The sequence below is a fragment of the Devosia naphthalenivorans genome (genome assembly GCF_003056355.1).
Taxonomy (GTDB): Bacteria; Pseudomonadota; Alphaproteobacteria; order Rhizobiales; family Devosiaceae; genus Devosia; species Devosia naphthalenivorans.
On sequence record NZ_PYVW01000004.1, the window covers coordinates 55,847 to 168,278 of the forward strand.

Here is a 112,432-nt window from a genome sequence, read left to right on the forward strand (position 1 = left end):
CGGCACACCGGTGATGGTGGTTTCGCCCTGCGCATGCGTGATGGTCTTTTCCTGCGCAAAGGCCGGGAGAGCGGTAACGGACATGGCGCCAGCGACAAGCGCGGCCAGAATGGCAGAGGTGGGGGTGAGCTTCACAGCGACTTCCAATTCGAGGCGGACAAAAGAGTAGCGCAAAACATGAATGCACTTGTCGGCTTACTAACCAGCCCCGGCAGGAGTGTCAAAACTTAATATGATGATCCACATCATCTTAAATGCAGCCCGGCCGGAGGGTAGCCGGCCGAGCCATGAATTCAGCTTTTAGCCAGCAGATTGCGCAGCTTCTGCACGGCGACGGTGCTGTCTTCGCCATAGGCTATGGTGCCCTGAAATTCCCCCTTGGTATCGAGCAGGAACACCGAGGCGGTATGGTCCATGGTGTAGTCTTCCCCTTCGAGCGGCACTTTCTCGTAGTAGACGCCCCATGCCTTGGCGATCTTGGCGATCTCCTCAGGCGTGCCGGTAATGCCGGTGATGCGATCGGACACCCAACTCACATAGTCACCGAGGATAGCAGGCGTGTCCCGCTCAGGATCGACGGAAACGAAATACCCGCGCAAGTCGCTGCCCTCTTCGCCCAGTTGCTCGAACCAGGTCGACATTTCGGCCATGGTGGTGGGGCAGACTTCAGGGCAATGGGTGAAGCCGAAGAACAGGACGGACGGATGTCCCTCGAACATGTCCTGGTCAACCGGAGCGCCGTCCTGGTCGACGAGGCTATAGACGCCGCTGCCGAAGGTGGAGGCTGCTGGCTGCTGCGGCCGCAGGAACAGCGCCGCACTGGCTATCCCGAGCCCCAGGACCGCAACTGCAATCCAGAGCCCGATACGAACGGTCTTGATGGCCATGGCTAATGATCCATTGTGTGCGCGGCTTCGCGGGCGGCTGCACCCAGAACCGGCAGTTCGACATCGACCGTGCCGGCTTTCTCGAATGTCAGGGTCACGGTGACCGTCTCGCCTTCGACGAAAGCGCCGTTGAGGCCCATGAACATGATGTGAAGGCTGCCAGGCGCCAATTCGACGGTTTCCCCGGCCGGGATAACAAGGCCCTCTCCCAGGTGACGCATTTTCATGACGTCGCCTTCCATGGCCATTTCGTGGATCTGGGTGTCCTTGGCGATGCTCGACGCGGCCGAGACGAGCCGATCATCTTCGGTGCCGGTGTTCTCGATGCTCAGAAAGCCACCGCCGACCGGCGCATTGGGCAGGGTCGCGCGGCTGAATGGGCTCGAGATATTGATGGGGCCAAGATGGATGACGCCATCATGGGCGAAGGTGGGGGTGACAAGCAGAAGGGCAGCCGCAGCGGCGGCGCGAATGGTACGGAGCATGATATAGGTCCAGTTTCAGGATAGCTGAAGAGGCCGCGTGGCCGGAGTTCAGGCCTTGGCTGGAGGGCCTCGGGGCCCGTGTGGCGCCAGAAGGAGCGGTGGCGAAATAGCCGAAGCGCCCTGGGGCAGCCATGCCAGCTTTACCGGCAAATCATGGGCGAACGGCGCGGACGCAAGGGTTGGAAGGGCCAGATCATGCTTGCCGATGCCCGCAGCGGGGCATTTGCTGACCAGGATCTCACCGTCGCCGCCGGTCGTGCCTTGCGGCGTGCAGAGCACCCAGCCCGTTTCGATGGTGGAGTAACCCAGCTTCTCGAAGGCCAGCTGGCTGGCGCGCGCCTCGTGCAGCGGAGCAAGAATGGTGAGCAGATAGATCGCCAGCACGGCGAAAGCCGTTCCGATCTCTCTCATCATGCTGCGCTGCTTGCTCATAGGAGAAGTCGTATGCGGGTTTTGCGCTGCGCTCAATGGCCGTCTTGTCGCGGCGTGGGCACACTGGGCACATAGGTATCGCTGCAGAGCGTGATGAAGCTCTTCATGGCCGCCGAAAGCGGGCTCGATTTGCGACGCGCCACGAGCAGTTGCCGCAACGCCCAGGGTTCGGCCAGGGGTGCGCAGACCAGGTCGGTTCCGGCCAGGAGGTGCAGGCTGGTCGAGCGCAGGAACCCGATGCCGAAACCGGCTTCCACCATGCGCACCAGGGCCGGAAAGCTCTCGACGCTGACTGTGGTGTTGATCGGTTTGCCAGCCTTCTTGGCGGCTTCCCCGACCAGCCGATCCAGCGAGCCGGTGTGGTGGATGCCAACCATTGGATAGTCGATCACGGTATCGAAGGCGATGTCCTTGCGCGGCTGGATCTGGCTGGCAAGGGGATGATCGGGCGGGGCCAGAACCCAGACCCGATCATCCTCGAAAGGTTTGATCTCGAACCGGGTGAAATCATAATGATCGGAGACGATGGCGATATCGGCCCGGCCTTCGTCGAGCGACAGCAAGGCCTTGGCGGCGCCGGTTTCCTGAATGTCGATCCGGATGCCCTGGTGCTTGGCGGCGTAACGCGCCAAAAGCTCAGGCAAGCGGCCGGTGAGGGCCGAGCTGGTACAGGCAAGGCGCAGGCTGCCGCGCTGGCCGGACCCAAAATCGGCCATGACGGCGTCGAGGTCGGCGATGGCGCGCAGCACCGTGCGGCAGCCCTCGGCATAGGCCTCCCCCGCGGTGGTGAGCTTGACGCCATGCGCCGAGCGGTCGAACAGTACTACGCCCAGGCGGCTTTCGAGATCGGACACACGGCGGCTCACCGCCGATGAAGCAATGCCCTCGCGCTCGGCGGCGCGGCCGATGGAGCCGGTATCGGCCAAAAGCAGGATCAGGCGCGCCGTGACGCTGTCGAATGGTGCCATGTCATCTCCCCAGATGAGCGGCAACATAGCCGACAAGCTCAGATCAGCAAGAAAATGCCGCGGGCAAGATAGAAAATCCCGATTGCTGTTACGATCCAACGGGTCCAGGCTCGAAAATTGGCATCGGTCAGGCGCTGCAAAATCCAGTGTCCGGCGCTGGTGCCCGCGATGGCAAACGGTGCGGCCAGAGCGATGGCACCCCATTCGAGCGGCGTCAGCACCATGGTGGCGTTCCAATAGAAAACCACCTTCGCAGCGTGGGACACGACCTGTGTCGCAGCCTTGGTAGCAATGATCTTGCGGCGATCCATTTGGGTGCGGATGAAGAAGATGTCGACGGTGGGGCCGGAAACGCCCACCGCCAGGTTGAGCCCACCACCCAGGATACCGCAAAGGATCGCGTGATGGGGCTTGCTCGCGTCGAGCGCCAGCCAGCCTTTGGGGATCCAGACCAGTATCGGCAACAGGCCGATGGTGATGCAAACCGTTGCAAGATCAGGCGTGTAGCGGACGATGAACAGCACGATACCGGCTAAGAGCAGCCCCAGGCAGATATAGCCCAAAATGGCCCAATCGATGAAGGCGCGGGACAGGACTGCGCGAGAGCCATTGGCGACGATCTGAATGGCGCCTTGCACGGCAATGGCAGTGCCGACGGGCAGGATGGCCAGCAGAATGCCCAGGAGAACCAGGCCCCCCGCCATGCCGAACACGCCCGACAGGGTCGAGGTCAGAAATACCGAGACCAATAATGCCGCACCAACCCAGATCGCCAAGCAAACCTCCGCCGTTGCGGGCTTTCTGGGCTCGTTGGCGAATAGTGACTAGAACCGATTGGGCAAGAGGGGGTGCCGATCAGCGCAGGGCGCGGCCGGCTTCGTCAAACAGGTGCAGGGCTTCGGACGGAATGGCCATATGAATGGGCTGGTGCAGTTGCAGGTCCGGGGCGCCGTCGAGCTTGATGGTCATGAGGTCCCCGGTGCCGATCTCGACATAGGCCAGGGCGTATTCACCGAACTGTTCGATCACCGCGAGGGTACCGGTGAGGTCAGCCCTTTCGGGGCTGGCCAGGGTGACATGTTCGGGGCGAATGCCGATGGTTCTGACGCCCGCGCGACCCTCGATCAACTGCCGCAGCTTGGGGGAATTGGTTAGCATTCTGTTAGCATCGAGCGTGACGTCAAGGAAGTTCATGCGCTGATTGGCGATGAAGCCGGCGACGAAGGTGTTGACCGGGTTGCGGTAGAGCTCGAGCGGGGTGCCGACCTGCTCGATACGACCGGCATTGAGCACGACGATCCGGTCGGCCAGGGTCATGGCTTCCACCTGATCGTGGGTGACGTAGATCATGGTGGCGTCGAGCGTTTCGTGCAGCTTGGCGATCTCGATGCGGGTCTGGGCGCGCAACGACGCGTCGAGGTTGGAAAGGGGTTCGTCGAACAGGAACACCTGGGGATTGCGCACTATGGCGCGGCCGATGGCAACGCGCTGGCGCTGACCACCGGAAAGGGCCTTGGGCATGCGGTCGAGATAGTCTTCGATCTGGAGAATACGCGCAGCTTCGCGAACGCGCGTGTCGACCTCCTCCTTGGGCGTTTTGGCCAGTTTGAGGCCGAAGGCCATGTTGTCGTAGACGCTCATATGCGGGTAAAGCGCATAACTCTGGAACACCATGGCGATGCCCCGTTGGGGCGAGGGTACGTCATTGACCACCCTCCCCCCGATGGAAATCTCCCCGCCCGAAATCGGCTCCAGCCCGGCGATCATGCGCAGCAGCGTTGACTTGCCGCAGCCGGATGGACCGACAAAGACCACGAACTCGCCCGAGGCGATGTCGAGGTCCACGCCGTGAACGACTTCGAGGTTGCCGTAGGATTTGCGGATGCCGCGCAGGGAGACTTCAGCCATGGCGGGCTCCTCAGGTTTCGATCAGCAGGGTTGCGATTTCGAAGGGGCGGAGCGAGAGGGTGACGCTGTTGCCACTCAGCTCCAGCGGCTTGCCCTCCCCCTCCTCCATCAAATTGACGCTGCGGACAGATTTGACCGGAACGCCGAAAGTGATGGTGGCCTCGGCACGGATATTGGCGTGCTCAAAGATGCGCAGCACGATGGCGTCGGACTTCTCGGCCTTCTTGACGGTTTCAAGCGTGACGTTGGGCTGGTCGACGCTGGCGAAGCTGAAACTGCTGAGATCAGTGGCGGCAGCGGCAGCGGCCTTCAGTTCGCCGATGACCGCGACAGGATTGTTGAAGCGTTCGGCGGCGCGATGGACGTCGGCGAGGTCGGCGACGCCGTCATGGACGAACAGCGCATAGCGCAGGCGGTGTTCGCCCAGGTCAGCATCGGGGCTCGGGAAGGTGGAGCCACGGACAAGGGTCAGCCGGACGGATTGCTCGAAGCAGTCATAGGCGTATTTGCAGTCGTTGAGCAGGGCAATACCGAAGTCTGCTTCGCTCAAATCGACCCAACGGTGCATGGAGGCTTCGAAGCGTGCTTTGTCCCACGAGGTGTTGCGGTGGGTCGGGCGCCTGACATGGCCGAACTGGATTTCCGAGCGGATTTCGGAGGTATTGAGGTCGAACGGAAACTGCGCCTTGAGCACCGTCTGGCGCTCCTGCCAGTCGATAAAGGTATCGAACTCAACCTGGCGGGCTCCGGCGGCGAGGGAAATGACCTGCACGATCCTTGAGGCTTGATACTCACGTTCGACGCGGATAGCGGCGCGGTGCGGGCCGGTTTCGACCACGGAAATAGTGGACTTACCGTCAGCCAAAGGCCAGAACTGCTCCTCGAAATAGCGGTCGATATCCCAGGCGTCCCATTCCATCGGCTTGTCTTCATAGGCGATGAGGCGGTTGGCCCTTTCGCCCGCGGCGAGTGTCTCACGGTCACGCGTCTTGTCGAAGACGGAGGTGATCTCACCTGACTTGTCGAAGGTGACGCGGAGCAGTTCGTTCTCCAGATGGGTGCTAGAAACCGACAGCGTGGAGCTGGTGTTGGCAGCGCCGCCGGAAACGAGTTGCGCCGCAGTCCAGCCCAAGGGCGCAATGTCGGACACGGGCGAGACGAGTTCGGTCGCCCCATCCGCGCGGGTAATGGCCTGCACCGGATGGGTGCCGCTGGCCGTCGCGAGTGAGAGACCTTCAAGATCCGGCGCGCCGCCAATGGTCACAAGACCCGAACGGGTCTGGCCGGTGAAGTTGAACAGGCGCAGCTGGTCGGCGCCGGGTTTGCTGAACGCCTGCGCCGCAGCGTGCCAGGGCCCGTTTTGCGAGCCGAGGGTCGAGAAAATCTGACCATACTCGTTGTCGCTATCGACGTAGACTTCGGGAATGGAGGTCCCCGGCAGGATGTCGTGGAACTGGTTGATCAGTACCAGTTCCCAAAACTCGGCGAGCGTATCAGTGGGATAGGCTGCGCCGGTTTGGCTCAACGCCATCGCGCCAAGGAATTCGAGCTCGCGCAGCATGCGTTCGGCGCGGCGGTTATTGGCCTTGTTCTTGGCAACCGAGGTCAGCGTGCCACGGTGATATTGCAGGTACAACTCGCCATTCCAGGTCGGAAACTTATTGCCGGGCGCGTCCATCTTGGCGCCGAGCCGATCGAGGAACGGCACGATGCCTTCGAGCTTGACGCGAGGCGCCCCGGGAATGCCGCGCTGCAGGCGAATGCCGCGCTCGATCATGCCGCGCGTGGGGCCACCGCCGCCGTCGCCATAGCCATAGGACATGACGACCTCGTCGTGGACCGCCTTGGGCTCATAGCGTTTCCAGGCGCCCATGGTTTCCGAAACGGAGAGATCGCCATTATAGGTGGTGAAAATCTCATCGCTTTCAAAGCGCTGGGCAGTGATCAGTTGCGCCTTGGTGACCGTGCCATCGATGCCGCGCCAGTGGAAGCTGTCGTATGGGTGACGGTCGGTGTCGTTCCAGCTGAGCTTGGACGTGACGAAGTATTTCAGCCCCGACTTGTCCATGATCTGCGGCAGGTTCGCCGAATAGCCGAATGTATCTGGCAGCCATACCGTCCTGGGGTCGACGCCGAAATGCTCAAGGTGGAAGCGGCGGCCGCGCATGATCTGGCGAACAAGGGATTCGCCTGAGACGATGTTGACGTCCGGCTCCACCCACATGGCGCCTTCGATCTCGAACTGGCCGGATTTGACCTTGGCGAGCATGCGGTCCCAAAGCTCTGGATAGTCCTTCTTGAGGAAATCGAAGAGCACCGACTGGTTATACATGAAGATGAATTCGGGGTACTCCTCCATGAGGTTGAGCACCGTGGCGAAGGAGCGACCGGTCTTGTCGCGGGTGTGCATGACGCGCCAGAGCCAGCCGACATCCAGATGGGTCGAGCCGACAGCGGTAATCTGCGGCTGGGTTTCGGTATCGATGATCTCGTAGATTTCGGCCGCGATCCTTTCGGCATCCCCGAGCGATGCGGCGAAAGCTTCGGTGTGAGCGCCACGCCGATCCAGCGCACGAAGCGCCCGGTCAACGATGGCCAGAATGGCATGACGACGCGGGTCGGACTGGTGCAGGCGAATGGCCACGTCGAGCGGGGTTTGCAGGTCGTAGTAGAGTTTCTCGGCGCGCTCATTGCGTACGAAGAACTCGACCGTGAAGCCGACCAGGGGTCGCTCGAAGAAGGTGAATGCGTTGAGCAGCAGCGTGTGCGTATTGCCCGGCTTGGCGTCGCGTTCGATGACCAGTTCGGTGTGGTTTCCATCCAGCGCCTGGGCGATCTTGCCATCGATATAGGCAAGGCATTGCGGATCGGTCGAACCGGGGCGGTCCTGCCATTGGCTGGTGAATTTGAGCACCAGCGTCTGGCCGGCGGCGGCCTCCGGCACGGTAACTTCAGCGGCAAACCAGGTGTGGCCCTGCTTCTTGGCCCAGACGGAATGGGGGCCGAATTTTTCCCATGCCTGCCAATCGTCGGCCAGTGCTTGTTCGGTAGAAACGTCGGCGCGCTGCACATGCCACTGGAAAGGCGCGTCGGCAATCGGCGTCAGGATCTTGCACTGCAGGTCGGCGCAGAGCCGGAGCAGCTTTCCCTCCATCTTGAGGTCATCGTCCCCCAGGGCAAGCTTGGATGAGAGGGGATTGGAATAAGTCATCCTTTAACTCCGACACCGGCGAACCCTGTGTTCATGTTCCGCCGCAATAGAAAATAGACGCCGACCGCCGGCGCTGCGTAGATGATCGAATAGGCGGCAAGGAAACCGTAGTCGACGGCCCCCTGCTGCCCGAATGCTGCGTAAAGCCCCACCGACATGGGGAAGGCATCCTGCACCCGGGCAAAGATCAACGGCAGCAGGAACTCGTTCCATGCGCCGGTGAAAGAGAAAAACCAGACCACGGCAATGCCGGCGCGCGACATGGGCAGCACGATCTTGGTGACGATCTGAAAGAGGGAAGCCCCTTCGACATAGGCGGCTTCTTCAAGCTCGATCGGGACCGTATCGAAGAAGTTCTTGAGCAGCAGCAGGGTGAACGGCAGGTTCAAAATCGTTAGGGCGATAATGACGCCGAACTGGTTGAGCAGCCCCCCGCGCTGAGCCGCGAAATATAGGGGCACGAGAACGCCCGCCGAAGGCAGCATGCGCAGGAGCACCAGCGTCCACAGGAACGCATTGCGACCCGGTATCTTGAGGCGGGAAAGCGGATAGGCGGCGGCTATGCCGATCACGACGCTGAGCGTGGCGGTGCCTGCCGCAATCAGCATGGAATTGAGGAATTGCCGGCCGGCATTGCCGCTGACGGCCTGGGCAAAATTGTCGAGGCCGACAGCGCTGGGGATTTCGAGCTGGCCGGTGGACGCCGTATTGAAGGCGTTGAGGAACAGCCAGGAGAAAGGGCTGACCCAGATCACTGCCATGAAGGCCAGTGCGATGGCGGTGAGGCGGGAATGGGCGGGATTGGCTTCCATTATTTAGGCTCCCGCAACAGGCGCAGATAGAACAGTGACAGCACACCCACGATGACGAGCATGGCGACCGAAATGGCGCTGCCGTAGCCCAGATTGCCGCGTGAAAAACTCTGGAGATAGAGGTAGACGGCGAGAGTTTGCGTTTGCGTGCCCGGACCACCACCGGTCATGGCAAAGATCAGCGGGAAATAAGTGAAGGTCCAGATGGTGATGAACAGCATGTTGGTGGCGATGTGGGGTCGGATGATGGGCAGCATGACCAGCCAGATGCGCTGGAACGGGGTGGCACCGTCGACCTTTGCGGCTTCAACGACTTCGCGGGAGATGGAGTCGAGCGCCGCCGAGAACAGCAGATAGGACCAAGCCGTGCCTTTCCAGATATTGGCGATGGTGACGACGGGCAACGCATAGTCGTTGATGAGATTGATCGGCGGGAAGCCCAGCGGCACCACGATCAGCTGGTTGATGAGGCCGGTCTGGTTGGTTGTGGCCGACCACAGGAATGCCGCCACGATATCAGGCAGGAGCCAGCCCAGCATGATGCAGACTTCCACCACGCTCCTGATGGAAGAAGCACTGCCGCGCAGTGCCGCGGCGAGAAGAAAACCGAGCACGGACTGGCCGACAATGGCGGAGAAGAAAACGAAGATGACCGTGGTCCAGAGCGATTCAAGGAAACCGCGGCGGGTAAACAGGCGCTCGTAATTTTCGAAACCCACCCAGCTCCATTCAACAGCCTTGCGGCCCACCAGAGCCAGATCGGTGAAGGAGAAGGCAAAGGCCCAGGCCGTGAAATAAAGCAGCGCCCCGACCAGGAGCATCGCCGGCAACATGCCAAGACCCAGAACGAGGAGATTGCTGGTGAGCCAGGGATTGGCCTGGTTTTTCATGGGCGGTTACTCATTCACTCAGTCCCTCAACACACTCGGTGTCATCCCGGGCTCGACCCGGGATCCATCTTGAGATGCTTGTTCGAACCACCTGGGGCTGTTGCGAGATATCGAGATGGGCCCCGGCTCAAGGCAGGGGTGACAGCTCGGTGGAAAACCTCCGCCACGGCGGCACCCGGAGGACACTGGGCGCCGCCGCGTCGGGAGGGACCTGTTTTATTCGTAGGTGATGACGTTTTCCTCGCCGAACTCGTCCACCAGGGCGTCATGGTATTCCTGGATCGCGTCCTCGGCCGAGGCGCCGTCGAGAATATCGGCGGTTGCCTGCTGGATGAGGGCGGAAACGGTCTGGTAGCCGGGAACCGTATCGCGGCCGGTGGTGTCAGCCGCGAGCGCGGTTGCTTCAGCGAGGAATGGGTCCTCGGTATATTCCGGCGATTCCGAAATGTCGGTGCGCACGGCCATGCGGTGGTTGGCGAGCGTCCAGGCCTTGAAGTTCTCCTCGTCGAAGATGGCAGTCACGAGCTTGAAGGCCATGTCCTTGTCGGCGGCATTGGCGTTGATGCCAAGGGTCCAGCCCCCAGAAATATTGGTGGTTTCCTTAGTGCCGGGTTCGCCCGAGCCGGGCCATGGGGTCCAGCCGACCTGGGCGTCGCGTTCTTCGCGGCTGGGTGGGTTGTTGCAATCCCACAGGCATGCATCTTCCCACGACCCGGAGGCGAGAATGCCTAGGTTGTCATCGGCCAGGGCTTGGCGGACGGCGGCGGAGATATCGGTGGCGTAGTTGAGATCGGCCGGGTTCAGCTCACGCTCGACATAAACCTGGTGGTAAAGGTCGAAAGTGCGGCGCAGCGCCGGGCTGTCGCCGATCCACTGGTTGGTTTCGCGGTTGAGCAGGCGATTGCGATCGTCTTCGGGAACGTCGGCGCCAAGCAGAGCCATGTAGACGCCCTGCATGGTGGCGGCTTCCGCCTGCTTGGTGCCGGCGGGAAGCTGGAACGGGTATTGCACGCCCGCGTCCTTGAGCTTTTGCGCGGCATCGAGAATGTCGGCCCAGTTCTTGGGCTCCCACGGCATGGCGATGCCGGCTTTTTCGAAATTGGATTTATCGTACCAGAGCATGCGCACGTCGGTATCGGTGGGCAGGGCATAGACTTCGCCTTGGTAGGAGGCGACTTCGAGCAGGCCCGGGAGATAGTATTGGTACTGGTCCCATTCGGCAGCCATGGCGCCCAGCGGCTCGAGATAGCCGGCGGACGCCAGTTCGCTCACCATGAAACTGTCGATCAGATTGACGTCGGCGGCGGTGCCGGCACTCAGATCGAGCGCGATGCGCTGGTCATAGCCCTGCCCCGGCAGCTTGATCGCGTTGACGGTTTCCCCCGTCTCGGCCTCGAACTTCTCGATCCCTGACTCGATCAGGGCCGCGAAGGATTCCATGTACATGATCGATACTTCGGCACGCGCCGGTATCGCAGCCGCTGCAATCAGCGACAATGCGGCCACCGTGGTCAGAAAACCTCGTTTGAGCATCCACTCCTCCTTGTTTGCTCGCGCCACCTGTTGACGGGCGGCCCCTGCCGGAACCTCCATTCCGGACAGCAGCGAGGTAAACACAAGAGATGCAACGTTGCAACGTGTTTCTCTGCTGGGTCAGTGATAGTGACGTCTATTCATTATAACCCTTCAAATACAGACGCTTATAGCCTCTGAAGCGATTTCCGTCCGCCATTTGCCTAGCTATATCGTTGCAAAATTGGCCTGTTGGGTTTCTCGAAGTCTTTGTGTAAAACGGGCATGGGGATGACGAATTAATGAGCAGCAAGACCACATCGGACGGCCGCGGCGCCGGACAAGGCCAGCGCGTGACACTGCGCACCATTGCGGAGGTGACCGGGCTCAGCCTTTCGACGGTCTCGCTGTCGTTGCGCGGCGGCACCACGCTGAAGCAGGAAACGCGCGACAAGGTCGCCGAAGCCGCCAAATCGCTGGGCTATATTCCCGATCGCGCGGGCGTCCGCCTGCGCACTGGCAAGACCAACGTGATCGCGCTGGTGCTGGATGGGGCCGAAGATTCCATCGATTTTGCCCGCCAGATGATCCAGGGAATCGGGCACGCCATCAAGGGCACGCGCTACCATCTGACGGTGATCCCCGAATTCGAGCGGCACCTGTCGGCCGATACGATCCGCTATGTGCTGGATAACCGGACGGCCGATGGCGTCATCATCACCCATACCGGGCCGCGCGACAAACGCGTGCAGATGATGATCGACGCCGATTTTCCCTTCGTCAGCCACGGGCGCACGGAGTTCTATACCCCCCACCCCTACCATGACTTTCACTCGGAGGCCTTCGCTGCCATGGCCGTCGAGCGGCTGGCGAGCAAGGGCTGCAGCAAGGTGATGCTGGTGATCGGGGACGACAGCACCACCAACTACCACAACATCGTCACCGCCTTTCACAAGACCGCCGCCCGTGCCGGGATTGAAACGCAGGTGCTGGAAAACACCCAAGGGATGGCGCCCGCCGAGACGCGCAAGCTGGCGCTGGAACTGGCCCAGTCCCCCGACCGGCCGGACGGCATCATCTCCGATAGCGAAATGCGCACGATCTCGCTGGTCAGCGGCCTGCAGGATGGCGGGCTGGTGCTGGGTCGGGATGTGCACCTGGTCTACAAGCAGACCTCGGGCATATTGCCCACGCTGTTTCCGGCGCTGGACAGCATCCGCGAGGATGTGTTTTCGGCCGGAGGCGAGCTGACGCGATTGCTGCTGCAGCGGATCGCGGGTGCCGAGGTGGATACGCTGCAAACGCTGGCAGAGCCGCTGCCGCAGTGGCGGGGCTAGGCCATGGCAGACCTCATGGTGAGCTTGTCGAACCACGAGGTCTTTGCGCGGAAGGTGCCACGGCCCCGCCCTTCGACATCCTGAGCTTGTCGAAGGGTCAGGGTGAGGTCTACTGGGCGGCTGGAGTCAGAAGTCTACCCTAATGCCCCGGCACCTTGATGGGATTGACCTTCCGCCATTCGTCGTATTCCGGACGGGCGTCGTCGTGCAGGGGGTAATAGCGCTGGAGTGGCTCGCCGGCCATCAGCTTCATGCGTGAGAAATCTTCCCAGTCGTGCTGCTTGCTGGCGTTTTGCACCATTTGCTCGGCCAGATGCGCCGGAACGCAGACTGCGCCATCGTCGTCGGCGATGATGATGTCGCCGGGCATGACGGTGACGCCGCCGCAGGCGATAGGCGTGTTGACCGCAAAGGGCATGAGGTTGGTCTGGGTGTGGAAGTTTGGCGTCCAGCCGCGAATCCAGATCGGGATATCGAGCTTCTTGAGGTTCGGCTGGTCGCGCAGGCACCCGTCGATCACCATGCCGGCGCCGCCGCGGCCCTTGAAATAGGTCGACATCATATCCCCGAAAACCCCCGAGGACATGTCGCCCCGCGCGTCCACCACCACGATATCGCCCGCCTCCACATGATAGAGCACATGGCGGTGCAACTGCTTTTCAGGATCGGCATATTCGGTTTCGTTGTAGAGATCTTCGCGCTTTGGCATGAACTGCAGCGTCAGTGCGGGCCCGCAAATCGCCTTGCCGGGCGAGAAGGCAACCGGCCCCTGAATGTGGCAATTGCGGATGCCCATATGGGCGAGCGTCGAGGAAGCCGATGCCGCCCCGACCGCCAGGACAGCCTGGATGAGGTCTTTGGAGGGCCGTGTGATGCCAGGCGTATGCGTCATGATTTTGTCTCTACCAATTGGTGACTGAACCATCTGTGCGCCGCAGATGCGGTGCTTCCCAGAATTTGAATGTCTGCTGCTTCACCAGGTCCTCGTTGACCTCGACGCCCAACCCGGGCGCGTCGCTGACGTCGAAGACGGCGCCGTTGAGCATGGGCTGGGTGGTGAAAATCTCGGCATTGTCGAAGCCGTGATAAAGCTCGCCCGGGGAGGCGCGGGTTTCGAGCCAGGCGAAATTGGCGACTGCCGCCGAAAAGTGGATCGTGGCCGCCGTGCAGATGGGGCCGAGCGGATTGTGCGGCATCATGTCGACATAGTGCGCCTCGCTCCAGCCGGCGACTTTCATCGCCTCGGTCAGGCCACCGACATTGCAAACGTCGATCCGGTTGAACTGGTGAATGTCCCGTTCGATATAGGGTAGGAACTGCCATTTGCTGGCGAATTCCTCGCCGATGGCGAAGGGCACACCGGTCATCCGGCGCAGGGCTTCGTAGGCCTCCGGCGTTTCGTCACGAATGGGCTCTTCCAGGAAATCGAGCGTGCCGGAGGGCATTTTCTGGCAGAAGCTGGCGGCCTCAGCCACGGAAAGGCGGTGATGGTAATCGACGCCAAGAACCACATCGGCACCCAGTTCCTCGCGCGCCCTGGTGCACCATTTGGCGGTTTCACCGATGCTCTGGCGCGGTTCGTAGATTTCGGGATTTCCGTGGCCATGCGGAAACAGGCGAATGGTGTCCCAGCCGAGCGCCACAAGCTCCCTGGCCTGCTCGATCATTTCAGGGCCGCAGGGCCCGCGCGTCGTGGCAAAGGTGGGGATACGGTCACGCTGCTTGCCGCCGAGCAGTTGATAAACCGGCACGCCGAGCGCCTTGCCCTTGATATCGTGCAGGGCGATGTCGATGGCAGAAATGGCGGCGGTGAGCACGCGGCCGCCCTCGAAATACTGGCTGCGATACATCTCCTGCCACAGCGCGCCGATGCGCATGGGATCGCGGCCAAGCAGGAACTCGCGATAGTGCTCAATGGCGCCGAGCACGGCCTTTTCGCGGCCGGAAAGTCCGCTCTCACCCCAGCCATAAATGCCTTCGTCGGTCTCGATCTTGACAATGAGCTGGTTTCGGATGCCGACCCAGACTGGGTAAGGGATGATGGCGGTGATTTTCATGGGGTGGTCACATGGCAGGTGGCTGCCTCGCCATTGAACGGTAGCTCCCCCTTGATGGGCGGAGCATTCACCTTGGCCGCATGGATGAGATTTATCCCACCCACCGCGTTGCCCTCGGGCTTGACCCGAGGGCCATTTCCCCCAAGCACAACCGCTTCGGCAAGGGCTCCCCGGCTGTTCCTCGGGTCAAGCCCGAGGGCAGCACGGCGCTTTTGATGGCATCGCGCCAACCTGCCCCCACCCTTGATCCCTCCCCGCAAGGGGGAGGGTGTCGACTGAAGCGACCGGGGCAAGACATCCGTCATCATCGACGTACTTCCTCAAGCCGCCTGTAGCGCCATGGTGGTTTCTGCGTCGAACAGGTGCATGCGCTCCTGGTCGAACTCGATGAACACCTGCTCGTCGGGATGGATGACGACGCTGGGCTCGACCGAGATATTGACCACCGCGCCATTGATGAACACCTGCGCGAAGGTGACGTCGCCCGTGGGCTCCACCGTATAGACCTTGCCGGGCACGGAGCCAGGCACCTGCGTCTTGTGCAGCTTGAGGGTGGAGTGGCGGGCGCCGAGCACGATCTTGCTGGTGGTGGAACTCGCGGCCTTGCGCGCGTTCATGGGCGAAAGGGGAAGCTCCCAACCTTCGGGGCTACGCAGGGAAGCGTCGGTGCCGCTGGTGACGCCTTCGAGCGGAATGAGGCTCATGGCGGGGCTGCCGATGAAGCTGGCGACGAAGGTATTGATGGGATTGGCGAAGACGTTGGCCGGGGTGTCGTATTGCAGCAGGAAACCGCCATTCATCACGGCCATCTTGTCGGCCATGGTGACGGCCTCGAGCTGGTCGTGCGTCACATAGACGATGGTGGCGTTGAGGTTGTGGTGGAAGCGCTTGATCTCGCTTCGCATCTGTACGCGCAGCTTGGCGTCGAGGTTGGAGAGCGGCTCGTCCATCAGGAACACCGCCGGGTCACGCACCAGGGCGCGTCCCAACGCGACGCGCTGCTGCTGGCCACCCGAGAGTTCGCGCGGCTTGCGCTCGAGCAGATGGGTGATGTCGAGCAGCTTGGCCGCATCCCTGACCTTCTGGTCGATCTGGTCTTTCGGCAGCTTGCGCATCTGCAGCGGGAAGGCCAGGTTTTTGAACACGGTCTTGTTGGGATAGAGCGCGTAATTCTGGAACACCATGGCGATGTCCCGGTCCTTGGGGTCGAGATCGTTGACCACGCGATCGCCGATGACGATGTCGCCGCCCGACATCGGCAGCAGTCCCGCGATAAGATTGAGTGTCGTGGTCTTGCCACAGCCGGAGGGGCCGACCAGGGCGACGAATTCGCCGTCATTGACGGTCAGGGACACATCGTTGACCGCATAGAGCGGGCCATAATTCTTCATCACACGCTGGAGGACGATCTCAGCCATCGGCAAGTTCCTTTAGTGTTTGACGGCGCCTTCGGTGAGGGCACGGACGAAGTATTTCTGCAGGACGAGGAAGAGCACGACCACGGGCACGCTCATCATGAAGGTTGCGGCCATCAGGCCCGGCCAGTCCGTCGCGAATTCGGTGAAGAAGCGCTGGATGCCCACCGGCAGCGTCATCTGGTCGTCGCGGGACAGGAAGGTGTAGGCGTAGACGTATTCGTTCCAGGCGCCGATGAAGGAAAAGATCGAGGTGGCGATGATGCCGGGGGTCGAAAGCGGCATGACGATCAGGAGGAACGCCTGGAAGCGCGTGGCGCCGTCGATCCGGGCGGCCTGTTCGAGCTGGATCGGGATATTGTCGTAGAACCCCTTGAGCAGCCAGATCGAGAGCGGCAGGCCGAAGGTCAGATAGGTCAGGATCAGCGAGCCGTGGGTATTGACCAGGCCCAACCAGCGCATCAGCAGGAACAGCGGCATCAGGAACACCACCGCCGGAAACATGTTGCGCACCAAGACGCCAAAAAACAGGAAGTTGCGGCCGGGAAAGCGGAAGCGCGAGAACGCGTAGGCGGCGGGCACGGCGACCACGACACCCAATATGGTGGTCAGCAGCGAAACGTAAAAGCTGTTCCAGAAGTAGCGCAGGAAATCCGCGCCCACGCGATTGGTGGGATCGAGCAGCTTGAAATAATTGTTGAGCGTCGGCTCGGCCGGCCACCATTGCGGGGGGTATTGCATGGCGGCGAACTGGGACTTCACCGAAGTCAGGATCATCCAGGCCATGGGCAGCACGGTGAAGATCAAAAGGAAGGTGAGAAAGAACCGCCCGGCCCAACGCCACCAGTCGATGGGCTTTTTGACGACGGGGCGGGTTCGCTGGAGGGTTATGTCGGTCATGGGTGGGCTCCTGGGAATGAGTCCGGCAATCGCCGACCGGACTCGTCCCTCAAGCGCAGGGCAATTGCATGCGGCCGGTGGCACGAAGCGGCAGCGTGGGCCGGCCGAGCCTCCCTCCCCCTTGCGGGGAGGGAATGAGGGAGGGGGTGCGACAGCCCGAATATCGCGGCCAAACCACCCCCACCCTTGATCCCTCCCCGCAGGGGGGGGGGAGACGACTGACACATTGCGAGCCACAGCATAGTCATCACCCTGCCCTCGCTTCGTCGCCGCGCGTCAGCGCTTTCACGTAGAAATAACCCAGCGCCATCATGACCACGAACAGGATCACCGCGTAGGCCGAGGCGATGCCCCATTGCTGACGGCCGAAGGCGAGCTGATAAATGTGCGTAATCCAGATGTGCGAGGCGTCGGCAGGCCCGCCGCCAGTCATCACGAAGGGGATGATAAAGGAGTTGAAATTGGCCACCATCAGCAGGAGCACGGTGACCATGGAGACGCCCTTCAAATGGGGGAAGGTCACGTGCCAGAAGCGGTTCCAGGCATTGGCGCCATCGACCTGGGCGGCGCGGATGAGCTGATCGGGCACGGTCTGCAGGCCCGCCATGAGCATGACCATGGCGAAGGAAAACTCCTTCCAGATATTGACCACGATCAGCGAGGCGAGGACCGTTTGGCGGTTATCGAGGAAATTGATCGGCTCGTCGGTGAAGCCCAGCTGCACCGAGATGGCGCCGATAACCCCGAAATCGGAGTGGTAGAGCCATTTCCACACATAGGAGGCGGCCACCGCGCTGATGACATAGGGGATCAGCAGCAGGGCGCGCATGACGCCGCGGCCGATGAACTCACGATGCAGCGACAGCGCCGCGCCAAGCCCGAGCAGGAAGGCAAAGAAGGTGGAGGCGGCGGTCCAGATTATGGTCTGGATGGTCACCTCGTGAAACACCGAGGAGCTGAGGACCGTGCGGTAATTGTCGATGCCGGTCCAGATCTTGTCCCGCATCTGCAGATTGGGCGGGGTGCGGAAGAAACTCAGCTCGATCGTGTAGTAGATGGGAAACGCAATCACCACTAGCATGACGATAATGGCCGGCAGCACATAGAGATAATCTGTGCGGTGGGCGATGACGCGGCTGAGAATGCTTGGCCGTTTCGCCACCTGGCCGATCAGCGGGCGCGTGGCCTGTCCGGTCGCAATGCTCACGGAGCCGTCCTTTCTTGCCTGGTCGAGGGATCGACGGCGCGTACGCCGCCAATTGTTTCAACAATCGCAGTTCGGCTCCTCCCCCTCGGCGGGGGAGGCTGGGAGGGGAGGTGAGAGCCCGGATATCCGGGTCAATCCACCCCCACCTTGATCCTCCCCCTCATGAGGGGGAGGTGTCGACTGGGACGGTCAGGGCAGATTAGAGCCCGCCCCCGAGCAGGGATTCCACCTTGGCTGCCGCATCGGCTGCCGCTTCATCGACCGCCATGCGTTCCGTCAACACGTTTTGCAGCATATCGGGAACGATGATGTTCATGATCTCGGTGGCTTCGGGGATGACCGGGAACGGAATGCCGCTGGGCAGCATGGAGGTGGTGACGTCGAGGAACTTGATGGTGTCCAGACGCTCCTTCATCCATTCGGTCTTGAAACCGGCAAGGTTGCCCGGGTTGGACCCCGTCCAGGCCAGCTTGGTCGACCATTCAGGGCTGTTCCAGAAGCAGGCGATAGCCTTGGCCGCCTGTTCGTCGAACCCGCCTTCGACATATTCATCATTGATGAAGTGCATGTTGGAGCCGCCGAACACCACAGCGCGGCGTTCCGGACCTTCCGGGATGAGGCCGTAGCGCATGTTCTCGACCACCGTGTCGGCCACTTCCTTGTCGGCGCCGGTTGCCTGGCCGGCAAGATCGACCATCTTGGCGTATTCCGATGGGTGGGCGATCATCATGGCCAGTTGGCCAGCGATGAACGGCGCCTGGTTTTCGTTCTGCGTATTGGTCAGGGCCGATGTGGGCACCGATTTATCGCGCACATACATGTCGTAGGCGGCCTGCAGGGCGGCCTTGGTGCCGTCATTGTCGAGATAAACCTGTTCGTAGCTGGGGGTTTCCTCGGCTTCGTCCAGCGCGCCACCGCCAAAGGCCCAGAGTTGCGGCATGAAGCGGAACGGGGTGTTGCCGGCGTTCTGGCGCGCCACGAGCCCGTATCCCGAAATCCCCAGCTCGTCATGGATCTTCTTGGAATATTCGACGACATCCGCCCAGGTGGCGGGCGGCGCTTCAGGGTCAAGGCCGGCCCGCTCGAAAATGTCGGCATTCCAGATCATCGCCATGGTTTCGTTGTTGGTCGGCACCCCGTAGGTCGTGCCATCCCAGGTGACGGACTTCATGGCGCCGGGCCAGAAATCGGCGGTTTCGTAGCCGATGTCCTCGGGCTTGAGCTCCTGGAAGTAGCCCTTGGAGGCAAATTCCACACCGCCCAGGATCTGCAGGCGGATCACCATCGGCGCGGCGTTGCCCAACAGCGTCGTGCGCAGCCGGTCGAGCAGCTGGTTGTAGTCGATGTTCTGCGCGTCGGTTTCGATATTAGGGTAGGTTTCGGCCCATGCGGCCCAGAAGGCATCGTTGATTTCGTGCTCGATCTGGGGCGAGGCTTCGGTCGGGCCGGTCCACCAATAGGTCAGCCGCCCCGTATAATCGAGCGGCACCACGCTGGCGCAGTGCCCGGCCGTATCGTAGGTCTCGGTGCCGGCGATCGAGCGGATATATTCGGGTGACCATTGGCTCAGATCGACACTCTGGCCGTAGGCGGTGCTGGACATAAGGGATGCGGTCGTAACTGCCGCCATGGCAATGGCGGTAATCTGCCGACGAGTCGGCGAGCGCGGCCGCGCGGGGCGGCCCTGCGTATTCGACATCGATATTCCTCCTCACAAGCGGAAGGACCGTCCAGCCCCCTCGGCCGAACCAGGGCTTCCTCGCAGCTTTTGGCTGCGCCTCCTCGGGGCCGGGCTTGTTGCCCATGTCTCCCACACAGGACAGTTCCAGAGCTAAACTCGTCTGTCAATACAAGTTAGATCGTACATTATTTTTCTTCTATCATGTGCAAAACTGCTTGGCTTGCGTGTGATCGCGGCCTAGAGAGGCAGTATGGACACCAGGCCCACAGCCCGCATCGATGTCGAACCGATACCCGCGTCAGTTTACGAGCTGATCCGGGAAGACATCATTTCGGGCAAGCTCGGGCCCAATGAGCGCCTCAAGATCGCCGACCTGGCAGCGCGCTACGGCACCTCCACCAATCCGATCCGCGAGGCGCTGCAGCAGCTCCGGGGCGAAGATTTCGTCGTCATGGAGCCCAATCGCGGTGCGCGCGTGCGGCCCATCGACGAGAATTTCGTGCGCGACATCATCGAAATCGCGGCCCTGATCGAGCCCGCGCTGACGCGCTGGTTCGTTTCCATCGCCACCGAGGCCGACATCAAGCAGCTCGAGACGATCCAGGCAGAGATCGAGGAGTTGAACTTTGCCGATCCGGCCCTGCACGGCCAGCTCGATACGCGCTTCCACGAGGTCCTCTACGACCGGCACTACAATCGCCACGCGGCGGACCTGTGGTGGCGGCATCGTGAAGTGCTGCGCGCCATCAGCCGCCGCTTTCCGACCTCGCTCAGCCGCCGCGTCGCCGTATTGCGCGAGCACCACGAGCTGATCGATGCGATCCGCGCGCAGGATGCCGACCGTGCGGCGGAGGTCATTTCCGGCCATGTCGAGGGTTCCGGCCGCCACATCATCGAGCACATGCGCCTGGCGCAGAACGCGGCTCGCAAGGCACAGACATAGATCAAGGTTTTTCCAAGGGAGGGGAATATCAATGACGATGGAACTGGATGCGCTCAAGACCGAGGAGTTGATCGGCAACAATGTGCGCACGAGCTCGCGGCCCAGCGATTTGCGGATTACCGATATTCGGGTGGCCGAGATCGTGGGAGCGCCGTTCATTTCTGCGCTGGTCAAGATCTACACCAACCAGGGCATTGTGGGCCTGGGCGAGGTGCGCGATGGCGCCAGCGCGACCTATGCGCTGATGCTCAAGAGCCGGCTGCTGGGCGAAAATCCATGTGACATCGACCGCCTGTTCCGCCGCATCAAGCAGTTCGGCGGGCATGGAAGGCAGGGCGGCGGCGTGTCCGCCATCGAGATCGCCTTGTGGGACCTTGCGGGCAAGGCCTATGGCGTGCCGATCTACCAGATGCTGGGCGGCAAGTTCCGCGACAAGGTTCGCATGTATTGCGACACCGACGCCAGCGTCGCCAGCGGCACCGAGACCGGCAAGCGCCTCAAGGAGCGCATGGATCTGGGCTTCACCTTCCTCAAGATGGATCTGGGGCTGATGCAGGTCGTCGACACGCCCGGATCGGTCGTGGCCCCGGCAGGCTCGCTCGAAGGCTATCGCATCCATCCCGAGCGTGGCGCCGGCAAGACGCTGGAAGACCGGCGCGAGCGCAACGCCGTCTATGACATCCACAATGTGCGCCACCCGTTCACCGGCCTCAACTTCACCGAGCGGGGGCTGGAGCAGCTCGAGCAGTATATCCACGAAGTGCGCGAGGTGATCGGCTACGAAATCCCCCTCGCCATCGACCATGTGGGCCATATTTCGCTGCAGAGCGGCATTCGCCTCGCCAAGCGGATCGAGAAATACGCACCGGCCTGGCTCGAGGACGTGATTCCCTGGCAATATACCGACCACTACCGCCAATTGCAGGAAGCCACGTCGGTGCCGATCTGCACCGGCGAGGACATCTACCTCAAGGAGGGCTTCGAGCCGCTCCTCAATTCGGGCATTTCGATCATCCACCCCGACCTGCTGACCTCGGGGGGGATTCTGGAAACCAAGAAAATCGGCGATGCAGCCCAGGACAAGGGCGTGGCCATGGCCATTCACATGGCCGAAAGCCCGATCGCCTGCATGGCCGCCGCCCATGTCGCCGCTGCAACCGAGAACTTCATGGCGCTCGAATACCATTCGGTCGACGTGCCCTGGTGGGACGATGTCGTCACCGGACCACCCAAGCCGCTGGTCAAGGACGGCTTCATCACCCTCACCGACAAGCCGGGCCTGGGCATCGACGATGTGGTCGACGAAGTGATCGCCGAGCACATGCAGGAGGGAGTCACCGGCATCTGGCAGCCAACGGACCACTGGGATCGGGAATATTCCTGGGACCGGACCTGGAGTTAAATCTGCTGCCGCTGTTTCAGTCGACACCCTCCCCCTTGCGGGGAGGGATCAAGGGTGGGGGATGATTGGCCCCGATATTTGGGCCAACCGCCGCCCCTCCCAGCCTCCCCCGTCAAGGGGGAGGTGCCGCCCGGCGAGTAGGAAGCATCCCACCTCCACCACCGGTCATGCGCCCAAGTGCTCCCTCCCCGCGGTGGGCAGGGTATCGACCAAGGGCCTTGTGACGCCGCAAATATAAGGTTGAGAGAGCAAAAATGAAAATCACCGATCTGCGTTGTGCCGTTATCGGGCGGCACCCCATCGTCCGGATTGTCACGGATGAGGGCATCTACGGCTTGGGCGAGGTGGAATACACCAAGAGCTATCTCAAGCCCTGGGTGTTGCACTTCAAGGATGCGCTGATCGGGGAGGACCCGACCGACGTGGAACGCGTCATGCTCAAAATCCGCCAGCGCGGTTCCTTCAAGCCTTATGGCGCGGCGGTGAGCGCCATCGAACATGCGCTATGGGACATTGCCGGCAAGGCCGCAAACGTGCCCGCCTACAAGCTTCTGGGCGGCAAAGTGCGGGACAAGGTGCGCGTCTACAATGGCTCGATCCGCCAGAAGCGCACCGGCGACCGCCCGGAAGATTACGCGGCCGACGTCAAATGGATGATGGAGCAGAAGCAGAACTTCTTCATGGTCAAGCAGGGCATCAGTTTTCATTCCAACATGAAGACCAATGTGCCCGATTTTCACTATGGCGTGCGCCAACCGCCGCTGTTTCACGGCGCAATGGACCAGGGTCAGATCAGCGAGCATGCCTTCAACCACATGCTCGATTGCGTCATCGCCATGAAGGAAGTGCTGGGCGACAAGGTTTCGCTGGCGCTCGATTGCGGCCCCGGCTGGTTCCTGCCCGACGCCATCCGCTTCGCGCAGGCGGTCGAAAAATACAATCTGATGTGGCTCGAAGACATGCTGACCGGGGACTACGTCCCATGGGTCAATCCGCAGGCCTATCGTGAGCTGACCATTTCCACCTCAACGCCCATCCATACCGGCGAGCAGATCTACCTCCGGCACAATTTCAAGGAGTTGATCGAAACGCAGGCGGTACGCGTTATCGGACCCGACCCAGCTGATATCGGTGGCATTGCCGAACTCAAATGGGTGGCCGAGCACGCCTATATGCATTCGATCATGATGGCCCCGCACGGCACGGCCAACGGCCTCCTTGGACTGGGCGCGCTCATCAATGTCTGCGCCACGCTGCCCGCCAACTACATCGCCTTCGAATACCCCAGCGCCTCGGACCCCTGGTGGGAAGATATCGTGATCGGACTGCCCGACGAGATCGTCAGGGATTCCATGGTCGACCTGCTGGAAGCACCCGGCCTGGGGCTGGATATCGATCCGGAGGGTGCCAAAAAGTATTTGCTGGAGGAGGATATGGGGTTCTTCGACCTCTAGAACGCTTGCCAGTGGCGCGATGTAGTCAAAAACGCTGTGTTGCCCTCGGGCGTGACCCGAGGGCCGGTCAGAGAGCCGTTGCCGGAGCGGTGTGTTTGCGGAACCTGGCCCTCCTTCGACAAGCTCAGGATGAGGGGGGCAAGCCCGAGGGCAGCACGGTGTGCGGGATAGAGCGGCCTACCGGCTTGCCAACTATCACCGCGTCATTCCCGCGAACGCGGGAATCTCCTTCATTTGCACTCAAAAGTGGGATTCCCGCGTTCGCGGGAATGACGCCGTGTGACCAAAGCAACCACCTCCGGCTCAGGGCCGGTGTGACATCGAGTTCGGGCGGACCACGCTAGCCCGCCGTGCGCACTACGGCGAAATAATCGGATGTTTCCAGCCCAAAATCCGTTCGGCCTTGCCGGAATTGAAAAAGCTCTTGTGGCCGCTCAGATCACCGGTGACCGGCACATCAGGAAAATGCCGGCCCGCAAGTTCCAGGCTGGGCGTCCTGGAGAAGGTGATCGGCGAGACGATATAGAAGGCTTCGTGGCCCTTGAACGGCTTCTCGACGCTCAGCAGACACGCATCGGCAGCGGCTTCCAGCTGGGTCCAGGCCCAGAGATAATTGGGGTAGTTGGTATTGCCGGCGAAGCTCGTCACAACCGGTCCGATGGCCGGCGCGACATAGTGGAAGCGCATGCTGGCGATGGACATGTCCTCGTAGCGGCGAGCGAAGGCCTCGCCCTGTTCCTCGCAGATCCACTTGGAGAGGCTGTAGGGTTCTTCGCTGTAGTTGGGATGTTTCTCGTCGATCGGGAAATAGTCGTAGCGCGGCTTGCGGCTATAGGAATGCCCGATAGCATTGACGCTTGAGGCCTGGCACACGCGCGTGATGCCGTGCTCGGCTGCAGCCCGTAGCGCGTTGTAGCTGCCCACCACATTGTTGTTGTGGATGACGTGGTCGGGATCGCGGCCCGGCGAAGGAATGGCGGCCATGTGGATCACCGCGTCGCAGCCCTTGAACGCCGCGACCATCGCCTCGTAATCGGTTGCTTCGGTGAGAATGAACGGCAGCGCCTTGTCCTGGGTTTCCGGCGGCGCGATCCGGTCGATCAGCACGAGGTCGTGCCCGCGTTTGCGAGCCAGGGCGGTAATGCCCCGCCCAATGAGGCCGCTGGAGCCGGTAAGGGCTATCTTCATGGAGTTCACCTGAGCGTTGGATGAAATGCGATTGCCGTCGGCGATCCGCTGGGGATCGGCTGACCAAGGGGCGCCAAAGCGCCGGTGTCGGGCTGGTAGCGAAACAGCGACAGCACATCGCTTTCCTGATTGGCCACAACCAGCACCTGCCCGCTCGGATCGAAAGCGAAATCGCGCGGAACGCGGCCGCCGCAGGGCGTCGTGCCAATGAAACGGGCAATGCCCGTGCCCTGATCGATGGCGAAGCCCGCAATGCTGTCATGGCCGCGATTGCCGACATAAAGATGCTTGCCGCCAGCAGCGATGTCGATGGCCGAGCCCGAATCCCCCTCACCCGGCTGGAGAATGGTGGATTCAATCGCAAGGATGTCGAACGTCCCGGCCTCGGCATCGAAGGCAAGGCTTGCCAGGATGCAGGTGAGCTCGTTCACACAATAGGCGAACGGCAGGCTGGGGTGGAAACGGAAGTGACGCGGCCCGGAGCCCGGCGGCATCAGGGTTTCGCCATGCGGGGTCAGCGATCCGGTTGTCTCGTCGAAGCGATAGACCAGCAGGCGATCGATACCCAGATCCGCCACGACGACGAAGCGGTTATCCGGCGTCCAGCGCACGCAATGGGCATGGGGACGCTCCTGGCGCCCGGCATCGGGGCCCGTGCCGTGATGGCGGATTTCGGCAACCGGCGGACGCAACGTGCCGTCTTCGTCGCGCGGGTAGATGGCGATGGACTGGTTGGGCCGCGCTTCGGCCGGCAGACCGGAATAATTCGCGATGGCGGCAAAGCGGCCGGTACCATCATGGCTGTTGTGCGCCGGACCATCGCCACGGGTCGGCTGCTTGGAGAGGTATGTCAGCGCGCCGCTGTTATAGTCGATCGCATAGGCGGCGATATCGCCTTCGTTCCAGCCTGCGACTTCACTGATCGCCGACAATGACCGGCCATCCCGCGCGACCTCGAGGAATGTCGGATTATCGATGCCTTCGGTGATGCCCAGGGCTTCCGCAGCGCCGCTCTCCAGGTCCAGCCGATAGGCCGAAATGCCCTTGCCGGCGACGTTCTTGACATAGCCCAACGGGCGATTGCAGCAACCAACGTAAAACAGCGCAGAAGGCATGCGAACTCCGGATCGTCCTGATATTAGCCACGATGATTCCATCCTTGGCTGCCGCCCATCTTAGGCTCGTGATCGCGCCCGTCCAGTTCACTTCGCAATGCGCGATCCGCCTAGTAAATAAACAATTTTGTCATGATGACTGCAGAATAGGCAGGCTGACGATCGTTTGAGCCTGACCGCTGACCGGCAGCAAGCGGCGCGCCTCGACGCCTTCCGTTAACCGCTTGATCTAGCGACCTCATTTCCCTGTGAGCTGGTCTGGCACGGTTCGTGCAACGCTGCCAACGAATGGAGAAGTGGACCATGAATGCACAAACGAGCCGGCGCAGTTTCCTCCGCGGTGCAACGGCGACGGCGGCCACGTTGCTGGCCGCCAGGGCGCTGTTTCCCTCGGGCGCATTCGCGCAGGGCGCGGGCCCCGAAGTGAGCGGCGCCAAGCTCGGCTTCATCGCCCTGACGGATTCCTCGCCCCTCATCATCGCCCTGGAAAAGGGCCTTTTCGCCAAGCATGGCGTGCCCGATGTGGAAGTGCTCAAGCAGGCGTCCTGGGGCGCCACGCGCGACAATCTCGTGCTGGGCGGCGCTGCCAACGGTATCGATGGCGCCCATATCCTGACGCCCATGCCCTATCTGATGAGCCTGGGAACGGTCACGGGCGGCAAGCCGGTGCCGATGTCCATCGTCGCGCGGCTCAATCTGGATGCGCAGGCGATTTCGGTCAGCCAGGTCTACAAGGACGCGGGTGTCGGTCTCGATGCCTCCCCGCTCAAGGCCATCTTCGCCGAGCGCAAGGCTGCGGGCCAGGACGTCAATGTCGCCATGACTTTTCCCGGCGGCACGCACGATCTCTGGATGCGCTATTGGCTCGCCGCCGGCGGCATCGATCCAAACACCGAAGTCTCGCTGATCACCGTCCCGCCGCCGCAGATGGTCGCCAACATGAAGGTCGGCACCATGGACGCCTTCTGCGTGGGCGAGCCGTGGAACGAGCAGCTGGTCAACCAGAATGTCGGTTTCACCGCCACCACCACTGGCGAAATCTGGAAGCAGCACCCCGAAAAGGCACTGGGCCTGCGCAACGACTTCATCGAGGCCAACCCGGTCGCCACGCAGGCGATCCTGATGGCCGTGATGGAGGCCGCGCAATGGGCCGATGCGCCCGACAACAAGGAAGAACTCGCCCAGATCCTGGGCAAGCGCCCCTGGTTCAACATCCCCGCCGCCGATGTCGCCGGCCGCCTCAAGGGCGACATCAACTACGGCAATGGGCGCCTCGAAACCGCGACCGGGCTCGAAATGAAGTTCTGGCGCGACCACGCCTCCTACCCCTTCAAGAGCCACGATGCCTGGTTCCTCGCCGAGAACATCCGCTGGGGCTATCTGCCCGGCACCACCGATATCAATGCCGCCATCGACCAGGTGAACCGCGAGGACATCTGGCGCGCCGCCGCCGCGGCCCTGGGCGTCGCGGCAGCCGATATTCCCGAAGGCACCTCGCGCGGCGTCGAGACCTTCTTCGACGGCAAGATCTTCGATCCCGCGGACCCACAAGCCTATCTCGACAGCCTTGCCATCAAGGCGATGGCCTGATCGCCCGGAGGAAAATACCATGTCCGCCACTGTGCAACGCCTGCCCACCGCAGCCCTGCCGGAGCCCAGCGCCCCCGCTGCCGTCGTCAGCTTCCCCAGCACTGCAAAACCACCCCGCTCGCTCGGCAAGACCGCCGCACGCATCGCCGCCAATGTGGTGCCGCCACTGGTGGTGATCGCGCTGATCCTGATTGTCTGGCAGATCCTCTGCTCGTCCCCCGGCGCCACCCTGCCCGCCCCCACCCAGGTGTGGACCGATGCGGGCGAGCTGATCCTCAATCCGTTCTTCGATTATGGCCAGGGCGATATCGGGCTGGGCCTTCGCGTCCTCACATCGCTGCAGCGCGTCGCCATCGGCTTCGGCATTGCGGCCGTCGTCGGCGTCGCCATCGGCGCCGTTATCGGCCAATCGATCTGGGCTATGCGCGGGCTCGACCCGATCTTCCAGATCCTGCGCACGGTGCCTCCGCTGGCCTGGCTGCCGCTGTCGCTGGCGGCCTTCATGGACTCGGCGCCTTCGGCCATCTTCGTGATCTTCATCACCTCGGTCTGGCCCGTCATCATCAACACCGCCGTGGGCGTGCGCAACATCCCGCAGGACTATCGCAATGTCGCGCAGATCCTACAGCTCAATCCCGCCGAGTTCTTTGCCCGGATCATGATCCCGGCGGCCGCGCCCTACATTTTCACCGGCCTCAAGATCGGGGTGGGCCTCTCCTGGCTCGCCATCGTTGCCGCCGAAATGCTGACCGGCGGCGTGGGCATCGGCTTCTTCATCTGGGACGCGTGGAACAGCTCGCGCCTCTCCGACATCATCGTGGCGCTGGTCTATATCGGGGTGGTCGGCTTCATGCTCGACCGCCTGGTTACGGCCATCGGCGCCTTCGTCACCCGCGGCACCGCCGCGAATTGAGGGCATGGCCATGACCTATCTTCGCATCGAAAACGTCGACAAGCACTTCGACCGCGGCGGACAGCGCTCCGAAGTCCTCAAGGATGTCTCGATCGACATCGCGCAGGGCGAAGTGCTGTCCATCATCGGGCATTCGGGCTGCGGGAAATCGACCCTCCTCAACCTCATCGCGGGCCTGACCGAAGTGTCCTCGGGCGGCATCCAGCTCGAGGGACGCGAGGTCAATGGCCCCGGCCCCGAACGCGCCGTGGTGTTCCAGAACCATTCGCTGCTGCCCTGGCTGACGGTCTACGAAAACGTCAACCTCGCCGTCAGCAAGGTGTTCGGCAAGACCAAGTCGCGCACCGAACGGCACGACTGGATCATGCACAATCTCGATCTCGTGCAGATGAGCCACGCCAGCGACAAGCGGCCCACCGAGATTTCCGGCGGCATGAAGCAGCGCGTCGGCATTGCCCGGGCCCTGGCCATGCAGCCCAAGATCCTCTTGCTCGACGAACCCTTCGGCGCGCTCGACGCGCTCACCCGCGCCCATTTGCAGGATGCCGTGATGGACATCCAGAAGCGCCTCGGCTCGACCATGATCATGATCACCCACGATGTCGACGAGGCCGTGCTGCTCTCCGACCGCATCGTGATGATGACCAATGGTCCGGCCGCCCGCATCGGGGAAATTCTTGACGTGCCGCTGGAGCGGCCGCGCAGCCGCATCGAGCTGGCGGGCGATCGCACCTATCTGCGCTGCCGCGAGGCGGTGCTCAAATTCCTCTACGAACGCCACCGTTTTGTTGAAGCCGCCTGAGGAGACCGCCATGACCGAAAAACTCGTCATCATCGGCAATGGAATGGCGCCGGGCCGGGCTCTCGAAAAACTCTTCGAGACCGATCCGGGCCGCTACAGCGTCACCATTTTCAATGCCGAACCGCGCGTCAACTATGACCGCATCATGCTCTCGCCGGTGCTCTCGGGTGAAAAGTCCTTCGAGGACATCATCATCCATGGCGACCACTGGTACATCGAACACGATATCATGCTCTACAAAGGGCACCGGATCGTCGAGATCGACCGCGAGAACCGCATCGTGCGCTCCGAACAGGGTGCGACGGCCGAATACGACAAGCTGATCATCGCCACCGGATCGGTGCCGTTCATCATCCCCGTGCCGGGCCACAAGCTGCCGGGCGTGCTGAGTTATCGTGACCTGGACGACGTTCACGCCATGATGCTGGCCGCCAAATCACGCGGCCATGCCGTGGTGATCGGCGGCGGGCTGCTGGGGCTGGAGGCGGCGGCCGGGCTCATCAACCAGGGCATGAGCGTTACGGTGCTCCATATTTCCCCGACGCTGATGGAGCGCCAGCTCGACCCGGCAGCAGGCTATCTGCTGCAGCGCGAGCTGGAGCGGCGCGGCATCGAAGTCATCACCAAGGCCAATACCAAGGAGATCGTCGGCGACAAACGGGTCGAGGCCGTGCTGCTGGACGATGACCGGCGCATCAAGGCGGACCTCGTCGTCATGGCCGTTGGTATTCGCCCCAATGCCGGATTGGGCAAGGAGGCGGGGCTGGCGGTCAACCGCGGCATTGTCGTCAACGACCAGATGCAGAGTTCGGACCCCACTATTTACGCCTTGGGTGAATGCGCCGAGGTCGGCGGCACCTGCTACGGGCTGGTCGCGCCGCTGTACCAACAGGCCAATGTGGTGGCGGCGCATCTGTCCGGCGATCACGCGACGGCGTTCATGCCGCAATTCACGGCCACCCGGCTCAAGGTCACCGGCATCGATCTGTATTCGGTGGGTGATTTCGCCGAGGGCGAAGATCGCGAGGAGATCGTGCTGCGCGACGCGACAGCCGGCGTCTACAAGCGCCTGATCCTGCGCGACGACCAGATCATCGGCGCGGTGCTGTATGGCGATACTGCGGACGGCCCCTGGTTCTTCGACATGCTCAAGAACCAGACCGACACGCGGGAGATGCGCGATACCCTGATCTTCGGCCAGGCCTATCAGGGGGGCACCCCCCTGGACCCTATGGCGGCCGTTGCAGCCTTGCCGGATGAGGCAGAGATCTGTGGCTGTAACGGCGTGTGCAAAGGTAAGATCACTGTGGCAATCACCGGCAAGGGCCTGACGACGCTGGATGGCGTCCGGGCTCACACCAAGGCTTCGGCCTCGTGCGGATCGTGCACGGGCCTCGTCGAACAATTGCTGCATGCAACGCTGGGGGATGCCTACAACCCCGCTGCCGTGCAGCCGATGTGTCCGTGCACCGAATATGGGCACGACGATGTGCGCCGGCTCATCATCGCCAAGTCGCTGAAATCCATTCCGGAAGTGATGCAGGAGCTGGAGTGGAAGACCTCGTGCGGCTGCGCCAAGTGCCGGCCGGCGCTGAACTATTATCTGGTCGCCGACTGGCCGGGTGAATACGAGGACGATGGGCAGTCCCGCTTCATCAACGAGCGCGTGCACGCCAATATCCAGAAGGACGGCACCTATTCGGTGGTGCCGCGCATGTGGGGCGGCATGACCAGCCCCAAGGAATTGCGCGCCATCGCCGATGTGGCCGACAAGTTCGCCATCCCCGCCGTCAAGGTGACCGGTGGGCAGCGCATAGACCTGTTGGGCGTGAAAAAGGAAGATCTTCCCGGCGTCTGGGCAGACCTCAATGCCGCCGGCATGGTTTCGGGCGCCGCCTACGCCAAGGGCCTGCGCACGGTCAAGACCTGCGTCGGCTCGGACTGGTGCCGCTTCGGCACGCAGGATTCCACGGGGCTGGGCATCCGCATTGAGAAGTTCATGTGGGGAGCCTGGACGCCGGCCAAGCTGAAACTGGCCGTTTCGGGTTGCCCGCGCAATTGCGCCGAAGCCACCTGCAAGGACATCGGCGTCATCTGCGTGGATTCCGGCTACGACGTCCATTTCGCCGGTGCCGCGGGGCTCGACATCAAGGGCACCGAGCTTTTGTGCCACGCCGATAGCGAGGATGAGGCACTGGAGATCATTGTGGCCCTGACCCAGCTTTACCGCGAGCAGGGCCGCTATCTCGAGCGCATCTACAAATGGGCCAAGCGCGTCGGCACGCCATCGATCCTGGCCAATGTGGTGACCGACAAAGACAAGCGCCGCGCCTATTACGACCGCTTCGTCTATTCGCAGCGCTTCGCCCAGGTCGACCCGTGGGAAGAGCGCGTCAATGGCAAGGACGCCCATGAATTTGCCGCCCTGGCCGAATTCGGCCTGCCGGTTGCAGCGGAGTGATGGCCATGACCGAATGGATCGAAATCGGCACTGTTGCAGCCATTCCCCGGCGCGGCGCCCGTTGCGTGACGACACCCAATGGCAAGATCGCGGTGTTCCGCACCCAGGAGGACCAGGTCTTTGCCATCGAGAACCGCTGCCCGCACAAGCATGGACCACTGAGCGAAGGCATCGTGCACGGCGCATCGGTCACCTGCCCGCTGCACAACTGGGTCTTTGACCTCGCAACCGGCAAGGCCCTGGGCGCCGATGAGGGCGAGGTCCGGACCTATCCCATCGACGTGGTCGACGGCCGCATCTTCATGGCGGCTGACGTCGTCGCAGTGGCAGCGGAGTAAATAGTGGCCAGCGCAATGCTCTCCCCTGCACCGGACGAGCCCCCTCGCCCCTCAGGGGAGAGGGCTGGGGTGAGGGGTGCGATCTCAGCCCCTCCCCCATCCATCAGCACACCTCAGTCCCCCACATGACCACCACCCGCACCACCTGCCCCTATTGCGGCGTCGGCTGCGGCGTCCTCGCCACGCCCAACCCCGACGGCACCACCGCCATCGCCGGCGATCCGGACCACCCCGCCAATTTCGGCCGCCTCTGCTCGAAGGGCTCCGCACTGGGGGAAACACTGTCGCTCACCGGACGGCTGCTCCACCCCGAAATCAACGGCAAACGCGCCGCTTGGGACGAGGCGCTGAACCTGGTTGCCGACACATTCAGCCGGACCATCGCCGAGCATGGGCCGGATTCCGTCGCCTTCTACGGCTCAGGCCAGTTGCTGACCGAGGATTATTATGTCGCCAACAAGCTGATGAAGGGCTTCATCGGCTCGGGCAACATGGACACCAATTCGCGCCTCTGCATGGCCTCCTCGGTTGCAGGCCACAAGCGCGCCTTTGGCTCCGATACCGTGCCGGGCAATTACGAAGACCTGGAACTGGCTGACCTGATCGTGCTGGTCGGCTCCAATCTGGGCTGGTGCCATCCCGTGCTCTATCAGCGCATCGCCAGGGCCAAGGCGGAACGGCCCGGCATGCGCGTGGTCCTGATCGATCCGCGCCGCACGACGACTGCCGACATCGCCGACCTGCATCTGCAGGTGCAGTCCGATGGCGATAGCGCGTTGTTCGTTGGGTTGCTGGCGCATCTGGCGCAGAACGGCGCAATCGCACCCCAATTCGTCAGCGACCACACCAGTGGGCTCGATGCCGCCATGCTGGTTGCCGAGGATTGGCCAATCGCCCGAATTGCCGAGGCAACAGGCGTACCGGAACACGCCATCGGGCTGTTCTTTGAATGGTTCGCCAAAACCGAGAAGACCGTCACCGTCTTTTCCCAGGGCGTGAACCAGTCCGCCTCGGGCACCGACAAGGTCAATGCCATCATCAATTGCCATTTGCTGACCGGCCGCATCGGCCGGCCGGGCATGGGGCCGTTCTCGGTCACCGGGCAACCCAATGCCATGGGCGGCCGCGAAGTGGGCGGGCTGGCCAATATGCTGGCCGCGCACATGGATTTTATCCCTGAAGCAGTCGAGCGCGTCGGACGCTTCTGGGGCAGCGACCGGGTGGCGTGCGCGCCGGGGCTCAAGGCGGTAGACCTCTTTGCCGCCATGGCGCGCGGCGAGATCAAGGCGGTCTGGATCATGGCCACCAATCCGGTGGATTCCATGCCCGAAGCCGATTTGGTGCGAACCGCACTCGCCTCCTGTCCCTTCGTTGTCATCTCCGACATGTCGGCAGAAACCGACACCGGCATCCATGCCCATGTCCGCCTGCCGGCAGCCGGATGGGGCGAAAAGAACGGGACCGTCACCAATTCGGAGCGGCGGATTTCCCGCCAGCGGCCGTTCCTGCCCCTGCCGGGAGAGGCAAGGCCCGATTGGTGGATCATCACGCAAGTGGCCAAGCGCATGGGCTTTGGCGCAGCGTTCGACTTTGCCGGCCCTGACGAGATCTTTGCCGAGCACGCGGCGCTGTCGAGTTTCGAGAACAATGGCACCCGGGATTTTGACCTCACCGGGCTCATCGACGCCGAGTATGAGGCCTTGCACCCGGTGCAGTGGCCAATAAGGACGAAACCGACCGCGCGCCTGTTCGCGGATGGCCGGTTCTTTACGCCCGATGGCAAGGCCCGCTTTATTCCGGTCCTGCCACCGCCGCCCTTCGCGCCGGCACCGGGGCAGTTCATCCTCAATACCGGCCGGGTGCGCGATCACTGGCACACCATGACCCGCACCGGCAAAGCGGCACGCCTTTCCGCCCATTATGCCGAGCCGTTCGTGGAAATTCATCCGGCTGATGCCGCCGCCCTCAATATCCGCCGGGCGAGCCTGGTCCGCATCGGCAACCGGCATGGCAGCGCCGTGCTGCGCGCCCTGGTGACGGACCGGCAAAGGCGCGGTCACCTGTTCGTTCCGATGCACTGGACGGACCAGTTCGCCTCCAATGCGCGCATCGACGCCCTGGTCCCGGCCAAGGTGGACCCGGTCTCGCACCAGCCCGCCCTCAAGATGGCGCAGGCGCATGCCGAGCCGTTTCAAACCACCATCTATGGTTTTTTCGTCGCGCGCTCCCGGCCGATCCTGACTGGCATCGACTATTGGGCCATCGCGGAAGCGGCTGGCGGCGTGCGGGGCGAAATCGCTTTGGCACGCGAGCCCGCCGAATGGCTGGCCTGGATTCGCGTCGTGTTTCAATTGCCCGAGACCGCCAATCTGGTCACCCTGCACGATCGCCATTCCGGCCGCCGCAGCATGGCGCTGATCGAAGATGGCCGGCTGATCTTCGCGCTCTATCTCTCGCCCGATCCAGTACTGGTCTCGCGCCAATGGGCGGCCGATCTGCTGTCGGCCGAAGGGGTGAGCGGACCCGTGGTGCTGGCCGGCAGACCCGGCACCGACATGCCCGATGGTGGCCCCATCGTCTGCGCCTGTTTCTCGGTTGGCAGCAACACCATCGCCGCTGCTGTCACTGATCAGGGCTGCACCAGTGTGGAGGCCGTCGGCGCCTGCACGAAAGCCGGAAGCAATTGCGGTTCCTGCCGCCCCGAAATCCGGAGCATCATCGAAGCATTCCGGCTGCAAGCCGCAGAGTAAGCTCGCAGCAAAACCGCAGCATGCTGTCGGAACAATGCGCCTTTCCGTCCGTTGATAGAGCCAAAATGCGACTGTCCCTGCCCGCGAACGCCGGCAGGGCAGCCACCGCTGCATGCCGGCAGTAAACCTTTGTCACCCTTGCGAATTCTGCGGAACTTACGGCCATGCATGGCCGTTGGGCCCGCAACTTGCAACCGCCTCGGAGGAAATTCCAGATGAGCACCGATGACTCGACGAATATGCCAGGCTCCCCCTCACCAATCCAAGACCGCGCCAAGCACGATCTGGGTAGCGCCACCGAGACCGCAAGGCGCGATCTCGACGCTGTGGCACAGAAGGCCGCCGACGAAGTTGCCAGCCTGAAACACCAGGCGGGCGAGCAGATTCACGATGCCACGGACAAGGCAAAGACCTTCGCGTCCGAGCAGAAGGATCTTGCCGCCGGCCAGATCAGCGGCGTTGCTTCGGCGATCAACAAGGTTGCCGACGAACTCGACGGCGGTGACCAGCAGATGGTCGCCCGCTATGCAAGGGACCTCGCCTCCGGTCTCTCCAAGTTCGGTGGTACAGTCCAGAACAAGAATGTCGATGACCTGATGGGCATGGCCCAGAATTTTGGCCGCAGCCAGCCACTTGCGTTCCTTGGCGCCGCTGCCCTGGCCGGGTTCGTCGCCAGCCGCTTTGCCCTTGCGTCGGCCCACCGTCGCGACAAGGCACAATCGATAGACGGTCAGTACTCCGGCAATCAGTCCAACAACTACACCGGCAATAGCACGGCGTACGGTGCTGGTTCATCGACGGGATACACTTCGGGTTCCGCCAGCGGCGCCGGTTCGAGCGCATCGACCGGTTACGGCTCCGGCTCATCCGTTGGAGGAAACTCCAGCTATTCGGATAGCTCGAGTTCCAGTTCGTCCCGCAATTACGGCGCGAGTTCCTCGCCGGGCATCGGCGGTAGTTCAAATCAATCGGGGGAATAACGATGTCTCAAGTTAACGAGGGCCGCCCACTTGCGGAACTGCTGGGAGGGCTCGCCAGCGACATTTCCAACCTGTTCCGCAAGGAAATCCAGCTTGCCAAGGCAGAAGCGTCCGAGAAATTCTCGCAGACGCTGGGCGGCGTCATTTCGCTCGTGATCGGGGCCGTATTGGGCCTGGGCGCGCTTGGTGTGCTGCTGAGCGCCATTGTATCCCTGCTAGCCTCCTTCTTCGTCAACCAGGGCATGGACCCGGCAATGTCCAACGCCATCGCGGCAGGCATTGTCACTGTCGTGGTGGGCATCATTGCCTGGATATTCTTCAACCGGGGCATGAGCGCCCTTAAGGCAAGCAATCTCAATCTAAACCGCACAACTGCATCGCTCAGCCGCGATGCCGATATCGTCAAGGAGAGGCTCTAATGGCTTATGATTCCGATACGAAGAGCGCAGCCGAACTCCAGCGCGAGATAGAGCTGCAGCGCACCAGGGTGGAAGACACCATCGATCAAATTCAGCAGAAGCTGTCCCCCGGGCAGCTGGTGGATGAAATGCTGGCCTATACCAAGGGAGGCGGCGGCGAGTTCCTGTCCAGCCTACAGCGCAATGTGATGGCTAATCCGCTGCCGGTAGCGCTATTGGGCGTGAGCATTGCCTGGCTCATGGCCAAACCAGCGAGCACAGACTCTACATCATCGAGGAAGTATTCCGACCGTGATTGGGATGAGACGATCAACGCCAATCGCGGCTATACCGGCGGCGCTGGTGACGACTACGACTTTTCCGACGATTATGAATATGACGACGTGGAATATCCGGTGACCTCGGTGTCCGGCTCGATCCGGCGCACCGGCTACTCGACGGATGAAAGCGGCAATCGCTTCAGCCACTTCGTGGATGACGCTGGCAAGAAATTCCGCGCTGCGACTGACGCGCAGGGCCGCCGTGCCGGCCACTTCATGGACGATGCGGGCAACCGGTTCCGCGGGTTCAGCGATGCTGCGGGTGGCCGCATCGAACAGATCCGGGACGAGGCCGGCAATCTGCTGGACGAAGCGAGCAATTGGGCATCCCACACCTGGAAAATGGCCCGTCAGAAAATGCACGATGCCCGCGATACGGTCAGCCGCGGCGCCAGTGGTGGGCGGCATCAGGCTGGCAAGGCCGGCGCTGCGATGCAGCACCAGTTGGGCAGCCTCAACGAGACGGTGATGACGCAGTTCCGCGACCAACCCCTGGTTGGTGGTGCACTGGCTTTCGCCCTGGGTGCGGCACTGGGTTCGGCCCTGCCACATACCGAGCAGGAAGACTCGTTGCTGGGTGAAGCTTCCGACGCCGTGAAGGGGATGGCCGGCGAACAGGCTGCTGAGCTTTACGAGCAAGGCAAGCAGAAGACCACTGAGGCATATGAAACGGCGACCGGCAAGGTGGGCGATCTCTACCAGCAGGCCAAGGAAGGCGCGACTAACTCGGGTTCGACCGGCGGGCCCTCGCCGAGTTCTACCTACTAAAGAGCTGTAGCTGACGGGAGGCTGTTGCCTCCCGTTTTTTTGGGGCGCGCCAGGGATGAGTACCGATACCAACCAGATCTATGCACGCCAGCAGAACCGCGGGCGGGATGCGGAAGCGCCCACCGAAATCCCGCAGCGGGGCTGGAAGGACATTCTCTGGCGTCTCTACCGAGCCATCGGGGAAGACCACATTCTGCTGACAGCTGCAGGAGTGACATTTTACATCCTGCTGGCCCTCGTCCCCACCCTATCGGCATTCGTCTCCATCTACGGCCTGTTCAACGACCGCGGAAGCGTGTTGGATCAGGTCCAGTTGCTCGCAGGCCTGGTGCCCGCAGGTGCCCTCGAAATCCTGCGGGATCAATTGACTCGTCTGACAGCGGAGAGTTCCGAGAAGCTTGGCCTCACGCTGATATTTTCCGTTGCGATCGCCCTGTGGAGCGCCAGCGCGGGGATCAAGGCGATGTTCGAGGCGATGAACGTGGCCTATCACGAGAAGGAGCAACGCTCCTTTCTGGTGTTCAATGGCCTTGCCCTGCTGTTTACGCTGGGTGGCGCCATTGCAGCGGTGCTGGTCCTGAGCGTGGTGCTGGTCATGCCGGCGCTGCTTACCCTGCTTCCGGGCGGGCATGGGCTAGAGTGGACGGTGCGAGTTGCAAGCTACGCGGCGATGCTGGCGGTGATCTCGCTCAGCATAGCGGCGCTCTACCGTTGGGGCGCAAGCCGTGAACAGGCCAAGTGGCGGTGGATTACGCCGGGCGCGGCATTCGCAGTGGTAGCGCTCGGGCTGATCTCGGTGACCTTCTCCTGGTATGTCAGCAATTTCAGCAACAATGACGCCACTTACGGCTCTCTCAGCGCCATGATCGGCCTGATGACCTGGCTCTGGATATCAACGACCCTGGTGATTCTGGGCGCGGAAATAAACTCCGAGATCGAGCACCAAACAGCTGAGGACAGCACAACCGGGGCAGAACTGCCCCTTGGTGAACGGGGTGCCCACATGGCTGACAATGTCGGCCGTGTCTGGCCGCCAGATCGGGACAAGATGGAACAGCAGGCTTGGGAACACGCTTCCGATACTCGGGAGCGCAAGCGTTTTTCGGCCGGATCATGGCTGCTGGCCGCGCCCGCCGCTCTTACAATGCACTGGCTGAACCGCAAGAAGCGCTGAGCGGCAGCTCAGCATACATCAGTCATCGAGCGTGATAGCGGTCATTTGGGCATGGAGCCCTTGCTACGGGCGCGTGGCGGCGACTTGCCGTCATGCGCGTAGCTGTTGGGGACGACCTCATGGGCATCGGGTGGGTGCCTCCCTCCCGGATGAGGGATCTTGTCGTATTCTTCTTCGGTGGCCGGATGGGGATCGGCAACGTCATTGCCTTTGGATGTGCCCTCGCCCGAGGGGAGACCGTCGCGTATCATTGGTCCAGCTCCAATTGTGGTTTGACCGTCGGGTTCAATGCAAAGCGCGGGTTAACCTATGTTGGGATGAAGCCGACCCAATGCGGCTAGCGGTCAGTCACCTTGGTATAAAGGCGCACCATGTTCAGAGGCTGGCCGCTGTGCTGCCAATAAACCCGCGCCGCCAGGTCTCGCTTGCTACCGCTCCTGATGAGTTTGAGGCCCAAGGCCTCGCGGGCGGCGTCTTCGGGCGTTCGGGCACCCTCTATGATCACGTCCCCCGGCGTGTTTGAATCCACGCGCAAGTCCACTACTCGATAGGCCAAGGTCATTATCGGGTCATTCGAAATGAGTTGTTCAGCATGGTGTTAAATGCACGCCATGGTGATTGAGTTGCAGGCACTCGCCCAGGTTACCCCCGGAACCCATCCCGGAAGGAAAGGTTATCCGGCTCCAACCGAGGAGAGCCAGATGAGCAAGACCGATCGCCAGCAAGAACAACTCAAAAATGTGAGCGGTGGAGGGCAGACGCCCGGCACGAACTGGGGCGCCACTCCTGGAGAAGCCACCAATAGCACCGACAACAAGAAGACGGTGCCCCATACCCAGCGCGGCAATGAGGAACCAGGTGCGGACGGCGACGACAAGACCCGCATCGAATCTGACGACTAAAGTGGAGCGGACGAAACTCACCGGCGCCAAAGACGGCGCCGGCAGTATCTGAGCATTCTAGCGGGCAGAGGAGCGCTTGTTTCTAGTGCCGGTGGGGCCGCTGGCGGCTCCGCCCGTCCCCATGCTGCCGACGAAAGACGCACCACCGGCAGGCGCGACACCACCGGGATGAAGACCGCTGGAAATGCCGCCGTCAGCCCGCATCGTCCCGCCACCTTCTTGTTCCGCCATCATCTGTGCCACGGCATCCATGTAGTTCTGGAATTCGCGCCCCTCGGGGCATCCTTCCTGTCCCCACAATTGATATGCCCGTTGCTTGACTTCTTCCTCGTTCAGATCGGCCATGACTTGCCTCCCGCGTCGGCCAGCGACACGGTCGCCGCTGCCTCATGCCGAAACCCGCGCCGGGTAGCCTCGTTCCTTCAGGAGATCGGGGCTGTCACAGGTTACCGCAAATGGGGTCGGGCTCTCATAGGACAAGCGCGGAACAATCGATGGCTGGCCAGAATTGGACGGAAACATAACCGTATCTGTTCACCAGGAGAACATCATGATCCCCACCCGCGTACATGGCATCATCGACTACATTGTAGGGTTGTTGCTGATTGCTGCGCCATTTCTGTTTGGCTTCGCTGATGGCACAGCGGCGCAGTGGGTTCCGATCATTCTGGGCTTGTCCGCACTGGTTTACAGCCTTCTCACCAAATATGAGCTCAGCGCTGCCAAGATAATCCCGATGCCCGTACATCTGGGGCTCGATGTGGCGAGCGGACTGTTGCTTGCAGCATCGCCGTGGCTGTTCGGCTTTTCGGAAAGGGTCTGGCTCCCGCACGTCGTCGTAGGCGTGGCCGAAATCATTATCCCACTGCTGACCCAGCGCCATTCCCCTGTGATCCGTTAAGGGCAGTCCCAAGGCAACCATGCTACCCATCCACGCCCATTTTGGTGATCCAGACTTCGAGCAGATCGTGCGCGAGAACGCGTATGATCTGTGGGAGCGTGACGGGCGTCCGCAGGATAGCGAGAAGCATTACTGGCATCTTGCCCTTGCCAAAAGCCTGCGGCAACGCGAAGAAGACGAACGCTCGAGGCGCGGTCTCGTCGATCCGATGTAGAGCCCCCTAAAAATGCCGACGGCCTGTTCCCATATTCGGGGCGTCGGTCAGATCGTAAGGAAGTTGCCCATGTTCGCCTCGAAAGGCTTTCGCCTAGCCAGTTTGTTTGCCGTTGTCTTGATGTCCATGTCGATGGTGACGGTGGATCAGGCCGAAGCACGTCGCGGCGGCAGCTTTGGCAGCCGTGGCATGCGCACCCAGCAAATGGCTCCGGCGACACCGACCTCGCCGACCGTGACCGCGCCCGTACAACGCACCATGACACCGTCGCAGCAGACCAACACGAACCAGCGAGCCGGCGCCGCTACGCCACGGCAGAATTCGTTCTTCAACGGCTTTGGCGGATCACTGATGCGCGGCCTGTTGCTGGGTGGCCTGCTGGGCATGCTGTTCGGAGGTGGACTTGGCGGCATGGCCGGGCTGTTCGGGCTGATCGTGCAACTCGGCTTGATCTTCCTCGTCATCCGGCTGGTCATGGGCATCATGGCCCGCCGTTCCGCGCCCGCGACAGCAGGTGGCCCATCCGTCGGTGGCTCCGGTTATAGTTTTACCCGTGAGGCCACGGCACCCCGCTCCAGGCAGGGCTCAGGCTATGGATCCCCGACGCGGCCGAGCAGCCCCGACGAGATCGGCACCACGCAAGCCGACCTCGATAGCTTCGAAGCGATGTTGAGGGAACTGCAGGCCGCCTATGGACGCGAAGACTACCAGGCACTGCGCCGCATCACGACGCCGGAGATGATGTCCTATCTTTCCGAAGAACTGGGCGAGAACGCCTCCAAGGGCCTCAAGAACGAGGTTTCCGATGTCACGCTGCTGCAGGGCGATATCAGCGAAAGCTGGCGCGAGGGCAACAAGGACTATGCGACGGCGGCGATGCGCTATTCCTCGCTGGACGTTACCCGCGATCGCAGCACCGGCGCGGTCGTGAGCGGCGATCCGGACGAGGCCAGTGAAACCACCGAGCTTTGGACCTTCGTGCGAGAACGCGGCGGTGAATGGAAGCTGTCGGCCATCCAGGAAGCCTAGTTGTAGCGGCGCGGGTCATTCAGTGTCTCGCGCCGGCTTTTCCCGATGGGCGGCCTCGCCGCGAAACAGAGGACCATGCCCCCGCATCAACGCAACAATGCGGTTCGACACAGTCCGTACGGCAGGCTCGTGACGTTCTTCGTGATGGCTCACCAGCCATTGCTCGGTTTTCAATTCGGCAATGGGCGGGGCAACCCGCACCAGCCGGGGATCGCTGTCCCCGACGAAGCATGGAAAGACTGACAATCCCGCTCCATTGGCGACGAGCTCGCGCACGCTCATGGCATCATTGCCGCGCACGGCTATGCGATCGCCGTGCCGTGCCTCAATCCACCGGGACGAAGGCGTTTGGCCCGCCTCCCCTGCCACGCCTACGAAATAGCCAGCCTTGATGCCGTTGATGAGATCGCGTCCGGAATAGATGGCGAAGGCCACCGAGCCGATGAGCCGGCCCGCCAGCCATTGCTCGGTCGGCCTCTGATTGCGAATTCCCAAATCGGCATGGCGGCGGCCAATGTCGATCTTCTGGTTCGCCGTCACCAACTCAATTCCAAAGCCGTCTTCAACGCTCCAGATCGCGCCGATATGACGGGCGACAAAGGCGGAGGTCCATGACCCCGCCGACAGGCGCACCATGCGGTCGCCCAGCGTTCCCTCATGCCACCGCTTCAGCGAGAGCATGGCCGCGTCCACATCCTGGGCGCGGCTCAGCAGGCTCTCGCCAGCTTCGGTAAGGCGATAACCGGTCTGACTGCGGTGAAACAGCGGCTTGCCGAGCTTCTTCTCCAACGAGGCTATGCGTCGTCCCAGTGTTGCGGCGCTCAGCCCGGTGCTTTGCGTCGCGGCGCTCAGCCCGCCCAGGCGAGCCACGCTTAAAAAGAGGCGAAGATCGTCCCAATCCAGATCCATTTTTCAAATTCGCAAAGCGTCTTTCGTTCTGGATCGTAGCGCGTCGCGGCCAAAGAGAACAAGTTCGTCCTGTTCATTGAACTAATGCTGCCCGAAACGGGCGGTGAAACTCAAGCTGTTTTCTCCGTCCTGCTGCAGCATTGTTTTTCAATAATGGAGAGCACTCATGTCCAAACCCCTTATCCGCAGGTTTGCCGACTGGCGCCTGCGCAGGATCACCATACGCAAATTGCATACGCTGGATGATCGACTGTTGGCCGACCTGGGAACGACGCGAGAGGATATCGACTGCTTCGTTGCCGGCTGCACCGAGAACTGAACCAAGAACGGAGATTACAATCATGCAGAGCGGCAATTTGGGAAGCTTCGGTCCGGTCAGCCGGCTCACGCTTGGCGGTGGTGGGATCGGGATGGTCTGGGGTCCCACCTCGGAAGACGAGGCCGTGGCAACGTTGCGGCGTGCCGTGGACGCCGGGATCACCCTGATCGACGCTGCGCCAGGCTATCGCATCTGCGAGGCGATGATCGGGCGAGCCTTTGACGGAAGGCTGCCCAGCGGCGTGCGGGTAACCACGAAATATTCGCTGGGCACGGTGGCCGCTGACCAGGTCTATACCCTGCTGCGAAAGTCGCTGGAGCGGAGCCTTCAAACCATGCGGCTCGAGCGGGCCGACATGTTCCTGCTCCATAGCGAAATCAGGCCGGACGAATTCGAATATCCGCCGGGACAGCCGCCCAAGGATGAGCGATCCACCGCGCTCTCCCTCTACCGGGAAGCTGTCGTGCCCGCATTCGAGCGCCTCGTGGCCGACGGGTTGATCGGCGCCTGGGGAATCACCGGCATCAACCATGCCGCGGCAACCATTGAGGCCATCTCCCAGGGCGCGCGGCCAGCCGCCGTGCAAGCCATCGCCAACCTGCTGGACAGTCCGGGCGAGATGAACGGCACTGGGCTGGCGCCGCGGCCACGCGATGTCATCGCCGCAGCACAGGCAGCGGGCGTCGGCGTGATGGGTGTCAGGGCGGTGCAGGCGGGCGCCCTGACCTCGGCGCTCGACCGGCAGGAAGATTCCCCGACTACGGCCGATTTCCGCCGTGCAGAACCGTATCGCGAGCTTTGCCGGAATTGGGGGAAGGACCCCGCGATCACCGCCTATCGCTATGCCTTGGGCATTGAAGGTGCCGATACGCTGGTGCTGGGTGTCAAGAACGTAGCCGAGCTTGAGCAGGCGCTGCTGGCGGAGAGCCAGGGGCCGCTGGAGCGGGCGCAGATCGCTTCCATCGACGCTCTGGGTCTGCGGTGAATGCCGAGCGACCGGTTCCGGTGGGAAACTCCGCAATTGCCCGGGCCCATTTACCGCTCGTAAACCGTCCACTTCGATAGTGCGGCTGCGCTTTCACATAGGAGAAACCATGAGCGATTTGGGTATTGCCGGCGGACGCATCCGCTCGTTCGTCGAACGCATCGAGCATGTCGAAGCCGAAATTGCCGAGCTTAGCGAAGGCAAGAAGGAAATCTTCGCCGAGGCCAAGGGCGAGGGTTTCGACATCAAGATCATCAAGGAAATCGTCAAGCTGCGGAAGCAGGACGCCAATGAACGCGATGAGCACGAAACGCTGCTGGACGTCTATATGAGGGCCATGGACGGCGCCGAAGCAGACGACGAACCCAAGGCGGCATGATCTTCAAGGCTTGGGCGGTCAACCTGCCCAAGCCTTCATATGCCGTACGCCGCGATATCAGGGCTGAGCCACCGCTTTTTTGCTCTTGGCTGGCGCGTTCTTCTTCAGATGCGTCCGGTTGTAGACGATCGCCTCCTGCACCAGTTCTGCAAGCGCCTGTTCGTCGAGCGTGTCGTTCTCGAATATGTCGATCGAGCGCCTGGTGGCGCCGGTATCCTTGCCGTTGAAGAGCTTGTTCGCGTCAGCCAAATGCGCCCCATGGGCAAAGGTGAGCTTGATCTTGCCCTTGTGCGGATTACCCACTGCGACAAGGCCATCGCAGGACCAGGTCGGACTGCCCATCCATTTCCATTCTTCGATGATGCCGGGATCTGCCTTGAGGATCGTTGCGCGTACCCTGGCCAGGACCGCGCCGCGCCAGTCGGCCAAATCCGCAATCATCTGATCGATCTGCGCGGAGGCATTCATGATCCAAACCTTTCACCAGGCATTTGGCTCGCCTGCTTGGTCCAATCGGCAAATTGCACGCGGTCGAACTCCCCTTCATGGACATTGAGATAGCGCACGTTCTTCTGCTTGGACGTTCCCGAGGGCACGGGCTCGAGCGATGTTCCGTCAGGAAAGGCGACCTTGATGTATTTGGTCATGCAGTGAAAGCTCACGAACCAGGATTTCGGGTCAGTGCCATAGAATGGCGAGTTCCACTTGACGCTTTTGCAGACGCCGGGCACCGCATCGGAAATGATCGCATCCATCTGGCGGCCGATCTCGCTCTGCCAGCCGGGCATTGCAGCGATAAAGGCTTGTACGGGCGCGTCGCCATCACCTTTGGGGATTTGGGGATTGCCGCCACTGAGGCGTATCACGCCATCCGGCCCAGGCTTCAATGATGGCCTGGCGGCCTTTGACTTGGTGCCGGCAACCGGCGATTTCGCAACTCCATCGGGCATGAGTGAGGCCTTTGTGATGCTTGCCAGCGGGTTCGGAATTCAGCCATTTTAGAGCATGAGAACCGTCATGCCACAGTTTTTTCCGGGCAACGTGGCCTAAGTCGCGTCCTGCGATGGCACCGCCAATTGTTGGGCCCGGGCTTTTTCTCCACCGAACAGGCGCTTGAGCGAAAGCGCCGGCCGTTCCACCCAGTGCCAGGAGAGATAGGCCAAGCAGATCGTGGTCAGAGCCGCGGCGACGCTCATCAGCAGCACCATCCACACGCTGGTGCCGAAACGCGCCAGCAGAGCCTGTTGAATGGGGAAGGAATAAAGATAGATGCCATAGGAAATGTCGGCTTGTCTGGTGGCGCGGGTGAGCAGCGGAATGAATGTGCCGCCCAGCGTCGCCGCGAAATATGCAAAGGCAATAATGGACGCCACCTGCCCCACCGCGGTTGGCGATAACCAGATCGCGAGAATTATCCCGAGGATGGCAATTGGCCAGTTCAGGACAATCTGGAAGCGGAAGGTAAATGCGAGCATGCCCAAAGCAAAACAGAAGCCAAAGCGAATGATGCTTCCTGCCATCGAAGCATCGAAAGCATGGGTGTGGTACGAGACGACCAGCAAAATGCCGAACGCCATCGAGAGCGCAGCCATTGCCCGACGCGAGCCGAATACCTTGAGCAACGGGATGCTGACGAACGCCAGATAGGCGAGAAGCTCGTATTTAATGGTCCAGAGCGGGATGTTGACCTGGCCCGGCTCCATGCCGAACAGGAACGCTCCAGGCAGATGCGGCTGGCTGAAGAGCACCGGCATCAGCAGGGGATAAAGAAGCGTCGCGGGATTGGTGAAGTGCTCGGCCAAGCTCAGGCTGGTGCTGAACGGGGCAATGAGCCATGCGATCAAGGCGCCGCACACCAGAAGACCCGGGAAAATGCGCAAAGCGCGGGCGGCAATGAAACCAGAAAGATCTGGTTTGAGGGCATAGCTCCGACTCAGCATGAGACCTGAAAGGAAGAAGAATACGTTGACCGCCAATTGACCGAGATCATAGGCGGTGTCATCCAGCGGCTGGTGGTGATTGCCGACCGGCACGATCAGGAAGATGTGGGAAATGAACACCGCGGCCGCCGCCAACAGGCGAACCGCGTTGAAGCTATTGTTGCGATCCTCGAGGACTTCCCCAAGCGTTCGGCGGCTCATTGGTCACCCGTGACATCACGCCGGAATATGCTGCAATGCCGGCGCTTTTGACAGCGGTCCGGCGGATTTGATGCGCACCAAAGTTAATGGAGTCATCTGAGGTGCACGAAGGCCGCCCCAGTCTAAGCCTCAGCAATGAAGAGCAAATTCTGGCTGTGCTGGCGGCAGGCACCGTGTAGGCTGATCCCAAAGACGCTCCGACATGGCCCAGCAACGAGGTTTCCCCACCATGGCTCTCAACGTACTTTTCATCGGCGGCACAGGTCAGATTTCCTATCCTTGCGTCGAGCGAGCAGTGGCACAGGGGCATCGGGTCAGCGTCTACAATCGCGGGCTACGTGAGAGCGAGCTTCCCGCCGGCGTCACTTCGATTGTGGGGGAGCTCAAGGATATTGGCAGCGCCGGGCTGGATAAGGCCAATTACGACGTCGTCTGCCAGTTCATCGCGTTCACGCCCGATCAGGTGGCGCGGGACATAGATGTGTTTTCCGGCCATTGCGGGCAATACATCTTCATCTCCTCGGCGTCGGTCTACGAAAAGCCGGCGAGTCATTATGTGATCACCGAGAAAACACCGGCCATCAATCCATATTGGCCTTATAGCCAGAACAAGATCGCCTGCGAGGAACTGCTGACCAAGAGCGACAACCTGGCCTGGACCATCGTGCGCCCCAGCCACACGGTTCGCACCGGGCTGCCGGTCATGCTTGGGGATGCCGAAATCATGGCGCGGCGGATGCTCGACGGCGAGCCGACCATTGTCGCCGGTGACGGACATACCCCTTGGACGCTGACGCGCTCGGTCGACTTCGCCGTTCCGTTCGTGGGGCTGTTCGGCAAGGAAAAGGCGCTCCGCGATGTCTTCCACATCACCTCGGACCGCGCTCATATCTGGGACCACATCCAACGAGAGATAGCAGCGCAGCTTGGGGTTGAAGCCAATATCGTGCACGTACCCACCAACACGCTGGTCAAGTTCAATCCGGAATGGGAGGGGCCGCTGCTGGGCGACAAGTCATGGACCGCCATCTTCGACAACTCCAAGGTCAAGGCCGTTGCGGGCGATTTCACCTGCGCCGAGAACCTGAGCGAAATCCTGGCCGAGCCCATTCATCATCTCAAGCAGCGTCTTGCCAACAAGCGGCCGCCCAAGGGGGAACTGGACCAATTGATCGATCGCATCTGCAAGGCACAGTCCACACTGGGCTAGGCCGCGTCAGACCCTCTTGCCGTTGCGAGCCTCTGCGATAGGATCGAAGCAAAGCGCGAAGCGCCGGGGGAAACATATGAGCGAACGATTGGTTGGAAAGGCCTGCGTCATAACCGCTGCAGGCCAGGGGATTGGCCGGGCAATAGCGGAGAGTTTCCTTCGCGAGGGCGCCAAGGTTTGCGCAACGGACCTGGATCCTGAAAAACTCGCGGGTCTGGAGGGCGCGGACCTGCGCAAGCTCGATGTGCGCTCAACCAAAGCGATTGATGAACTCGCCGCTGAGATCGGCCCAATCGACATCCTGGTCAATGCGGCCGGGTTCGTGCACCACGGCTCGGTGCTCGAATGCAGCGACGAGGACTGGGACTTCTCGTTCGACGTCAACGTCAAATCGATGCACCGGACCGCTCGCGCTTTTCTGCCCGGCATGCTGGAGCGTGGCGCAGGGTCCATCGTCAACATCTCGTCGGGCGCTTCTTCGGTGCGCGGCATTCCCAACCGGCACGCCTATGGCGCCAGCAAGGCAGCCGTGATCGGGCTGACCAAAGCGGTTGCCGCCGATTTCATCAAGCGCGGCATCCGCTGCAACGCGATCTGCCCGGGCACGATCCAGTCACCATCGCTGGACCAGCGCATCGCCAGCCTGGCCCAGACGAGCGGACGCTCCCAAGACGATGTGCGCGCCGATTTCGTCAATCGCCAGCCGCTCGGACGCTTGGGAACGCCCGAGGAAATTGCTGCCTTGGCCGTTTATCTGGCGAGCGACGAAGCCAGCTATACGACAGGCGCCGTCTTCATGGCCGATGGTGGGTTTTCGCTCTAGATCGCCGCGGAAGCGATACGCATGAGGGAAGGCTAGTTCGATTGCACAAGCCGTGAACTCAGCAACTCGCCATTGTCGCTGAGGATGGAATAGGCGATCCCCGTCATCAGCGAATTGATGCGGCGCAGGGCGTGGACCGTTTCCAGGTGCAGATCGCTCGATTCGATGCTGGTCGGGTTACCGCCGCGAAGCCGGCTGAAATGCTGGTCCATGCTGTGGCGCTCCAGAACCCCGATCTCGTCTTTTTCGGCGATCAGGTGGCGTGCCGACTCCGTGTCTTCGGATACGAGGACGTTGAAGGCCAGTTGCATATTGGCAAGGACGCGGGAATGCAGATCGGTCAATTCTTGCCACCCTTGGGGAGAGAAAGTGAGCCTCCGCTCCATCTTTTGCTCGGCCAGCCTGACCAATTGCTTGGCGATGATGTCACCGGCCTGTTCCAGACTGATGGCAAAATTGGTCAAATCCGTAACGCGGCGGGTCTGGCTGGCGTCCATTTCCTTCCAGTCGAGGCGTGTCAGGAAAAGCTTTATTTCGCGATTGGTCTGATTGACCTCAGCTTCCAGCGATTTGATGCGCCTAATGGCTGGCTTGTCCCCGCTCTGGTAAATTTCCATGACGGGCTGCAGCATGACCTCGACCATCTCGCTCATACGCAGCAATTCGCGGGTGGCGCTCGCCAGCGCGGCATCGGCATTGCGGTGGGCCGCACCGAGCAGTGCCGGCGTGCGCAGGCGGGCAACATTGAGTTCACCCTCCACCACAGTTTCGTTGATGAAGCGGTCGGCGAGGCGAGCGACCACACCGGTCAATGGCAAGCCTAGCACCAGGACGGCAAGGTTGAAGGCGATGTGAAGGAGGCTGGCCTGCAGGCCCACGCCGCCGGGCAGGCTTGCCGTGTGCAGTTGCAGCAGCTGAAAAAGCACCAGGCAGAGAATCGCGGCGCCACCGCGGAAGACCAGCGCCCCTGCAGCAATGCGGCGGGCGCGGACATCGGAGCCGCGCGTCATGCTCCAGGCGATCAGGGTGCCTCCAAGATTGGCGCCGAGCACGAAAGCCGCCGCGACCTCGAACGGAATAAGACCTGCCGTGCCGAAGGTGATGATCACCAGGACGCTGGCCACGGACGAGTAGGACATCCAGGTGATCAGCGCAGCGGCCAGGAAACTGGTCCAGAGATCTCCTCGCAGATAGCCGATTATCGCGCCCATCACGTCGCTTTCCCGCCAGGGGGCGGTCGCCTCGGATATCATCCCGAGCGAGAGCAGCACGAACGCAATGCCCAGAACCATTCGTCCCAACTGCTTGGTCTGACGGCTGTTGCCACGCAGAAACAGCACGCCGCCCACGATGATGAGTGGTGCCGTCAGCAGGCTCAGGTCGAAGGAGAGGATGCTCGCGACCAGCGCCGAGCCGAGATAGGCACCCAACATCAGCGCCAGCCCGGTGGCACCGCTCATCAGGCCTCCAGCGGCGAAGCTCGATGCGAGAGCCGCAACTGCGGTTGAACTTTGGAGCGCCACCGCCATGGCGGTGCCCACCAGGGCTCCCCCCAGCTTGCTCTTTTCAGCGTGCGCCAACATGCGCTTGAGCTGCGCTGAATAAGCACGCTCAACTGCCGTGCGCACCATGCGAACGGCCCACAGCAACAGCACGATGGCCGCTACCAGATGCACGGCGATAAAGTACAAGCGGAGGCTCCTTCCGGCGGCAGGCGCGCCGCCAAACATGATGTTCACATGAACCATCAGCTTGCAACAGCCCAGATGCGCACACCCCCTTGATCACTGACGACTGTCACAAAACTGCTAAGTAGCTCGCATAGATGGGGCGTAGCAGCGCAACGGGTGCGGTTGCTCGCCTCTAAATGTTCAAATGAACATTTGGTATTTGCAAAGGAAGATTCGATGCTATCAAATGGTGACAAGCTCGGGACGAGGAGGTCCCAGCGCGATAACAAGGGAGTGAGCATGTTCAAGAACGCAATGTTCCTGTCAGCAGGTCTGACCGCCATGATGGCAGCAACGCCGGCTTTTGCGCAGACAGAAATAACCTGGTGGCACGCCATGAGTGCCGAACTGGGCGAAAAGCTGGAGGAGGTCGCGCAGGGCTTCAACGACAGCCAGACCGAATACAAGGTCACGCCGGTATTCAAGGGCAGCTATCCCGAAACGCTGACTGCCGCGATCGCCGCATTCCGCGCCAACGAACAGCCGGCCATCGTGCAGGTTTATGAAGTCGGCACCGGCACCATGATGGCAGCGAAGGGCGCTGTATATCCCGTGCACCAGTTGATGGCCGACAAGGGCGAGCCATGGGAAACCGAAGGCTTCCTGCAGCCGGTGGTCGGCTATTATTCGGACACTGAAGGCAACATCCTGTCGATGCCCTTCAACTCTTCGACCCCGATCATGTACTACAACAAGGACGTGTTCGAAAAAGCCGGGCTCGACCCGGAAGTTGCGCCCAAGACCTGGGCCGAGATGGAAGAGTTCTCCAAGAAGATCGTCGATTCCGGCGCAGCCCAGTGTGGCTTCACCACCGCGTGGATCACCTGGATCCATACCGAGAATATGTCGGCACTGCATGACCAGCCTTTCGGCACGCTCGAAAACGGCTTCGGCGGCATGGGAGCCGAGTTCACCTTCAACAATGATGTGAACGTCAAGCATTGGGACAATCTGAAGAAGTGGTCCGACGAAGGCTTGTTCCAGTATGGCGGACCGGTCGGCGGCGCTGACGCACAGCCCAAGTTCGTGTCGCAGGAATGCGCCATGTTCATGAACTCATCGGCTGGCCGCGCTGGTGTTATCCGCAATGCCACGGACTTCGAAGTCGGCTTTGCGCCCCTGCCCTACTACGACGATGTCATCGACGAACCCAAGAACTCCATCATCGGAGGCGCCACGCTCTGGGTGCTGAATGGCAAGTCGGACGAAGTCTATGACGGCGCTGCCAAGTTCTTCACCTATCTGAGCCAGCCCGAGGTGCAGGCCGATTGGCACCAGTTCACCGGCTACCTGCCGATCACTACGGCGGCTTACGAACTGGGCCAGGAACAGGGCTACTACGCTGAAAACCCGGGTTCGGACATTGCTATCGAGCAGATCATGCGCGGTGAGCCGACGCCAAACTCCAAGGGCGTGCGCTTCGGCAATCTGACGCAGGCTCGCGACGTCGTGGACTCCGAGTTCGAGGCCATGCTCGCAGGGCAGAAGACTGCTCAAGAAGCTCTGGACAGCGCCGTAGAACGCGGCAACCAGATCCTGCGCGACTTCGAGGCTTCCAACAGCTAAGCCTTTTCTTGTGGAGGATCCGCACCAAAAGTGCGGGTCCTCTTCTAGCTGCAGCCCCACGAGTCGGCGATGCAAACTAAACGTACGATCTTTCCAAACAAGTTGCTGCCTTACGCGCTGCTGGCGCCGCAACTGATCATCACGATCATCTTCTTTCTTTGGCCGGCAGGCCAGGCTGTCAAAAGCTCGTTCGAGCGTGAGGATCCGTTTGGCTTTCGAACCACATTCATCTGGTTCCAGAATTATACCAGGTTGTTTGACGACCCCGAGTATCTGAATGCCGCCGCTCGCTCCGCGGTGTTCGCAGTAGGAGTTACCGCCCTTTCCATGGGTGCGGCACTGTTGCTCGCAGTGTGCGTCAACCGGCTGCTGCGCTCGGGCAAGTTTTACACGACGCTGCTGGTCTGGCCGTATGCCGTGGCCCCTGTCGTGGCAGGTATTCTGTGGTGGTTCATGTTCAACCCCACCATCGGTATCGTGCCCTATCTGCTGGAAGCATTTGGCTATCGCTGGAACCACAGGGTGAATGGCAACGACGCCATGATCCTGGTGATCATCGCTGCCAGCTGGAAGCAGATTTCCTACAATTTCCTGTTTTTCGTGGCGGGCCTGCAGTCCGTGCCAAAATCGCTGGTCGAGGCGGCTGCCATGGATGGCGCCGGACCCTTCAAGCGCTTCTGGACGATTGTGTTTCCGCTGCTCTCGCCGACGACGTTTTTCCTGATGATCGTCAACATCAACTACGCCATGTTCGACACGTTCGGCATCATCGACGGCACCACGTCGGGCGGGCCCGCTGGCTCGACGAACACGCTGGTCTACAAGGTCTATGCCGATGGCTTCCTGGGCCTCAACATCGGCTCCTCATCGGCGCAATCGGTCATCCTGATGCTCATCGTCATCATTCTCACCGTCGTCCAGTTCCGCTGGGTCGAACGGCGCGTACAATATTGAGAGGGCCGAACCATGGTTGAGAACAGGCCGCTCCTGAACATTTTGACCCATCTGGTGCTGATCGTCGGCGTCGTGATCGTGGCGTTCCCGGTCTACCTGGCATTTATCGCGTCTACCCACGGCGCTGATGCCTTTGCGCGAGGTCTGGCGCCCATGCTGCCCGGCCCGCACATGATCGAGAATTATCACCGGATGCTGACCAGCGGCTTGTCATCGGCCGGGGCACCACCGGTTTGGCTGATGCTGATCAACTCGACGATCATGGCGCTGACCATCGCTATCGGAAAGATCGCCATCTCGATCATTTCCGCCTACGCCATCGTCTATTTCAAGTTCCCCTTCCGCCTCCTGGCCTTCTGGATGATCTTCATCACGCTGATGCTGCCCGTCGAAGTGCGCATCATCCCAACCTTCAAGGTTGTTGCGGATCTGGGCATGCTCAATTCCTATGCCGGGCTCACCATTCCGCTGATTGCCTCGGCAACGGCGACCTTCCTGTTCCGGCAGTTCTTCCTGACCATCCCGGACGAGTTGATGGAAGCGGCACGCGTGGATGGCGCGGGACCACTGAAATTCTTCCGCGACATCCTGCTGCCGCTCAGCCGCACCAATATCGCGGCGCTCTTCGTCATCCTCTTCATCTATGGCTGGGTGCAGTATCTCTGGCCGCTGCTGGTGACCACCGACAGCCGCTATTACACCATCGTCATGGGCATCAAACGGCTCGCCGCCAGTGCCGATGCCGACCCCTATTGGAACCTGGTCATGGCCGCGGTGATGCTCGCCATGCTGCCGCCTGTGCTCGTCATCATCTTCATGCAACGCCTTTTCGTCAAAGGCCTGGTCGAAACGGAAAAGTAGAACATGGCAACCATCAATCTGGTCGACCTGCAAAAGAGCTATGGTGGCAATGTCATGGCCGTCAAAGGGGTCAATCTTTCCGTGGCCGATGGCGAACTGATCGTGCTGGTCGGACCCTCGGGTTGCGGCAAGTCCACCTTGCTGCGCATGGTAGCAGGGCTGGAAAGCGTTACCGCCGGACGCATCGAAATCAATGGCCGCGACGTGGCCAAGGCCGAACCCGCCGAGCGTGACATCGCCATGGTGTTCCAGAATTATGCGCTCTATCCGCATATGACCGTGCGCGGGAATCTCGAATATGGACTCAAGAACCGCGGCACCCCCCGGGCCGAAATCGACCGTCGCGTAACCGAGGCGGCCGATATCCTTGAGATCGGGCCGATGCTCGATCGCAAGCCGCGCGAGCTTTCCGGCGGCCAGCGCCAGCGCGTGGCCATGGGTCGCGCGATCGTGCGGGAACCCTCCGCGTTCCTGTTCGACGAGCCATTATCGAACCTCGACGCCAAGCTGCGCGTGCAAATGCGGGTGGAGATCCGCAAGCTGCAGCGACGCCTCAAGACCACCAGTCTTTATGTGACCCACGACCAACTCGAAGCGATGACTCTAGCCGACCGGCTGGTGGTGATGAATAGCGGACTTGTCGAGCAGATCGGCACGCCGACCGAGGTCTATGATAGCCCGGCGACGTTGTTCGTGGCCGGTTTCATCGGCTCGCCCCCGATGAACCTGATCCCCATAGAGGCCATGGCAGCGGCCGAAGGCTTCGCCAATGTGAACCTGCCGCCGAATACCGACATTATCGGCCTGCGTGCCGACCAGCTGGTGATAGAACGGCCGGAAGGCGAAACCCTGGTGCTTGACGGTATTGTTGAGCTGCTCGAGCCGATCGGCGGGGAAAGCCATCTGCACGTGTCGGTGGCGGGCCAGACCCTCATCTTGCGTGTTCCAGGCCGGCCGGAGCTGACCGACGGAGCACAGATCAAGCTCTATGCACCCCCATCCGCCATGCACCCCTTCAATCGCGAGACAGGTCGTCGAACCGATCACATCGCGTGAATCCAACTGGACCGCGGCAGCAAATTGCTGCCCGCTTCCTCGAAAGAAAGCGTCATGACTAGCAGCGTCAAGAATGGTCCCGCTCGGGACGAAGTGCAAGCGCATCGCGGAGCGTCCGCCGTTGCGCCCGAGAACACGTTGTCCGCCTTCCGGGCGGCGGCCCAGCAGGGTGCCAAATGGGTCGAGTTGGACGTCGCACTGCTGGCGGACGGAACGCTGGTAGTCATCCATGACGACAGCGTCGACCGGACGTCATCGGGCACCGGAGCCTTGGGTGCGCTCAACCGCGCCGACATGGACCACTTGGATGCAGGATCGTGGTTTGGCGGCACCTTCGCGGGCGAACGCATCCCGACCCTCGAAGAGGCGCTGAAGGTTCTTGGCGAGCTGGGTCTCGGGGCCAATGTCGAGATCAAGCAGCACAAGCACCACAAATCGCTCGATCAACTCATCGGCGCCGTGCGGGCGGCATTGCAGACGCGCCCGCAGGGCATGCCCATCATGATCTCGAGTTTTGACGCACAGGCTCTGGCCGCCATGCATCGGCTGGAGCCGGGCCTGGAAATGGCGATGCTGTGGAGCAAGGTCCCGGCCGACTGGCAGGCGCAACTGGCCGCCATTCCCGCCACAACGATTCACCTGGATTATAGGGCCCTCAGCATTGGCTTCCTCGAAGAAGCAGTTGAAGGGGGGATCAAGGTGCGAGCCTGGACCGTCAACGAGCCATCCATTCTGGCCTCGTTCTGGCCCGCCGGGCTTGCCGGTGTCATCACCGACAATCCTGCGGCGTTCCTGAGCTGAGCACGAGATGGAACACGGCATGCTGTCAGGCAGGCAACGCGATATACTGGCCCTGATCGAGACGGATGGCACTCAGTATATCGAGGACCTTGCGGCCCGATATCATCTGACCACCCAAACGATCCGACGGGACATCAATGCCTTGTGCGACCTGGGCTTTGCCCGCAGGTTTCATGGCGGCGTGAGTGTGCCCGTCGAAGGCCACAACATCTCGATCAACGCCCGGGCAGCGCTCAACCGGACCGCCAAACAGTGCATCGCCAAGCGCGTGGCAACGGCAATCGAGCCGGGCTCCACCGTGTTCATGGGCATCGGCAGCACTGTGCAGTTCGTGGCCGAAGCCCTGCTGGAGCACCGCGGACTGACCGTGGTGACCAACAATATCGATGTGGCGCTGACGCTATGCGAGGCGCCACACATCGAGGTGCACATGACCGGGGGGCTGCTGCGCCACAATGATCGTGACGTCGTCGGTGCCGATGTGCTGCGCTTTTTCGAGAAGTTCTATGCCTCCTATGCGGTGGTCGGGGCTGGGGCGCTGCATCCGAGCAACGGGGTGCTCGATTTCAGTTACAGCGAAGCGCAAATTACCGCTGCCTTGATCGAGAATTCCCGCATGGCCATCCTGGCAGCCGATTCCAGCAAGTGGACGCGCGATGCGTCCGTCAAAGTGGTCCCGTTCAGCAAGGTGAAGTCCCTGTTTACCGACCGGCTGCCGGACGGGGAAGCGGCCGAGGCTCTAGGGCAAGCCGGCACCGAAATCGTGCTGTGCAGCGAGGATTCGGCGTGACCTTCCGCGGATTGGCGCCCTCGCCCAGTGAACTGGCAGGCGTGCGTTACCTTTTTACAGACGTCGACGACACGCTGACGACCGAAGGCCGTTTGCTCCCGCAAACCTATCAGGCGCTCTGGGATCTACACTTGGCCGGCATCGCAATCGTGCCCGTCACCGGTGGCTCGGCGGGCTGGTGCGAGCACATGGTTCGCGCCTGGCCGGTTGCCGCAGTCATAGGGGAAAGCGGCGCCTTCGCCATGACCCTGAACAATGGCCGGGTCGAAACGCGGTTCTGGGAAGGGCAAGCGGTACAGGCGGAGCGGCAGGTGCTGCACCGGGAGCGGATCGAGCAAATGCTGGATGGCCGCTTCGCGCTCGCGCACGATCAGAATTTCCGCCTTGCGGACGTTGCAGTCGATATCGGCGGGCACAGCCGCGAAGCAATTGACGCGCTCGCCGCCCGGATCAGGGCAATTGGTGGAACCGTGGCCATCAGCTCGATCCACATCAACACCTGGATCGGGAACTACAACAAGCAGGCCATGACGCAGCGTTTGCTCGCGGAGTTCGCGGTAGCTGACGGCGAAATCGCCGGTGCGACAGCTTTTGTGGGGGACTCCCGCAATGATGCGCCCATGTTCGGCTTCATCCGCAATTCCTTTGGCGTAGCCAACATCCTGCCGGTGCTGGACGATCTCCCGTTTCGCCCGAGATGGATCGCAGACCGTCAAGCCGGACTGGGCTTTGCGGATGTCGCCGGCACTTTGCTGCAAGCGCGCAGCACCTGACCGACGGCATCGGCTGCCTTGAGCGCGGCGGAACGGAGCGCCTGGAGCAACGTTTGGATAGCATCGCGCAGGAGGGCCTATCTTGGCAGTTCGACCGTATTGGAAAGGCTATCTGAAGCTTTCGCTGGTGACCTGCGCCGTCTCCCTGTCTCCGGCAACGACGCAGGGGGAGAAAGTCCGATTTCATACGCTGAACAGGAAAACCGGCGAACGCATCCATACCCAGTATGTTGATGCAGTCTCCGGCAATCCCGTTGACGAAGACGACCAGGCAAAAGCCTATGAAAAGGGCGAAGACGACTACGTCATCCTTGAAGAGGAAGACCTGGATTCAGTGCAACTGGAAAGCGCACGCACGATTTCCATCGACGAGTTCGTGGACACGGATTCAATCGAGTGGGTTTACTATGACAGCCCCTATTTCGTCGTTCCGGCCGATGAAGTAGGCGAGGAGGCGTTCATCGTTATTCGGGAGGCCATGGCCCAGAGCGATGTAGTGGGTATTTCCCGCCTGGTTCTCGGAGGACGCGAGCGCGCGGTCATGCTGCAGCCTTGGGACAAGGGAATTATCTTGTGGACCTTGCGGTTCGGCGATGAAGTCCGTGACGAGGACGAATACTGGAAGAGCGTCAACGCAGACAAGCCAGACGCCAAAATGCTCTCCATGGTCGAGAAACTGATCGAGGAGCGGACAACCACCTGGTCCGCCTCCATGGTCAAGGACCCGGTGCAGGACCGGCTGCTTGAGATCATCAAGACAAAGCAATCTACGAGGCGCAAGGCCAAGCCGAAGAAGCAGGATCAGGAGACCGTCGAACCGCAGAGCAATGTCATCGACCTGATGGCGGCGCTCAAGAAAAGTCTCGAAGCAAAACCAGAAACAGCCAAGAAAAAGCGCTAACTCGCCTTGCGCCGCGTGGGAGCCGCTTTCGACGTCCTGGAAGCGCTCGACTTTTTCGTGGATCTCCGTTTCGACGCAACCTTCTCTCCGGAGTCTTCCGATCCTCTAGCACTGAGACGCAGCGCCTCCAGCAGGTCGTTGGCCTTGGTCGGCTCTGGCCTGCGCAGGGGAATAATTTTACGCCCTTCGATCTTGGCCCGTACCAGTTCGGCCAACGCTTCCTCATAGCGGTCGTCGAACTTGCTCGGCTCGAACTCGCCCTCCTTGGTCTTGAGGATGTGCTTTGCCAACTGCAGCATTTCGGGCTCAATCTTGCGCTGAGTGATCGTGCGAAACACATCCTTGGACGACCGGACTTCATAGTCGAAATTGAGTGTCGTTGCGATGAGCCCGTTGCGGTGAGCCCGGATCAGCACCGGTCGCAGCCGGCGGAACAGCACTGCATGAGCGATTGCCGCCGTCTTCCGGTTGCGCAAGGCTTCTCGGATAAGCACGAAGCCTTCTTCGGCATCATCGGAGGCGGGAAGCAGGTAGTAGGGCCGATCGAAATAGGTAGGCTCGATGCGATTGCAGGCGATAAATGAATCAACTGTCAGGCTCTTGTCGCTCTGCGGAACGGCGGCCGCGATCTCCTCCGGCTCCAGTATCACATAAGACCCCTGCGCAGTTTCGTAGCCCTTGACCTGGTCCTCGGCTTCCACAGGCTTATTGGTCTTGTTGTCCACGTAGACGCGGCGCAGCCTATGGCCTGTACTGCGATTGACCATATGCAACGAGATGCGCTCGGCCGTGGTGGCTGCCGTATACATTTTCACTGGGCAGATCAATTCGGCAATCTTGATCACACCCGTCCAAACCGCACGTGCTGCCATGTCTTCCTCCGATCCTATTGCAGAACGGCATGGATGCGGTGACGTTCCTTGGAAGGATCGGGGACGAGTCTGTAATGGAAAGTGAATTGGCGGAGAGAATGGGACATTCCGCCACTATGTCCTGAAAGCCCAGCAAATCCGGCTTCAACACTCGGGTTGGTTGAAGAACTACGTTGGGATGTACATAGGGCGTACCAGCCGCCGCTGCAACGGCCTCGAAGCCCGACACGGAAAGCCAATGCGTTTGCCGGCCAGATCCGTAAGATCGTCGATCGGACCATCGGCCAAAACGGTCAGCGTTTTGAGCGGCGTCTCGACTAGCGTCCCGATCGGCACCAGCAGCACGCCGACCTCATGGTCGAGATAGAGATTGGGCTGGTAATGCCCCCGATCTCCGCCTGTCCGGAGGCGACGGCACGTGGCACGATCGAAGGATCGGGCGGCGGAAGCAGTTACCTCGAGCCCAGCCTTCTCGAACAGCCCGAGTTCCAGGGCGGCGACGACAGGATCGTGATCCGAATTAACGAACCATTCGAGCAATACGGTCAGTTTATCCTGAGCAGCGGCAGGGCTTGCCGGCATGAGGTCGGCGGCAAGGATATGCGACAGTCTCACCAGACACGCCGGTCACTACAGCCAGCGACCCGTTCAGCTGCGCGACCGACGTTATTGCTTTGGTGAGCTCATCCACCAATGGATGTGATTGAAAACCGCGGATCTAAACGTCCCTGCATCGTCGCAAGCTTTTCCCAGCGTAGGTCTTCTTAAAGATCCTGAGCACGCTGGCAGCCCCAGATTAAACCGATAGTTGCCCCGCCAGTGGTTTGCACGTCCCCCTGCGCCAATTCTTCGCGCGCGAAGATGACGGCGAGAACCAATTTTCAATTTCGGGATGACTTAGACTGGAGTGCCTCCACGATCTCCTGATTAGAAATGGAACCGATCGGCTCGCCCTGATCATTTTCGACAAGAATCCGTGCGCTGCCCCCGGAAAGCGCGTCGATTACATCGGCAACGGGTGCCGTCTCCACGACATTGGCGTCCATGCGCCCGCTGATGTCGCTGGACATGACATCCCCGGCCTGGAGGACATTGAGCGGGTTCGTGTGCTTCACGAAACTCTCGACATAATCGTCGACCGGATTGGCCATGATCTCCTGCGGCGTCCCGCATTGAACAATGCGCCCGCCTTCCATGATCGCGATACGATTGCCGAGCTTGAACGCTTCGTCGAGATCGTGGCTGACAAAGATAATCGTCCGCTTCAACTGGCTCTGCAGATCGAGCAATTCGTCCTGCAAGCGGGTGCGGATCAGCGGGTCCAGGGCCGAAAATGGTTCGTCCATCAACAGGATCGGCGCTTTGGTGGCAAAGGCGCGGGCAAGCCCCACGCGCTGCTGCATGCCGCCCGAGAGTTCGCTGACCTTGCTGTCGGCCCAGTCCGAGAGCCCCACGAGTTCCAGCTCCTCGCGCACCTTGCCTTCACGTTCGGCCCGGCCCATGCCGCCCAGCTCGAGCCCCAGCGCGACATTGTTGAGCACACTGCGCCACGGCAGCAGCCCGAATTGCTGGAATACCATGGCGACGCATTCGCGGCGCAGCCGCAGCAACTCGTCCTGCGTGCAACGCGCAGGATCGCAGGACCAGTCGTCGGTTGTCACCGTGACAGCGCCCCGCACCACGGGATTGAGACCATTGACCGCTCGCAACAGCGTCGATTTTCCGGACCCGGACAGGCCCATCAAAACGAGTATCTCGCCCTCTTCGACCTCCAGCGAGCAATCGTGCACCCCCAGGATCTGACCGGTCTTCTGCTGGATTTCGGAACGGCTTTGCCCCTCGTCCATCATGGCCAGGGCGGGCTCCGGATTGTCACCGAAGATGATGCTGACCTTATCGAATACAACTGCGTGACTCATTGTTTGTTCTGTCCAATACGCAGCATGCGATCAAGAATGATGGCGACCACCACGATGATGAAGCCGCTTTCAAAACCGAGCGCGGTGTTGACCTGATTGAGGGCGCGCACGACCGGCACGCCCAGACCGTCCGCACCCACCAGCGCGGCGACCACGACCATGGAGAGGGACAGCATGATTGTCTGGTTGAGGCCTGCCATGATCTGCGGCAGGGCATGCGGCAATTCCACCTTGCGCAATTTCTGGTTGCCCGTGCCGCCAAAGGCCTCTGCCGCCTCGAGCAAGGTATCGGGCGTCGACGAAATGCCAAGATAGGTGAGCCGCACCGGCGCCGGCAGGACGAAGATCACCGTCGCGATCAGGCCCGGAACCATGCCGATGCCGAAAAAGACGATGGCGGGAATGAGATAAACGAAAGTCGGCAGGGTCTGCATCAGATCGAGCACCGGCTGCATGACCCTGTAGAGCCGGGGACGATGCGCTGCCGCTATGCCGATCGGCACGCCCACCGCCATGCAGACAAGACATGACGAGACGACAAGCGTCATGCTCTCGGTCATCTCTTCCCAATAGCCCTGGTTGATGATGAACAGAAAGCCGGCGGCTACCAGAAGGCAGGTCTTCCAATTGCGCTGCAGGACCCAGGTCAGGCCCACGAATGCTGCGATAATGATGAACGGATGCGGCGTCTGGATCACCCAGAGCAGCACCTCGATCAGCGCCTCTGCACCATCGGCCAATGTGTCGAAGAAACCCGAGAAATTGTTCTTGAGCCAGTCGAAGAACGAGCGTGCCCATTGTCCGACCGGAATTTTATTGTCTGTCAGCCACTCCAAATGGCAGTCCCCCAAACCAATAGTCTGTGGTGGGCCAGCCGGGCATGACTACCCGCTGGCCCACGGGTTCTAGAGTTCGAGCGCGCCCTTGACGGCGGCCACGGCATCGCCACCATCAAGCGTGGTCACGCCTTCAAGCCAGCTCAACGGCAGGTCGGGATTATCCTGCAGCCAGGCCAGCGTTGCCTCGTCGGCTTCCATGCCCTCGTCGAGAATCATGCCCATCACCTCGTTTTCCATCGGCAGAGTGAAGGTGAGATTCTTGAGGAACTGGCCGACATTGGTGCATTCATCGGCCAGGCCGGGGCGGGTAACGGTGTAGACTTCGCCTTCGCCGCCAAAGAACTCCTCGCCGCCGGTCAGGTAGGCGATGTCGAAATTGGCGTTCATCGGATGCGGTTCCCAGCCGAGGAAGACGATAGGCTCCTGATCGTCCACCGCGCGCTGGACTTCGGCGAGCATCCCCTGCTCGGAACTTTCGCGGACGACGAAATCACCCAGGCCATGTTCGCCGGCATCGATCATCCCGATGATATAGGTATTGCCCTCATTTCCGGGCTCGATGCCATAGATCTTGCCGTCGAGCTCATCGGAAAACTTGGCGATGTCCTCATAGGTCTTGAGGCCGGCTTCGTAGGTGTAGGCCGGCACGGCAAGATTGTATTTGGTGCCGGCCAGGTTGGGGCCGACGACCTCGATCTCGCCGCTCTCGGTATAGGGCGTGATGGCTGCCGACTGAGACGGCATCCAATTGCCGAGGAACACGTCGATGTCGCTTCTGGCGAGCGAGGCGAACGTAACGGGCACGGAAAGCACCTTCACATCGACACTGTAACCGAGCGCCTCGAGCACATGCTTGGTGGCAGCGGTCGTGGTTGTGATGTCTGTCCAGCCAACGTCCGAAAAGCTTATCTCTTCACACTGGGCGAACGCGGCACTCGAGACCATGGATAGTGCAAGCGCACTGGTCAGAGCTGCGGCGTGTTTGATCATAGTCATCTCCTTGGAGGTCCGGAAGGGTCAGCAGGTGTTGATTGACGGATCAATCAAAAAGAAATTATGAAGGGATGTAAACCCATTTAATGGCCGGTCTGCCAATATGTCGAAATCAGGTACGCCTATCGTTCGCCGAAAAGCGCTAATTCTGGCCACTATCGCGGAGATCGGCGAAGCGGGAACACTGGACGTTACAGTGAGCCAGATTGCCCAGCGCGCAGGCATGTCACCAGCACTCGCGCACCATTACTTTGGATCGAAGGACAAGATATTTCTCGCGGCGATGAGATATATTCTGGAGAACTTCCGGCAAGCAGTCAGCGCCAGGCTGAAAACAGCTAAATCGCCCGAAGACCGCATAAGGGCAATCATCGATGCAAGCTTTGACTCAAGCCAGTTCGAGCGGGAAATCGTGGCGGCCTGGCTGGCGTTCTACATGCGCGCATTGCAGTCGCCGCCCGCCCGCCGGCTTCTTCAGGTGTATGCTAGGCGATTGCACAGCAATCTGGTCTTCAACCTCATCCAGATCTTCGATGCCGCAACCGCCCAACAGGTCGCGCAGGGACTGGCTTCGATGATTGACGGCTTCTACATCCGCCGCGCCCTGCAGGATCGGGTCCCTGATCAGCAGGGCATCCGCCAACTGGTCCAGGACTACCTCGAACTCTGGCTGGAAAGAGAAAACCGCATTGACCAATCCGCCTAACGTCCTCGTCCTCATGGTCGATCAACTCAACGGAACGCTGTTTCCGGACGGTCCGGCCGACTGGCTCCATGCCCCGAACCTGCGCGCCCTTACCGCCCGCTCCACCCGCTTTGCCAATTGCTACACCGGCTCGCCGCTCTGTGCGCCTGCCCGGGCAAGCTTCATGACCGGGCAATTGCCGAGGCGCACACGGGTTTACGACAATGCCGCCGAATTCGCTTCGGACATCCCTACCTATGCCCATCACCTCCGGCGCGCCGGCTATCACACCGCGCTTTCCGGCAAGATGCACTTCGTGGGAGCGGACCAATTGCATGGGTTCGAGGAGCGGCTGACCACCGATATCTACCCCGCCGATTTTGGCTGGACCCCCGACTACAGGAAGCCCGGTGAACGCATCGACTGGTGGTATCACAATCTGGGATCGGTGACCGGCGCCGGGACCGCCGAGATTACCAACCAGATGGAGTACGACGACGAGGTGGCCTACCACGCCACCCGCAAGATCTTCGATCTGGGGCGCCGCACCAATCCGGCCCCCTGGATGCTGACGGTGAGCTTTACCCATCCACACGACCCCTACGTGGCGCGCAAGAAATATTGGGACCTCTATGCCGATTGCGAGCACCTGGCCCCTGACGTTCCGGCGATGTCCTATGACGAACTCGACCCGCATTCAAAGCGGATATTCGATGCCAACAACTGGCGCGACTATACCATCAGGGCGGACGAGATTGCGCGGTCGCGGCGCGCCTATTTCGCCAATATTTCCTATGTCGACGAGCTGATAGGCAATATTCTCGAAACGCTCGCTGCAAGCGATCAGGACGAGAACACGATCATCGTCTTTACCTCCGACCACGGCGACATGCTGGGCGAGCGTGGCTTGTGGTTCAAGATGAGCGGTTTCGAGGGTTCGGTCCGCGTGCCGATGATGATTTCGGACCCTCGATTGCCGGCCGCCCGCATCGACACGCCGGTCAGCACCATGGACATTACCCCCACGCTTGCCGATCTCGCTGGTGTCGATCTTTCCGATATCGCAGCTTGGACCGATGGGGAGACGCTTGTTCCGGTTGCGCAGGGCGCACAGCGCCAGACGCCGGTGCGGTTCGAATATGCCGCCGAGGCTTCCGAAGCGCCGCTTGTCGGCATCCGCGACGGGCGCTGGAAATATGTCCATTGCGACCTCGATCCGCCTCAGCTCTACGATCTGGAAAATGATCCCCATGAACTGACCAACCTTGCCGCGGCACCCGCTGCGGCGGCAGTTTCGGCACGTCTTGCAGCGCAGGTCGCCCAATTCTGGGACATGCCAGCCTATGACGCAGAAGTGCGGCAGAGCCAGGCGCGACGCCTGCTCGTTTACGAGGCGCTGCGCAATGGCGCCTATTTCCCTTGGGATTACCAGCCCCTGCAGCGGGCGTCCGAGCGCTTCATGCGCAACCACATGGATCTCAATTCCCTCGAATACGCACAACGCTATCCCAAAGGCGACTAGAGCATGAACTCAGCCCAACCCCCGGCCAGCCATTTTGTGGGCGGTGCCTATATCGAGGATGCTGCCGGCGCCCCATTCGAGTGCATCTACCCGGCAACCGGCGAAGTCATCGCGCGATTGCATGCCGCGACACCGGCCATCATCGAGCGCGCCCTGGTATCGGCCAACCGCGCACAGAAAGAGTGGGCGGCCCTCGCTCCCGTGGCGCGTGGCCGCGTCCTGCGCCGGGCGGCAGACATCCTGCGCGAGCGCAATCAGGAACTGTCCGAACTTGAGACCCTCGACACCGGCAAGCCTATCCAGGAAACCCTGGTGGCGGACGCCACCTCCGGGGCCGATGCGCTTGAGTACTTCGGAGGCATCGCCGCCTCCATCACCGGGGAAACCATACCCCTGGGACAGGATTTCGCCTTTACCACACGCGAGCCGCTGGGCGTTTGCGTGGGCATCGGCGCCTGGAACTATCCCACCCAGATCGCCTGCTGGAAGGCGGCCCCTGCCCTGGCCTGCGGCAATGCCATGGTGTTCAAACCGTCCGAACTTACACCGCTCGGCGCTCTAAAGCTGGCGGAAATACTGATCGAGGCCGGCGCGCCAGCCGGGCTGTTCAACGTCGTTCAGGGCGCGGGCGAAGTGGGCGCCCGCCTGATCGCAAATCCTCTCGTGGCGAAAGTTTCGTTGACCGGCTCCGTGCCGACCGGTCGCAAGGTATACGCTGCGGCAGCCGATGGCATCCGGCACGTCACCATGGAACTGGGGGGCAAGTCGCCGCTGATCATTTTCGAGGACGCCGATATCGAGAATGCGGTCAGCGCGGCGATCAACGCCAATTTCTACTCGACCGGTCAGATCTGCTCGAACGGCACCCGCGTCTTCGTTCACGAAGATATTCGCGTCGATTTCCTCGAACGGTTGGCGGCGCGAACGGCCAATGCCCGTATCGGCGACCCGCTGAACCCGCAGACCAATGTCGGCCCGCTCATCTCGTCCGCCCAGCGGGACAAGGTCCTCGCTTTTATTGCAGCAGGACGCGCCGAGGGCGCGCGGCTCGTGATCGGCGGCGGTATTCCCCAAGACCAGCATTCGGGCGGCTTCTTCATCGAGCCCACGATCTTCGATGGCGTGACGGACGACATGACCATTGCCAGGGAAGAGATTTTCGGGCCGGTGCTCTCCTTGCTTTCGTTCAAGGACGAAGCGGAGGTGGTTGGTCGTGCCAACGGCACGGAGTTCGGCCTGGCGGCTGGCGTCTTCACCAGCGACATCAAGCGCGGCCACCGGATCGCTGCTGCCCTTGAGGCAGGTACATGCTGGATCAACACCTATAATTTGACGCCCGTCGAAATGCCCTTCGGTGGCGTCAAGCAATCGGGGGTCGGGCGCGAAAACGCGCGTGCAGCCATCGAGCACTACACCCAGATCAAAACCGTTTACGTCGCCATGGGCGACGTCGAAGCCCCTTACTAGGCGCGACAGTCAAACAAGGACGGATACGTGCTCGCAGATTTTGTCATTATCGGATCGGGTTCCGCAGGGTCGGCCATGGCCTATCGGCTGAGCGAAAGCGGCCGCTACTCGGTCATCGTCCTCGAATATGGCGGCACCGACGCCGGGCCGTTCATCCAGATGCCGGCAGCCTTGAGCTATCCGATGAACATGGCCCGCTATGACTGGGGCTACAAGAGCGAACCGGAACCCCATCTCGGTGGCCGCCGTCTCGTCTGCCCGCGCGGCAAGGTCATCGGCGGTTCGTCCTCAGTCAACGGCATGGTCTATGTTCGCGGCCATGCCTGCGACTACGACCATTGGGCGGAAAGTGGCGCGCACGGATGGGGTTACGCGGACGTCCTGCCCTACTTCAAGCGCCTCGAAAACTGGCATGATGGCGGCCATGGCGGCGATCCGGCCTGGCGCGGCGATAGTGGTCCGTTGCATGTCACCCGTGGTCCCCGCAGCAATCCCCTTTACCAGGCTTTCGTCAACGCAGGCGAGCAGGCCGGATTCGTCAAAACCGACGACTACAATGGTGAGCGCCAGGAGGGTTTTGGCCCCATGGAGCAGACGGTCTGGAAGGGCCGGCGCTGGTCGACGGCAAATGCCTATCTCAAACCCGCACTCAAGCGGGCAAACCTGGAGCTGGTGCGCTGCTTTGCCCGTCGCATCGTCATCGAGAATGGACGCGCCACGGGCGTCGAGATCGAGCGGCACGGCCAGATCGAGACCGTCACCGCGCGCCGCGAGGTCATCGTCGCCGCGTCGTCAATCAATTCACCCAAAATCCTGATGCTGTCCGGCATCGGACCCGGTGCGCATCTGGCCGAACACGGCATCGAGGTCATCGCGGATCGGCCAGGTGTCGGACAGAACCTGCAGGATCACCTCGAACTCTATATCCAGCAGGCCAGTATACTGCCGATTACCCTCTACAAGCATTGGAATATGTGGGGGAAGGCGCTGGCTGGCGCCGAATGGCTGTTGTTCAAACGCGGGCTCGGCGCCTCCAACCAGTTCGAGAGCGCCGCCTTCATCCGTTCGAGGGCGGGGGTGGACTATCCCGATATCCAGTTCCACTTCCTGCCGATCGCTATTCGCTATGACGGCAAGGCAGCAGCAGAGGGGCACGGTTTTCAGGCCCATGTGGGCCCTATGCGTTCCGCATCGCGCGGAGCCGTATCCTTGCGTTCCGCCGATCCCCGTGTCGATCCAAGCATTGCCTTCAACTACATGTCTCACCCCCAGGACTGGGCCGATTTCAGGCGATGCATTCGCATCACGCGCGAAATTTTCGCCCAGGCAGCCTTCGATCCCTATAGGGGGCAGGAAATTCTGCCTGGGGCAGACCTGCAGAGCGACGAGGACCTCGACGCCCATATCCGTGCCCATGCAGAAAGTGCCTTTCACCCCTGCGGAACATGCCGGATGGGCCGCACCGACGACCCGATGGCGGTGGTGGACCCCGAATGTCGCGTCATCGGCATTGACGGTCTTCGCGTCGCCGACAGCTCGATTTTCCCGCGCATCACCAATGGTAATCTCAATGGCCCCTCCATCATGGTGGGCGAGAAGGCCTCGGACCACATTCTCGGCCTGCCGCCATTGCCGAGCGATAACGCGGTGCCGTGGATGTCACCGCGCTGGCGTGAAGCCGATCGGTGACCACCTTGTAGACAGGCGACCGCGCTACAGTTCAGGCGAACTTCACCTCGTCTGCGGCATCAAATGCTCCAGAGTCTGATCGCGATCTGAAGTCGGCCCCCGCGGGCGCCTGGAACGCGCGCAGGCCGAATTCTGGCAGTATGGCATAGAGGTGATCGAAGATATCGGCCTGGATACCCTCGTACTCGACCCAGGCGACGGTGTTGGTGAAGCAATAGATTTCGAGCGGCAGTCCCTGGGGGGAAGGCGGCATTTGCCGCACCATCAACGTCATCCGCTGATGCACACCCGGATGGCCTTTAAGATAGTTCTGAATATAGGCCCGGAACGTTCCAAGATTGGTGGCGCGGCGCGTATTGGCGGGAACGCCCGCTTTGTCGCCCAGGGATTTGTTGAACGTTGCCAGCTCGAGCTGTTTTTCAGTTAGATAGTTTTCAAGGTTATAGAAACGCGCGAGGCGCCTCAGTTCCTGCTCGTTCAGAAAGCCAATGGTGCTCTGATCCAACAACAATGCCCGCTTGATCCGACGGCCACCCGATTCCTGCATGGGCCGCCAGTTGCGGAAAGGTTCGGTCACCAGCTTGCGAATGGGCACCGTAGTGATGGTCTTGTCCCAATTCTGCACCTTGACGGTGTGCAGCGCGATTTCAATCACCTCGCCATCTGCATGCTGGCCGGGCGCCTCGATCCAATCCCCAACGCGCACCATGTCGGTCGACGAGATCTGGACACCGGCCACCAGCCCCAGCAGCGTATCCTGAAAGACGAGAATCAGAACTGCAGCCATGGCGCCGAGCCCCGACAGCAGAATGACGGGCGACTGGTCCATCAAGGTGGCAAGGATCAGCACCGCCGCGATGATGTAGACGGCAATCTTGCCGACCTGCACATATCCCTTGATAGGCCGGCGCCGCGCGATGGGCCGGCGGTTATAAACCTTGTCGAGGATATTCATGGCTTCGCCGATCGCCAGAGCAATCGTCAGCAGGATAAATGCATTGGCGACGTTTCTAACCACCGACAGCAATATCGGCGGCAGGCCCGGGACAAACACGATGCCGCTCGCGATCACGAACGCCGGCATGATATTGGCCAGGCGCTTGATCACGTCATGCTGGCGAAGCTCCTCATCCCGCCCATAAGCCGTCTGTCCGATGAACCGGTTCACCAGCTTGAGCAGCAGGACCTTCACCACGAAATTGGCGAACAATGCTGCAAGCACCAGCGCAGCCAGAGCCACGATGGTCGCCAGTAGCGGGTAGTTGCTCAAAAGAGCGGCAAGATCCGACAAATTGTATTTTCCATTTCAACAGGATGATTGAACAGGTTTTCACAAGCGCGTCCTTGATCGGATGTGACCCTGGAAACTTTCGGGTGCGGTCCTCGCCGGGCTCGGTGGGCAGTGGTTTGGGCGCACCTCCCTCGGGGACTAGCACACGCCATCGGATATCTCGCCCGCGAAACGCAACTTGTGGGAATAAAGGCCCAGCGCCAAGTTCTCCTATCCCTTACAGAAACTTGGCATGATCGCCTTCAGGAGCGACGGCGATCAGGCCCAGCTACTGGCGCAGTTCTCCGCTCGGAAAGACTGGACAGCATGCTTGTCGCGGCACTTGAAGGGACGAACGACATGCTCGACAGTAACCACGTCGATGCTGCAGCCGTTTTAGACCACGTGGTGGAACTCTCAAGCGCCAAGCGCTGGAAACTAACTCAGGTGTGTGGTTCTGTCTGCTGCATCTCAAGCATCTGGACAATCCGCCTGCGCTCGCGCCGCGACCTGATCTGCTCCGCAGCAACAGTCAACGGACGCAATTCTCTTTCGCCTTGCTCATGTATGATTTGGAAGCGACGCCTCGCTGCAACCATGACGTCTTCAGATCCATAAACGGCGACTACCTGAAGTTCCAATTCCTTTGCATCGTTGGTTGGCCAAACAGCGTCCGCTGACATGCGCTTGGATTGAACGTGGTCGAATATAGCCTGCATTGTGCCCATATCCCGGACCTTGCCGCTTTCGAGCGGACCTTGACGTGTCCAGAGCTTGAGGTCGGAAGGCTCTTGCCAATCTTCGGCATCGTCCGGCTCGGTAACCGGACAGGCAATCGTCTCATCGGGGCCTTCTAGCCTGGCAATGAGGGTGTGGATGTAGATCGGTCCAGCGCTCATGTTGGTGACGAGACAATGAGCTCCTAACCCCTTTCCCCCACCTCGATTGATCAGGATCGTGGCCTTTCTCTGCCGCTTGTAACCAGCAAGAAACACCTGCAGATACGTTATCCAGACGACCAGCATCCCGATATTGCTCAGGACGTTGATCAGGTCGCTATGCTCGGCAATCCAGTTCATGGCGGAGCTCTGGGCAAAGGAGGGAAGCTAGTCAAACGCATGGGGAGAGGCTTTGGTTTTGTATGTAGGCAAAAAGGGAAGCGTGGATCCCCTGCTCTATCGATGACTTGAATCGTGGGTACTCACCGAAGGCGGCGACGCAATGCTAGCATGTTCAAAACCCTTCATCATCAATCGACCGGTTTTCTTCGGCTCGCTTCTGATCATCGACGCCTTCCTTGCCGTGGAAATGCTCTTCCCCGACCAGGCTGATGACCGATCGTGGACGGCCCGCCCAAACCGAGACAGACGGGGCCGGCAGCATCGCCCTGCGATCGCCCGCGTCACTGCCCATCCCCCATTTCGCGCCACGCGTCACGCGCCGGCCTTAACAGCGCTGCCAAGTACATACGCCGGTTACCCCCGCCGGTTCGATGCCGCCTTCAGCGGGGAATGATATGCTTTGGCCCACGCGCAGCCCCAGGAGCGCCAATCCCCTTGGCTGCTGCAGCGAAATGGCAGACGCATCTCGCGAACCGGGCCTGTCCCAAGTCAGGAGATGTTCGGCCTCCATCGCGCCGTTGACGGTGTATCGCACCCGGCGATCACCGGTCACTAGATCGTCGGTGCCGGCTTCCAGATGCACGATTACTGCCGTTTCGAGTGTCCGCCGCAACAGGGTAGCTATTCGACTCCCGACTACCCGAAAGCGTGCACATGAGCCGCTCGAGCACCGCGTGATCGTCGGAAGTAAGCGTGGTTGGATGACTGATCTGCATGAACATTCTCCTTTGCTCGTATCGGTCCAGACGCTCCATGATCAGGGCGCGAGTTAAACTGCAAGCTGCACGGCATGGTCAGTACGGGTGTGCGGAGGCCCTTGCTTCGGCAACATCCCCAATGGTGGTTGCGGGCGAATGGTCGCGCCGCCGGTACAGGACACCGGCGCGTTCTGCAGCGGAGACGAGATATGCTCGTGCAGACTCCGCCGAAACCAGATTGTCCAGCGCGCTCTGACAGATCGCATAGGCGCGCCGATACTCTCTGGTCCGAGAGCCCGACCAGAACCGCTTTAGGTAATCCAGCGCATCGGCAGCATTGTCGGCACGGAAGCTTCCAACGCGCCCCTGGTTCAGTCGGAGAGTGACCGGTGTATTGAAATTTCTGGTGCCCATGCCCTATCTCCTTGCTCTATGCTGATATTGTTACAGTATCGATGTGATGGCTAAAAACAGTTATTCAATAGATATGCGACAAAGCGACCGGAATATCCCAACATAGAATATTGATGCTATGTTAAAATATACACAATAGATCGTTCATACTTCTTAAATATACAGTTCTTCAAAGTCATTTTTTACATTCCAAGCAATGTAATTGGAGGTTCGGAGTGATCGAAATCAAGATAACAGGTCGGCTGATCGCAGCAGCACGAGCCCTGGTCGGTGTGCCGCAAGCAGATTTCGCTGCGGTGGCGGGGCTGACGCAGACGGAGCTGCAACATCTCGAAGCCAGCGGGAGTGCCAGGGTGACGGAGGAAAGGGAACTTGCAGCCGTTGGCAAGGCGCTCGACCATTTCGGCGCGGTGATCCTCGATGAGAGCAATGGCATGGGTGCCGGCGTGCGGCTAAAATTCTCGCGCATGGACGTGCGTCAGATCACGCGGCTGGAATCCGAAGGTGGGGCGGTAGGGGCAGACGACTCTCCCTGACGACACTGCAGGCCCCAGGCGTGGTTTTTTCTCTCCATCCGCTTATGACCAAGTGGCGACAGAAGCGGATGGCCGTGCCATGCGCTGTGATCCTCGTTTCCGGAATCGGGAGTTTTCTCGACAATGCCCACCGATCAGTCGCATCCATTTCATGGACTATCGGTTTTTCGCGTTACACCAGCGGACGGCGATGGATGCGTTGACACAGAGACACTTGCGCGGTTGGTGAGAGGCTATCGAAGGCGAAAGTAGATTCAGTTGGTCTTCTGGGCTCAACGGGCATTTATGCTATCTCTCACGCCAAGAGCGGCGTCGCGCCGCGAAGGCTGCAGCTGAATGTTTGCAAGGCCAAGTGCCGCTTGTTGTCGGAATCGGAACACTGCGCACCAATCAGGCTCAGGATTTGGCCCGCGACGCCGAAACCGCGGGCGCTGATGCGCTCCTGATGGCGCCGGTCTGCCATACACCGCTGACGCAGGACGAGGCTTTCGAGCATTATCGTGCAGTGACGAGCACGTCAGGGTTGCCGGTCTGCATCTACAACAATTCCGGAACAACGCACTTTACCTTTGGCTCCGAACTCTTGGGACGGCTATCCCGCCTCCCGACGATCCGAACTGTGAAGCCCAGAACGAAGTAGATATGCTCAAGCCGGCAGTAATTTTGATGATGACGGCTTTGTCGGCGCAACAGGCGTTTCTCTCGAAGTGCGATGCAGGACCGCTGCGAGGATCATACCTCGACCCACATGAGCTCGACCTCAGCTTCCAGAGCGTCCTATGCTTCCGACCGGCTTGGCCAGCCCGGCTGACTCACCTTCGGTCGGCGATGCGTCCTGCCGACGATGCCAGGTGAGCGTGGCGCAACCACTGGTTCAATCTAGGCGTCCAACCCGCAGACTTCTCTTTGTTGCCGCGGAGGATTGGCCAATCGTTAATGATGCTGCGTCCGAGATCAGAAGCTGCTTAGGAGCGCTCCAGCGTTCAATCGGGCATAGGTTCTAAGCAATTGGCGCTGCCGTTCCAGCCCATCGGTGGCGATGATGGCCTTCAGCGTACTCGCAAGTTCAGTGGCGATTTCACACAACTCGCCGGCGCTGTCGATCGGGAAAGTCTCCAAAATGCATAACAGCAGAGTTTCCGACAGTTTGTCCACTTCATCGGACTTCAACAGCCGCGCGGCCCGGGCAAGCCAGTTTGGATCGATCTGGGGGAGCGCATCCCAAAAAAGGGTGGCGTGAAACAGGCTATACGCCTGGGCCTCGGCATCTCCCCACCTATTCCCAACCAGCCGATCCAGGGTGGGCCGGAGAATGACATCACGCCGGATGCGCTCGCTAAACAACTCGATGCAGACCACCAGTTCATCTTCGTCTACAAACAGGATGGGGCCGGACAGCAGGAAAGACATGAATACTTGCTCGGTGTGACCGCTAGCGGCGACAGCCTTGTGCCTATGGGGCGGGCAATCTGCCTAAAGGAAGATGAACGCGACCGCGATTAGGCTAAAAGCCATGGCAATCATGCTCGGAATGATCACCGCCGCTCCGAGCAGGTAAGTCGCCAATGAAAGGGAAAGGGGCTCGCCATCGGTTTTGCCAGACACGGTTTTCACCTCAACTTTAGTGCAGCTGCGTGGGATACCATTGTCCGGCAGCGCTGCATTGAACTACAGGAGACGTCGGGACGGAAGGGGGCGGCCCGGGCCGCTTTAGTTGTCATCAAGAAGAATTCGTTCGGCTGCGCCATCGAGGTCTTCGTATTGTCCACTGCGAAGCGACCAGAGAAAGGCGCCAAGCGCCACAGCGCCCAACCCCATAGCCACTGGTATCAGAATAATGATGCTGTTCATTTTAATGCGGCCTGCTTGAATGAAGTGAGATCAATAAATCTCCCCCTGGACGCAGTTCCTGGCAAACGAAGGGAATTGGCCACGACCGCAACCGAGGAAAGCGACATCGCCACCGCAGCAACAAGGGGCGTAACATAGCCAAGCACGGCGATCGGTACGGCGACAGCGTTGTAGGCTACCGCAAAAGCCAGGTTCTGGCGGATCAACCGCCCGGCATCCGTAGCTACCTGCATCGTCAACGGCACGGCATTCAGCGAGTTCCGCATGAACACGAAATCGGCAGCATTGCGCCCGATGTCGGCGGCACTGGCGGGCGCAATCGAAACCGTGGCGGCCGACAGCGCAGGAGCATCGTTCAGGCCATCTCCGACCATCAGCACCTTATGTCCAGTGCTCTTCAGTTTTTCGATGGCTTCAACCTTGTCCCTGGGGGAAACGCCGAACCTGTAGTCCGTCAGCCCGATATCCTGCGCCACGCGGGCGACTGCCACCTCGTGGTCGCCCGAGAGCATCAGCACTGTGAGCCCGCGATCCTTCAACGTGTCGATGGCTGCGCGGGCGTCGGGCCGAAGCCGGTCCTCGAACCTGAACTCTGCCAACACAGTGCCGTCGCACGTCAGCACCGTGCCGCGGACCGCCTGTTCGCCCGTGCGTGCCTCCATTGCCCAACTTGACCGGCCCAGCCGATAGACGCTGCCTTCGGCCTCTGCCTCGAGTCCGAAGCCGCTGACCTCGGATACACGGGCGAACGGCGCTGCCGAGAACGAAGGGGCAAGGCCCGCCAGGGATCTGGAGATGGGGTGGCTGGAGTGGGCAGCCATGGCGGCCGCCAAAGCCAGGTGCTCGGCCGCTATCTCGTCGGCATTGCTGAGTTGCGGAACCCCGACGGTGACCGTGCCCGTCTTGTCCAGAACAACCGTGTCAATTCCCGTTAGCCGCTCCAGCCCCGCGCCGTCCTTCACCATCACGCCGCTCTCGAACAGACGGCGGGCCGCAACGATCTGGACCATGGGCACCGCCAGGCCTAGGGCACAGGGACAGGTGATGATCAGGACCGCTATGGCGGTGCTGATGGAGGCATGCCAATCACCGGTGATGAGTATCCAGCCGAGCAGGGTTGCTGCCGCCGTCAGGTGCACGACGGGCGAATAGAGCTGCGCGGCCCGGTCGGCGATCCGACGATAGCGGGCACGGCCACCCTCCGCCGCCTCCATCAACCGCACCATCTCCGCAAGGAATGAGTCTGCGGCCGCCGCGTTAGCCTTCAGGGTCACCGACTCAGCCAGGTTGAGCGTGCCGGCCTTGATTACGGCCCCTGGTGCGATCTCCTGCGGATCGCTCTCCCCAGTCACCATGGAAGAGTCGACCTCGGAATTTCCCGCCACCACTACGCCATCCACCGGAAAGCGCCCACCCGCCGAGACGATCAATGTGTCTCCTACGGCGATGCTCGCAACCGGTACGTACTCCGTACCGCCATCGGAGCGTATCCTGGTAGCACCGCGGGCCTCCAGCCTGGCGAGATTGCGAACAGCGGTTCGGGCCCGCTCCCGCATAACGTGATCCAGGGTACGGCCGATCAGCAGGAAGAACAGCAAGGTAACGGAGGCATCGAAATACGCGTGATGGCCCCCTGTGACGGTTTCGTAAACGCTGAGGCAAAACGCCAATGTGACGCCCAATGAAATCGGCACGTCCATGTTTGTACGCCCATGCCGCAGCGCATTGAGGGCAGAGACAAAGAAGATACGCCCCGAATAGGCAAGCGTCGGCAGCGCAAGCAGGCCTGAGAGCCAGTGAAACAGGAGCTTGGCGTCTCCCTCGGCCCCGGACCACACTGAGGCCGAGAGCATCATGATGTTGCTTGCGGCAAAGCCTGCCACGGCCAACGCCCGGATCAGGCGCCCAAGTTCCTTATCCTTGTCTTCACGGGGCTCGTCGAAATAGCTGGCAGAATATCCCAAGCGGTCCAGCGTATTCTTGAGCGGAGGAGGATTGTCCCCGCCTCTCCAGTTTACCGTCACGCGCCGGGTTGAGAGATTGACCCGCACGTCCTGGACCCCATCGAGGGCGACGATGGCCTTTTCCACTCTTCGGATGCAGGCGCCGCAATGCACATCAGGCACCGATAATTCGGTGCGCATGAGGCCGTCCTTCAGCGGCTGGCTCGCGAGAAGCAACTCTGAGCCGGTGCCGGATAGCGTTGTCTGATCCATCGCCGCGTCGGTCATTTTGGGGCTTGTCTATCGTTGTTCGGCGGGTTCATTCACCCAGATTGCCTTGTAGGCATGCCAGGTGGCGTGACCCAGGAGCGGGAACACCAGGATCAATCCCACCAATCCCGTGAGCATCGACACCGCCAGAAGCAGTAGCACGACAGCGCCCCAGGTGATCATCACCGTCAGGTTGTTCCAAACCAGCTTCATGCTCAGCCCCATGGCCGTAAACGCGTCGGTACGCTCGGCCAGGAGCATGGGAATGGAGAAGGCGCTGATGGCGAACCCCAGAGCGGCGAAAAGCCCTCCGACCAGGGTTCCGGTCACCAGCAGGCCCCAGCCCTCATAGGTGCTGAGCAGCAGCGCCAACATATGATCGAAGCCGGGGAATGCCCTGTAGCCGAAGAACAATGCGTAAAGCAGCACGGCGGCTCTCATCCAGACCATGGCCAGGAGCATCAGCAGCAATCCGGCAAAGATCACCTGCGCTCCAGACTTTGCTCGCGTCAGAAGCATGGAATCGAGGCTGGTTCTTTCGCCGGCTTCAAGGGCGCGGCTCTTTTCGTAGAGGCCGACAGCAAGAACCGGGGCAACGATCAGGAACCCTGAGAGCGCGGGAAACAGCACGAAGTCCCAGGAGAACGCGAACATCGAATATACCACAATGGCTGACACTGCGAACACCAGGATGCCATACGCAAAGCTCGATGCAGGTTGGGTGAAGAGATCACGCCACCCTGCCCGAAGCCAGGAAAAGACAACCGTCGGCGGGTAGTGCCTCTCCATCCCGGTATCTCGAGTCTTCTCGATTCCCGACACCTGGCTCAGCAGACCATAGTCCGACATTTTCGTCTCCTCGCTTCGCCGCTAACAGGCCGATTTGGCGGCACTGAACTGACCCGAAACATTCACGCCCGGCTTGACATGCGCTATGCACTCAGGCTGGGACATCAGCGCGACGTACAGAAAGTGCGCATTGGCAGCGAGCAGCAGGAACACCGCGGCCAAAGCCAATATTACCGCAATCAGCTTGCCTCTTTTCGCACCTCGCGGAGAGGTCCCGGTCTGTGATGTCATGGCGTTGTTCCGCCCAGTGAGTGGACATACAATGCCAGGACCTTGCGCTCGACTGGAGTGAGGCGCTCGTCCCAGGTCGGCATGTGTCCCGCCCTGCCCCCGTGAACGCTCTCAATGATCTGGTCTAGCTCGCCACCGTACAGCCAATAGGCGTCCGTGAGGTTCGGAGTACCGGTTTCGGCATCGCCCAGCGCCGCCGCGCCATGGCAACCGGAACAGTTCTCGGCGAAGAGAGACTCGCCCTGAGCAATGCTCTCGAGGTTTTCCTCGGTCGAGAACTCGGGGTGGGAAAGGGAATAGACATAGCGGGCAACAGTCCGGACATCCGCGCTGGCGAGCATGCCGTCGCGTCCGAACGCCGGCATTTGCGCGAACCGGGATTCCGGGTGTGACGTGTTGATGCCGACGCGCATAGTCTCGGCTACAGCCTCGGCACTGCCGTCTCCCCAGAGCCAGTCACCATCGGTCAGGTCCGGATAATTGCTGCGCCCGCTCGCATCGAAGCCATGGCACGCGCCGCAATTATCGCCGAAAAGCTGCGGCCCGGTGTCCTTGACCACCGCCATAAGCGATTCATCGGCCTGAATCTGGTCGAAGGATGATGTCTCTATGGCACTCGTCCAACTGGCACGTTCGGCCTGGTTGGCTGAAATTGCTTGCTCGACCGTGGCCCGTTGATCAATGCCCAGCAGCCCCCTGGTATAGGTCCACCCCAAGGGAAACGCCGGCATGAGAAACCACCACAGGATTGCGAACACATGGGTCACGACCACGAATATCAGCACGCCGCGTGGAACCGGATTATCCAGCTCCTTTATGCCGTTCCACTCATGGCCCGTTGTTTGTTCGCCGGTGGCCGGATCAACCTCTGTCTTGCTCATGGACGGTCTTCTTTCCGAAGCACGGCTCGTTTGGCGTGATCGAACTTCTTCTTATTGCCGGGCCAGAATGTGTAAACGACCACCACAATGGCCATCCCAATGAGATAAAACAGGCCCCAGCTCTTGGAGAAGGCGACCAGCGTTTCGTGTTCGAAGTTCAATTCCTTTCCTCCTCCGCCTGAGTGACATCACGATCTTCGGCGTCTGGAGGCAGTTCAGATGCCGCTGTGTCGAGATAGGCCGCGTCGGTCATCTGCCCCAGCACCTGCAAATAGGCGATCAGGGCATCGAGCTGCGTAACGCTGGTCGCCACGCCATCGAAAGCGCTGACCTGCGTCTCCTCGCCATAACGGTCCAGAATGCTGAAGGCTGCGTCGCTGTCTGGGGTGGCCTGACCCAGGGCATCCCTGGCCGCGTTCGCAATCATCTCGTCCGTGTAAGGCACGCCCACCGCCCGTTGAGCGGCAAGATGGTGCCCCAGATTGTCAACCTCCAGGGGCGTTCTGGCTAGCCAAGAATAAGCTGGCATGTTCGATTGAGGCACCACGTCCCGAGGGTTGTTGAGGTGTGCCGCATGCCAGACGTCGGAATACTTGCCACCAATGCGAGCCAGATCGGGTCCGGTTCGCTTGGAGCCCCAGAGCATTGGATGATCATATTGCGACTCGACGGCCAGCGAGAATGGCCCGTAGCGGTCCACCTCGTCGGCAAGGGTACGGATCATCTGGGAGTGGCACGCATAGCACCCCTCCTGGATGTAGACGTTCCGCCCTGCCAGTTCGAGCGGCGTATAGAGCCGCATATCGGCAACGTTCTCGACCGTCTCATCGATAGTGAAGAGAGGTGCGATCTCAACGATGCCGCCGACACTCGCCGCGGCGATGATCGCCACGACGAAGCCGATTGCGGTGCGTTCAATCTTGCGGTGAAAGAACTCAGGCATATTTACTCCGCCGCGTTCGGTGTCGGGTCCAGGTCATGTGGGCGGTCATAAACGCCCGGCGCTGCTTGTGAGGCGGGCGAGCGCCTGACCGTCAGCCAGATGTTGATGGAGCCCACGATCGCGCCAAGCAGGAACAGGAACCCGCCAACAGTTCTGGCGATATAGTAGGGGTACATCGCAACCAGGCTATCCACGAAGGAATAGGCAAGGGCGTTGTTCTCCGTGTAGGTGCGCCACATGAGCCCCTGTATGACGCCGGAGTTCCACATCGCGAAGATGTAGATAAGCGTCCCAGACAGGGCGAGCCAGAAATGGAGCTCCACAAGTGCGTTGGAGTACATCGACTGCCGCTTCCAGACGCTGGGCACCAGGGTGTAGAGCGACCCGAAGGTTATCAGCGCGACCCAGCCAAGCGCTCCGGCATGCACATGCCCCACGGTCCAATCCGTATAGTGGGACAGTGAATTGACGGCTCGGATAGCCATGAAAGAGCCTTCGAAAGTGGAGAGGCCATAGAACACCGCCGCCACCACCATGAACCGCAAGGTCGCGTCATCCCGCAGCTTGTGCCAGGCGCCGCGCATGGTCATCAGCGCGTTGCCGGCTGAAGCCCACGAGGGAACCAGCAGCATCACCGAGAAGGACATGCCCAGGGTCTGCACCCAATGGGGCAGAGCCGTATAGTGCAGATGGTGCGAGCCGGCCCACATGTAGAAGAACGTGATGCCCCAGAAACTCAGGATCGACAAACGGTACGAGAAGATCGGGCGATCAGCGCGCTTGGGAAGATAGTAGTACATCATCGCGAGGAAGCCCGCGGTCAGGAAGAAGGCGACCGCGTTATGGCCATACCACCACTGCACCATTGCATCCTGCACGCCAGGCCAGACCGTATAGCTCTTGGCACTGGCCAGCGTTATCGGCACCGCCAGATTGTTCACAATGTGAAGGATTGCGACCACGACGATGAAGGCCAGATAGTACCAGTTAGCCACATAGATGTGGGGCTCCTTGCGCCGCGCCAGGGTGCGCAGGAAGAGCACGAAATAGGTCACCCAGACGATCACCAGCCAGATGTCCGCATACCATTCGGGTTCGGCGTATTCCTTCGATTGGGTCAGGCCCATCGCATAGCCGGTGACCGCCAACAAGCAGAACAGATTGAAGCCGAAAAGAACGAACCAGGGGCTCACCCTATCGGCCAATGGCGCACGCGAAGTCCGTTGGACCACGTGGTACGAGGTGGTAATTAGTGCATTGCCGCCAAAACCGAAGATCACACCAGTGGTGTGTGCCGGCCGCAGCCGCCCGAAGCTCGACCAGGCCTGGTGGAACGTCAAATCCGGCCAGGCGAGTTGGGCGGCTACCCACACCCCAACGAACATGCCGAAAATCGCCCAGGCCATCGTAAGGCCCACACCCACTTTGATGGGGGCGTCATAGTAGCCGCTAAGCTCTTCGGGTGAGGGCTCCGGCACATTCAGGCGCAGCAGGAGGTACCCCGCTGCTCCGGCACACAGCAGCACAACCATAAGTCCATGAACGCCTATCGGATCCCATCGTCCAGGGACTGCGATGCCCAACGCGCAAAGCGCCAGCACACCCAGAATGAGGAGACACGTCCGCCGTTCCTCTCCCGTAAGGCTTCCTGCCATTAGCCCTGACTCCCTATTTTCTGCTCTGGTACCCTGGCCGATCAAGTGCGCCTAACCAAGATCGGGTAGCATTCTGGATGATCGGTTCTTTGATCCAGATCAAAGAGGCGAATGAATTGCTCTCGGATACGTTACCGACTCTGTTGATAATTGCTAGGGGCTCTTTGCCGCGGATGGCCCACGCCTGAGGCATGGTCATTGAGGTCGCCAGACGATCTCGGACAGAGGCGGCAGTTCGTCATGGGCTATAAATCGGGCATCAGGCCGAACTGTCGGGCAGCTGGAAACTATTGCGATTTGTCAGATCGTAATTCCGGCAGGAACCATGGCGCGGCCCTCCCCTAGAACTGCCGGGCGATCTCGGGAGCCATCCGCTCGGGGGTCCATGCAGGGTCATAGGTGAGTTCCACGACCACTGCACTAACGCCGGGAACCGCCGCAGCGCAGGCGCTTACCGCCTCCCGGAGGAAGGCGCTGGCAGGACAAAACCTGGCCGTGGTCGTCATCAATACCGTCGCCCCGCCTGCCCCGTCCACCGCGATGTCATAGACCATGCCAAGGTCAACGATGTTGTGCCCCAGTTCAGGGTCGATCACCTGACGCAAGGCCAGGCGGACATCTGCTTCTATACCTGTTTGGCGTGCGGAGTTCATGGCTTTTGACCAGCACGAACCATCAAACGATAAGCCTCCCCCTCTGCGTCGAAATCCCCGACCCAGGCGTGTCCTCGTGCCTGCAACTCCGGAAACAGGAACACTGGCTCGCGCCCCAGGAGGGAGAACAAGACCTGGCCTTCTTCCATTGCTTCGAGCCGGGTAAGGATTTGCACCATGGGTTCGGGCGGCTCCATCTCACTGCAGTCGAGGTAATGGATAGGGTCGGGCCAGGTTTCCGGATCGCTGGGCGATGAAGGCGTGCTCTGCGCAGCCGCATTCTGGGGCGTGAAGATCACCTGCCAGTCGCCGCCATCCAGCGGCGTGGCCTCGTAGCCGAAACCCTTCGACGCCATCACCTTGAACAGCGGCTCCGGCCGAAAAGTGGCGATCAGCCGGAGGCTTTGCCCGGGCGCAAGGCTTTTCAGCGCCCCCATGATGGCGCCGAACGGTTCCCCGCCGTCGCGAAGGATCGGGCGGACATCGAGTTCGAGGGCCGTAGTCATGTGTGTCTCCTTGTTGTTCGGGCCGGCAGAAACAAGCGCGGCCTTGGATGGTCGCACCACTGAAGCGGCAAGTCCGCCAGTCTGCGAGCCCTGAAAAACTCGCCGATCAACAGCAGGGTGGCGAGCAGTTGTACCGTGGTGGCCATTCGAAAGAGCGGGGAAAGCTCGAAAAACAGCGCGGTCCCGCCCACAGCCACAGCGGCAAAGTACATCCAGAAAAAGAGTGCGGCACGGTCTTCGCAGACCAGATCCTGGACGCGTGGTATGGCCATCCGTCCCATCAGGGGAGCGAAGCATTCGAGCCAGGTGAGGAAAGGTATGATCTTGTAGAGCATTGCCAGGCCCAAGCCGCTTAGCCAACCCAGGGCAAGCACGAAGACTGCTGCGGTTATGCTGCCTTCTTGCGCGGTGCATGCTCCAATCGTGAGCAGCATTGCTCCCAAGATCAGCATGGCGAAAGCGCCGATTGCTGCGGCGGTGTGCAGTTCGAGCGCGCGCCTCCGCCGCGTCCGGTACAATCCCACCATGTCTGCGAGATAGGCGCCTATGCAGGCAAGGGCCGCCGCGCCGGCTGCAGCAAGTCCCGCGGGCCAAGGAGCGTTGGTCGCCAGCAGCACTCCGAGTGCCATTAACAATGCAGCCAGCGCCATGCCACCGAGCCAGAACACCGCCTTGGGCCAGTTTCCCTTGCGCTCGGGCGCGACCAGGAACATCGACACCAGCCTGTAGCTGACGCCCATGGCGGCAAAGCTCAGCCAGCCGCCCAGGCCAAACCCGGCATGCAAAGAAACGCCGTGGGTCATCAGGGCCAGCGAGAACTCACCGCCGATCATCCCCGAAAGGGCCGCGGCCAGCGTTTCGCCGACCACCGCCGTGACAAGGATGCTGATCACCCCGACGCCGACGAACGCGGCCGGCAGCGGCAATGTCTCGGCGCGCAGCAGCGTGACCATCAGCACCGCAGCGGCAACGCAAAACCCGGCAAGGAGCACCAACCCGCCGATGGGCAGCAGTGCGGAGGGCAAACCGGGCCAGCCGTCAATCGCGGCGAACCCCGACAACAGCAGGGCCAGTCCGGCGAGCACCAGCACCAGCGCAACCGGCGCCAGCCTGCTCCCCCAAAGCTCATGCCCGACCAGCACCGGCAGGAACTGCAGCAACGCCCCCATCATCAGCAGAGTCAACCAACCGATGGCGAGCAGATGCACCACAACAAGAGTCTGCGGAGCCGCAAGAGCCTCAAAAGGGTAGCCGAAGCCCAGTGCCATCAAGCTGAGCGCCGCGACCAAAGCCACCAGCGCACAGCTGAAATAGCTCAGCGTCCAACGCGATATGCTGGCCATCTGCATCGATCAATGCTCCGGAACGGGGGCCGGCATCACGCCGGCCTCACCTTATCAAGCCGCAACCTCGCGCCCCAACTGAACGCGCCATACCTCCGGCCCGGCCTCCAGATAAGTCCAGGTGAACTGTGCAGGATATTCTGCCTGCAGTTGATAGTGCAGCGGACGTGGGTCGTGGTCATTGATGATAAGGAAGCTCTCTCCCGCAGCGAGCGCATCAACCATTGCGAAAATTCTGGGGTGCCGCTCGCGCGGCGGAATGGTGCGCACATCGATGAAGGGGAGGTCAGCAGCTTGTTCTGCCATAGGTCTTCTCCCGGCCGTGAAACAGTCTGCCGGGCTGAGGCCGTGCAACCCGGACGATTGCATCTGTATCGAGGGTTCGGGTGGCGCACTTTGTCGCGGCGCAAATTACTGAAAAATGGCCGCTCCGGGTGAACGCCTTATGGAGCGATATCGATCTCGCCGTTCAGCTTTACCAACTGAAAATCGCTGACCCGGACCTCCAATTGCGTCAGCCAGGAGCCGGCAAGCGGAATGGTGATGTCCTCAATGTGCCAGTTCCCATCTTCGAGCGGCTCGGCCATCTGAGTGAGAGGCGCGATCTGCCCGGCACCTGGCTCAAGCGACAGTTTGACGGATTTGGGAGTGACGAGCTCACCTTCCCCGGTGCGGATCGATATGGCGACGTCGACGCTGCCCACGCGAGCGGGCAATAGCGTCAGCATTGCGTGCAGGGTTCCATCGGTGAGCATGATTTCCGTTGCACTTGGCGCGTCAACCGCCAAGGCTCGTGGCGGGGGCGTGAACCGCCAGGCTGACACCAAGCCCAGAACGGCCAGAATGATGACGATTTCGGCAAAGATGCCTCGCCGCATATGCTGGAGCGCACGCACTTCTCCGGTTGCTGCGGGAGCGGTGAGTACCCAACGGTTCCAGCTAGCAATGCCGAACAGGACAACCAGCAGAGACAGCTTGGCCGCCAGGATCTGCCCGTATGCCGACCACCAGGCGGGGCCTGGAGGTCCCAGTTGCACGATAGCCAGGATCACCCCCGAAGCAACAAGCGGCACAATGGCGAACGGAATGGCGCGGGAAAACCGGATCAGTGGTGGAGCGGCGGTACGGCGGTCTTGCCTGAGCAGCAGAACCAGGGGGAATAACGCTCCGACCCACCAGGCGATCGTCGTCACGTGAACAAAAAGCGCACTCCTGGTAACCCATTGAGGATCGGCGGCACTGGCGTGCCCGCTGGCGCTTATGGAAAACCCGATCCCCAGGAGAGCCAGCCCACCCGCCAGGCTAGCCTGCCAATTTTTCCTGACGTGCAGCGCCGCCAATCCGCAGACCAGAGAAAAAACTGCCAACAGCACCGTAGCGCCATATGGACTGTTCAGCCCAAGCGACCAGGTGCGGGCGTCCAGCGCAGCAGACAGCCCTGCCCCGGACAGGTCCAGCCCCTGAAGGCACAAGATGGCCGGTGCAGCGGCGAAGCCGGCAAGCATTGTCCAGTGCGAAGCCGACGCTGCCTTGGACGGGATTTCGTCCGCCAGCAGCCGAAAGACCGCTCCGCCGACGCCAAAGAAGAGGCCAATAAAGAGCAGGAGGCGCGCAATCCACAAAGATTCTGCAACGCCGGTTTGGCTTGCCCCGATTTCGGGAGCAGCTCCCTGACTGGGTGCACCGACCACAAAGAAGGTGGTTCCGGAAATGGGGTGCCCGTCTTCCGAGACGGCTCTCCAGCTGAGCGCGTAGCTCCCATTCGCCAGATCGTCGGGCAAGGCGATGGAGATGGTGGCTCCAGAGGTAGAGAACTGCTGGAGTTCGGAGATATTGCCTCCCGGAAGCACCAGAGACGCGACGATAGGAGTGGCCGCCTCGTTGAACGAGAGAATAACAGCGTCAGGCGGAGCTTGGAGCACCGCGCCATCGGCTGGCACTGTTCCGGTCAGCGTTGCGTGCGCATGCGCCGTTTGGCAAATGGCAAGGCAGATAACCAGCGCGACGACCGCAGCCAGTAGAGTGGTAGCAACGAGCCGTCCGGGAGAAAGGACGCGGAGGTTCTCCCCCGCGCCCATTGCAACTGCGCTCAATGAGCATGCCCCGCCGCAGGGGTGAGAGTTATCGCGGGCGCCGGGAATTCCGCGTCATGATCCCCCGACTGATCGATCCAGGCGTCCTCCTTGGAGCCGCAAGTCTGGATGACCGGGAAAAACAACGTGCTTCCTTCTTCGAGCTGACCGCCAAGGGTGCCGCGGAAGGTGAACTCGTCGAAGAAGTCGTTGGGAAGGTTGCCCCCGGTCCAGGAAATTTCCTTTACGCCTTCGGTCAGCTGAGTGCCGTGATTTTCGAAGGGCGTATCATAGGGCCCTGTCACAGTCTCGATGGTCCAGCCATCCTTGGGCATGGGCTTGACGTTGTACAGCCCTTCGGGAACCTGGACACGAACGCCGGTGGTGGCGTCCTCGCCGCATCCATGGCCCACGACAAGCACGGCACGATAGGCAGCGCCAACCTGGGCTTCCTTCGTCTGCAGTACGATATGGGCGAAGGCTGGGGCGCACATCGCTAACGTGGTGATGGCACCGGCGGCCAAAATGAGTGCCGTTTTCATGCTATTTTCTCCTTGGGAATAACTAATGGGCGATCAGGGTTGTGTCTCTGGAATTTCAATCCTGAAGGGTACGGTGAGTACCTCTCCGCCGCCGATGAACTCGATCCACAGCGCGTAAGTGCCAGGAGCCGGCGGAGTGACGTGCAGGCTCATCTCTGGTGCGACACTACCTGCAGCGTCGGCTTGCGTTCCATGGCCGCCGGTGTCGTGTTCCGAATGGCTCTCCTTCATGGAACCATGACCGCCATGATCGTTGCTCATGTCATGCCCGGTTGCCGGCTCTGCAGCTTGACCGTGACCGGCATGGGCATCTGGTTGCTGTGTCGGGGGCTGGTGGCCGTCGCTTCCGTGATCATGGGAAGGGGCACCCGACGTCGGCTCGCCCGCGCCCATGGCGTGTGCATGCACGTAAGCCAGATCTTCCGCGTGAATAAAAACCGCATGGGCCGCAACGCCGAGATAAGGCGCCAGATCCGCGGCGGGCTCGCCGTTCTTTGTCACGACCAAGTTCATCATGCTTTCGATGCCGACCTCGAGCTGGGATGGATCCAGGGTCACCGAGTATTCGCCATCGGAGGACGTAACAGGGCCCGTTGAGGCTTCAGCGGGCGCTGCGGAGGCCGCATCCGGTGGTGCAGCGGTATCGGCCTCACCGATCGTCACGTCGAAACGGAGTACCTGCTGACCAAGCCCGGTTGGTACTGCGTCGGTGTAGATATGGTAGTCGCCTGGTGCCGGGAACTCCACTTCTGCGGTGAAGGCGCCATCTACACCGGCTTGTTCCACATGCCGATGAACCAGGGTCGTCAGCCCGGCATCCGTCGCCAGGATATGCAACTCCTGTGTGAGCTCCACGTCGAATTTGGGAATCTGCTTGCCCGTAGACAGATCGGTGTGCACCAGCTGAAGCTCACGGCTGAGCGGCCCGGTTTCTTGCAGTGTCATCTCGCCCGACACCAGCGGCTCAACGTCTGGAAGAGCGAATACGCCTTCAACCGATTGTTCCTGAGCCGCGATATCAGGCCACCCAGCGCATACCACAAAAGCAGTCATGCAACTGCCGAACAGCGCTCGGTTGATTGGGGTTAAGATCATTCATCCCTCCACGGAGTGTGTTTGAAATAGCAGGCGGCCCGACGATAGCTTTACGTCAGGCCGCCCACAAAATTTTACTAGTGCCCCGACATTGCCGGGTCCGGTGGCTCGCCGATGGGGCCAAACACATCGGGCTGCTCATCCCCCTCCACGATGAGGTAGCCGGCCAGGCCCCGTTCCGCACGCGAGAGAGCATGATCCACCAGCACGTAGCGTCCTGGCACTTCGCACTTGAATTCGACGATCGCTGCACCGCCCGAAGGCACCGTTACAGTCTGAACGTCGGTCAGCGGTGGGCTCGTTATCGAAGCGGCCTGATAGACGCGATCGAAGATCTCGCCGATCACGTGGAACGACGATGTGAAATTCGGGCCGCCGACACCAAAGAAGATGCGAACGGTCTCACCGACATTTGCCCGCAGCGGGAAGTGCTCGGTCAAGGCGCCGACATGGCCATTGAAGACAAAGTACTCCGGCCGCTCATTCAGCAGCTTTTCGTAGCTTTCGGTCAGCAGGCCGGGCGTACCGAATGGTTCCTCGGTATAGATTTCGCCCTGCATCACGTAGAATTCCTTGTCGACCGGAGGTAGTCCCTCTTCTGGTTCGACCAGGATCATTCCGTACATGCCCGCGGCAATGTGCATGGCAACCGGTGGCACGGCGCAGTGGTAGACATAGAGCCCGGGATTGAGTGCCTTGAAGCGGAAAGCGTGCTCTTCGCCAGGCATCGAAGTGGTCAGAACCGCACCGCCGCCCGGCCCTGTTGCAGCGTGGAAATCCACGTTGTGGGCCATCCAGCTGTCTTCTGCATTGCGCAGATAGCACTCCACCGTATCGCCCACGCGAACGCGGATCATGGGACCGGGGACGCGGCCGTTGAAGGTCCAGTACCGGAATACACTGTCGCCACCCAGATGCGCCTCGAGTTCCACCGTCTCGAGGTCAACGCGTACGGTCTGCGGCTCACGACGTGTGATCGGCGGAGGTATGTCGGCAGGATCGTGCGCGATGTCGGCGTGGTGGGTCATCTCCGGATTCACCTGGTAGAGGCGACCACTCAAGCTGGTGCCACCAGCACGCGACATTGCACCGTACGAGGGTGACGCACCCGACATGCTACCGTGCGAGTGTGCTGGCTGCGCCTGTGCAGCCTGAACACCCAGGACCCCCAGGGTGAGCCCCGCCGAGCCTGCCAGGATGCTGCGCCTGCTCATGCCGCGATCCAGTCCGACAGGACCGGCTGGTTCGTCATCTTTTTGCTTGTTGGTCATCTTGCTTCTCCGGTGAGAGGTCACGGGCTAACGAGAGAGATAGTGGATAGTTCACGCGGACGTTACATCTTCGCGGGTCGTCGCCTACTGCAGCAGATCGGTCATCAGGCTTTCACAGGCCGAGTGCCGCGTAGGCTGCGTCCATCCGCTCCTGCGCCTTGGGTGGCAGCTTCACGCCCTTGGCCGTCTCCAGATTGGCAGGTGCGTCACCGACCACGATCATCGCGACCATGCCCATGCCGAAGTGCGGGGCGCACTTGACGCCATAGGCACCCGCTACCTCCAGGTTCACGGTGAAAGTCTCACCCATCTTGCCCTTGAAGGCTTCGGCGCCCTCCGGCAGCATGTCCTTGATGGTTTCGGCGTTGTGCCCCTTGTCCGTTGCGACAAAGGTGACCGTGTCGCCCGGCTGGGCCTGGATGAACGCGGGCTCGAACACCATCGTGCCCGCCTCGCCCTTGTTCATCATGTGAATTTCGTGGTCGGCGGCGAAGGCTGGCACCACGAGAAACCCCGCCATAGCAATGGCCAGGGCGGCGGTGTTGATTGCGATGCGCATCGTGTATCTCCTTAAGCGCGAGGTCCAATTTGGCCTCTTCGCGATCCTTCTAGTTGGAACCTCATGGCCGCTCTTTGATCCGGATCAAAGAGTTGGCTCTTTGCCGCAAGTGGCTTGGTCGGTGTTTGGATTGCGGTTCGGCAGTGCTCTCGTGTAATGGTGCGGCATAATCACGGAAGGGCAGGATATTGGCCGGTATTGATCCAAGCCTGGTGCGGTCGCTGCCGCTGTTCCAGAAGCTGAACGAGGACGAACTCAAGAACCTGCTGTCCCGTGCGATGCTGCGTCGCGTTCCTGTCGGGGAGGCGGTGTTCGAGCAAGGTCAACCGGCAACCCAGTTTTTCCTGCTCCTGCATGGTCGTCTGAAAGTCACACAGGTAACCGCGGACGGCCAGCAGATCATCGTGCGGGTAGTCCATCCAGGGGACATCTTCGGCTTTGCCAAGGCCCTGCAACGCACGGACTACCCCGGCACCCCCACGGCGGCGGCGGAAAGCCTTGTGATTTGCTGGCCGACGGAGAGTTGGGACATTTTGATCGAACAGATCCCTCATCTGGCGGTCAACGCGATGCAAACGATAGGCCAGCGTCTTCAGGAGGCTCACACCCGGCTGCGGGAGATGGCCACCGAAGAGGTTGAACCACGCCTGGCCCATGCTGTCCTGCGGCTGATCAAGCAGGCCGGGAAAAAGGAAAGTGCCGGCATCCGCATTGATTTTCCCATTTCACGGCAGGACCTTGCCGAGATGACCGGCACGACGCTTCACACCGTGTCGCGGATCCTCAGCGCCTGGGAGGCTCAGGGGCTCGTCATCGGGGGGCGGCGGAAGCTGTTGGTGTGCGATACCGCCGCCCTGGGCGTCATCGCCGAGAAATCCAGCGCCTCCAAATGAGCGCCGTTCCGCATCCCAGTTGCGTTGAGGCACTCGCTGATGCATAGCCTGAGGGCGAACCTGCCAGCCGCCGGGCAGAGCACTCCTTTGTTCGAACCAACAAGCCCTCCAAATTGACCGAGTTTCTTGTCGCCCTCGCCGCGTTCCTGCTCCTGCACATCGTGCCTGCCCTTCCAGGCATCCGCGCCAGGCTGATCGGCACGGTTGGCCGTGGGGTCTATCTGGCGGCGTATTCGATCGTGTCGTTGGTGTTGCTCGCCTGGATGATCCATGCGGCACTCAAGCTCGAGTTCACCCCGCTATGGTCTTCGGCGTCCTGGCAGGCATGGTTCACCTTGATCCTGACCCCGATCGGGCTGTTCCTGCTTCTTGCCGGGCTGATGAGTGCAAATCCGGCTTCGATTTCCATGGCGCGTGACGGCTCGCCAGGCGCCATAACCGCAATTACCCGCCATCCGGTGCTGTGGGGTTTCGTGTTTTGGTCGGCCAGCCATATCGTGCCGAACGGCGATCTCCGGAGCCTGCTGCTGTTCGGCATTCTCCTGCTTTTTGCGCTGCTCGGCATTCCCATGAGCGAACGCAGAGCCCGCAAACGGCTTGGGGCGGATTGGCCAAACCTAAGTCGCACTACTTCCGTGGTGCCGTTTGTGGCCATTGCAGGGGGTCGAACGAGGCTCCGGGTGGATAGGCCCATGGGGCTGGCTCTGCTCATCACCGCCGCAGTCACAGCCTGGCTTTTGACTGGCGGGCACGTGATGCTGTTTGGTGCCGATCCGCTGGCGCTCGCGGGGTGGTAGGCTCGCCCCAGGAAGATGATCGGCCTCCACGGTCTGCACCGCCGACGCCAGAACAGGAAACCGCCGCAACCGGCGCCCGCAAAAGAGCGGGGCCGGTGAAACGGGCGCTCTATCTGACGCTGGCTGTCACAATGGTGGCACTTGGGCTGGTCGGTATCGTGCTCCCGCTCCTTCCCTCGACGCCTTTCTTGCTGGCCGCACTGTGGCTGTTCACCCGTTCCTCGCCGAAAGCCGAGGCCTGGCTGCTGAACCACAGCGTGCTTGGCAGACCACTGCGCGATTGGCGCAAGGAACGGGCGATTTCCCGAAGGCACAAGGGCGCCGCTCTGGTGGGCCTGGCGGCGAGCTATGCCGCACTCCTTTATTCAACGGGACCGGATCTTCTGCTGTCCCTCCCGGTTGCGGGTATCCTACTGGCAGCTGCCGGCTTCATCGTGACGCGCCCTGCCCCAGCGGATGGCTCACGAGAATAGCCTAACTGACGCGGGAATTCCTTCGCCGTTTGTTGCTGTAGCGCAAAGACTGCTGCCCGCTTTGCGGCCATCACCATCCCGCATGAAATCGAGGTGCGAGATGGCCAATGTGGAGAAGATCAAGAGGGAGCCGGTTCCCAGGGGGCTACTGAGGAGCGGCCCGGTGATCCTGTCCTACGGATTCCGCCCATTTTTCCTCGGTGCGGCAGTCTGGAGTGCTGTCGCCATGGTTCTTTGGATTTCGGAGATATCGCTCGGTCTGGGCCTGGGAGGATCTCTGGGCGGCTCCGCCTGGCATGCGCACGAAATGCTGTTCGGCTTTACCTCCGCAGCGCTTGCCGGCTTTCTGCTCACGGCCATCCCCAATTGGACCGGACGACTTCCTGTTTCGGGGACCCCGCTGTTGGGCCTGTTCTCTCTCTGGCTCGCTGGCCGGCTGGCACTGCTTTGGCCGGGCGTTCTTGGAGAGGCCGCCAGCATCGCAATCGATGTTTCGTTCCTGCCGGTTCTGTTCCTGATTTGCGGCCGCGAGATTGTCGCTGGGCGCAAGTGGAAGGACCTCAAGGTGCTTGGCGTACTATTCGCCCTTGGCGCGGCCAATGGCTTCTTCCACTATTCCAACGTCGTGCTTGGCGAAGTGTCGTTGCCGTCGCGCATTGCCATCGGCGCCTACCTGATGCTGATCATGATCATTGGCGGCAGAATTCTCCCCAGCTTCACCACTAACTGGCTAAAAAAGCAGGGAGCGACCAGGCTGCCGGCCTCATACGCCCGCCTTGATACGGCATCTCTGCTCGTGGCAGTTGGCGCCCTCTCGCTCTGGGCTATTCGCCCATATGACCAAATCGCAGGCTTGGCCTGCCTGGCAGCGACAGCGCTCCAGGGGGTGCGTCTTTTCAGGTGGCGTGGCTGGGCGACGTCTGCCGAACCTCTAGTGCTCATTCTCCATGTGGCCTACGCCTTCGTGGTCTTGAGCTTTGCGTCCTTTGCCGCGACTGCCTATGGCTTGCTGGAGCCCACTGCCGCGTTGCACGTGGCTACTGCAGGCAGCATTGGCTCGATGACCCTGGCTGTGATGACACGAGCGTCCCGCGGCCACACGGGCCTTGAGCTTCGCGCCTCGCCCATGACCATGGCCGCCTATGTCGCAGTTGTTCTTGCAGGCGTCCTCCGTCCGTTGACCGCCGCTTTTCCCGATCTGCATCTCGAGGTATTGGGCCTGTCAGGTGCGCTGTGGATTGCTGCCTTTCTCCTGTTTGCGCTGGAGTATGGCCCGGTTCTCAGCAGCAAGCGGAAGGAAATGCCGGCATCTCGGCGATCGATGTGAGTAAATGCCAGCTCTTAATCCGGTCGGCACGGTGATGATCATGGACGCGATCATGAAATAGCCCTGCACATCCACCGATAGACCTGACGTCAACATGCGCCAATGGTGAAAGCTCAAATGCCCCTTCCCTACCATTCCGCACACCAAGAAGTGCATTTTATCAACCGCTCCGGATGGCTGCGTGCCGCGGTCCTTGGGGCTAATGATGGTATCGTCTCTGTGTCATCGCTGATCGTCGGCGTTGCGGCTGCCGATCCGGGGCCTGGAACTGTTCTAATCGCAGGTGTGGCCGGGCTTGCCGCCGGAGCCATGTCCATGGCAGCAGGAGAGTATGTGTCGGTCAGTTCGCAGTCTGATATCGAACGCGCAGACATATCGCGGGAGGAACAGGCGTTGATCGATACGCCAGCCGAGGAGGAAGCCGAACTGGCTTCAATCTATGAATCGCGCGGACTGTCACCGGCAACAGCGGCACTGGTCGCCAGGGAAATGACCGAAAAAGACGCCTTGGGTGCCCATGTCCGGGACGAGCTTGGCTTGTCCGAAGTTCATAGCGCCAACCCCTTACAAGCAGCATTGGCCTCGGGCCTGACCTTTACTGTCGCCGCTGCCTTGCCGCTGGTCGCAGCTGTGATGGCGCCGGCTGGCACCATCATACCGGTAGTCATCGTGACAACCCTGATCTGCCTTGCAGGGCTCGGAGCGCTGGGCGCTCAAGCGGGCGGTGCCCCAAAGCTGCGCCCTACTGCACGCGTGTTGTTCTGGGGAGCGGCCGCCATGGCCACTACTACGGCTATCGGTGCCGTGTTTGGCGTCAGCGGATAACGCCGACATTTTGGCAGAACAGGGCGCATGGCTCTTTGGCTTATGCTATGCCTGACATCATTCCATCTGCTAGGGCAAGGTCAGTTGCAGCAGGGCGCGGAATCATCATGGGACGGTTGGCCTTGGCTTTGTGGCAACACCGTCGTTTTATGCCCTGCTTGAAAAGGGCTAGGCTATGCTGATCCGTGAAGGCGACCAACGCAATATTTCGATCGATATTCGCCTCGCTGTCCTGCTCGCCGGTATTGCTGGAGCGTTGAACGCTGCGGGCTTTCAAGCTGTCGGGCTATTCTCGGCCAATATGACCGGCAACGTCTCCGCGCTTTCGGATCATCTGGGTCTCGGGCAATTCAGTGCGGCAGCCCTGTTTGGCTCTCTGATTGTGCTCTTCATTGCTGGAGCGTTCGTTTCGGGTCTTCTAATTGAGGCCGGACGCAAGCGACAGGTGCGGGCGATCTACGCGTTCAGCATCGCGCTTGAGGGATTATTGCTGTTGTTACTCGGCGGACTGGATGTCATCGTCCACGCTCTCGACCAGAGCTTTTCATTGGTGCTCGGTCTGAGCTTTGTGATGGGCCTACAGAACGCCGCAACAACACGCATCTCGAATGCCCGGGTGCGCACCACTCACGTTTCGGGAATGGCAACTGATATCGGCTTGGGAATCGCTGCCTTGTGCGGTGGCGGCGGCCCTGAGCGGGAGGATGCCCTTGCCAGACTTCGCCTCTACACAAGCACGATTATTGCGTTCCTGATCGGCGGGGTTCTCGGAGCCATCCTATATCTCCTCATAGGCGGTTATCTTCTCATCATAACAGCTGCAATTCTGTTCGCCATCGCCCTACCGGAAGTCAGGCGCGCTCGCATGAAGGACCATCACGCGGTTTAAACACCGCATGTTGCATTGCCAGTGCAGAGTCCAGTTGCGGCTTACCGGTCCAAGAGTACATCTGTGATCTGCCATGTCCATGATTGTCGCAGTGGCTTTGCCGCATATCAGTGCGCGTGACCAAGGTTTTGTCGGCATTTAAGTTCGTTCGGGCAAGTCGGTGGTGGAGAACAAATCCTCGCGAAATTGATCTCGCTCAAAGAACGCCGGTTGTCGCCGATATAGACAGCGGACAACAGCACACGCGCTGCAACTTTAGGAGATCTCCCATGAACATGCTCGCCCGTATAACAATGGTTGCGGCTATTGCTGGCGCCTTGATGGCACCAGTTGCATACGCAGCCGAGTATGAAGTCCACATGCTGGCAAAGGACGCCAATGGCCGATTCGCTCAATACGAGCCCGCGTTCCTCAAGGTGCAGCCGGGCGACACCGTCACATTCATCTCGAGCGACGCCTTGGACAACACAGAGAGCATCCCCGAACTGATACCGCAAAGCGCTGAAAACTGGACGGGTGACCTTGGCCAAAATGTTAGCGTTACCTTCGAAACCGAGGGGCTCTACGTCTACAAGTGCGTCCACCATGTCGGTCGTGGAATGATCGGGGTTGTTCAAGTCGGCGATGGTGTCCAGGTGCTGGATGCTGCCGCGGTCTCGAAATTACCCGCTCAGGCCAAAGCGCGTCTCGATGTTCTACTGACCGAGGCAGGACCGAGCGTAGCCAACGCGAATTGATCGCAATCGAGTTGAGTCACCACGTGTGGCGGCTACCCTTCACAGGCCGCCACCGGTTTTTGACAGATTTGACTCGCCTGGCACCAAAGTCGCTCAAGTGAGATTCCGAACTGCCATGCGCCGTGGCGGTCAGCGGCAGTCGGCCCGGCCTGATCGCTTCACCCCTAACATCCCTGGCTTGGTTGCCCAAGCTCCGGGAGCAATTCAGGAAATCCGAGGCAGCACACTGAACTGGTGGAACGGCGGGGGCGAGGGAAGTGTCCATTCCAGCGTAGTGGCACCCGCTCCCCAGGGATTGTCCGGCGCCGGACGCCTGCGCACAAATGCCTCAAGAACGGTCGCCAGAAAGAGCAGGACGCTGGCGGTCGAGAGGTAAGCTCCGGCAGACGACACCAGGTTCCAAAGGGCAAAAGCATCCGGATAATCGACATAGCGGCGAGGCATGCCCGCAAGCCCGAGGAAGTGCTGGGGGAAGAACACAATGTTGACGCCAACGAACATCAACCAGAAATGCGCCTGCGCCAGACGTTCATTGTAGAGGTACCCGGACATCTTCGGGAACCAGTAGTAAAATCCAGCGAATATCGCGAAAGCCGAGCCCAGTGAGAGCACGTAGTGGAAATGCGCGATCACGTAATAGGTATCGTGAAGCGTGTGATCCAGGCCGGCACTTGCCAGCAAGACGCCGGTGACCCCGCCGATCGTGAACAGGAAGATAAACCCGATCGCCCAGAGCATGGGCGCCCGGAAGCTGATCGAGCCGCCCCACATGGTCGCTATCCAGGAGAATACCTTTACTCCGGTGGGCACGGCGATGATCATGGACGCGGTCATGAAATAGCCCTGCACATCCAGCGATAGGCCGGAAGTGAACATGTGGTGCGCCCAGACCAGAAATCCGAGTACGCCTATCGCAACCATGGCGTAGACCATCGCCATATAGCCGAATACCGGCTTTCTCGAGAAGGTCGACACGACATGACTGACGATGCCGAACGCCGGCAGGATCATGATGTAGACTTCAGGATGGCCGAAGAACCAGAAGAGGTGCTGATAGAGCACCGGATCGCCGCCTTGCATGGGCATGAAGAAAGCGGTGCCGAAATTTCTGTCCGTTAGCAACATGGTGACTGCGCCTGCCAGGACCGGCAGGGACAACAGAAGCATGAAGGCGGTGACCAGCATCGCCCAGCCGAACAGTGGCATTTTGTGCAGCGTCATGCCCGGTGCCCGCATGTTGAAGATGGTGGTGATCAGGTTGATCGCCCCCAGGATCGAGGAAGCACCGGACAAATGGACAGACAGGATCACGAAATCCACCGCTGGCCCAGGCTGGCCTGTGCTGGAGAACGGGGGATATAGCGTCCAGCCGCCACTGTGTCCGGTAGATCCCGCAGCGCCCTCCACGAAAAGAGAGATCACAAACAGCAGGAACGCAGCGACCAGTAGCCAGAACGACACGTTGTTCAGGCGCGGAAATGCCATGTCAGGGGCGCCGATCAGAATCGGGACGAACCAATTGCCGAACCCGCCGATCAAGGCGGGCATCAGAACAAAGAAGATCATCACGATCCCATGGGCGGACACGACCGCGTTGTAGAGTTCGTGATTGTGGAAAACCTGGACTCCTGGCTGCTGCAACTCGAAGCGTATTGCGAAGGAGAGCGCGGTTCCGACAAGGCCTGCCAGAATGGAGAATAAAAGATAGAGCGTGCCGATATCCTTGTGGTTCGTTGACAGGAACCAGCGGCGGAAAACGTCTCCGACGCATGGGTATTCGGCGGCACGTAGTCCATTTGCGCTCTCCGGTGCGGCATCGGGTTTCAACCCGATCCAATCGGAGGGTAGTACCCGAGGAACATGCGCACCAACGAATTTCATCTTCGATTAAGTGCAATTTTTTTGCTTGGACAGACTGCCTGCTTGCTCACGCTTTATCAGCTCGACTATTTCCACTCCGGTCGCAAATCTGAATGCGGCAAGCGGTTCTTTATTGCACTTTGGTGCAATTTTGATGCTCAATCGGGCATGGACACCGAACTTGCACGTACGTTTCTGGAAATCGTCTCCACCGGCAGCTTTGTGCGGGCGTCCGAACGCCTCAATGTCGGACAAACAACCGTAAGCGCCAGAATACGCAATCTGGAACAGCAGCTTGGCCGCCAGTTGTTCGTTCGTCACAAGGGCGGTGCCACCCTGACGCCGGCAGGCGAACAATTCCTGCGTCACGCCCCGCTATTCGTGCAGCTATGGCAACGTACCCAACATCAGGTGGCGGTTCCGGCCGGACGACGCGCCGTACTGACTGTGGGCAGCGAGGTGAGCCTGGCTCAGCCGCTGTTGCTGAACTGGATTTTGTGGATGCGCGACGCCCTGCCCGACATCTCCCTGCGAGTGCAGGTCGACGTTCCCAAGGACATTCTCTCCCAGGTCGCCTCCGGTGCGATTGACATCGCCATCATGTACGCGCCGCAGCACAAGCCCGGGCTCAAGATCGATCTCCTGATGGAGGAAGAACTGGTGCTGGTATCCACCGAGCCCGACATCCGGCGAATCGATGGTGGCGGCTATGTCTATATGGATTGGGGCTCGGATTTTGAGCTGCACCACGGGATGAACTTTCCGGACCTGGCACCGGATGTATACATCAACCTGGGGCCTTTGGCCTTGAACTACCTGCTTGCGGCGGGTGGATCAGGTTACTTCCGGGTCAGTGCCGTCGAAGCTTACATCAAGGCGGGACGCTTGCATGTGATCCCCGATATGCCGCGATTTTCCTACCCCGTCTATGCGGTGCATCATACGTCCGCCGATGAATCCGTGCTCACGCCGGCCTTGAGGGGCCTGCACCAGATGTCCCGTGAGCTCCCCGGTACCTCCTGACTGGTAGGCCAAGGCTTAAAGATCGACGCATGGTTCGGACGCGTTCTGCCAAGTTGACCGACCGCCGTTCCGCGCTCGCGTCAATGATCACATCTCTCCGGTACGTGAGTAATCTATTGTGCTCATTGTCAGTCTCCTCAAGCCGACTTTGGAAAGGCGCAGTGTCCACTAACCTGGGATACGGGGCGGGCGATCGCGCTTAACCTGCCGCAGTCCGCTTTATGGCAACTAAAGTCTCCTATGGCCGGTAATAGCGTCGCATGTAGATGCCGCGCGGATCAGATCGGTAGCTTAAGCTAGCAACTTGGAGCCAATGCTCTTCGGTTGAGGTTTGGTGGCCGGCAGGACCAGCAAGCAACCAGAGCGAAATTTCTGGCGAGCGGCAGAACGCCGAGTGTTTAAGATGACCTAGAGCATTTCACGTTTGAGGTGAGGCATACCCTGCGTTTATGAGGTAAGATTGGACCAAACCACGCCTTTACATGGAGTGGGAACAAAAATGGGAGCCAACTCGAACTATTTTCTAAAACATTAGCAATATCAATTACTTGCTAGAAGATAATGGCGGAGAGAAAGGGATTCGAACCCTTGAGACGGTTCCCCGTCTACACACTTTCCAGGCGTGCGCCTTCGACCACTCGGCCACCTCTCCGCATCGCCTTGAACTCCGGTTGGAAGACTCCGGAGGGGCCGGCTGGTTGGCCGACGCGAGCGAGGCGCAATATACTTATCGCGGGCGCAGACGCAAGCGTTCACGACGATGGGATCACGATTGTTTTTGCCTTTAGGGCCTCCCATCTTGTGAGAGGACCCGCGGGCATGGCACAAACACCTTGTCCGCAGGATGAAAAGGCAGGCCAGCCTTGTTCTTATCCCCGCCGGCACAGGGAATTTGGATGCGGCTGATCTTACGAATAACGGGCACCTGGCTGATTGGCCTGGCGCTGGTCCTGCTTGTAATCGATGGCACGAAATCGTTGGGCGCCAATGGTTTGGTGTTCACCAGCCTGAGCGATTTGTGGACGCAGGTGCACACGCCCAGCCTGGACAGCGTCAGGGCGTTCTTCGCCAGCCGGTTTTTTGCGGACCTGCTCGACAACGGGCTGGATGCGTTACTAACTTACCCGGCGTTCGCGGTGTTCGGTATCCCCGGCATCCTGGTGGCGCTGGCGGGACGCAAGCCGAGACGAGAGCGGTTCCTGCGGCAAGACCAGATCTGAGATGCCGTTCGCGCTTGCCGAGCCGAATGTGTCGTGAAAGGAAGCATGATGTTCTTCAAGTCCAAGCCTTCGACGATCCCTAGCGCGAGCGAGGCCCTGCCCGGCCGCGACGCCCCTATGCCTGTGACCGACCAGCATTTCGTCAATGGCGCCGGCCTCAAGGGCCCCTATCCGGCGGGCGCACAAACCATCTATTTCGGCCTGGGTTGTTTCTGGGGAGCCGAGCGCCTGTTCTGGGAATTGCCCGGCGTCATCGTCACGGCCGTGGGCTACCAGGGCGGCTCGACGCCGAACCCGACCTATGATGAGGTTTGTTCCGGGCTGACCGGGCATACTGAGGCGGTGAAGGTGGTTTACGATCCTGCCCAGATCAGACTTGAGGCGTTGCTCAAGACCTTCTGGGAAGAGCATGACCCGACCCAGGGCATGCGGCAGGGCAATGATTTGGGCACGCAATATCGCTCCGCCATCTATACCACGACGCCCGAACAGGCAGAGATGGTCGAGAAGAGCCGACAGATGTTCCAGCAGGCGCTATCCGCCAAGGGGCTGGGGCGGATCACCACCGAGGTCGCGCCAGCGGGCGAGTTCTTTTATGCCGAGACCTACCACCAGCAATATCTGGCCAAGAACCCGAATGGCTATTGCGGCCTGCAGGGTACCGGCGTCAGTTGCCCGATCGGACTGGGCGTCACCGCCGCGGCCGAATAAGCACTGATTGGCGGCTTAAGTATGGGCCGATCCGGTTTTGCCGGTTCGGCTTTGTTGTCGGAGCGTTGAACCGTGACCATCACCCATCCGCCCATCATGCACCGCGCCGCCTTCGAAGCCTTTGTCCTCGGGCTCCCCAAAGCCACCTTGGTGCGGCAATGGCGCGATGATTCAGTGGGCAAGATCGGCGGCAAGGTGTTTGCTTTGCTCGACAGGGACCCGGGCGAGATCTGGCTCAAGGTTTCGCCCATGGCCTATGAACTGTTGACCGAACTGGACGGCATCAGGCCGGCGCCCTATTTCGCGCGGGCGGGTTGGGTTGCGATTTCGGCCGCCAGCCCGCTTACCGAGGATGAGATCAAGGCGTATATCACCGAGGCACATCGATTGGTGGCGCTGCGGCTGACGCGAAAAGCGAAGTCAGAACTGGGGCTCGCCTAATCCACCCTGCCCCGTGCCGCGACTGGAACCGTTTCCACGATCTGATCTCCCGAAATTAGCGTCACCTCGTCAAACAGATTGCTGACTACGCAGGCATGGTTGGGGATGATGCGGATCTGTTCGCCAATAGCGGGCTTTGAGGGGCAATGGGTCAGATCGATTGTGCCGTGTTCTTCACTGAGGCCGGTGATGACTGCGCCGGGATAGGCTTCGATCAGGCCAAAGCCGGACATGCCCAACGTGTCGCTGGTGAGCGATTTCGAGCCCGCATCGATGATGGCGCGGTTTTCAGTGGGGCGGCTGACGACGGTGGCGAGCACGGTAAGCGCGCAATCGGCGAAGCTGCCAACGCCTTTGGCGACCTGGAAGCGGTCCATGTAAATGTAGGTGCCTGGGCGGTGCTCGGTGGCGGCCGTGACCTCATGGGCGCGCCACAGATCGGGCGTGCCGCCATTGGAAACGATCTGCGGCGGCAGGCCTGCAGCAGTCAGTGCCTGGCGGGCGGCCAGTAGCCAGGCAGCATTGGCGTCGACCTGTCCAGCGGCCGGGTAGGTCATCAGGCCACCAAAACGGAGACCGGGCGCATCGTCGATGGTGCGGGCAAGTGCAAGCGCTGCTTCGGGCGACTGCACCCCGCAACGGCCCATGCCGGTGTCGCACTCAACCAGAACGGTCAGGGGTTTCGTCGCCTTGGCGAAGGTTGCCGAAAGCCCAGCGACCGTTTCGGCGCTGTCGGCCGTGACGGTGATGTTGACCCGCTCCGCCAGCGCCTTGAGGCGCGCGAGCTTGGCGTGACCGATGATGTTGTAGGGCAGGAATATCTCGCTGATGCCGGCATCGGCCATGGTCTCGGCTTCGCCAAGCTTTTGCACGGTAATCCCGACGGCACCCAGCTCCATGGCACGCTTGGCAAAGCGTGGCAGCTTGTGGGTCTTGATGTGGGGACGCAGCTTCAACCCGTGGCTATCGGCATAATCCTGCGCGCGGCTGAGGTTGACTTCGACCCGGTCGAGATCGATCAGCACGGCAGGCGTTTGGAGTTCGCTGAACGCTGTCATTTGCCCCTCAACACATCATCGACGAAACGCAGATTGCCAGCCGTTAGACCTGCATCGACCGGCAAGACAGTTCCGGTAATGCCCGAAGCTGCCTCGGAGCAGAAGAACACGGCCGCATTGGCGACCTCAAGCGGGGAAACCATGCGGCCAAGCGGATAGTGCGGCAAGACATTGTCGAGCAGGGTGGGGTCCGCCTCAAGGCGATGGTCCCAGGCGGGCGTACGCACCGAACCAGGGCAGATCACATTGGCCCGCACCCCATGACCGCCGCGCTCGACGGCAATGGCCTTGGCATAGGCAACAAGGCCGGCCTTCGCGGCTGAATAGGCGGGATTGCCGTAATGGCCAAGAGCGTTGACCGAGGAGATGAAAACCACCCTTCCTCGTCCGCGCTCGGCCATGGCCTTGATGATCGGATCGGTCAGCGCATAGGCGCCATTGAGATTGATGGCGAGTTCGCTGGCCCAGATCTCGTCATCGAGATGTTCGAGCACCTCGGCGCGGGTGAAACCAGCGTTGGACACCACAGCATCGGGCACGCCGAACTGGCTGAGATGCCCCTCGATTGCCGCACGGGTGGATTTGGGATCACCCTGATCGCAGAGAATTTGATGAGCGAGGTCGAGGCCATCGAGCATCGCCGCTTCCCGGTCGGCGCCGATGACGCTGGCTCCGGCTGCGAGAAATGCCTCCACCATGGAGCGGCCAATACCGCCGCCGGCGCCGGTGATCAGCACTGTCTTGCCATCCAGGCGGAAGGGGGAATTGGAGGTGGTCATTCTTTCTCCAAAGTAACGGGAGTAACCTCCCTTCATGCTCAGTTGTTACAGCAGACCTCGTCCTGAGCCTGTCGAAGGACGAGGTTTTGGCAGGCACAGTGTACCCGACCTCGTGGTTCGACAAGCTCACCACGAGGCCTCATCGGGTGCTCTTACGGCCCCTTATACGCCACGCATTCGATCTCGACCTTGCAATCCACCATCATGTGGCTCTGAACGCAGGCGCGGGCTGGGGGATGTTCGCCGAAATAGCTCTTGTAGACGCCGTTGAAGCTCCAGAAATCGCGCGGATCGTCCAGCCACACGCCGCAGCGCACGACATGTTCGAGGCCATAGCCGGCCTCGTTGAGGATGGCGATGATGTTCTGGATGGTGAGGTGGGTTTCCTCCACGATGCCGCCGCGGACGATTTCGCCGTCCTTCATGGCGACCTGACCGGAGACATAGAGCCATCCCCCAGCTTCCACGGCACGCGCGAAGGGCAGGTTCTGGCCACCGGCTCCGGTCTTTTCGGCTCCATAGCGTTTGATCGGCATTGCGGGCTCCTCTTCGGTGATTTTTGAAAGGCAATTTCTCTGGCAAGCAGTCTAATCCGAGAAAACGCCGTCCGACCCTTCAAAATGCGAGCGAGAATGTAAATTTCTTACGTGATTGCAGGGTTTGGGTTGTGCTAGCGTCCGAACTGGACGCATCCTCCCCATCCTTCTGCGAGCATAGACACTTGCGCGTTTTTACCGCCGCCCTGGCCACTGAGACCAACACGTTTTCCCCTATAGCGATCGACAAACGCGCCTTCGAGGCATCGCTCTATGCCCGGCCGGGCGAACATCCGCTGACGCCTACGCTGTGCACAGCGCCGATCACGGTTGGACGTGAAGTTTGCGCGCGCGAAGGCTGGACCCTGATCGAGGGCAGCGCCAGCTGGGCGGATCCGGCCGGCCTTATCGCGCGGCAGACCTATGAGGAACTCCGCGACGAAATCATCGAACAATTGCGCGCCGCCATGCCGGTGGATGGCGTGGTGCTGGGCCTGCACGGGGCCATGGTGGCGCAGGGCTATGACGATCCGGAAGGCGACTTCCTTGCCGCCGTGCGCGATCTCGTCGGGCCTGACGTGCTGGTCTGCGCCGAGCTTGATCCGCATAGCCATCTGACGGCAAAGCGGGTGGCCGCCGCCAATTTCTTCGTGGCATTCAAGGAATTTCCGCATACCGACTTTGTCGAACGGGCGCGTGACCTGTGGGCCATCGCGGTGCGCGCGCTCAAGGGCGAGGTCACGCCGGTGATGAGCGTCTTCGATTGCCGGATGATCGATGTATTCCCCACCTCCAAGCAGCCCATGCGTGGGTTCGTGGACAAGCTCTATGCACTGGAAAAGTCCGAGCCGCAGGTGCTGTCCCTGTCGGTGATCCATGGTTTCATGGCGGGCGACGTGCCGGAAATGGGCACCAAGCTGATCGCGGTGACGGACAATTCTCCCGGCAAGGGCGCGGCCCTGGCCGAAAGCCTGGGGCGGGAACTGTTCTCCATGCGCGGCACCTTCATGGTGCGGCAGGTGGATGAGCTTGCCGCCGTCGACGCCGCCATTGCTGCGCCACGGGGGCCGGTGGTGATCGCCGATGTGTGGGACAATCCCGGTGGCGGCACCGCAGGCGATGCCACGGTGATCCTGGCTGAACTGATCGCGCGTGGGGTCAGCGACGTTGCCGTAGGCACGATCTGGGACCCCATAGCGGTGCATATCTGTTTTGCGGCTGGCGAAGGCGCTGAAATCCCGCTGCGCTTCGGTGCAAAGTCTGCGCCCCTCACCGGCGATCCCATCGACAAGTTCGTCACCGTGCGCAAGTTGGTGCCCAATGCCGAGATGCGGTTCGGCGAGAGCTTCGCCCCATTCGGCGACGCAGCGTGGATCAGCTTCGACGGGATCGATGTGATCCTCAATTCTACCCGGGCCCAAAGCTTTGATCCGAGCCTTTTTTCCGTGATGGGGATCGACCCTAGATCGCGGAAAATCCTGCTCATCAAATCCACCAACCACTTCTACGACTCGTTCTCGCGGATCGCCTCCGAGATCATCTATTGTGCGGCCGGCAAGCCCTATCCCAATACGCCCGCAACGACGCCCTACCGCAAGGCGCCGCGCAATATCTGGCCGATTGTGGAGAACCCCTGGGGCTAGATTCCCGATCTCACAGCCGGGGCTCTCCCGTGCGGGAAAGGACGACTACCCCGCCCGCGCCGACCACCTGACCTCGGGCGACCAGTCGAAGTCCTTGTCGAACGGATATTGCGGCCCGCTTTTGTGCTTGCGCTCCAGCCGCTCGACGAACTGGTCGACCACACCGGGCGACAGCGCCATGAGGCTGGGATTGGCGATGGGTCCGAGATCGGGCGACAGATAGCCCGACTTCACGACCACGATCCTGGCCGTTCTCGGGTCAAGACCGAGCCGGGTGAAATCCGCGATGTTGTGGAACGGCCGGCGGCGCGCCGTCAGGACCAGTTCGATCCCTCCGATCCGGACCACGGCTTCGCGCAGACGCTCCTCCGCCTCGAGAAGGAAGACCACTTCGGCTTCCGCCGCCACCTTCCGGCTTGATGGGTCAAGGCTTGCCCCGATGGTCAGCGGCAATCGCGACCCGACGCCGGCAGCATAGGCCGCGTCGGTAGAGGCCTTGTCGGCGATGCCGGCAAAAACTACGCCCTGCGCCCCTGCTGCGAGCAGCGCTTCCAGCACCTCCGCCCGGTCTCCAACGCCCCCGCCGGTGGGATTGTCCCCGGATTCGGCGAGCACCACGGGTCCGGTCGAGGAAGCCACGGCCCAGGTCACGCACTCCTCGATACTGCCGGTCTTGGTGCCGAACACGAACTGCTCGCGGAAGTTCCAATAATCCTGCGCCAGATGCCGCGCCGCTTCCGTCATTGCCGCGCGATCCGTGCCGGTCACGACCGCGCAGGCGGTCGCCCGCGGCTCGTCGGCCCACACATAGCCCACCTGGAACGAGGCATCCCAGATGCCGCTCGGCTCCTCCACCTGATGGAGTTGGGTATAGAAGCTGCGCGCCGGTTCGTCCTGCGTCGACGTCCGTTCGCCGGGTAACAATACCGGCACGGGTGCCCATGCCAGCATCGGCCTCACGCCGGTCCGCAACGCCCGCACCAGCATGGTCACCGCCCGGCGCATGGTATCGGCCACGTCGATATGAGGCGCGGTGCGATAGGTCGAAAACATATCCAGATTATCGATGATGGCCTGACTGATATTGCCGTGCAGGTCATAGCTCGCTGCGATCAACACGTCCGACCCGACCACGTCGCGCACGGCGGCAATGAAATCGCCCTCGGCGTCCAGCAGTCCTTCGACGAACATAGCGCCATGCATGGCAAGATAGACCCCGTCGAGCGGCAGCGCCGACCGCAGACCATCGAGAATCTCCGCCTTCCAGCGATGATAAATGCCGCTCTCCACCGGCCCGCCGGCAATCGCCCGGGCATGAAGGATGGTGATGAACTCGGCCGGGAAGTGGGTCAGGAAGTTGAAATAATCGTCCTTGAGCATGGTGGGGCCACGCAACACGCGAAAATCGGCTTCACGCGCCAGAACGGGATTATAGGTGCTGCACTCGGTGTGCAGCCCGGCGACGGCGATGCGCATCACAGCACTCCGGCAATTTGGGCTTGGGGATCAGTGGAGGGAGGGCTGGCTTTTCTGGCGAGCCGTCCGCTCAGGAGCAGGCTCACCAGCAGCACCGGTATCAGGCACGCAATGGCCAGCCGCATGTCGAAATGCTCCGCCACGACGCCGATGACGGGTGGACCGATCAGAAAGCCAAGCAACGCCACGAAGCTGAGGATTGCAACATTGGCCGATGCCGCCCGGTCCCCAATGCCGGCAGCCGCCGTCACCGCCAGCGGGAAACCCACCGAAACGCCAAGGCCGATGACGGCAAAGCCGACCAGCGCCACCGCTTCGTTTGGCGCCACGAACAGCACCAGCGCGCCAATCAGCGCCAGCACGCCGCAAATGCGTGCGGTGGCTACTGCGCCAAACTGCCGTTTGAGCGTATCCCCACCGAACCGGCCGGCCGCCACCATCATGGCGAACACCGAATAGCCCAGGCCGACCATGCCGCCTTCCGCGCCGATCGCATCGCGCAGGAAGATCGCCGACCAGTCGGCCATGGCGCCCTCCGTCATGGTGATGCCGAACACGAAAAAGCAGATGCCCAGGAGCGCCCAACTCGGCAGAGCCCAGGCCGAGCGCTGCTCTTGTTGTGGCGCCTCTGCCGGGTAAACCGGCAGCAGCCACGCCACCAGCAGCGCGAGCGGCAGCACCGCAAACGCCACGGCCGGGATTGCCCAGTGCGCCGCGATGCCCAAAGCGGCCAGACCCGAACCCACTAGGCTCCCCACCATGATGCCGACGGACCAGAACCCGTGCGATGTCGTCATGATGACGGTGCCGGTACCCTTTTCCACCGCATCGGCCTGAACGTTGAGCCCCAGTTCGACAAAGGACAGCGACGAGCCCGCCAACATCAGCGCCACGAACAATTGTGCAGGATCGCCGGCCAGGGCCGGTAGGCATACTGCCAGGGAATAAAGCGCCATGCCCCACAGGATCGCCACGCGTGGCCCGATCCGCCCCACCAAGGGGCCGGCAAAGGGCAGCGTCAGCAATGTTCCGCATGGCAATCCCAGAAGGGCAATCGCCAGTGCCGCGGGCCCAAGCCCAAGGCCCAGTTGCACGTCTGGAATGCGCGGCAACCACGAACCGAACGCAATCGGCTGCAGGAAGAAGATAAGCATTGTAAGCCGCTGCGGCCGTTGGATGTCGGGTCTTTGACTTGATCGAAGAGCCATTCGGGTGTCAGCTATCCGCCGTTGCGGGTGCCGTGATGGGCAACCGCGTTGGTGTTTCAAATTTTCACTGGCGGTCTCGCCACTGTAAGCGGCGGCGCAGCCCAGTTGCATACCAATTGCGACATGCTGCGCTATTCGCCGGCGCTTGTCCACACCCGAGGTGCGGAAATTCAGCGGAGAATCCTACGAAATTTGGGCAGATTGCCCCTTGTTTGAGCAATGTTCCGGGGTGGCTTAAATTGGTATTGTCAACGTGACGGATTCGTGTTGACATGACTTCCTGAACGATCCTAGTCTTGAAAATCGTTTACAGAACTACGCACCAATCCATCAAGAGATTGGCGGGACGAATAACGGGAGACGCTATCGCGATGCGGGTTGGCATTATCGGACTGGGCTATCGATTGGGCTATCTGGCGCGGGTATTTTCCGCGGCCCGGCCTGATTTCAATGTCGTCGGATATGTCGATCCTGCCCCTGCCGGCCTGCCCTATACCGTCGAGCATGGCGTTCCCGTCGGCAAGCCATATGACTCGCTCGAATCCCTGCTCGATAATGAAGAGCTGGACCTGTTGATGGTGGGTTCGCCCAACCATCTCCACCTGCAGCACATCCGCATCGGCCTTGAACGCGGCCAGAAGATTTTCACTGAAAAGCCGGTGGTGACCTCGGTCGAGGAAACCATGGAACTGGCCAAGCTGATCGCTCAGTATGGCTCGGACAATGTGATGGTGGGCCTCGTGCTGCGCTATGCCCCGCTCTATGTCGATTTGCGCAAGGCGCAGGCCGAGGGCTTGCTGGGCGACATCACTTCGATTGAGGCCTCCGAGCACATCCCGCCCTATCACGGCGCCTTCTTCATGCGCGACTGGCGTCGCTATGAGCGCTATTCCGGCAGCTTCATGCTCGAAAAATGCTGCCACGACCTCGATCTCTACAACGGCGTCATGGGTTGCCGGCCGCAATATGTGTCGAGCTTCGGCGGGCGCCGTACCTTTACCCCCGTCAATGCGCCGGCCAATGCCGGCATCAACGACATGGAAGTTTACCACCGCAAACCCAGCGGCTGGCAGGGCAGCGACAAGGTCTTCGACAGCGACGGCGACATCATCGACTTCCAGACGGCCATGGTGCAGTACGAGAATGGCGCGGCGCTCAGCTTTCACACCAATCTCAATGTCCCCGACGATTTCCGCCGCTTTGCCGTGATGGGTGCAAAGGGCATGGCAGAGGGCGATTTCATCCGCAATTTCCTGCGTGTCACGGATTCGCGCAGCTCGGACCGGCTGGTTGACGCTACCTACAAAACCAGCGGCCTCAGCCAGCACTATGGCGCCGACGAGCAGATGGCCGAGGACATTCTCAAGCACGTGCTTGAGGGCGCGCCACTCCCCGTCTCGGTAACGGATGCGCTCGAAGCGGGGCTCCTGGCCCTGTCCATGGACCAGGCGATGCGCACGCGCTCGGTGGTCGACATGACCCCGATATGGCAGCAGTTCGACGCTGCCCTGGGCCGAGCGAGCTAAGGAGAGCCAAATGACCAGCAGCCGTAGCGCCGTAATGTTCGCCCTGGCCCTGCTGGCCCCGGCTCTCATCTACATCCTCATCATCGTCGCCTACCCGCTGTTCGACACAGTGGTGCTCAGCTTCACCAATGCCGCCTTGCGGCCGACCTATGATTTCGTGGGCTGGGCCAATTACGAACGCATCTTCGGCGCTGGCAACTTCACCGAAGTCATCCTGCGCACATTCATCTGGACCTTCTTCTCGGTCGCCACCAAGATGATCATCGGCACTCTGGGCGCCACACTGCTCAATGCCGCCATCCCCGGCCAATCGGTGTTCCGCATCCTCACCATGCCCCCCTGGATCGTCCCCATGGCAATCGGCATCTTCATGTGGGGCTGGATGTATAATGGCCAGTTCGGCATGATTTCGGGCATCCTGCAGAATACCGGCATCATCGACAAACCCTGGCCGATCCTGGCCTATGGCGACAGCGCCTTTTGGGCGACCATTGTCACCGACGTATGGATCGGCGTGCCCATGGTCACGATCTACATGCTAGCCGCCATGCAATCGATCCCCAAGGACCTCTACGAGGCCGCCTGGACCGATGGCGCCGGCCGGTTCTACCGCTTCCGGCGCATCACGCTGCCGCTGCTGGTGCCGGCTTTGCTGACCATGAGCCTGCTCTCGCTCATCGCCACCTTCAATTCCTTCGACATCATCTGGATTCTGACCCAGGGCGGCCCGTCTGGCTCCACCACCACGATGATCATCGACACCTACAAAACTGCCATGGGCAGCCGCAAATACGGCGAGGGCGCCGCACGTGCCGTGGTTATCTGCATCTTCGTCAGCCTGTTCTGCATCGTTTACTTCCGCGCCGTCCGCAAGCTCTCGCAGGGAGAAGCCAAATGAGCGATGTCGCCCGCACCACTGAAGTCGCCGCTGTCGACAGCCCCGCCGCGGTCAAGCCAGCCTACAAGGTCCGAAAGCGCTCAGTCAAAGCGATGATCGACCGCTACAAGTGGTACGAGATCGTGCTGATCTATGCCGGCATGGCCCTGTTCCTGTTCTTCATTCTGGCGCCGTTCATCGAAGGCTTCCTGGTTTCGCTCAAGCCGCTGAGCCAGCTGTTTTCCACGCCCTACAACTTCATTCCCGAAAACGGCTCGTTCGAGGCCTATTTCACCATGTGGCAGTCCGTGCCCATGCTGGCGCTCTACATCTTCAATTCCTTCTTCATCTCCACCGTGGTCACGCTGATCGTCATCGCCGTTGTCGTGCCCGCATCCTATGCCTTCGCCCGCTTCCAGTTTTCCGGGTCAGGGATGATGCTGGGCGGGTTCCTGGCGGTGAACATGTTTTCGGGCGCCGTGCTGCTCATCCCGCTGTTCCGCCTGATGCGGTCCATGGGCCTGCTCAACACCTATTGGGCGATGATCGTCCCCGGCGCCGCGTTCCTTATTCCTTCATCCATCTGGCTGCTGCGCACCTATATGCTGCGTATCCCGCGCGAGCTGGACGAAGCCGCTTGGGTCGATGGCGCATCCCGCCTTTATACGCTGCGTCGGGTGGTGCTGCCGCTGGCCATGCCGGGCATCGTCGTGGTCGCCATCATGACCTTTATCGGCGCCTACGCGCAGCAGTTCATCTTCGCGCTGACCTTCAACTCCAAATCCGAGTTCATGCCGCTGCCGATCGGGCTCTTCGCCTTCTTCGGCAAGCAGGAGGTGATCTGGAACGAGCTGATGGCAGCCAGCTTCGTCGGAATCCTGCCGGTCATGGTCGTCATCGTGTTCCTGCAGCGCTATCTCGTCGCCGGTCTCACCGCCGGTGCCGTGAAGCAGTAGTGCAACGAGATTCGGGTCAACTGATCCGGGTCGAGGGAAGGCGTCCTTCGGGGCGTTCAACAAGGGAGACTACAAAGTGAAAAGTACTACCGGACTTCTCGCGGTATCGCTGCTGACCCTGGTCACGGCGAGTTCCGCGGCCTTCGCCCAGGACGTGAAGGAAATCTCCTTCATCAACTGCGGCGACGAGCTGACTGCCGGCTACCCGGAATATATCGCCGAATGGGAAGCCGCCAATCCCGGCTTCAAGGTCGTTCCCGAGGTCGTGGGCTGGGGTCAGTGCCAGGACAAGGTGACCACGCTCGCCGCTGCCGGCACTCCCGTTGCGCTGGCCTATGTCGGTTCGCGCACGCTCAAGCAATTCGCCCTCAATGACCTCATTGTTCCCATTCCGATGACCGACGAGGAAAAGGCAGCCTACTACAACTACGTGCCCGAAACCGTCACCTTCGATGGCACCCAGTGGGGCGTTCCGGTGGCTTTTTCCACCAAGGCTCTGTTCTGGAACAAGGACATCTTCGAAGCCGCTGGCCTTGATCCCGAAGTCGCCCCCAAGACCTGGGAAGAAGAGATCGCCTTTGCCAAGCAGATCGAGGACAATACCGATTTCGACGGCTTTGGCGTCGTCGCCAAGACCTTCGACAACACCATGCACCAGTTCCTCCATTGGGTTTATACCAATGACGGCCAGGTCATCGATGCCGAAGGCAATATCGTTCTCGACAGCCCGCAGAACCTGGAAGCCCTGACCGCCCTGCGCGACATCTCGGCCTATTCCGAGGAAGGCCCAACCGCATACGAGCAGAATGAAGTGCGCGCCATCTGGCTCGATGGCACGCTGGGCATGATTCACGCCTCGCCAAACGCCGGTATCCTCGCCACCGAAGCCGGCATGAACTGGGGCGTCGCCCCGCTGCCGCTTGGTCCATCCGCCAAGGGCCCCGGCACGCTGCTGATCACCGACTCGCTGGCCGTATTCAAAGGCACGGGTGTCGAAGAGCAGGCCATCAGCCTCGCCAAGTTCATCACCGATGGTGAGCGCCAGTGGGCCGCTGAAATGGCCCAGGGCCTGACCCCGCTGCGGCCGATCGAGCCGCAGACCAGCGAACTGCTAGCAAAGGACCCGAACTGGGCGCCCTTCGTCGACGGCATTGAATTCGGCGGTCCCGAGCCGCTGCTGACCGACTATGTCGGCCTGCAGAACGTGATGATCGAAATGGTCCAGTCCGTCGTGACCGGTCAGTCCGAACCTGCCGACGCCCTCACCACGGCTGCCGGCGAAATCGAGCAGTACAAGTAAGATCCTCCCGCCGCCGCCGTCCTCCGGATGGCGGCGGCACCCCAATGCCCTTGCCTGCCCGCGGGAACAGCCCCGCCGACCGGAGACGAACAATGTCCGAGCTCAGCCTCAAGCATGTGCAGAAGTCCTTTAGCGAAGCCCATATCATCAAGGGTATCGACCTGGAGGTTTCCGAAGGCGAGTTCGTGGTCTTTGTGGGCCCATCCGGCTGCGGCAAGTCCACCCTGCTGCGCATGATCGCCGGCCTTGAGGAGGTCAGCGCCGGCGAAATCGAGATCGGCGGCCGCGTCGTCAACGACCTGCCGCCCGTGCAGCGCGGTATCGCCATGGTGTTCCAGTCATATGCGCTCTATCCGCATATGACTGTCTACGAAAATATCGCCTTCCCGCTGCGCGTCGAGCGCCTGCCCCAGGCCGAGGTCGACAAGCGCGTCAGTGCCGCCGCCAAGGTGCTGCAGCTCGAATCCCGTCTGCAGCAGCGCCCCGGCACCCTGTCGGGCGGCCAACGCCAGCGCGTCGCCATCGGCCGCGCCATCGTGCGCCAGCCCCGGATTTTCCTCTTTGACGAGCCGCTCTCCAATCTCGATGCCGCGCTCCGCTCCGAGATGCGCATCGAGCTCATGGAACTGCACAAGCGCCTGGGTTCCACCATGATCTACGTGACCCACGACCAGGTCGAAGCCATGACCATGGCCGACAAGATCGTGGTGCTTGATGTGGGCACCATCTCCCAGGTCGGCTCCCCGCTCCAGCTTTACCACAAACCCGACAACCTCTTTGTGGCCGGCTTCATCGGTTCGCCCAAGATGAACTTCATCAACGGCACCGTGACCTCCGCTGATGGCACCACGCTTGCTGTCGACCTGGGCGCTCTGGGCACGATTTCCTTGCCGCGCGATGCCAAGCTGGGTGCCGGTCAGAGCGTAACCGTGGGCATTCGCCCTGAGCACCTCCAACTCGGCACAGGTGATTTCACCCTCGATATCACCCCCCGCATCGTCGAGCATCTGGGCATCCACACCGTGCTCTATTCGACCCTGCCGGCCGGTGAAAACTTCGTCGGGCTGTTCGAGGGTGACCCAAAGGTCAGCGATGGCCAGCCGGTGACGCTAGGCTTTACCCGCGACCAGGTTCATCTGTTCGATAGCGCCGGCAAGGCGGTCTATTAGGTCTGCGTCTCGCGGAGGATTGGGTTGATGCTCGATATTGTCGGCCTGTTGCAGACCGAGAAAAATGCGTTCACCCGCTCCGAACGTGCCCTGACCGAGATCGTGCTGGCCGACGCCGACAGCGTGCTCAAGATGTCGATCGTGGACCTTGCCGCCCAGGCCGATGTGTCCCCGCCCACGGTGACGCGGTTTTGCCGGCGGCTGGGATGCGACAGCTATGCCGATTTCAAGGTGCGGCTGGCCCAGTCCCGCTTTGTCGGCCAACGCTACTATACCGCGACTGCCGGGCCCTCCAGCGCGCGCGAAATCGCCCAAGAGGTCATCAATGGCATCCAGTCCACCATCTATCAGAGCTTTGATCATTTCGACTTCGAAGCCGTCGAACGCGCCGCCGAAAGCATCGCCGGATCAAGCTTCGTGCTGGCATTCGGTTCGGGCGGCGCCTCGTCCATGATG

116 protein-coding genes, 1 tRNA gene and 1 pseudogene (2 of these 118 cut by a window edge) are annotated in these 112,432 nt (G+C 61.0%); 55 read left to right on the forward strand and 63 right to left on the reverse strand.

Annotated elements, in window-relative coordinates; all coding sequences use genetic code 11:
- The 11 genes from C8264_RS07580 to C8264_RS07630 form a co-directional block, all read right to left on the reverse strand.
- Positions 1–135, reverse strand: the start of a protein-coding gene (locus C8264_RS07580) for a siderophore ABC transporter substrate-binding protein (RefSeq protein WP_245892981.1). The gene continues 789 nt to the left of window position 1, outside the view; only the first 135 of its 924 coding nucleotides appear in the window; it begins with the start codon at positions 133–135; its stop codon lies off the left edge, out of view.
- A gap of 158 nt (positions 136–293) precedes the next feature.
- On the reverse strand, positions 294–887 hold the full coding sequence (locus C8264_RS07585; RefSeq protein WP_108460379.1) for an SCO family protein: 594 nt from the start codon (positions 885–887) through the stop codon (positions 294–296).
- 2 nt (positions 888–889) lie between these two features.
- Entirely contained in the window at positions 890–1,372 is a 483-nt protein-coding gene (locus C8264_RS07590) for a copper chaperone PCu(A)C (RefSeq protein ID WP_108460380.1), read from the reverse strand.
- A gap of 48 nt (positions 1,373–1,420) precedes the next feature.
- Positions 1,421–1,786 (reverse strand): hypothetical protein, encoded by a 366-nt coding sequence (locus C8264_RS07595; RefSeq protein ID WP_162783506.1) that lies wholly within the window; start codon positions 1,784–1,786, stop codon positions 1,421–1,423.
- A 50-nt stretch (positions 1,787–1,836) separates the two neighbouring features.
- Positions 1,837–2,772, reverse strand: a complete 936-nt coding sequence (locus tag C8264_RS07600) for a LysR family transcriptional regulator (RefSeq protein WP_162783507.1) — start codon at positions 2,770–2,772, stop codon at positions 1,837–1,839.
- 38 nt (positions 2,773–2,810) lie between these two features.
- Positions 2,811–3,548 (reverse strand): TSUP family transporter, encoded by a 738-nt coding sequence (locus C8264_RS07605; protein WP_108460383.1) that lies wholly within the window; start codon positions 3,546–3,548, stop codon positions 2,811–2,813.
- 79 nt (positions 3,549–3,627) lie between these two features.
- Positions 3,628–4,680, reverse strand: a complete 1,053-nt coding sequence (locus C8264_RS07610) for an ABC transporter ATP-binding protein (protein ID WP_108460384.1) — start codon at positions 4,678–4,680, stop codon at positions 3,628–3,630.
- A 10-nt stretch (positions 4,681–4,690) separates the two neighbouring features.
- A complete protein-coding gene (locus C8264_RS07615) occupies positions 4,691–7,891 on the reverse strand; it encodes a glycoside hydrolase family 38 N-terminal domain-containing protein (protein ID WP_108460385.1) in 3,201 nt (1,066 codons plus the stop codon).
- Positions 7,888–8,703, reverse strand: a complete 816-nt coding sequence (locus tag C8264_RS07620; RefSeq protein ID WP_108460386.1) for a carbohydrate ABC transporter permease — start codon at positions 8,701–8,703, stop codon at positions 7,888–7,890. The genes C8264_RS07615 and C8264_RS07620 overlap by 4 nt, the downstream gene beginning before the upstream one ends.
- Complete coding sequence (locus C8264_RS07625) at positions 8,703–9,593, reverse strand: carbohydrate ABC transporter permease (RefSeq protein ID WP_108460387.1); 891 nt, start codon at positions 9,591–9,593, stop codon at positions 8,703–8,705. Before C8264_RS07625 ends, C8264_RS07620 begins: the two co-directional genes overlap by 1 nt.
- Before the next feature lie 216 nt (positions 9,594–9,809).
- Positions 9,810–11,126 carry an extracellular solute-binding protein gene (locus tag C8264_RS07630; RefSeq protein ID WP_162783508.1) on the reverse strand — a complete coding sequence of 439 codons (1,317 nt, stop codon included), beginning with the start codon at positions 11,124–11,126 and terminating at the stop codon, positions 9,810–9,812.
- A 281-nt stretch (positions 11,127–11,407) separates the two neighbouring features.
- Here C8264_RS07630 and C8264_RS07635 point away from each other — a divergent pair, with 281 nt between their 5' ends.
- Positions 11,408–12,442: a LacI family transcriptional regulator gene (locus tag C8264_RS07635; protein ID WP_108460389.1), complete on the forward strand. Its 1,035-nt coding sequence runs from the start codon at positions 11,408–11,410 to the stop codon at positions 12,440–12,442.
- 139 nt (positions 12,443–12,581) lie between these two features.
- Here C8264_RS07635 and C8264_RS07640 read toward each other — a convergent pair whose 3' ends face one another.
- The 6 genes from C8264_RS07640 to C8264_RS07670 form a co-directional block, all read right to left on the reverse strand.
- Positions 12,582–13,334 carry a ribonuclease activity regulator RraA gene (locus C8264_RS07640; protein WP_108460390.1) on the reverse strand — a complete coding sequence of 251 codons (753 nt, stop codon included), beginning with the start codon at positions 13,332–13,334 and terminating at the stop codon, positions 12,582–12,584.
- A 10-nt stretch (positions 13,335–13,344) separates the two neighbouring features.
- Positions 13,345–14,499 carry a mandelate racemase/muconate lactonizing enzyme family protein gene (locus C8264_RS07645; RefSeq protein WP_108460391.1) on the reverse strand — a complete coding sequence of 385 codons (1,155 nt, stop codon included), beginning with the start codon at positions 14,497–14,499 and terminating at the stop codon, positions 13,345–13,347.
- Between the two features lie 320 nt (positions 14,500–14,819).
- Positions 14,820–15,917: an ABC transporter ATP-binding protein gene (locus tag C8264_RS07655; RefSeq protein ID WP_108460393.1), complete on the reverse strand. Its 1,098-nt coding sequence runs from the start codon at positions 15,915–15,917 to the stop codon at positions 14,820–14,822.
- A gap of 12 nt (positions 15,918–15,929) precedes the next feature.
- Positions 15,930–16,814 (reverse strand): carbohydrate ABC transporter permease, encoded by an 885-nt coding sequence (locus C8264_RS07660; protein WP_108460394.1) that lies wholly within the window; start codon positions 16,812–16,814, stop codon positions 15,930–15,932.
- A 247-nt stretch (positions 16,815–17,061) separates the two neighbouring features.
- A complete protein-coding gene (locus C8264_RS07665; RefSeq protein WP_425430670.1) occupies positions 17,062–18,021 on the reverse strand; it encodes a carbohydrate ABC transporter permease in 960 nt (319 codons plus the stop codon).
- A 199-nt stretch (positions 18,022–18,220) separates the two neighbouring features.
- Complete coding sequence (locus C8264_RS07670; RefSeq protein ID WP_245892996.1) at positions 18,221–19,651, reverse strand: extracellular solute-binding protein; 1,431 nt, start codon at positions 19,649–19,651, stop codon at positions 18,221–18,223.
- A 301-nt stretch (positions 19,652–19,952) separates the two neighbouring features.
- On the opposite strand from C8264_RS07670, the gene C8264_RS07675 reads away from it, so the two are divergent.
- The 3 genes from C8264_RS07675 to C8264_RS07685 all read left to right on the forward strand — a co-directional run bounded on the left by C8264_RS07675 (position 19,953) and on the right by C8264_RS07685 (position 23,501).
- Positions 19,953–20,645 (forward strand): GntR family transcriptional regulator, encoded by a 693-nt coding sequence (locus C8264_RS07675; protein WP_108460396.1) that lies wholly within the window; start codon positions 19,953–19,955, stop codon positions 20,643–20,645.
- Between the two features lie 37 nt (positions 20,646–20,682).
- Positions 20,683–22,047 (forward strand): mandelate racemase/muconate lactonizing enzyme family protein, encoded by a 1,365-nt coding sequence (locus C8264_RS07680; RefSeq protein ID WP_108460609.1) that lies wholly within the window; start codon positions 20,683–20,685, stop codon positions 22,045–22,047.
- A gap of 254 nt (positions 22,048–22,301) precedes the next feature.
- Positions 22,302–23,501, forward strand: a complete 1,200-nt coding sequence (locus C8264_RS07685; protein WP_108460397.1) for a mandelate racemase/muconate lactonizing enzyme family protein — start codon at positions 22,302–22,304, stop codon at positions 23,499–23,501.
- Positions 23,502–23,858: 357 nt separating this feature from the next.
- On the opposite strand, the gene C8264_RS07690 is transcribed toward C8264_RS07685, so the two are convergent.
- Together C8264_RS07690 and C8264_RS07695 are read right to left on the reverse strand one after the other, a co-directional pair.
- On the reverse strand, positions 23,859–24,689 hold the full coding sequence (locus C8264_RS07690) for an NAD-dependent epimerase/dehydratase family protein (RefSeq protein WP_108460398.1): 831 nt from the start codon (positions 24,687–24,689) through the stop codon (positions 23,859–23,861).
- A gap of 5 nt (positions 24,690–24,694) precedes the next feature.
- Entirely contained in the window at positions 24,695–25,804 is a 1,110-nt protein-coding gene (locus tag C8264_RS07695) for a lactonase family protein (RefSeq protein ID WP_162783509.1), read from the reverse strand.
- Between the two features lie 303 nt (positions 25,805–26,107).
- Between C8264_RS07695 and C8264_RS07700 the strand changes: the two genes are divergently transcribed.
- The 10 genes from C8264_RS07700 (at position 26,108) to C8264_RS07745 (ending at position 38,319) form a co-directional block, all read left to right on the forward strand.
- Positions 26,108–27,394, forward strand: coding sequence for a CmpA/NrtA family ABC transporter substrate-binding protein (locus tag C8264_RS07700; protein WP_245892982.1), 1,287 nt, complete (start codon positions 26,108–26,110; stop codon positions 27,392–27,394).
- 19 nt (positions 27,395–27,413) lie between these two features.
- Complete coding sequence (ntrB, locus tag C8264_RS07705; RefSeq protein ID WP_108460401.1) at positions 27,414–28,307, forward strand: nitrate ABC transporter permease; 894 nt, start codon at positions 27,414–27,416, stop codon at positions 28,305–28,307.
- A 10-nt stretch (positions 28,308–28,317) separates the two neighbouring features.
- Entirely contained in the window at positions 28,318–29,109 is a 792-nt protein-coding gene (locus tag C8264_RS07710) for an ABC transporter ATP-binding protein (RefSeq protein ID WP_108460610.1), read from the forward strand.
- A 10-nt stretch (positions 29,110–29,119) separates the two neighbouring features.
- A complete protein-coding gene (nirB, locus tag C8264_RS07715) occupies positions 29,120–31,570 on the forward strand; it encodes a nitrite reductase large subunit NirB (protein WP_108460402.1) in 2,451 nt (816 codons plus the stop codon).
- A 5-nt stretch (positions 31,571–31,575) separates the two neighbouring features.
- Positions 31,576–31,908 (forward strand): nitrite reductase small subunit NirD, encoded by a 333-nt coding sequence (gene nirD, locus C8264_RS07720; protein WP_108460611.1) that lies wholly within the window; start codon positions 31,576–31,578, stop codon positions 31,906–31,908.
- Between the two features lie 125 nt (positions 31,909–32,033).
- Positions 32,034–34,658 (forward strand): nitrate reductase, encoded by a 2,625-nt coding sequence (locus C8264_RS07725; RefSeq protein ID WP_108460403.1) that lies wholly within the window; start codon positions 32,034–32,036, stop codon positions 34,656–34,658.
- A 215-nt stretch (positions 34,659–34,873) separates the two neighbouring features.
- Positions 34,874–35,638 carry a hypothetical protein gene (locus C8264_RS07730; RefSeq protein WP_108460404.1) on the forward strand — a complete coding sequence of 255 codons (765 nt, stop codon included), beginning with the start codon at positions 34,874–34,876 and terminating at the stop codon, positions 35,636–35,638.
- A gap of 2 nt (positions 35,639–35,640) precedes the next feature.
- Positions 35,641–36,057, forward strand: a complete 417-nt coding sequence (locus C8264_RS07735) for a phage holin family protein (protein WP_108460405.1) — start codon at positions 35,641–35,643, stop codon at positions 36,055–36,057.
- Positions 36,057–37,145 carry a DUF3618 domain-containing protein gene (locus tag C8264_RS07740; RefSeq protein ID WP_108460406.1) on the forward strand — a complete coding sequence of 363 codons (1,089 nt, stop codon included), beginning with the start codon at positions 36,057–36,059 and terminating at the stop codon, positions 37,143–37,145. The genes C8264_RS07735 and C8264_RS07740 overlap by 1 nt, the downstream gene beginning before the upstream one ends.
- A 55-nt stretch (positions 37,146–37,200) precedes the next feature.
- Positions 37,201–38,319: a YihY/virulence factor BrkB family protein gene (locus C8264_RS07745; RefSeq protein WP_108460407.1), complete on the forward strand. Its 1,119-nt coding sequence runs from the start codon at positions 37,201–37,203 to the stop codon at positions 38,317–38,319.
- A gap of 41 nt (positions 38,320–38,360) precedes the next feature.
- Here the strand turns inward: C8264_RS07745 and C8264_RS22080 are convergent, their stop codons facing one another.
- On the reverse strand, positions 38,361–38,570 hold the full coding sequence (locus C8264_RS22080; RefSeq protein WP_162783510.1) for a hypothetical protein: 210 nt from the start codon (positions 38,568–38,570) through the stop codon (positions 38,361–38,363).
- Between the two features lie 86 nt (positions 38,571–38,656).
- On the reverse strand, positions 38,657–38,881 hold the full coding sequence (locus tag C8264_RS07755; RefSeq protein WP_108460409.1) for a hypothetical protein: 225 nt from the start codon (positions 38,879–38,881) through the stop codon (positions 38,657–38,659).
- 139 nt (positions 38,882–39,020) lie between these two features.
- On the opposite strand from C8264_RS07755, the gene C8264_RS07760 reads away from it, so the two are divergent.
- Positions 39,021–39,221, forward strand: coding sequence for a hypothetical protein (locus C8264_RS07760; RefSeq protein ID WP_108460410.1), 201 nt, complete (start codon positions 39,021–39,023; stop codon positions 39,219–39,221).
- A 57-nt stretch (positions 39,222–39,278) separates the two neighbouring features.
- On the opposite strand, the gene C8264_RS07765 is transcribed toward C8264_RS07760, so the two are convergent.
- Positions 39,279–39,566 (reverse strand): DUF2934 domain-containing protein, encoded by a 288-nt coding sequence (locus tag C8264_RS07765; protein ID WP_108460411.1) that lies wholly within the window; start codon positions 39,564–39,566, stop codon positions 39,279–39,281.
- Positions 39,567–39,771: 205 nt separating this feature from the next.
- On the opposite strand from C8264_RS07765, the gene C8264_RS07770 reads away from it, so the two are divergent.
- The 3 genes from C8264_RS07770 (at position 39,772) to C8264_RS07780 (ending at position 41,365) form a co-directional block, all read left to right on the forward strand.
- On the forward strand, positions 39,772–40,122 hold the full coding sequence (locus C8264_RS07770) for an SPW repeat domain-containing protein (protein WP_108460412.1): 351 nt from the start codon (positions 39,772–39,774) through the stop codon (positions 40,120–40,122).
- 19 nt (positions 40,123–40,141) lie between these two features.
- Positions 40,142–40,336, forward strand: a complete 195-nt coding sequence (locus C8264_RS07775) for a DUF2934 domain-containing protein (RefSeq protein WP_108460413.1) — start codon at positions 40,142–40,144, stop codon at positions 40,334–40,336.
- Positions 40,337–40,405: 69 nt separating this feature from the next.
- Positions 40,406–41,365 (forward strand): Tim44 domain-containing protein, encoded by a 960-nt coding sequence (locus tag C8264_RS07780; protein ID WP_108460414.1) that lies wholly within the window; start codon positions 40,406–40,408, stop codon positions 41,363–41,365.
- 15 nt (positions 41,366–41,380) lie between these two features.
- Here the strand turns inward: C8264_RS07780 and C8264_RS07785 are convergent, their stop codons facing one another.
- Positions 41,381–42,274 (reverse strand): LysR family transcriptional regulator, encoded by an 894-nt coding sequence (locus C8264_RS07785; RefSeq protein WP_108460415.1) that lies wholly within the window; start codon positions 42,272–42,274, stop codon positions 41,381–41,383.
- Between the two features lie 166 nt (positions 42,275–42,440).
- Here C8264_RS07785 and C8264_RS07790 point away from each other — a divergent pair, with 166 nt between their 5' ends.
- From C8264_RS07790 to C8264_RS07800, 3 genes are all read left to right on the forward strand, one after another.
- Positions 42,441–42,593 carry a DUF1127 domain-containing protein gene (locus tag C8264_RS07790; protein ID WP_108460416.1) on the forward strand — a complete coding sequence of 51 codons (153 nt, stop codon included), beginning with the start codon at positions 42,441–42,443 and terminating at the stop codon, positions 42,591–42,593.
- 22 nt (positions 42,594–42,615) lie between these two features.
- Positions 42,616–43,578 carry an aldo/keto reductase gene (locus tag C8264_RS07795; protein ID WP_162783511.1) on the forward strand — a complete coding sequence of 321 codons (963 nt, stop codon included), beginning with the start codon at positions 42,616–42,618 and terminating at the stop codon, positions 43,576–43,578.
- 109 nt (positions 43,579–43,687) lie between these two features.
- Positions 43,688–43,957 (forward strand): DUF2312 domain-containing protein, encoded by a 270-nt coding sequence (locus C8264_RS07800; protein WP_108460418.1) that lies wholly within the window; start codon positions 43,688–43,690, stop codon positions 43,955–43,957.
- Between the two features lie 57 nt (positions 43,958–44,014).
- On the opposite strand, the gene C8264_RS07805 is transcribed toward C8264_RS07800, so the two are convergent.
- The 3 genes from C8264_RS07805 to C8264_RS07815 all read right to left on the reverse strand — a co-directional run bounded on the left by C8264_RS07805 (position 44,015) and on the right by C8264_RS07815 (position 46,098).
- A complete protein-coding gene (locus tag C8264_RS07805) occupies positions 44,015–44,425 on the reverse strand; it encodes a DUF1801 domain-containing protein (RefSeq protein WP_108460419.1) in 411 nt (136 codons plus the stop codon).
- The gene (locus tag C8264_RS07810; protein WP_108460420.1) at positions 44,422–44,907 is read right to left on the reverse strand and encodes a DUF1801 domain-containing protein; all 486 of its coding nucleotides are present in this window, start codon (positions 44,905–44,907) and stop codon (positions 44,422–44,424) included. The genes C8264_RS07805 and C8264_RS07810 overlap by 4 nt, the downstream gene beginning before the upstream one ends.
- Positions 44,908–45,003: 96 nt before the next feature.
- Complete coding sequence (locus C8264_RS07815) at positions 45,004–46,098, reverse strand: acyltransferase family protein (RefSeq protein WP_108460421.1); 1,095 nt, start codon at positions 46,096–46,098, stop codon at positions 45,004–45,006.
- 229 nt (positions 46,099–46,327) lie between these two features.
- On the opposite strand from C8264_RS07815, the gene C8264_RS07820 reads away from it, so the two are divergent.
- Together C8264_RS07820 and C8264_RS07825 are read left to right on the forward strand one after the other, a co-directional pair.
- Positions 46,328–47,308 carry an SDR family oxidoreductase gene (locus tag C8264_RS07820; RefSeq protein WP_108460612.1) on the forward strand — a complete coding sequence of 327 codons (981 nt, stop codon included), beginning with the start codon at positions 46,328–46,330 and terminating at the stop codon, positions 47,306–47,308.
- Positions 47,309–47,384: 76 nt separating this feature from the next.
- Positions 47,385–48,131, forward strand: coding sequence for an SDR family oxidoreductase (locus C8264_RS07825; protein WP_108460422.1), 747 nt, complete (start codon positions 47,385–47,387; stop codon positions 48,129–48,131).
- A gap of 32 nt (positions 48,132–48,163) precedes the next feature.
- On the opposite strand, the gene C8264_RS07830 is transcribed toward C8264_RS07825, so the two are convergent.
- A complete protein-coding gene (locus tag C8264_RS07830; RefSeq protein WP_162783512.1) occupies positions 48,164–49,822 on the reverse strand; it encodes a Na/Pi cotransporter family protein in 1,659 nt (552 codons plus the stop codon).
- 279 nt (positions 49,823–50,101) lie between these two features.
- Between C8264_RS07830 and ugpB the strand changes: the two genes are divergently transcribed.
- From ugpB to ku (C8264_RS07870), 8 genes are all read left to right on the forward strand, one after another.
- Entirely contained in the window at positions 50,102–51,427 is a 1,326-nt protein-coding gene (gene ugpB / locus C8264_RS07835; protein ID WP_108460424.1) for a sn-glycerol-3-phosphate ABC transporter substrate-binding protein UgpB, read from the forward strand.
- 69 nt (positions 51,428–51,496) lie between these two features.
- Positions 51,497–52,381 (forward strand): sn-glycerol-3-phosphate ABC transporter permease UgpA, encoded by an 885-nt coding sequence (gene ugpA, locus C8264_RS07840; RefSeq protein ID WP_108460425.1) that lies wholly within the window; start codon positions 51,497–51,499, stop codon positions 52,379–52,381.
- A gap of 12 nt (positions 52,382–52,393) precedes the next feature.
- On the forward strand, positions 52,394–53,242 hold the full coding sequence (gene ugpE / locus C8264_RS07845) for a sn-glycerol-3-phosphate ABC transporter permease UgpE (RefSeq protein ID WP_108460426.1): 849 nt from the start codon (positions 52,394–52,396) through the stop codon (positions 53,240–53,242).
- 3 nt (positions 53,243–53,245) lie between these two features.
- Positions 53,246–54,298: a sn-glycerol-3-phosphate import ATP-binding protein UgpC gene (locus C8264_RS07850; protein ID WP_108460427.1), complete on the forward strand. Its 1,053-nt coding sequence runs from the start codon at positions 53,246–53,248 to the stop codon at positions 54,296–54,298.
- A gap of 54 nt (positions 54,299–54,352) precedes the next feature.
- Positions 54,353–55,099 carry a glycerophosphoryl diester phosphodiesterase gene (locus C8264_RS07855; protein ID WP_108460428.1) on the forward strand — a complete coding sequence of 249 codons (747 nt, stop codon included), beginning with the start codon at positions 54,353–54,355 and terminating at the stop codon, positions 55,097–55,099.
- 7 nt (positions 55,100–55,106) lie between these two features.
- Positions 55,107–55,889, forward strand: coding sequence for a DeoR/GlpR family DNA-binding transcription regulator (locus tag C8264_RS07860; RefSeq protein ID WP_108460429.1), 783 nt, complete (start codon positions 55,107–55,109; stop codon positions 55,887–55,889).
- The gene (locus tag C8264_RS07865; protein WP_108460430.1) at positions 55,886–56,662 is read left to right on the forward strand and encodes an HAD-IIB family hydrolase; all 777 of its coding nucleotides are present in this window, start codon (positions 55,886–55,888) and stop codon (positions 56,660–56,662) included. Before C8264_RS07860 ends, C8264_RS07865 begins: the two co-directional genes overlap by 4 nt.
- 79 nt (positions 56,663–56,741) lie before the next feature.
- A complete protein-coding gene (ku, locus tag C8264_RS07870; protein ID WP_162783527.1) occupies positions 56,742–57,563 on the forward strand; it encodes a non-homologous end joining protein Ku in 822 nt (273 codons plus the stop codon).
- Here ku (C8264_RS07870) and ku (C8264_RS07875) read toward each other — a convergent pair.
- The 5 genes from ku (C8264_RS07875) to choX all read right to left on the reverse strand — a co-directional run bounded on the left by ku (C8264_RS07875) (position 57,560) and on the right by choX (position 62,183).
- Positions 57,560–58,435, reverse strand: coding sequence for a non-homologous end joining protein Ku (gene ku / locus C8264_RS07875; protein ID WP_108460432.1), 876 nt, complete (start codon positions 58,433–58,435; stop codon positions 57,560–57,562). The two genes, ku (C8264_RS07870) and ku (C8264_RS07875), sit on opposite strands and share 4 nt — an antisense overlap.
- A gap of 168 nt (positions 58,436–58,603) precedes the next feature.
- Positions 58,604–59,050, reverse strand: a complete 447-nt coding sequence (locus tag C8264_RS07880) for an ABC transporter substrate-binding protein (protein ID WP_108460433.1) — start codon at positions 59,048–59,050, stop codon at positions 58,604–58,606.
- Positions 59,051–59,316: 266 nt separating this feature from the next.
- Entirely contained in the window at positions 59,317–60,354 is a 1,038-nt protein-coding gene (choV, locus tag C8264_RS07885) for a choline ABC transporter ATP-binding protein (RefSeq protein ID WP_108460434.1), read from the reverse strand.
- The gene (gene choW / locus C8264_RS07890; RefSeq protein ID WP_108460435.1) at positions 60,351–61,190 is read right to left on the reverse strand and encodes a choline ABC transporter permease subunit; all 840 of its coding nucleotides are present in this window, start codon (positions 61,188–61,190) and stop codon (positions 60,351–60,353) included. Before choW ends, choV begins: the two co-directional genes overlap by 4 nt.
- Before the next feature lie 69 nt (positions 61,191–61,259).
- On the reverse strand, positions 61,260–62,183 hold the full coding sequence (gene choX / locus C8264_RS07895) for a choline ABC transporter substrate-binding protein (protein WP_108460436.1): 924 nt from the start codon (positions 62,181–62,183) through the stop codon (positions 61,260–61,262).
- Positions 62,184–62,289: 106 nt separating this feature from the next.
- On the opposite strand from choX, the gene betI reads away from it, so the two are divergent.
- The 4 genes from betI (at position 62,290) to betA (ending at position 67,549) form a co-directional block, all read left to right on the forward strand.
- Positions 62,290–62,892 (forward strand): transcriptional regulator BetI, encoded by a 603-nt coding sequence (betI, locus tag C8264_RS07900; protein ID WP_108460437.1) that lies wholly within the window; start codon positions 62,290–62,292, stop codon positions 62,890–62,892.
- Positions 62,893–62,905: 13 nt separating this feature from the next.
- On the forward strand, positions 62,906–64,393 hold the full coding sequence (betC, locus tag C8264_RS07905) for a choline-sulfatase (protein ID WP_245892997.1): 1,488 nt from the start codon (positions 62,906–62,908) through the stop codon (positions 64,391–64,393).
- 3 nt (positions 64,394–64,396) lie between these two features.
- Positions 64,397–65,860 carry a betaine-aldehyde dehydrogenase gene (betB, locus tag C8264_RS07910; protein ID WP_108460439.1) on the forward strand — a complete coding sequence of 488 codons (1,464 nt, stop codon included), beginning with the start codon at positions 64,397–64,399 and terminating at the stop codon, positions 65,858–65,860.
- A 75-nt stretch (positions 65,861–65,935) separates the two neighbouring features.
- Complete coding sequence (gene betA / locus C8264_RS07915) at positions 65,936–67,549, forward strand: choline dehydrogenase (protein ID WP_245892998.1); 1,614 nt, start codon at positions 65,936–65,938, stop codon at positions 67,547–67,549.
- Between the two features lie 31 nt (positions 67,550–67,580).
- Here the strand turns inward: betA and C8264_RS07920 are convergent, their stop codons facing one another.
- From C8264_RS07920 to C8264_RS07935, 5 genes are all read right to left on the reverse strand, one after another.
- Positions 67,581–68,840, reverse strand: coding sequence for a mechanosensitive ion channel family protein (locus C8264_RS07920; protein ID WP_245892983.1), 1,260 nt, complete (start codon positions 68,838–68,840; stop codon positions 67,581–67,583).
- A gap of 422 nt (positions 68,841–69,262) precedes the next feature.
- Positions 69,263–69,898: a hypothetical protein gene (locus C8264_RS07925; RefSeq protein ID WP_108460441.1), complete on the reverse strand. Its 636-nt coding sequence runs from the start codon at positions 69,896–69,898 to the stop codon at positions 69,263–69,265.
- A 154-nt stretch (positions 69,899–70,052) separates the two neighbouring features.
- Complete coding sequence (locus C8264_RS07930) at positions 70,053–70,256, reverse strand: hypothetical protein (protein WP_162783513.1); 204 nt, start codon at positions 70,254–70,256, stop codon at positions 70,053–70,055.
- Positions 70,257–70,265: 9 nt separating this feature from the next.
- Positions 70,266–70,553: a GreA/GreB family elongation factor gene (locus tag C8264_RS22085; protein ID WP_162783514.1), complete on the reverse strand. Its 288-nt coding sequence runs from the start codon at positions 70,551–70,553 to the stop codon at positions 70,266–70,268.
- Positions 70,554–70,734: 181 nt separating this feature from the next.
- Positions 70,735–71,052: a DUF982 domain-containing protein gene (locus C8264_RS07935; RefSeq protein WP_108460443.1), complete on the reverse strand. Its 318-nt coding sequence runs from the start codon at positions 71,050–71,052 to the stop codon at positions 70,735–70,737.
- A 215-nt stretch (positions 71,053–71,267) separates the two neighbouring features.
- Here C8264_RS07935 and C8264_RS07940 point away from each other — a divergent pair, with 215 nt between their 5' ends.
- A complete protein-coding gene (locus C8264_RS07940; RefSeq protein ID WP_108460444.1) occupies positions 71,268–71,588 on the forward strand; it encodes a hypothetical protein in 321 nt (106 codons plus the stop codon).
- A 123-nt stretch (positions 71,589–71,711) separates the two neighbouring features.
- Positions 71,712–72,213 (forward strand): annotated as a pseudogene (locus tag C8264_RS07945) (dihydrodipicolinate synthase family protein); the annotation flags it as partial.
- Positions 72,214–72,542: 329 nt separating this feature from the next.
- On the opposite strand, the gene C8264_RS07955 reads toward C8264_RS07945, so the two are convergent.
- The 19 genes from C8264_RS07955 to C8264_RS08040 form a co-directional block, all read right to left on the reverse strand.
- A complete protein-coding gene (locus C8264_RS07955; RefSeq protein ID WP_108460446.1) occupies positions 72,543–72,998 on the reverse strand; it encodes a hypothetical protein in 456 nt (151 codons plus the stop codon).
- A gap of 63 nt (positions 72,999–73,061) precedes the next feature.
- A complete protein-coding gene (locus C8264_RS22705; protein ID WP_281261438.1) occupies positions 73,062–73,193 on the reverse strand; it encodes a hypothetical protein in 132 nt (43 codons plus the stop codon).
- 105 nt (positions 73,194–73,298) lie between these two features.
- A complete protein-coding gene (ccoS, locus tag C8264_RS07960; RefSeq protein WP_108460447.1) occupies positions 73,299–73,439 on the reverse strand; it encodes a cbb3-type cytochrome oxidase assembly protein CcoS in 141 nt (46 codons plus the stop codon).
- Positions 73,436–75,670 carry a heavy metal translocating P-type ATPase gene (locus C8264_RS07965; protein ID WP_108460448.1) on the reverse strand — a complete coding sequence of 745 codons (2,235 nt, stop codon included), beginning with the start codon at positions 75,668–75,670 and terminating at the stop codon, positions 73,436–73,438. Before C8264_RS07965 ends, ccoS begins: the two co-directional genes overlap by 4 nt.
- Positions 75,671–75,682: 12 nt before the next feature.
- A complete protein-coding gene (locus tag C8264_RS07970; protein ID WP_108460449.1) occupies positions 75,683–76,501 on the reverse strand; it encodes a DUF2189 domain-containing protein in 819 nt (272 codons plus the stop codon).
- Positions 76,502–76,522: 21 nt separating this feature from the next.
- Entirely contained in the window at positions 76,523–76,732 is a 210-nt protein-coding gene (locus tag C8264_RS07975; RefSeq protein ID WP_108460450.1) for a hypothetical protein, read from the reverse strand.
- Positions 76,729–77,613, reverse strand: coding sequence for a cytochrome-c oxidase, cbb3-type subunit III (gene ccoP, locus C8264_RS07980; RefSeq protein ID WP_108460451.1), 885 nt, complete (start codon positions 77,611–77,613; stop codon positions 76,729–76,731). The genes C8264_RS07975 and ccoP overlap by 4 nt, the downstream gene beginning before the upstream one ends.
- On the reverse strand, positions 77,610–77,774 hold the full coding sequence (locus tag C8264_RS07985; protein ID WP_108460452.1) for a cbb3-type cytochrome c oxidase subunit 3: 165 nt from the start codon (positions 77,772–77,774) through the stop codon (positions 77,610–77,612). The genes ccoP and C8264_RS07985 overlap by 4 nt, the downstream gene beginning before the upstream one ends.
- Positions 77,771–78,556 carry a cytochrome-c oxidase, cbb3-type subunit II gene (ccoO, locus tag C8264_RS07990; protein WP_108460453.1) on the reverse strand — a complete coding sequence of 262 codons (786 nt, stop codon included), beginning with the start codon at positions 78,554–78,556 and terminating at the stop codon, positions 77,771–77,773. Before ccoO ends, C8264_RS07985 begins: the two co-directional genes overlap by 4 nt.
- Before the next feature lie 2 nt (positions 78,557–78,558).
- Entirely contained in the window at positions 78,559–80,211 is a 1,653-nt protein-coding gene (gene ccoN / locus C8264_RS07995; protein ID WP_108460454.1) for a cytochrome-c oxidase, cbb3-type subunit I, read from the reverse strand.
- 341 nt (positions 80,212–80,552) lie between these two features.
- On the reverse strand, positions 80,553–80,864 hold the full coding sequence (locus tag C8264_RS08000) for a metal-sulfur cluster assembly factor (RefSeq protein ID WP_108460455.1): 312 nt from the start codon (positions 80,862–80,864) through the stop codon (positions 80,553–80,555).
- Entirely contained in the window at positions 80,861–81,370 is a 510-nt protein-coding gene (locus C8264_RS08005) for a DUF2249 domain-containing protein (protein ID WP_108460456.1), read from the reverse strand. Before C8264_RS08005 ends, C8264_RS08000 begins: the two co-directional genes overlap by 4 nt.
- Positions 81,367–82,719, reverse strand: a complete 1,353-nt coding sequence (locus tag C8264_RS08010; RefSeq protein WP_108460457.1) for a hypothetical protein — start codon at positions 82,717–82,719, stop codon at positions 81,367–81,369. Before C8264_RS08010 ends, C8264_RS08005 begins: the two co-directional genes overlap by 4 nt.
- A 48-nt stretch (positions 82,720–82,767) precedes the next feature.
- Complete coding sequence (locus tag C8264_RS08015; protein ID WP_108460458.1) at positions 82,768–83,019, reverse strand: DUF2249 domain-containing protein; 252 nt, start codon at positions 83,017–83,019, stop codon at positions 82,768–82,770.
- A gap of 137 nt (positions 83,020–83,156) precedes the next feature.
- Positions 83,157–84,806 carry a copper resistance CopC/CopD family protein gene (locus C8264_RS08020; RefSeq protein ID WP_162783515.1) on the reverse strand — a complete coding sequence of 550 codons (1,650 nt, stop codon included), beginning with the start codon at positions 84,804–84,806 and terminating at the stop codon, positions 83,157–83,159.
- Positions 84,803–85,327: a YcnI family copper-binding membrane protein gene (locus C8264_RS08025; protein WP_108460460.1), complete on the reverse strand. Its 525-nt coding sequence runs from the start codon at positions 85,325–85,327 to the stop codon at positions 84,803–84,805. Before C8264_RS08025 ends, C8264_RS08020 begins: the two co-directional genes overlap by 4 nt.
- A 33-nt stretch (positions 85,328–85,360) precedes the next feature.
- The gene (locus C8264_RS08030; RefSeq protein ID WP_108460461.1) at positions 85,361–86,422 is read right to left on the reverse strand and encodes a hypothetical protein; all 1,062 of its coding nucleotides are present in this window, start codon (positions 86,420–86,422) and stop codon (positions 85,361–85,363) included.
- Between the two features lie 77 nt (positions 86,423–86,499).
- The gene (gene nirK, locus C8264_RS08035) at positions 86,500–87,693 is read right to left on the reverse strand and encodes a copper-containing nitrite reductase (protein ID WP_108460462.1); all 1,194 of its coding nucleotides are present in this window, start codon (positions 87,691–87,693) and stop codon (positions 86,500–86,502) included.
- A 112-nt stretch (positions 87,694–87,805) separates the two neighbouring features.
- Positions 87,806–88,252, reverse strand: a complete 447-nt coding sequence (locus C8264_RS08040) for a pseudoazurin (protein ID WP_108460463.1) — start codon at positions 88,250–88,252, stop codon at positions 87,806–87,808.
- 188 nt (positions 88,253–88,440) lie between these two features.
- Between C8264_RS08040 and C8264_RS08045 the strand changes: the two genes are divergently transcribed.
- From C8264_RS08045 to C8264_RS08075, 7 genes are all read left to right on the forward strand, one after another.
- Positions 88,441–89,145, forward strand: a complete 705-nt coding sequence (locus C8264_RS08045; RefSeq protein WP_245892984.1) for a Crp/Fnr family transcriptional regulator — start codon at positions 88,441–88,443, stop codon at positions 89,143–89,145.
- A gap of 113 nt (positions 89,146–89,258) precedes the next feature.
- A complete protein-coding gene (locus C8264_RS08050; protein ID WP_108460464.1) occupies positions 89,259–89,942 on the forward strand; it encodes an NnrU family protein in 684 nt (227 codons plus the stop codon).
- Between the two features lie 131 nt (positions 89,943–90,073).
- The gene (locus tag C8264_RS08055; RefSeq protein ID WP_108460615.1) at positions 90,074–90,415 is read left to right on the forward strand and encodes a YbaN family protein; all 342 of its coding nucleotides are present in this window, start codon (positions 90,074–90,076) and stop codon (positions 90,413–90,415) included.
- Between the two features lie 100 nt (positions 90,416–90,515).
- Positions 90,516–91,742 carry an NnrS family protein gene (locus C8264_RS08060; RefSeq protein ID WP_108460465.1) on the forward strand — a complete coding sequence of 409 codons (1,227 nt, stop codon included), beginning with the start codon at positions 90,516–90,518 and terminating at the stop codon, positions 91,740–91,742.
- Between the two features lie 117 nt (positions 91,743–91,859).
- On the forward strand, positions 91,860–92,567 hold the full coding sequence (locus tag C8264_RS08065) for a VIT1/CCC1 transporter family protein (protein ID WP_108460466.1): 708 nt from the start codon (positions 91,860–91,862) through the stop codon (positions 92,565–92,567).
- Positions 92,568–92,742: 175 nt separating this feature from the next.
- Positions 92,743–93,456, forward strand: coding sequence for a YoaK family protein (locus tag C8264_RS08070; protein ID WP_108460467.1), 714 nt, complete (start codon positions 92,743–92,745; stop codon positions 93,454–93,456).
- Between the two features lie 269 nt (positions 93,457–93,725).
- Positions 93,726–94,193 carry a pseudoazurin gene (locus tag C8264_RS08075; protein WP_108460468.1) on the forward strand — a complete coding sequence of 156 codons (468 nt, stop codon included), beginning with the start codon at positions 93,726–93,728 and terminating at the stop codon, positions 94,191–94,193.
- A 204-nt stretch (positions 94,194–94,397) separates the two neighbouring features.
- Here C8264_RS08075 and ctaD read toward each other — a convergent pair whose 3' ends face one another.
- On the reverse strand, positions 94,398–95,933 hold the full coding sequence (gene ctaD / locus C8264_RS08080; protein ID WP_245892999.1) for a cytochrome c oxidase subunit I: 1,536 nt from the start codon (positions 95,931–95,933) through the stop codon (positions 94,398–94,400).
- Positions 95,934–96,053: 120 nt separating this feature from the next.
- Between ctaD and C8264_RS08085 the strand changes: the two genes are divergently transcribed.
- Complete coding sequence (locus C8264_RS08085; RefSeq protein ID WP_245892985.1) at positions 96,054–97,076, forward strand: LysR family transcriptional regulator; 1,023 nt, start codon at positions 96,054–96,056, stop codon at positions 97,074–97,076.
- 562 nt (positions 97,077–97,638) lie between these two features.
- Here the strand turns inward: C8264_RS08085 and C8264_RS08090 are convergent.
- A tRNA-Ser gene (locus C8264_RS08090) sits at positions 97,639–97,728 on the reverse strand.
- Between the two features lie 244 nt (positions 97,729–97,972).
- Between C8264_RS08090 and C8264_RS08095 the strand changes: the two genes are divergently transcribed.
- From C8264_RS08095 to C8264_RS08105, 3 genes are all read left to right on the forward strand, one after another.
- The gene (locus C8264_RS08095; protein ID WP_108460470.1) at positions 97,973–98,296 is read left to right on the forward strand and encodes a hypothetical protein; all 324 of its coding nucleotides are present in this window, start codon (positions 97,973–97,975) and stop codon (positions 98,294–98,296) included.
- Positions 98,297–98,344: 48 nt separating this feature from the next.
- Complete coding sequence (gene msrA / locus C8264_RS08100) at positions 98,345–99,007, forward strand: peptide-methionine (S)-S-oxide reductase MsrA (RefSeq protein ID WP_108460617.1); 663 nt, start codon at positions 98,345–98,347, stop codon at positions 99,005–99,007.
- A gap of 72 nt (positions 99,008–99,079) precedes the next feature.
- A complete protein-coding gene (locus tag C8264_RS08105) occupies positions 99,080–99,448 on the forward strand; it encodes an MmcQ/YjbR family DNA-binding protein (protein WP_245892986.1) in 369 nt (122 codons plus the stop codon).
- Here C8264_RS08105 and C8264_RS08110 read toward each other — a convergent pair.
- The 3 genes from C8264_RS08110 to C8264_RS08120 all read right to left on the reverse strand — a co-directional run bounded on the left by C8264_RS08110 (position 99,445) and on the right by C8264_RS08120 (position 101,821).
- Positions 99,445–100,506, reverse strand: a complete 1,062-nt coding sequence (locus C8264_RS08110) for a D-TA family PLP-dependent enzyme (RefSeq protein ID WP_108460471.1) — start codon at positions 100,504–100,506, stop codon at positions 99,445–99,447. The genes C8264_RS08105 and C8264_RS08110 overlap by 4 nt on opposite strands.
- Positions 100,503–101,285: an SDR family oxidoreductase gene (locus C8264_RS08115; RefSeq protein WP_108460472.1), complete on the reverse strand. Its 783-nt coding sequence runs from the start codon at positions 101,283–101,285 to the stop codon at positions 100,503–100,505. Before C8264_RS08115 ends, C8264_RS08110 begins: the two co-directional genes overlap by 4 nt.
- A gap of 152 nt (positions 101,286–101,437) precedes the next feature.
- Positions 101,438–101,821 carry a RidA family protein gene (locus C8264_RS08120; protein ID WP_108460473.1) on the reverse strand — a complete coding sequence of 128 codons (384 nt, stop codon included), beginning with the start codon at positions 101,819–101,821 and terminating at the stop codon, positions 101,438–101,440.
- Between the two features lie 185 nt (positions 101,822–102,006).
- Here C8264_RS08120 and C8264_RS08125 point away from each other — a divergent pair, with 185 nt between their 5' ends.
- Positions 102,007–103,464, forward strand: coding sequence for a M81 family metallopeptidase (locus tag C8264_RS08125; protein WP_108460474.1), 1,458 nt, complete (start codon positions 102,007–102,009; stop codon positions 103,462–103,464).
- A 45-nt stretch (positions 103,465–103,509) separates the two neighbouring features.
- On the opposite strand, the gene C8264_RS08130 is transcribed toward C8264_RS08125, so the two are convergent.
- Both C8264_RS08130 and C8264_RS08135 read right to left on the reverse strand, forming a co-directional pair.
- Positions 103,510–104,940, reverse strand: coding sequence for a M81 family metallopeptidase (locus C8264_RS08130; protein ID WP_108460475.1), 1,431 nt, complete (start codon positions 104,938–104,940; stop codon positions 103,510–103,512).
- Positions 104,940–106,094, reverse strand: coding sequence for an MFS transporter (locus C8264_RS08135; RefSeq protein WP_108460476.1), 1,155 nt, complete (start codon positions 106,092–106,094; stop codon positions 104,940–104,942). The genes C8264_RS08130 and C8264_RS08135 overlap by 1 nt, the downstream gene beginning before the upstream one ends.
- A 425-nt stretch (positions 106,095–106,519) precedes the next feature.
- Between C8264_RS08135 and C8264_RS08140 the strand changes: the two genes are divergently transcribed.
- The 6 genes from C8264_RS08140 to C8264_RS08165 all read left to right on the forward strand — a co-directional run.
- Positions 106,520–107,674 carry a Gfo/Idh/MocA family protein gene (locus C8264_RS08140; RefSeq protein WP_108460477.1) on the forward strand — a complete coding sequence of 385 codons (1,155 nt, stop codon included), beginning with the start codon at positions 106,520–106,522 and terminating at the stop codon, positions 107,672–107,674.
- A gap of 10 nt (positions 107,675–107,684) precedes the next feature.
- On the forward strand, positions 107,685–108,572 hold the full coding sequence (locus tag C8264_RS08145) for a carbohydrate ABC transporter permease (RefSeq protein WP_108460478.1): 888 nt from the start codon (positions 107,685–107,687) through the stop codon (positions 108,570–108,572).
- A 92-nt stretch (positions 108,573–108,664) separates the two neighbouring features.
- Positions 108,665–109,507, forward strand: coding sequence for a carbohydrate ABC transporter permease (locus C8264_RS08150; RefSeq protein WP_108460619.1), 843 nt, complete (start codon positions 108,665–108,667; stop codon positions 109,505–109,507).
- 76 nt (positions 109,508–109,583) lie between these two features.
- Positions 109,584–110,807, forward strand: coding sequence for an ABC transporter substrate-binding protein (locus C8264_RS08155; protein ID WP_108460479.1), 1,224 nt, complete (start codon positions 109,584–109,586; stop codon positions 110,805–110,807).
- A 92-nt stretch (positions 110,808–110,899) separates the two neighbouring features.
- Complete coding sequence (locus C8264_RS08160; protein ID WP_108460480.1) at positions 110,900–111,976, forward strand: ABC transporter ATP-binding protein; 1,077 nt, start codon at positions 110,900–110,902, stop codon at positions 111,974–111,976.
- A gap of 27 nt (positions 111,977–112,003) precedes the next feature.
- Positions 112,004–112,432 carry the 5' end (the start) of a MurR/RpiR family transcriptional regulator gene (locus C8264_RS08165; RefSeq protein WP_108460481.1) on the forward strand. It continues 438 nt past the right edge of the window, so 429 of the gene's 867 nt are visible here — the first part of the coding sequence; it begins with the start codon at positions 112,004–112,006; its stop codon lies beyond the right edge, outside the window.

Bases quoted from the DNA above. Each gene is read 5' to 3' on its own strand.
- C8264_RS07645 (WP_108460391.1), bottom strand. From the start codon at position 14,499: ATGAAAATCACCGCCATCATCCCTTACCCAGTCTGGGTCGGCATCCGA.
- C8264_RS07690 (WP_108460398.1), bottom strand. From the start codon at position 24,689: ATGAAGATAGCCCTTACCGGCTCCAGCGGCCTCATTGGGCGGGGCATT.
- C8264_RS07800 (WP_108460418.1), top strand. From the start codon at position 43,688: ATGAGCGATTTGGGTATTGCCGGCGGACGCATCCGCTCGTTCGTCGAA.
- C8264_RS08070 (WP_108460467.1), top strand. From the start codon at position 92,743: ATGCTGATCCGTGAAGGCGACCAACGCAATATTTCGATCGATATTCGC.
- C8264_RS07970 (WP_108460449.1), bottom strand. From the start codon at position 76,501: ATGTCGGACTATGGTCTGCTGAGCCAGGTGTCGGGAATCGAGAAGACT.
- C8264_RS08150 (WP_108460619.1), top strand. From the start codon at position 108,665: ATGATCGACCGCTACAAGTGGTACGAGATCGTGCTGATCTATGCCGGC.
- ku (WP_108460432.1), bottom strand. From the start codon at position 58,435: ATGGCAGCACGTGCGGTTTGGACGGGTGTGATCAAGATTGCCGAATTG.
- C8264_RS07795 (WP_162783511.1), top strand. From the start codon at position 42,616: ATGCAGAGCGGCAATTTGGGAAGCTTCGGTCCGGTCAGCCGGCTCACG.
- C8264_RS07630 (WP_162783508.1), bottom strand. From the start codon at position 11,126: ATGCTCAAACGAGGTTTTCTGACCACGGTGGCCGCATTGTCGCTGATT.
- C8264_RS08160 (WP_108460480.1), top strand. From the start codon at position 110,900: ATGTCCGAGCTCAGCCTCAAGCATGTGCAGAAGTCCTTTAGCGAAGCC.
- C8264_RS07660 (WP_108460394.1), bottom strand. From the start codon at position 16,814: ATGACCGACATAACCCTCCAGCGAACCCGCCCCGTCGTCAAAAAGCCC.
- C8264_RS07585 (WP_108460379.1), bottom strand. From the start codon at position 887: ATGGCCATCAAGACCGTTCGTATCGGGCTCTGGATTGCAGTTGCGGTC.
- C8264_RS07680 (WP_108460609.1), top strand. From the start codon at position 20,683: ATGGAACTGGATGCGCTCAAGACCGAGGAGTTGATCGGCAACAATGTG.
- C8264_RS07740 (WP_108460406.1), top strand. From the start codon at position 36,057: ATGGCTTATGATTCCGATACGAAGAGCGCAGCCGAACTCCAGCGCGAG.
- C8264_RS07925 (WP_108460441.1), bottom strand. From the start codon at position 69,898: ATGAACTGGATTGCCGAGCATAGCGACCTGATCAACGTCCTGAGCAAT.
- C8264_RS07810 (WP_108460420.1), bottom strand. From the start codon at position 44,907: ATGCCCGATGGAGTTGCGAAATCGCCGGTTGCCGGCACCAAGTCAAAG.
- C8264_RS07610 (WP_108460384.1), bottom strand. From the start codon at position 4,680: ATGGCTGAAGTCTCCCTGCGCGGCATCCGCAAATCCTACGGCAACCTC.
- C8264_RS08110 (WP_108460471.1), bottom strand. From the start codon at position 100,506: ATGACAGCGTTCAGCGAACTCCAAACGCCTGCCGTGCTGATCGATCTC.
- ccoP (WP_108460451.1), bottom strand. From the start codon at position 77,613: ATGAGCAAGACAGAGGTTGATCCGGCCACCGGCGAACAAACAACGGGC.
- betB (WP_108460439.1), top strand. From the start codon at position 64,397: ATGAACTCAGCCCAACCCCCGGCCAGCCATTTTGTGGGCGGTGCCTAT.
- C8264_RS07695 (WP_162783509.1), bottom strand. From the start codon at position 25,804: ATGCCTTCTGCGCTGTTTTACGTTGGTTGCTGCAATCGCCCGTTGGGC.
- C8264_RS08000 (WP_108460455.1), bottom strand. From the start codon at position 80,864: ATGAACTCCGCACGCCAAACAGGTATAGAAGCAGATGTCCGCCTGGCC.
- C8264_RS07625 (WP_108460387.1), bottom strand. From the start codon at position 9,593: ATGAAAAACCAGGCCAATCCCTGGCTCACCAGCAATCTCCTCGTTCTG.
- C8264_RS08115 (WP_108460472.1), bottom strand. From the start codon at position 101,285: ATGACCACCTCCAATTCCCCCTTCCGCCTGGATGGCAAGACAGTGCTG.
- C8264_RS07745 (WP_108460407.1), top strand. From the start codon at position 37,201: ATGAGTACCGATACCAACCAGATCTATGCACGCCAGCAGAACCGCGGG.
- ugpA (WP_108460425.1), top strand. From the start codon at position 51,497: ATGCAAACTAAACGTACGATCTTTCCAAACAAGTTGCTGCCTTACGCG.
- C8264_RS08095 (WP_108460470.1), top strand. From the start codon at position 97,973: ATGCGGCTGATCTTACGAATAACGGGCACCTGGCTGATTGGCCTGGCG.
- C8264_RS08025 (WP_108460460.1), bottom strand. From the start codon at position 85,327: ATGAAAACGGCACTCATTTTGGCCGCCGGTGCCATCACCACGTTAGCG.
- C8264_RS07820 (WP_108460612.1), top strand. From the start codon at position 46,328: ATGGCTCTCAACGTACTTTTCATCGGCGGCACAGGTCAGATTTCCTAT.
- C8264_RS07805 (WP_108460419.1), bottom strand. From the start codon at position 44,425: ATGAATGCCTCCGCGCAGATCGATCAGATGATTGCGGATTTGGCCGAC.
- ugpB (WP_108460424.1), top strand. From the start codon at position 50,102: ATGTTCAAGAACGCAATGTTCCTGTCAGCAGGTCTGACCGCCATGATG.
- betI (WP_108460437.1), top strand. From the start codon at position 62,290: ATGTCGAAATCAGGTACGCCTATCGTTCGCCGAAAAGCGCTAATTCTG.
- C8264_RS07600 (WP_162783507.1), bottom strand. From the start codon at position 2,772: ATGGCACCATTCGACAGCGTCACGGCGCGCCTGATCCTGCTTTTGGCC.
- C8264_RS07815 (WP_108460421.1), bottom strand. From the start codon at position 46,098: ATGAGCCGCCGAACGCTTGGGGAAGTCCTCGAGGATCGCAACAATAGC.
- C8264_RS07935 (WP_108460443.1), bottom strand. From the start codon at position 71,052: ATGGGCACCAGAAATTTCAATACACCGGTCACTCTCCGACTGAACCAG.
- C8264_RS07635 (WP_108460389.1), top strand. From the start codon at position 11,408: ATGAGCAGCAAGACCACATCGGACGGCCGCGGCGCCGGACAAGGCCAG.
- C8264_RS07710 (WP_108460610.1), top strand. From the start codon at position 28,318: ATGACCTATCTTCGCATCGAAAACGTCGACAAGCACTTCGACCGCGGC.
- ntrB (WP_108460401.1), top strand. From the start codon at position 27,414: ATGTCCGCCACTGTGCAACGCCTGCCCACCGCAGCCCTGCCGGAGCCC.
- C8264_RS08040 (WP_108460463.1), bottom strand. From the start codon at position 88,252: ATGCGCATCGCAATCAACACCGCCGCCCTGGCCATTGCTATGGCGGGG.
- C8264_RS07640 (WP_108460390.1), bottom strand. From the start codon at position 13,334: ATGACGCATACGCCTGGCATCACACGGCCCTCCAAAGACCTCATCCAG.
- choV (WP_108460434.1), bottom strand. From the start codon at position 60,354: ATGAGTCACGCAGTTGTATTCGATAAGGTCAGCATCATCTTCGGTGAC.
- C8264_RS07700 (WP_245892982.1), top strand. From the start codon at position 26,108: ATGAATGCACAAACGAGCCGGCGCAGTTTCCTCCGCGGTGCAACGGCG.
- C8264_RS08030 (WP_108460461.1), bottom strand. From the start codon at position 86,422: ATGATCTTAACCCCAATCAACCGAGCGCTGTTCGGCAGTTGCATGACT.
- C8264_RS08120 (WP_108460473.1), bottom strand. From the start codon at position 101,821: ATGCCGATCAAACGCTATGGAGCCGAAAAGACCGGAGCCGGTGGCCAG.
- C8264_RS07730 (WP_108460404.1), top strand. From the start codon at position 34,874: ATGAGCACCGATGACTCGACGAATATGCCAGGCTCCCCCTCACCAATC.
- C8264_RS07765 (WP_108460411.1), bottom strand. From the start codon at position 39,566: ATGGCCGATCTGAACGAGGAAGAAGTCAAGCAACGGGCATATCAATTG.
- ccoO (WP_108460453.1), bottom strand. From the start codon at position 78,556: ATGCCTGAGTTCTTTCACCGCAAGATTGAACGCACCGCAATCGGCTTC.
- C8264_RS08135 (WP_108460476.1), bottom strand. From the start codon at position 106,094: ATGCTTATCTTCTTCCTGCAGCCGATTGCGTTCGGTTCGTGGTTGCCG.
- C8264_RS07850 (WP_108460427.1), top strand. From the start codon at position 53,246: ATGGCAACCATCAATCTGGTCGACCTGCAAAAGAGCTATGGTGGCAAT.
- C8264_RS07775 (WP_108460413.1), top strand. From the start codon at position 40,142: ATGCTACCCATCCACGCCCATTTTGGTGATCCAGACTTCGAGCAGATC.
- C8264_RS07590 (WP_108460380.1), bottom strand. From the start codon at position 1,372: ATGCTCCGTACCATTCGCGCCGCCGCTGCGGCTGCCCTTCTGCTTGTC.
- ugpE (WP_108460426.1), top strand. From the start codon at position 52,394: ATGGTTGAGAACAGGCCGCTCCTGAACATTTTGACCCATCTGGTGCTG.
- C8264_RS07755 (WP_108460409.1), bottom strand. From the start codon at position 38,881: ATGACCTTGGCCTATCGAGTAGTGGACTTGCGCGTGGATTCAAACACG.
- C8264_RS07790 (WP_108460416.1), top strand. From the start codon at position 42,441: ATGTCCAAACCCCTTATCCGCAGGTTTGCCGACTGGCGCCTGCGCAGG.
- C8264_RS07785 (WP_108460415.1), bottom strand. From the start codon at position 42,274: ATGGATCTGGATTGGGACGATCTTCGCCTCTTTTTAAGCGTGGCTCGC.
- C8264_RS08015 (WP_108460458.1), bottom strand. From the start codon at position 83,019: ATGGCAGAACAAGCTGCTGACCTCCCCTTCATCGATGTGCGCACCATT.
- C8264_RS07670 (WP_245892996.1), bottom strand. From the start codon at position 19,651: ATGGCGGCAGTTACGACCGCATCCCTTATGTCCAGCACCGCCTACGGC.
- C8264_RS07615 (WP_108460385.1), bottom strand. From the start codon at position 7,891: ATGACTTATTCCAATCCCCTCTCATCCAAGCTTGCCCTGGGGGACGAT.
- C8264_RS07860 (WP_108460429.1), top strand. From the start codon at position 55,107: ATGGAACACGGCATGCTGTCAGGCAGGCAACGCGATATACTGGCCCTG.
- C8264_RS08085 (WP_245892985.1), top strand. From the start codon at position 96,054: ATGCGCACCAACGAATTTCATCTTCGATTAAGTGCAATTTTTTTGCTT.
- ccoN (WP_108460454.1), bottom strand. From the start codon at position 80,211: ATGGCAGGAAGCCTTACGGGAGAGGAACGGCGGACGTGTCTCCTCATT.
- C8264_RS08140 (WP_108460477.1), top strand. From the start codon at position 106,520: ATGCGGGTTGGCATTATCGGACTGGGCTATCGATTGGGCTATCTGGCG.
- betC (WP_245892997.1), top strand. From the start codon at position 62,906: ATGGTCGATCAACTCAACGGAACGCTGTTTCCGGACGGTCCGGCCGAC.
- C8264_RS07965 (WP_108460448.1), bottom strand. From the start codon at position 75,670: ATGACCGACGCGGCGATGGATCAGACAACGCTATCCGGCACCGGCTCA.
- C8264_RS07975 (WP_108460450.1), bottom strand. From the start codon at position 76,732: ATGACATCACAGACCGGGACCTCTCCGCGAGGTGCGAAAAGAGGCAAG.
- nirK (WP_108460462.1), bottom strand. From the start codon at position 87,693: ATGACCAACAAGCAAAAAGATGACGAACCAGCCGGTCCTGTCGGACTG.
- betA (WP_245892998.1), top strand. From the start codon at position 65,936: ATGGCCTATCGGCTGAGCGAAAGCGGCCGCTACTCGGTCATCGTCCTC.
- C8264_RS07595 (WP_162783506.1), bottom strand. From the start codon at position 1,786: ATGATGAGAGAGATCGGAACGGCTTTCGCCGTGCTGGCGATCTATCTG.
- C8264_RS08005 (WP_108460456.1), bottom strand. From the start codon at position 81,370: ATGACTACGGCCCTCGAACTCGATGTCCGCCCGATCCTTCGCGACGGC.
- C8264_RS08065 (WP_108460466.1), top strand. From the start codon at position 91,860: ATGCCCCTTCCCTACCATTCCGCACACCAAGAAGTGCATTTTATCAAC.
- ccoS (WP_108460447.1), bottom strand. From the start codon at position 73,439: ATGAACAGCATCATTATTCTGATACCAGTGGCTATGGGGTTGGGCGCT.
- C8264_RS08060 (WP_108460465.1), top strand. From the start codon at position 90,516: ATGGCCAATGTGGAGAAGATCAAGAGGGAGCCGGTTCCCAGGGGGCTA.
- C8264_RS22080 (WP_162783510.1), bottom strand. From the start codon at position 38,570: ATGATACGCGACGGTCTCCCCTCGGGCGAGGGCACATCCAAAGGCAAT.
- C8264_RS07825 (WP_108460422.1), top strand. From the start codon at position 47,385: ATGAGCGAACGATTGGTTGGAAAGGCCTGCGTCATAACCGCTGCAGGC.
- C8264_RS08055 (WP_108460615.1), top strand. From the start codon at position 90,074: ATGGTGGCACTTGGGCTGGTCGGTATCGTGCTCCCGCTCCTTCCCTCG.
- C8264_RS07955 (WP_108460446.1), bottom strand. From the start codon at position 72,998: ATGTCTTTCCTGCTGTCCGGCCCCATCCTGTTTGTAGACGAAGATGAA.
- C8264_RS07855 (WP_108460428.1), top strand. From the start codon at position 54,353: ATGACTAGCAGCGTCAAGAATGGTCCCGCTCGGGACGAAGTGCAAGCG.
- C8264_RS07675 (WP_108460396.1), top strand. From the start codon at position 19,953: ATGGACACCAGGCCCACAGCCCGCATCGATGTCGAACCGATACCCGCG.
- msrA (WP_108460617.1), top strand. From the start codon at position 98,345: ATGTTCTTCAAGTCCAAGCCTTCGACGATCCCTAGCGCGAGCGAGGCC.
- C8264_RS07770 (WP_108460412.1), top strand. From the start codon at position 39,772: ATGATCCCCACCCGCGTACATGGCATCATCGACTACATTGTAGGGTTG.
- C8264_RS08010 (WP_108460457.1), bottom strand. From the start codon at position 82,719: ATGCAGATGGCCAGCATATCGCGTTGGACGCTGAGCTATTTCAGCTGT.
- nirD (WP_108460611.1), top strand. From the start codon at position 31,576: ATGACCGAATGGATCGAAATCGGCACTGTTGCAGCCATTCCCCGGCGC.
- C8264_RS07735 (WP_108460405.1), top strand. From the start codon at position 35,641: ATGTCTCAAGTTAACGAGGGCCGCCCACTTGCGGAACTGCTGGGAGGG.
- C8264_RS07760 (WP_108460410.1), top strand. From the start codon at position 39,021: ATGAGCAAGACCGATCGCCAGCAAGAACAACTCAAAAATGTGAGCGGT.
- C8264_RS08145 (WP_108460478.1), top strand. From the start codon at position 107,685: ATGACCAGCAGCCGTAGCGCCGTAATGTTCGCCCTGGCCCTGCTGGCC.
- nirB (WP_108460402.1), top strand. From the start codon at position 29,120: ATGACCGAAAAACTCGTCATCATCGGCAATGGAATGGCGCCGGGCCGG.
- C8264_RS07685 (WP_108460397.1), top strand. From the start codon at position 22,302: ATGAAAATCACCGATCTGCGTTGTGCCGTTATCGGGCGGCACCCCATC.
- C8264_RS07655 (WP_108460393.1), bottom strand. From the start codon at position 15,917: ATGGCTGAGATCGTCCTCCAGCGTGTGATGAAGAATTATGGCCCGCTC.
- C8264_RS08130 (WP_108460475.1), bottom strand. From the start codon at position 104,940: ATGCGCATCGCCGTCGCCGGGCTGCACACCGAGTGCAGCACCTATAAT.
- C8264_RS07620 (WP_108460386.1), bottom strand. From the start codon at position 8,703: ATGGAAGCCAATCCCGCCCATTCCCGCCTCACCGCCATCGCACTGGCC.
- choX (WP_108460436.1), bottom strand. From the start codon at position 62,183: ATGATCAAACACGCCGCAGCTCTGACCAGTGCGCTTGCACTATCCATG.
- C8264_RS07725 (WP_108460403.1), top strand. From the start codon at position 32,034: ATGACCACCACCCGCACCACCTGCCCCTATTGCGGCGTCGGCTGCGGC.
- C8264_RS08075 (WP_108460468.1), top strand. From the start codon at position 93,726: ATGAACATGCTCGCCCGTATAACAATGGTTGCGGCTATTGCTGGCGCC.
- C8264_RS07780 (WP_108460414.1), top strand. From the start codon at position 40,406: ATGTTCGCCTCGAAAGGCTTTCGCCTAGCCAGTTTGTTTGCCGTTGTC.